Below are 115,343 nucleotides of genomic sequence, written 5' to 3'. Positions count from 1 at the left end.
TGATCACGAACTTCCACACACCGAAGTCTACTCTGATCATGATGATTGCTGCATTTGCCGGAAGAGATTTCGTAATGCACGCTTATGAAGAAGCCGTAAAAGAAAAGTATAAATTCTATTCTTATGGTGACGCAATGTTAATTCTATAAAAAAAAGTAAAAAGAGCCAAGTTAAAGGTAATAGAAGTAGAGATGAGACAAAATGATTTACTTATAAGAACTTTTACATTTGGAGTTGATTGTCTTAAGTTTTTAAGAACGCTTCCCAATGATTCTGAAAGTAAATTAATACGATTTCAGCTCGGAAAATCAGCTACTTCAATAGGCGCTAATTATGAAGAATCCCAGGCAGGATCTTCTAAGGCAGATTTTAAAAATAAAGTAAAAATTGCTTTGAGAGAAGCCAGAGAAAGTCATTTTTGGCTTAGAGTTTTAGAAGAATTAGATGGTTATGATTCTGAGGAATTTAAAGCTTTATTGAATGAAAGTAACGAATTGAAAAACATTTTGGCTGCAATAGTTAACAATACTAAACTTTAAACCTTTTACTTTTAACTTGGCTCTTTAATATTATGAAAGATATCCGTACATTATCATTAGACCAACTTAAAGACTACTTTGTATCTTTAGGAGAAAAGCCGTTTCGTGCGAAACAGGTCTATGACTGGCTATGGAGTAAAAACCTCCATTCGATTGACGAAATGACGAATCTTTCAAAATCACTTCGTGAGAGAATTTCGGAAGAATATACCATTAATCCTGTTTCCGTAGACCTTCTTCAGAAAAGCTCTGACGGAACCATCAAAAACGGAGTGAAACTTCACGACGGGCTGATGGTGGAATCTGTTCTTATTCCTACAGAAACAAGAACTACAGCCTGTGTCTCTTCACAGGTAGGATGCTCATTAAACTGCGAATTCTGTGCTACGGCAAGGCTGAAAAGGATGAGAAACCTTGAAGTTGCTGAAATTGTAGATCAGGTAGCTCTGATTGACAGCCAGAGTAGAATGTATTTCGACAGACCGCTTTCCAATATCGTATTTATGGGAATGGGAGAGCCGATGATGAATTACAAAAACGTAGTGGAAGCCATCAAAAAAATTACCCAGCCGGAAGGTTTGGGAATGTCCCCAAGAAGAATTACCGTTTCTACATCCGGTATTCCTAAGATGATCAAAATGCTTGCAGATGACGAACTGCGTGTGAAGCTGGCTTTATCCCTTCACTCTGCTATCGAATCCAAGCGTAATGAAATTATGCCTTTCTCTGATAAGTTCCCATTAACGGATATTATGGAGGCTCTTCAGTACTGGTATCAGAAGACCGGTTCTGTTATTACATTTGAATACTGCGTATGGAAAGGAATCAATGACGGTGATGAGGACATTAAAGCTTTAATCAAATACTGCAAACAGGTTCCTTCAAAAGTAAATCTGATTCAATACAATCCGATCGGGGACGGAAAATATGACCAGTGCAACAAACAGGCAGAAGAAAATTATATCCGTCAGCTTGAAAATGCAGGGATTACTGTAATGGTCAGAAGAAGCCGTGGAGGTGATATTGATGCCGCTTGCGGACAGTTAGCCAACAAAACAACAGATTAAAATTTCCTTAAAAAAAGCCTAAAACTTTCTTAAAAAATAGCTTAAAACCCTACCTTTGCACAAATTATTTTGTGATGATGGATTTTCTTATGAGCGAGGACGGGCTGGAAAATGTGTATGCATGGGCAATCCCATTGCATGCCACTGTTATTTTAGCTGAAATGATTTACAGCCACGTTTCAGAAGCTAAGTTATATAGTGGAAAAGATCTTGCCACCAATGTTTATCTTGCATTGATGAACTTTGGTCTTGACCTTATCATGAAGGCATTTGCCATGGGCGTAATGTTCTTCTTTTACCATCACAGGCTTTTCTCTTGGGACCTTAGCGTATGGTACTTGCTGGCATGTTTTATCATCACAGACTTTGCCTATTATGTGCTGCATTATGTGGACCACCGTTCCAGAGCATTCTGGGCAGTACATATTACGCATCACAGTTCAGAATATTTTAATCTGACAACAGGATTCAGAAGCCCTGTATTACAGCCGCTTTACAGATATTTGTATTTTTCACCGCTTGCATTTTTAGGATTCAATCCCTGGCACATCATGGTGGCATACGCCATCGGACAAGTGTATGGGACATGGGTGCATACGCAGACTGTGAAGAGTATGGGATTTCTGGAATATATTCTGGTAACGCCTTCTCATCACCGTGTACACCATGCTTGTAACGTAAAATACCTGGATAAAAATATGGGAATGTGTCTCATTATCTGGGATAAAATATTTGGAACCTTCCAAAAAGAAGATCCGAATGTACCCGTGAAATATGGAATCTATCCAAAAATGCCGGATAACAGACCGGATACGGTATTATTTTATGAATGGAGAAAAATCTGGAAAGATCTTAAGCAGCCAGGGCTAAAATTTACAGATAGAATCAATTATATCTTTAATTCTCCGGGATGGAGACATGACGGAACAGGAAAAACCGTAAGGCAGTACCAGAAAGAGTATTTTGCAAGACAGGCACAAAAGAAAGAACAACAGCAAAATCAGAAAGAGCAGAAAACGGCTTAACTTCTGATTTAAATCAATAGAAATCTAAGGGAAAAGCGGGCTATTTTTAGTCCGTTTTTCTATTTATAGAATTAGCATTTTTGAAAGTCTATACAATATTTAAATTCCGCAGGAATCCACACTCTTCCCTCAAACCCGCATCCCGAAACTCGTATCTCGCATCACATGCAAACGCTTTTAGCTCCAACTCTTCAACTCTCTAACTCACAATAAAACCTTATTTTTGTCTTATGAAAAAACTCCTTCTGATTGTTGCTCTTTTCGTTGGCCAATCTGCATTTTCCCAGCGGACTGATTTTCTGAAAGTAAAAAAATACAGAATAAACTACCTGGATAATAAAATTCAGGAAACTTCAGGACTGAATATTTTAAACGGCAAATTATATACATTCAATGACAGTGGAAATCCTGCCGAACTTTTTGAATTGGATAAAAAAAGTGGGGAAATTATCAGGATACTGAAAACCAATTTAATCAATACAGATTGGGAAGCGTTAGCCAATGACGGAGAAAATTTTTATATCGGGGATTTCGGAAACAATACCGGAACAAGAAAGGATCTGACGATTTACAAAGTTCCATACGAACGTCTCGATGAGTCTAATGCCATTAAAATTCCAGGTTCGGAAAGGGCCTTAGATGGAACGAAAATTTTGTTTTATTATCCTGAACAGACCGAATTTATTGCTAAAAACACAAAGAACGATTTCGATGCAGAAGCTATGATTTATCTGAATGGAAAATTGCACCTATTTACCAAAGAATGGGCTTCAAAAGCAACCTCGCACTATATTGTAGATCCTGAACTCTCAGAACTGCAAAAAGCAGAAAAAATAGAAACCTATAAAACAGGTTTTGTAGTTACAGATGCCTCTTATTTTGATAAAAAGCTTTATTTGATAGGATATACCAAGAAAACAGAAGTCTTTTTAGATATTTTTACAGAAACAGAACCCGGAATATTTTTTAAAGAAAAACCAAAGCACTATTACCTCGGGACTGCGCTTTCATTAGCACAAATTGAGGGAATAAGTGCAGATGAAACGGGAATTTATATTTCAGGGGAAAAGTTCAGATCTCCGTTGGGAACTACAAAACCTTCATTTTATTTTATCCCGAAAGAACAACTCAAAGATTAATTTGTCTTTAAATTGAGCGAAAAAAATTATCTTTGTGAGAATTAATAATTATTCACCCAGCATCGCAGATTGTGGCAAACATTGTAGAAGAGATTAAACGACCGATCAATGATGAAATGAAACTTTTTGAACAGAAGTTTTATGAGTCAATGCAGAGTAAAGTAGCTTTATTGGATAAAGTAACCCGTTTTATTGTTACCACCAAAGGAAAGCAGATGCGTCCTATGTTTGTCTTTCTTTGTGCCAAACTGGTGGGTGAGGTGACGGAAAAAACGTACCGCGGTGCTTCTATGATCGAACTGATCCACACCGCTACTCTGGTACATGATGATGTGGTGGATGAAAGTTTTAAACGTCGTAATTTCTTTTCAATCAATGCATTGTGGAAAAATAAAATTGCGGTTTTGGTGGGGGATTACCTTTTGTCAAAATCAGTTTTACTATCTACAGACCACAAAGATTATGATCTGCTTGGGGTGATTTCCAGAACCATCCGTGAAATGTCTGAAGGAGAACTTCTGCAACTGGAAAAAGCAAGAAAACTGGATATCACAGAAGAGGTTTACTATGAAATTATCCGGCAGAAAACAGCTACTCTGATTGCAGCATGTTGTGAAATAGGAGTTCTTTCCAATAATGCAAACGAAGCTCTTGCCAAGAAGATGATGGATTTCGGTACTTTTACCGGTATGGCATTCCAGATCAAGGATGACCTTTTTGATTATTTAAGTTCAAACGTGATCGGTAAACCTGTAGGAATTGATATTAAAGAACAGAAAATGACCCTGCCTTTGATTCATACCTTGAAAATAGCGTCTGAAAAAGATAGAAAGTATTATTTCGATACCATAAAACGATATAATAACAATCCCAAACGTGTAAAGGAGCTTATAGAATTTGTTAAAAGTTCAGGTGGATTGGATTATGCCATTACAGTGATGAAAGAATTTCAGCAGAAAGCAAAAGATATCCTGAATGAATTTCCGGATTCTGAAGCAAGGAAATCGTTGCATATTATGCTTGATTATGTTATTGAGCGAAAATTCTGACATTAATATTTTATCCGTTCTGATTTTTTTATCCATTTATTTTCTTTTATTCCCGTATGGTACGTAAATTTTATTGAAATAAATAGAGCTATCTTTCAATAATTCAATCAGTTGTGATTATCTGTGTGTTTTTATGATATTAAATTGCTGTAAACTAGCATTTTGCATAATTCACATAAAGTGCTTGTTAACAATTCATTGATGTTCCATATAATTTTTGTTAATTTGTCGTAAGAAAAAACAACAAATAATGAAAAAAATTCAGACAATGATGATAGCGTGTGCTATCAGCTCAAGCTTTATCACGTACGCACAAGTGGGAATAGGTACTCAAAATCCCCAAACAACTTTTCATATTGACGGCTCTAAAGACAATCCTGCAACAGGAATTCCTTCTGTGGCTCAACAGGATAATGATTTCAGTGTAACTTCAGGTGCAAAAGTAGGGATTGGAACAGTTTCACCCACTGAAAAATTAGATGTAGCGTCCGGAAATGCCCGTATTCGTAATATTAATTCAAATATCGGGGTCGGAGGAACTGACAGGGTGGTTGTAGCTGATGCTACCGGAGTACTGAAGACTATAGACTTTACTGCTTATTCACTATTTCATGCGCGTTTAGCAGCGAATCAGAACATCAGTTCTTCTACGATCACGACTTTATTATTCGCTGCACCAATAGCAACTTCTCCTTTCTATTCCTATAATACCGGAACTGGAGTGATGACTTTTAACCAGCCTGGAAATTATCTGGTAACGTTACAGGCAAGTTTTACCAATATGCCTGCAGATACTCAGTTGCTTATTGGTATCAGACCTGTACCGGATGCTAATTACCTGGGAAGAGGAAGCCATTATAATGCAGTTGCTGCTTCAGGAACTGTAGGTGAGCTGATGAATTATACGACTGTAGTGGTAGCTCCCACAGCTGGATACCAGATTCGTTTTACAGCAGCTCCGAATCAAAATGCTACGATCATTTCAACAGAAACAGGATCTACTGGAAGCGGTAATGTCACCAATGTAACTGTTCAGAAGATATAAATCTATCTTTTATTATAATTAAAACTAAAGTGTTTTGTATATGTTTTCAGGAAACTGGAAATGTATACAGAACACTTTCTCTTTTATATTCAGAATCTGATATGGATTCAGTGTAAAAAATGAGAAAGAGCTTTTTATTGAATTCTCAAATTTTTATATGATTGCCCTTATGTATTACTCTAAATTACGGTATTGAGCGAAATTTTTAAATTAAATAATTTTCAGAGTTACAATAATAACGGCTAGAACTATACAAAATAAAGCGATTAAAAATAAATAATCCGCAATGTTCTCAAACGTAGATTCCCGCTTTCTATTACGAGTTCTGATCGCCAGAAATGAAAAGAAACAGCTACAGGCAAAAAGAATACAGGCAAATCCCGCAAATTCGTCCAAATACGTATTCTGACTGATCTTAGAGATTTTCAGTGACGTAATAATGATTAATGAAAATCCTAAAAGATTGCTGGACGCATTCAAGATATGGGGTGATTTTTTTTCCATCTTTTACAATTTTTTTCAAAATAAAGCACAATTTTTTTTATTATCAAATTTTTAAAAAAGATTATTAAAAATTAAAATTAATTTAAAAAGTGTATATTAGCAAAATACTTGAAGATTAAAAAACTTTTTTACTTAGCTATGCAAACAACCTATATTGAAACACAGCAAATATCCTTTCAAGATTTTAAAAATCAAATACTTGGAGACTACAGGTTAGGAAGGATCTCTCGTGAAATGTCTTATCTCGGAAGGAGAGAAGTACTCACTGGAAAAGCTAAATTTGGAATTTTTGGGGATGGAAAAGAACTTCCTCAGCTTGCAATGGCGAAAGTTTTCAGAAATGGAGACTTCCGTTCAGGATATTACAGGGATCAGACTTTTGCATTGGCAATAGATGCCTTAACAGTAGAAAGTTTCTTTGCACAGATGTATGCAGATACCAGTGTGGAAAGAGAGCCTGCTTCAGCAGGAAGACAAATGAACGGGCATTTCGCAACAAGAAGTTTAAATGAAGACGGAAGCTGGAAAGATTTGACAGCTCAGAAAAATATTTCTTCCGATATTTCTCCTACAGCCGGACAAATGCCAAGATTATTGGGATTGGCTCAGGCTTCAACGATCTATAAAAGCGTAAAATTTGATGGTTCAGAAAAATTCTCAAGAGAAGGTAACGAAATTGCTTTCGGTACTATTGGGGATGCTTCTACAGCAGAAGGACACTTCTGGGAAACTCTGAATGCAGCATGTGCTCTTCAGGTTCCTATGATCGTTTCTATCTGGGATGACGGATATGGAATTTCAGTTCCTACGAAAAATCAGAGAGCAAAAGCTGATATCAGTGAAATGCTAAGTGGTTTCCAGAGAAAAGAAGGAGAAAACCAGGGATGTGAGATTATCCAGGTGAGAGCCTGGGATTATCCAGCATTATTAGATGCCTATGCTAAGGCAGAACATTTTGCAAGAACAGAAAGTGTACCGGTGGTAGTGCACGTGGTAGACGTTACTCAGCCTCAGGGACACTCTACATCAGGATCTCATGAAAGATATAAAAACGAAGAACGTCTGGCTTGGGAAGCAGAGTATGATGGACTGGCAAAATTCAAAGAGTGGATTCTGAACTATTCTATCGAAATTGATGGAAAAGAAGAAGTAATTGCTACTGCTGAAGAATTGGAGGCGATAGATGAAGAAGCGAAAAAAGCAGCAAAAACAGGACAAAAAGTAGCTTGGGAAAACTATCAGAAAGCTATTTCAGAACTTATTCAGTCTATTTTACCTTTAGTAGAAAATCTTAAAGGACAAAATGCTGAAGTGGAAACTTATATTGCTCATTTCAACAAATTAGTTTCAAAAGCTAAGAAAGATATTTTCCATTTGGTAAGACAGACTTTACTGGCGACAAGAGGAACAAATTCTGCGGAAAGAAATCAGCTGATGCAGAAATACAATGAAGTATCTGCTGTTGAAAAAGACAACTATTCTTCTCACTTATATTCTCAGTCTGAATGGAAGGCTGAAAACGTACAGGAAATCAATCCTGTATATTCTGACAGCTCTGAGGATGTAGACGGAAGAGTGGTGATCAGAAACAATTTTGACAAAATTTTTGAAAAATACCCTGAAACTTTAATCTTTGGAGAGGATACCGGAAATATCGGTGACGTGAACCAGGGATTGGAAGGAATGCAGGAAAAATACGGTGCTCTACGTATCGCTGATACAGGAATCCGTGAAGCAACAATTCTTGGACAGGGAATTGGGATGGCGATGAGAGGTTTAAGACCAATCGCTGAAATCCAATACTTAGACTATGTTCTTTACTGTTTACAGGGAATGAGTGATGACCTGGCAACCGTGCATTACAGAACAAAAGGAGGTCAGAAAGCTCCATTGATTATCAGAACGAGAGGGCACAGATTAGAAGGAATCTGGCATTCAGGTTCTCCAATGGCTGGTATTCTGAACCTTTCAAAAGGTATTTTGGTATTGGTTCCTAGAAACCTTACGAAAGCAGCAGGATTCTACAACACAATGCTTCAGGCTGACGAACCTGCGATCATCGTAGAATGTCTGAACGGATACAGATTAAAAGAAAAACAACCGGATAACTTAGGCGAATTCACTGTTCCTGTAGGGAAAATTGAAGTAACAAAAGAAGGAAAAGATGTTACTTTGGTCACTTATGGATCTACATGGAGGATTGTAACGGAAGCCGCTAATGAATTGGAAAAATTAGGAATTTCTGCTGAAGTAATTGATATCCAGTCGTTAATCCCTTTCGATTTATCTCACGAAATTGCTGAAAGTGTTAAGAAAACCAACAGATTAGTCGTGATTGACGAAGATGTACAAGGGGGAACTACAGGATTTATCCTACAGCAGATCCTTGAAAAGCAGAAAGCATTCAGATATCTTGATTCAGATCCGTTGACGATTTCTGCTAATGATCACAGACCTGCTTATGCAAGTGATGGTGATTATTTCAGTAAGCCTTCTGCAGACGATATGGTAGAAAAAATCTACGCAATGTTTAATGAAACAAATCCTCAGAAATATCCAGCGATATTCTAATCGGGATTTTAGATAAATTTAAAACCGCTTCCTTTGGGGAGCGGTTTTTGTTTATATTTAATTGAAATTATTCCATGATAAGCTATGAAAATTAGACTCTTATATTTGATATTAATAATTATCAGTTGTAAAAAAGAAGATAAGAAAGAAGTTTTACTTGCCGACAGAGAAGCACCTTTAGGCTGGATCTATTTGAAAATGTATGATGATAACAGTTTTGAATTTATTTCTCAGGGAATGGTGCGGGATAAAGATGTATATAGTGGAAGTTATGAGTTAAAGAATGATACCGTTTATTTTAAATACAGAGATTCAATTCCTAAAGCAGGTTCAAAAGCTGTCATAGAGAAAGGATTTGTAAATTATATTAATGGTAGTTATCATGAAAGCGTCCAAATGAAACTTAATAAATTATCAACTCATAAATAAAAGTCATTATAGTAGCAGCTTTTGTTGGTTAATTCTCTTCAGCTAAAGTAATCCTCAACTTATTCAATGTATTCATCAAGGTAATACTTGCGGTAAGCTCTACAATCTCTCGTTCTGAAAATTGGTCTATCAGCTTTGCTTTGGTGCTTTCCAAATTATCTTTGCTGTAAATGACAGCTTCTGCCCATTCTAAAACAAGCTTTTGTTGGTCATTAAAGACATTGGTGTGTTTCCAGCCCGAAAGTCTGTTGATGAAATCTTGTTCAAAGCCAAAATCAGAAAGTTCTTTAGCGTGATAACTGCAGCAATAGGCACATCCATTGATCTGAGATACCCGAAGCTCCACTAAGGCAATCAGTTTTTCATCAATACCGGATTTTCTAATGCTGTTATGGGCTCTGTACAGATTTCCAATCGTTTCTTTTGCAATTTCTTTGTAATTCATAATGCAATTTTTTCTGCAAATTTGCATCAGAAATGGTTTTGAAACTATATACTTACATTTTGGTGATATACTTACCTTTTTGAAAGTGCTATCCAAGATAAAAGGCTATCACACATTGACAGCCTTTTTATTTTTTACATCTTCATTCAGAAAAGCACAATCTTTATCTTCATGCTGTCCTTTCACCTGATATTTTGCTTCCCACTCCTCAAGTAAATATAAAATAGGAAGCAAAGCCAATCCCTTTTCTGTAAGAGAATATTCCACTCTTGGAGGAAGTTCTTTAAACTCTTCACGAATAACCAATCCATCGGTTTCCATTTCTCTAAGCTGATCAGTCAGTACCTTTCTGGAAATAACATTAATACGTACTGCCAGTTCCCCGAAACGTAACTTCCTGTCCTTGATAACAAGAACTATAATGGGTTTCCATTTGCTTCCCAAAGCGGCCATTGCCTTACCCAGAGGGCAGCTGTATTGCATTAATTCATTCTTTTTCATAGAGAGATCTTTATTTTAATATCATATGAAACTGCAGTTTCATATGTTACTTTGATGTTACTAATGTAAGTTACTGCGAAGTTACCACTATTTTTTATATAAAAGATACAAAAGTGAACTATTATTAGTTACTTTGTGTAACAGTTATAAAATATAAATTTAAATATGAGCACATCATCATTATTTAAACCGTTTCAATACAAGAATTTACAGCTTAAAAATAGAATTGTAATGGCTCCAATGACCAGAGCACAGTCTGACAATGGAGTTCCTACACAGAACATCGCAGATTATTATGGAAGAAGAGCCGCTTCAGAAGTAGGATTGATTCTTTCTGAAGGAACTGTGATCAACAGACCGGGATCAAAAAATATGCAGAATATTCCTGATTTCTATGGTACAGAAGCTTTAAACGGCTGGAAAAATGTTATTGATACTGTACATCAGAATGGAGGTAAAATGGGACCTCAGATCTGGCACGTAGGAGATACGAGAATGTCTGAAGACTATCCGTTGGTTCCAATGGAAAAGGCTTCAACAATGACTATTGAAGATATTCAGGATACCATTGCGCAGTTTGCAGCATCTGCAAAATCAGCAAAAGACCTTGGTTTCGACTGTATTGAAATTCATGGTGCACACGGATACCTTATCGACCAGTTTTTCTGGGAAGTAACCAATACCAGAACCGATGAATATGGCGGTAAAACATTGAAAGAAAGAAGCAGATTTGCTGTAGAAGTAGTAAAAGCGATCAGAGCAGCAGTGGGAGAGGATTTTACCATTATTATCCGCCTTTCACAATGGAAACAGCAAGATTATAAAACCAGACTGGCATTTACTCCTAATGAAATGGAAGAGTGGTTATTACCATTAAAAGAAGCTGGAGTAGATATTTTCCATTGTTCACAGCGTCGTTTCTGGGAACCGGAATTTGAAGGTTCTGACTTAAACTTTGCAGGATGGGCAAAAAAAATTACCGGGCAGCCAACTATTACCGTAGGTTCTGTAGGCTTGAACGGAGATTTCCTTAATGCTTTTGCAGGGCAGGGAACAGAAAAAAGAGATCTTACAGAACTAATCAGAAGACTTGATAATGAGGAATTTGATCTTGTTGCAGTAGGAAGAGCTATTTTGCAGGATCACCAGTGGGTACAGAAGATCAAAGATGGTAATACGGAAGCCCTTCTTGATTTTTCAGCAGAAAGTATGGGCGTTTTATTTTAATATCAATAATGAATTGTGAATTTGTTTCGCAGTGGTTTTTTAACAGCATAATTTATTCACTTGGGAAGAGGAATTGATGATTCAATATGGTCATAAATTAGCGTAATTCACTTTATTTTATATTTAATTTTCACCTATTTATTAAAGAACCCGATTTCAGAATTTCTGAAATCGGGTTTTTATTTGCTTCTTTTCTAAAAGCTTAAATTCATTTTATAAGAATCTGCATCCTGTTGCAGCGGGTTCACATGACCAATAGGCAGGAACACCATTTTCAGCTTTATGTCGGCATGCAACAGTATCGCCTTCGCATTGTGGAGCATTTCCTCCAATGATGTTCTTTAATGTCGATTTTGTTAATTTCTTTAGATTTTTCATGTTAATTAGTTTGTTGATTTATACAAATATAATATTTTTTGTAAATCAAACAATATTTTGCGCAAAAATGGGAATATATTCTTTCAAATAACATATTCTAAAAATAAACCCGCTTCCGGAATTTCCAGAAGCGGGTTTTAACAGATTTAAATATCTAAAACTACCTTTTAATTAAATGGCAGAAATGATTTCTTTATCTTATAAACCAATATTCTTAGTTGGTTTCAATTGCTTTAAGATGCTTTTGGGAATTGCATTTTTGTGAACAAGTATTGCTGTTGATTTATATTCAACATAAGGTCTTGTTACATACAGATATCCGGCAAAGTCATTGGTTACTCCCCATGAGTTTTTCACCATATAATATTCTTTACCCGTTTGATCTTTAGCCAAACCTACGATGTGCATCCCATGGTCATCCGTTGTAGAAAGGTTGTTAAGTGCTTTCTGACGCATGTCTTCAGTGATCGTTTTATCTTTTTTAGGCTCTGTAAACAAAGTCTGCTTGTTCTCTGCAGTAATCTGGTCAAGATCCATGTCCGGAACGTATGCTACCCCGTTTTTGTAAGAGAAATAAGGCTCAGAAACATCCGTTGCCCAACCTACAGAATATCCTTTATTTACAGCGTTATCAATAATTGCAGTAAGATCTTTCATCGGAACATTCCAATCAGAATCGTGGCTCCAGTTATCAGGAATCGGAACTACAAATTTCTGAAAATATGGATAATCTTTATAAGAAGATAATTCCACATAATCTTCAGGGTTGATTCCTACTACTTCTTTAGCAAATGTTTTCGGAGTGTAGTTTTTCCCTTCATATGTGAAGTTAGAAGGTACTTTGCCTAAATATTCATCAAGAATAGCATCTACAGAATCCATCCAGTTATCTGTCAGTTTTCCTTTTGAAGAAGCCTGAACAAGGCTGTCAAGAACTGGTTTCAGTTTGCCCTGCATTTCCTTGAAGTTATTGGTAGTCTGTCCAGCTTTTAATCCTGTGTAAACATCCTGAGGAACTGCTCCGTATTTTTTGTACATATTGATTACGTCGTGAAGTTCTCCTCCGTCACCCCAGCTGATAGCGCCATTATTCAAAACATATAATTTTGCTTTATCGTGGTAAGAATTTCTTGCAGTAAAGATTTCAGCAAGATCTACAGGTTTTTTGCCCATTCTCTGCATTTCAGATTCAAGGAAAGAGTTTCCGGAGTAGCTCCAGCAAGTTCCTGATGAACCCTGGTTCTTTACAGAAGTTGCACCCACGTCTTTTAACGTTGTGAACTGAAAATTAGCATTTTGTGATTGGTTGTTTTTTAACTTGTTGATTAAGTCATCTTGGGCAAACATCATACTTCCTGCAGACAAAACAAAAAGTAATGATGCAATTTTGGCATTTTTCATTACTATAAAAAGATTATTTATATTAAAAGTCGTTGATAGTAGAGATTTGTTACAGATGGAAAAGTTAAATTTGAAATTAAAAAAATTACAAAAAGGGTGAAATAATATAGGCATATCAGCTCATTTGCCCCTTTGCTTAAAAATGTTGATCATGTTTCCAACCCTCACAAATGTTTCTGCATCTATAATAGTATAACTCCTGACTATGGAACAAGAATTATTATTGGAATGCCAGCGTAACAACCGCAATGCCCAGCGAAAAGTTTACGAGAAAATGGCGGGCAGGCTTTACTCAGTCTGCAAACGCTATTTGAAAAACGATGAAGATATCGAAGAAGTATTGGCCGATACATTCTACAAAATCTTCACGAAAATCACCCAGCTTCAGAATGCCGATACCTTTGAAGCATGGGCAAGAAAAATTGCGGTAAATGAATGCCTGCAGAAACTAAGATCCAGCAAAGGACTGTTTATTTCCCTGGAAGAAAATTTCACCGATCATTCTGAAGGAACAACGGAAAACCTTTCCCTGGAAAAAGATATTCTGAGCTTACTGAATTTTCTCCCGGAAGGCTGCAGAGCTATCTTTAATCTTTTTGCTATTGAAGGATATCCTCATAAGGAAATAGCCACCATGCTTTCCATCAGCGAAGGAACATCAAAATCCCAGCTCAATTTTGCACGAAAAAAGCTGCAGGAACTTCTAGTGAATCAAAACATTTAAACTTTTACAACAATGGAAAATAATCATATAGATCAACAATTCAATGAAGCTTCCAGACTTTCAGAAGAGCCAGCTGTTTTTCCTGGTTTTGAGAAGGTATGGGGGAAAGTTGAAGAGAAATTAGATACAAAAGAAGAGAAAAAGAGAATCATTCCTCTTTGGCTGCCCTATGGTATTGCAGCAAGTTTGATGATTGGTCTTGGGGCTTTTTACTTTATGAATAAAAAAGAGACTGCAGAACCTTTACAGCCTGTAATTGCAGAGAATACAAACTCAGGTGGCCCGATTAATAAAACAGATATTGCAAAGATAGACAGGACCATCAAGGAGAATATCAGAAAAGAAGAATTGCCTGTAACAGTACCTCTTCCCACAGAACCTAAATCTTCATCATTTGCAGGAATAGATCCTTATAAATCTCATCCTATCTGTAATATACCGCCATTGGAAGCTTCTGAGAGAGTAACAGCATCTCTGCCTCAGATATACAGTGATACCTTAAAAACACAAGAAATTGATGAAGTTGTTGTCACGGCGTATGGGATTAAAAAGAGTTATGAGTCCGTTACAGCATCTTCAACAGTTATGATTGCTTCTACAGATAAAATTCCTGTGCATGCTCCGGCTGCCGTTTCTTCACTGGCTGGAAGAGTTGCCGGGTTAGAAGTGTCAACCGGAATTAAAAAGCATGATGCAATATTAATAAGTGGTTTAAGAAGTATAGATGGTCGCTCGACGGCTCCTTTATATATTGTTGATGGAGTTGTTTTAGGCAGAGAATCTGGATTTTTAAATACTCTGGATCCAAAAAAAATAAAAGAATTAAAAGTACTGAAAGGGCTTGAAGCTACTGCCCTGTATGGAAGCAAAGCTAATAACGGAGTTGTTATAATGACCACAAAAGGCTTATCTAACGATGAAATAGAAAAACTCAAAAAGTTATCTTCAGATAATGCTGAGAAAATACTAAAAGAAGCTGAAGAACCTGAAAAAGAACTTCCCAAAGCAGGCCAGCTCACAGCAGGAGAAGTTAACGATTTTTCTAAGTGGGATTATTGGAAAGATATTACAGTTCCTACACTGGATCAGTATAAAAATACATGGAAATTCTTTCCTGATAAAAGGATTTCAGTTCAGTTGGTCAATAAAGACAGAAAACCGGTAACAGGGGAGAAAATAAAACTATTGGATGATAAGAAAAATATTATCTGGGAAGCCGTTTCAGATAATCTGGGCAATGTGGAATTATGGATATCACCGATGACTGATGAGAAACCTGACTCAGAGAAATATTATTTATCTGATGGTTCAGGGCAGATCATCAGTAGTAATCTCAGAACCTTTAAAAATGGACAAAACCTGATTATTCTTGATAAACACTGTCTGCAAAAGCGTGTATTGGATCTTGCTTTTGTAGTTGATGCTACAGGTTCTATGGGGGATGAAATTTCTTATCTCCAGTCTGAACTTTTGGATGTATTGAAAAAGATTGAAGGACAGCTTAAAAATACAACGGTAAGATATGGATCAGTTTTTTATAGAGATCAGGGAGATGAATATGTGACCCGAAAATTTGACTTTTCTGATAATGCAGAAGATCTTGTTGGGTTTATTAAAAAACAGAACGCTGGGGGTGGCGGAGATACACCGGAAGCGGTTGTTGAAGCATTGGAAGTTTCTGTTGATGAGCTGAAGTGGAGTGATGAAAATTCAACGAAAATTATGTTTTTAATTCTGGATGCTCCTCCACACCATTCGGAGCAGAATATAAAGGATTTATACAGAGCAATAAAGACTGCGACAAAGAAAGGGATTACCATTATACCATTGGCAGCCAGTGATACCGATAAACAAACAGAATATCTGATGCGTACATTTGCTTTACTCACCAATGGAACCTATACGTTCCTTACAGATGACAGTGGAATAGGAAACAGCCATATTAAACCTATCATAGATTCTTATGAAGTTGAAAAACTGAATGATTTATTATTAAGATTAATCCTTCAGAGAGCTGTTTTGCCAAAATGCAGCGCAGGAATTTCAAATGATAACATCAACAAAAAAATGGAAAAAGAAATTGACAGTCAGATTGATATTAAAACTGTGCTATTTCCAAATCCTACAAAAGGTCAGCTGCAGATTAAAACAAGAAAACCAATTGAAGAACTGTTTGTGTATGATCTTGCCGGAAAGATTATTATGAGAAAAGAAAAACTTCCGGAAGGTAAAAATACAATTGATTTAACTTCTTATCCTCAAGGGATTTATCTTGTCCGTATTCATACTAATGATCAATGGGAAACATTTAAGGTCATAAAAAATTAATTATCTTAAAAAAAGAAATTTCCCCGGAAATTTCTTTTTTTATATTTTTAAGCATACTAATAACTGATGAAAAAGAATTATTTGCTGTTGCTGCCATTTACGATTACTCTATTACAGGCACAAAATTCACAATTGTACTATTCTGGAAAATTTTTAACATCTAAGGATAAAGAACAGAATTTTTTAAAGGTTTATAATAAGAACAGCGGTATCTATGAACTGACTGATGAGAAAGGGTTTGCCATCATCGCTGCCAAGCCTTATGATACCCTTGTATGGAACCAAGGGAAAAATACCCATGTTATTTCTTCTTATGAACTCAGGGAATTAAAAACGATTCTGGAAAATCAGACAGGAAATAAAAGTGTAGATAATATTTACAGTAAAGCCTATGACAGTCTTGTTTCAAAGGAGATTAAAGACGATTTCAGTATTGAAAAAACTAAAACCCAACTCAGTAAAAGATCACATTCTTATTTTGATAAAATAAGAAAATTAAAGCAGAAGAATGATAGTGTTTATGTTTTAAAAAGGATCAATAAGACAACTTTGCTTTTTAACGGAAGCTTTACCATGTCTTTTGATATTAAAAGCAGGAATGCTGTTCCGGAGACTCAAAATAACTATGTTCAGGGAAGATCTGAAAATGGAAATCTTGCTTGGAAAGGTCCTGAAACGTATGAAATGTTCAGTTTTGGACCAGATCTATCTACACTTGGGTTTAATGGATTGCCTTATGAGTACGATCAGAATGGAAAACTGATTCCGTGGATTGATGGACTTCAGCGTGCAAAAAGATATAATAATAACCTTTTTAAAACCACAGTAGGATATAATAACCAGTTGAATGTAAATGCTTTTATACAACAGGGTAACAATGAAAAACTCCGTCTTGCACTGAATCTGGGGCAGCAAAAGAATCAGATGTATTTTATTGACCAGTTTGATATTACCAATACCCTTAAAGCAAAACTGAATGCAGATTTGGGTAGGTATTACATTAATCTGGCTTTTAATTACGAAGAAGATAAAGCTACGAATACCAATAGAACAGGCCTGTTCAGCAGAGCTTACCAAAACTCATTGTTAACACCGGTTTCTTTTTCAAATGAACAAAATACTTTGCTGAATAACGGTTTACAGAGAAGCTACAGCAAATATGCAGACAATCCTTCATTCCTTTTTGCACAGGATAGCAAATACCGCTATAAGAATCGGGACAGACAGTTTAGTCTCAACGTAGCGAAAGACTGGGATCAATTTAAATGGAATATTACTCAGTCCTATGAAAGTATTACGATCTGGAATCAGGATCAATATAAACCTTCTACTTATGGTTTCATCAGCGGTGTATCGAATGAAAGGATTCAAAACAACAGCTCTTATCATTCCAATATACAGGGCTCTTATTCATTGGGAGATTATGACTTTAGAAATACTTTCAGCCTGAATTTTATTTTAAATGATAAAAAATCCGACATTTATAACAGCCTGACTTATCAAAAATATTTCTATCAGAGAACTTCACAGGATCATATTTTTAATTATAATATGAACATCCGCGATTATGATTTTGAAGCAGGTTTTAATCTTGGGAATTCATTTTATATTTCCAATACTTCACTTAAAAATAATTATTGGCTTCCAAAAGCTAACTTTTATTTGAAGTTCAATGGCATCTTCAATTGGTATAATTACAATTTTAAATTATTGGGAAGCTACACACAATTAAGCTCCGAGCCGGAAATTACAAGATCCTATGCTTCGTATTCTACTACTTTGCTGAAAGCAGAGAATTACAATCAATACTTTCCGGTGCAGGAAGTAGAAAGCTTCCGGGGTTTATCTAATATTAATACACAGGAATGGAAAATTGGAGCCAGGCTGAATCTTGGGTATAAAATAAGTGTAGATGGAGAATATTTTAATAAAAAGAATACTGACGATATATTTCCTGTCTTTGAAAACAATCAGCTGAGGTTAAAGAATGTAGCAGATCATACCTACAGCGGATATGAATTCAATTTTGCTTACGAAAAGTTGCAGCTTGGATATGATTTGTATATCACCAATAAAGTTTCATTCTTTAAATACAAAGATATTGTAGACCGCACGGCTCCCGGATATCAGAACCTTGCCGTTTCGGGATTTAAAGACATTTATAAAACACTATCGGAAGGTCAGGCTTTGGGTGCTGTGATGGGCAGTTACTTTGAAAGAAATGCAGCCGGACAATTGGTCATTGATGAGTTTGGATTTCCTAAAAAAGCAGACGGAATGAAAATTATTGCAGATCCTACACCGGATTTTGTGATGAAATTCAACCACAGTTTTGCCTATAAAAACTGGTCTTTAGATATCAATTGGGAATGTAAAAAAGGAGGGCATCTTTGGAACGGAACCCAGGCTGTCCTTGATTATTACGGACGTTCTTATGGCTCGGGAGAAGAAAGGAATATCAAAAATTATATTTTTGAAGGCGTACAGGCCAATGGAACTGTCAACCAGATTCCTGTGGATTTCTATGATCCCAACAAGGATGTTATGGAAAACAGATGGTCGAGGTACGGTTATTTAGGGGTGGCTGAAAATTATGTTCAAAAAGCAGATTATATAAGAATCAATACTATATCCCTTTCCTCAGATTTCCCGATTAACCATAATAAACAGGCTCTCAGACTGACTTTTTATGTAAATAATATCATGCTTTGGCAGGCTAATAAAGGCGCAGATCCTAATCAGAACTTCTACGATATGAATAATGGAAGAGGACTTGATTTTTTTAATCTTCCCTCTTTTAAAACATTTGGCTGTATTGTTTCACTTAAATTTTAACTCATGAATCTCAAGTTTATATCCACCTATATCATCTTGCTGTGCTTATTGTTTTCAGCCTTTTCTGTGAAAGGACAGCAACCATTTCAGGATTTTGAAAAAGAAAAGACCTACATTCAGACCAATCATGTTTTTTATAAACCTGGGGAGCAAATGTATTTTAAAATATATGTTGTAAAAGGAAACAATAATTTACCGGTCGAAGAAAGCAGGGTCGTAAATTTCGAAATAACAGATCCTGCAGGAAGTGTTGTGAGAAAATTGAAATACGAAATTACCAATGGATATGCCCAGGGAGACTTCTATTTTGCTGAAGACATGAAGGGGGGGATCTATAAAATCAGAGCTTTTACCAACTGGATGCAGAATGAAGAAGGAAAAAATACCTTCGAAAAAGAAATTACCCTCCAGAAAATTGTATCACCAAGAATTTTAATGAAGCTTGATTTTCCTAAAAAAGGATATGGCCCGGGAGATGAGGTAAGTGCAGATTTTTCAATGAGAAGTCTTAGCAATCTTCCGATTCCTTTTTATGAAGCTGATTATACCATAATGCACAACGGAGAAACTATTTCAGAAGGAAAACTCATTACCGATAAAGAAGGTAAAAAACTGTTGACCTTTAAGCTTCCTGAAGTTTTGAAATCCTCTGATGCTCTTTTGAATATCAAAGTGAATTTTGATGGATTTACAGAATCTATCTCCAGAAATATTCCTGTTGTTCTGAATAATCTGGATGTGAAATTCTTACCGGAAGGCGGAACTTTTATCAATGGAATAGAACAGAATATCGCCTTTAAAATTCTGGATGAGTTTGAAAAGCCTGTAGATGCTGTCTTGGCTGTTTACAATCAGAATCATGAAAAAATAAAAGAAATTTCAGCCTATAATTTTGGAATGGGAAGCTTTCTTTTTACCCCGAAAAATGGAGAAAATTACTATGCAAAAGTTGTAAAGCCGGAAAATATTACCCAGACTTTTGATCTCCCGGCAGCAAAAAATGAAGGACTGGTTTTAAATATTCGGAATGAAAATAAAAACCTGAATTTTACGATATTTTCTACCCAGGAAAAAACAATTACCCTGTTGGGAAGTTTCCGCGGAAAAGACGTTTACAGCAAAATCATTTCGCTGAAAAAAGGAATGAATTCTTTGGAAATTGCAGAAAAGAATTTCCCCACAGGAATCTGTAGGTTTACCATTCTGGAAAACAGTATGCCGCTTGCAGAAAGGATTGTTTTTACCAATAAAGTAAACCATCTGAATATAAAAGTTACCCCTGTAAAGCAACATTATCTGCCAAGAGAAAAGGTGGTTCTGGACATTGAAACCACGGATGAGAATAACAAACCTGTTCCTGCTAATCTTGGAGTAAGCGTAGTAGATGATAAACTATGGACCTATGCTGACGACAGACAGAATCATATTATTTCCTGGCTTTTGATGGATTCTGAGCTCAAAGGGAAAATTGAAAGGCCTCAGTTTTATTTCGATAAAAAAGAAGAAAAAGCAGATAAAAGCTTAGATCTTGTGATGCTGACAAACGGTTACCGATATTTTGAGCCTATTCCGGAAATTCTGAAGACCAATAAATACCAATACCTTCCTGAAAAGAAAAACACAATCTATGGCGTGGTAGAAGATGAAAACAAAAAACCGGTGAAAGCAGATGTTTTTCTTTTGGATATCTATAATAAAAAGATTCTCAAGCAGGCCGTTGCAGAAAATGGAAAGTTCTATTTTTCGGATTTAAATGCAAATAATTCTTATAAAATTATTGCAAAGTCCTTTCAGCCTAAACATCAGCTGAAAATCAAAATTCTGTCTTACAATCTGGATATTAATCCTTTAGTAAAACAGAAACTTACCAACATAGACGTAGAAGAAATTGTAAAGGAAGCTGAACGAAAAGAAGAAATAAAAACAGAAAATAAAAACAATACCAGTCAGTTAAATCAATCACGAAGATCAAAAACTGATACAATCAGAAAGAATACAAGTATTGAAGAAGTAGTTGTTGTGGGCTACAGTGTAAAGAATGATAAAGCAGCAGTGGCTTCTACAACAATAACATCTTCTATGGAGATGCAGAATGCCAGCGTAACTTCTTTGTTGAGTGGAAAAGTTGCGGGATTAATGGTAACAAGTGCCGGGCAGCCGGGAGCAGGAGAGCAGATCAATATCAGAGGAACGGCCTCCATTACCAATAAAAACCCTTTATTCATTGTGGATGGTATTCCTGTCGAAAATTTTAATACGACGATTAATCCAAATGATATCAACAGTATTACCGTTTTAAAAGATGCTGCTGCTACCGCTATTTATGGAAGCAGAGCTGTGAATGGAGTGGTGATCGTCAACTCAGCTAAAAATAGAAAATCAGAAATAAGTATTGATATTACCCCGAAATCTTACCTCGCCATACAAACTGTGCCCTATGGAAAGCTTATTTCATATGCCGGAGCAAGAGAATTTGTTTATCCCGAATATAAAACAACCAATACCTCTTACCGTTTTGACTATAGAGAAGCGCTTTACTGGAATCCGGTAGTAGAAACGGATAAAAATGGGAAGGCCAGAGTGGAGTTTTATAATTCGGATGCGAATTCCACTTTCAGAATTATAACAGAAGGAATTGCTGCATCAGGACTTTTGGGAAGAGATGAAACGACGTATGCTGCCCAGAGCCTGATTTCGATAGATACTAAAATTCCTCAGTACCTGACGAGAACAGATCAAATGACAATTCCTGTGGTAGTTAAAAATAATTCTCCAGAAACCCGCAAAATGACCATGGATGTCATTGTTCCCAACCATGTAAAACTCATCAGTTCTGATAGTCTGATTACCCTGAAACCCCTAGAATCAGGAAGATTATTGGTAAGAATACAGACTGATGAGATTGTGAATTCTGATATTCAGTTTTCGGTGAGATCAGGAGAGTTCAGAGAAACGATGATTCTTCCGTTTAAAGTAGAAGAAAAAGGATTTCCCCATCAGTTTTCCATTATTAATAATAAAACAGAAGACCTTAAAATCAATATTCCGGAGTATATCAATGGAAGCCTGTATTCATCCTATTATGTATTTGAAAATACAGCTCTGAAGATGTTTGGAGACATAGAACAACTGAAAAAAGAACCTCATGGATGTTTTGAACAGCTTTCCTCAACAGTATATCCTAACATTTTTATTCTTGACTATTTAAAATCAAGTAAAAAAATAGACACCGCAACTGAAAATCTGGTGATAAAAAATCTGAAAAAAGGCTTCCAGAAGCTGCTGAGTTATAAAAATAAGGACGGAGGTTTCGGATATTTCAGCTCCGCAGAATCAGATGTCGCCCTTTCAGCATTTGCGTTATTGGAATTTATGGAATTAAATAAGTACGTGAATCCGGATGCTAAGCTCATCAAGGAACTTTCCTCTTTTATTTTGTCAAAAAAGAATGCAAACGGATTATTCGAAGTAAGAAAACCCTATGAATCCAAAAAAGACTTTTCTGAATTTTCCTGGTCGAGAAATATGTATGTTGTATATGCTCTGTCCAAACTTGGGTTTAAAAATGAAATTGAAGATTCCTTTCAGGTAATGCTGAAAAGAGCTTTGGCTACAAAAGATTCTTATCAATTGGCTTTACTTGCTAATGCAGCAGCATATCTTGGGAAACAAAAAGAATATGATGATATGATAAAAATTCTGGACAAACAATATGAAACAAAGAAGGTAAAATCTGAAGTTACTTTTACTGGTTCATGGGGAATGTCTGCGGATGCGGAGACACTTTCATTATATATTATGGCGCTTCAGAAAGATGAGAAACTCAACCAGTTGAAAATTGCTGAAGCAGCTGATCAGCTTATTGGTTTGAATGGTTATTTCGGATTCGGCTCTACACAGGCCACAACACTGGCAATCCAGGCATTATCTGATTTTTTCTCTAAAAATGAGAAATTGTATGGAACTGAAAAACCGGTTATTAAGATTAACAAAGCGAATACTTATCCTAATATAAGTCTGTCATCAGCATATAAAACAGGGGAAAATGATATCACTATTCATTATCCATCACAAAAAGGACTTCCTTATAAGCTGGAATATCAATATTACACCCTGCAGGCACCGGAAAGCAAGGATATTCCCCTTACCATGGAGACCAAATTAAAATCCGTAACGTCAAAAATTGGAGAGACCAAGAGAATGACCATTACCGTAAAAAACAAAATAAATGGCGAGTTACCAATGACCATAGCAAAAATTGGTATCCCGGCAGGATTGACGCTGCAAAATGCCTTGCTGAAAGATATGGTGGACAAAAAACAGGTTTCTTACTATGAGATTTTTGACAACTATCTGGTTTTATACTGGGAACATTTCAATGCAGAGGAAACAAAGACTATTAATCTTGATCTCAAAGTGGAATTTGCAGGAACGTATACAGGAAAATCAAGTAATGTTTACCTCTATTATATGCCGGAAGCTAAGTATTGGAACCAAGGAATTACAACCAGTATTGAACCTTAATTTATATAAACTGAAACAGTTATCCATTGATTCTTGTCAAGGTTTTAAACCTTGACAAGAATCATAGAAAATCTTTCTAAAATTAATTTTCAATAATTATTGAAAATTCAAAAAATATAATTACATTTGTTACAGAAATTAAAAAGGAAACAAAATGCAACTTTCAGAAGCAAAAGAAAAATACATTCAGACCTGGGGAACCTTTGCTACCAATTGGGGAATCAACCGTACGATGGCACAGGTGCATGCATTGCTTCTGGCGAGCGGAAAACCTCTTTCTACGGATGAAGTTATGGAACAGCTGGAGATTTCAAGAGGAAATGCCAATATGAACCTTCGTGCTCTGATAGACTGGGGAATCGTGAAGAAAGAATTTGTAAAAGGCGACCGTAAAGAATATTTTGTAGCAGAAAAAGATGTATGGTATTTGTTCAAGCAAATTACCAAAGAAAGAAGAAAAAGAGAAATAGAGCCTGTCATTTCCTTTCTTGAAGAGTTAAAAAATATTGAGGATAAAGATTCAGAAGAAGCTCAGGAATTTATCAAGCTGATGAATGATTTCAGTTCTGTCACCGGAAAAATCAATAACATCATGGATCTGGCAATAAAAAGTGATGACCACTGGCTGGTAGGAAAGATTACCAATCTGTTGAAATAAATTTTCGAAAAATGAGAGGCCTTTTATTACTATGTCTTTTAACTCTGATGATGAGCTGTCAGAAAAATGTAATGGCAAATTTCGATATTCATATAGAAAACTCTGATAAATATGATAATGGGCGTCACGATTTGTACAAAATTGAAATCTATAAGGATGGGAAGATTTTCAAAATTCTAGAACCTGAAGGGTCTGCTCTTTTCTTAAATTCCAATATAAAATTTGACAGTTTAAAAGAAGGAAAGTATTCATTTGTTTATGAAAATCTTTTTGGAGAAACCATAGAAAAAGAAATAAAAGTTGATGAATCTAAAACATACAGAGTTAGTATTAATCCTGATTATTTATTAAAAAAAAATAAAAAAGCTGTTTTTGAAAATCTAAAAGACTCGGAAGCAAAATTGGTATTTCAATCAAGAGGATGTTTTCATCAGGGTAAAGATTCAATAATCATCATTAATAAGGGAAAGAATTACTTTCTCCGCCTGAAAAATGGTAGTTTGAAAATTTTGGATAAAGAAGCATGGGCGTATTTGGTAAAAACGGAAAATATAATAAGAGAAATTCCTGAAGATGGAGAGTGTACCACAAGAGATGAATATATTTTCTGTCATAAAGGAAAATCGGATACCATTAATGACACTACATGTAGATTTTCTACTTGGTATACGCTGAAAGACTATTTAAAAAAGAATAAGCTACAATAAAATAAATCTGGATGAAAATCCTTTTTTATTTCAAATTAATTTTCAAAAATTACTGAAAATATAAAACTTATAATATCATGAAGAATTTTTTTAAACGTTATCTCTATTTAAGTCTCTTTCTGACTGTTGTTTTAATTGTTGCCGTATGGTTTTTTCTGGTTGCCAAAGGTGAATATGGAGTGACACTGTTCTTCACCATTCCGGTTTCTATTGGATTTATCATTGGCTATGTAAAGTATTTTAAAAACATAGGATTAATAAACGTTTTAAAGACAATCTTAAAAATAGTCTTGGGATTAGTCATTTTCTCTCTTATTTTAATAGGAGCTGGCGTTGAAGGAGCTATTTGTATTATTATGGCTATTCCATTTATTGGCTTTGCGATGTTCGTGGGCTTCAATATTGGATTTATTATTGGAGTATTTGACGAAAAACGACATACCGGAAGTGTTATAGTATTTATTCTTTTTATCAATCCCGCATCTTATATTTTCGATACCTATACAAAACCAATTGAGGAAACTATTACAACAGAAATGATTGTGAATTCTTCCAATGAAAAAGTTTGGAAACTTTTAAATACACAAATCAATTTCAATACTCCTGATTTTATCCTGTTTGAAAAAGGAGTCAGTTATCCAAAGAATATAAAACTTGTTAATGAAAACGGAAAATTGGGCTATAGCTGTCAGACCAATAATGATGATTTACAACTTAACATCAATGAATTTATTGAAAATAAGAAAGTAAAATTCTCCTTGGAAAATCAGACTGTTCCAATGAAAGAAATAACACCTTATAAAGATATTGATGCAAAACATTTACATGATTATTTTATTGTAAAATATGGTGAAATTACTTTAGAAAAGCTATCAGAAAATAGAACAAAGATAATTGCAAAAACAAAATACAGTTACAAAATTACCCCTACCTGGTATTGGAAAAAATGGTCCGGCTATATCATTGATAAAATGCAAAGCCATGTATTACAATCTATAAAAAAACAATCTGAAAATGAATGATCTGCAAGAATATTTTGACAATCTGCAACCCAGATATTATATTAATGAAATTGCATCTTTAGGGTTTACCAGACTGTTTAGGAAAATGGCTGTTCAAAAGGTGAAAAGCTACGGGAATAAAAGAGTTTTGGACTTGATGAGCGGGCAGGGAGAAAATTTAGAATTTATACAGGAACACAATGATAATACAGAAATTGTAGCACTGGATTTCTCATCAGCAATGCATATGAAATTGGCTGCAACATTCAAAAATAAATTGTCAATACAACAGATCCGGAACGATTTTTTCGAAAGCCAGATTCCTGACCATTCTATGGATATTATCCTTTGCTCTTACGGGACAAAAACGATAGAAGAAGACCAGAAGCCAATTTTTGCGGATAAACTTTCAAAGATCATTGATGAGAAAGGTGAAATTATCATTGTAGAATTTGTTAAACCCAAAACAAAGTGGAGATTCAATTGTGTGAAATGGTATATAGAGGTTCTTGTGACAAAGGTTTTTGGGAATGAATTTGGAAAATTGTTCCATTATATCAATAAAAATGAAAGCCTGGAAGATCTTAAAAATCAGTTTATCAAAAACGGACTCTCCATCATATCGCACAAAAGATATCTGGATCTGGTTGAAATTCTTCATGTGAAAAGAAACTAGTTTTTATTTGAACATATGTTTTAAAAATTACTGAAAATTTTAAATGAATAATAATTATGAAAAATTTAATCATTCACTTATTCCTGATTATTTATTTCAGACGAAAAGGATCACTTTAAAACCATTGCTGCCATGAAAACATTTGCAAAATATGATTATTACATTCAGTTATTCTTTACAATAATTGGGCCTCAGGCTTTTATATTTGGTGGTTTATCTGGATTTGTTCTGTTTTATTTTATAGTAGGAATTCCTCAATTGGTAAGTTTCCTGATCAAACTGTTTTTCAAAACAAAAAAGTCAGCATTGTATATCGCGTATGGAATTGTAATAGTACCGGTCTGGATTATTGTAACCATCTTGTTTACAGAGAAACACATCAATGATTTTTTTGGATATGTTTTAATGGTCGCTCTTTTATATAGCCCTGTGATGGCAGCGGCGTATGTTTATGACTGTTACACTACTTATGAACCTTATAAATCACAATTATGAAAACGCTCAAAAACCACACATTAATATACGACGATGAATGTCCTATGTGTAATCTCTACTCCAAAGGTTTTACAAAATGCGGAATGCTGGATGAAGAGGGAAGAGAAGCCTTTACAGAAATCACATTGAGAAATAAAACCCTGATCGATTTCAACCGGGCAAAGAATGAGATTGCATTGATAGATCATAACAGAAACGAAGTTGTATATGGATTAGACAGTCTGCTTCTCATCATTGGAAACTCTTTTCCATTGTTAGAGAAAATAGCAAGAATGAAGCCTTTGTATTGGTTTTTCAAAAAGTTGTATTCCTTAATTTCTTATAACCGGAAACAGATCATTCCTTCTCAAAAAGACTATACAGAACAATCCTGTGCTCCGGATTTTAACCTGAAATACAGAGTTGCATACATCAGTCTTGTTGTTATTTTTTCGGCATATATCCTAAGTGTATTTTCCGGTAAACTGAACTTGAATTTAGAGCGAAATTTCGTGAGAGAATTTGCCATTTGCCTTGGCCAGATCCTTTGGCAGACTATCTTTTTAAAAACTTATCTCAAAGATAAAATCTGGGATTATCTCGGAAATATGATGACTGTTTCTTTAATCGGAACATTACTTTTAATTCCTGTGCTGATGACCGGTTTTACTCCTGCTTTTTATATGATCTATTTTGGAATTGTCATATTGATCATGTTTCTGGAACATATCAGGAGATGCAGAATTCTAAAGCTGAATTATCATCCCACCATTTCATGGATATTGTTTAGAATAACAGCATTAGTATTAATTATTCTGTCAACTATATAAATTAAAATGTAATCGCTAAAACCTATTAAAAAATGTCAACCATCTATTTAAACACAGTCATCAAAGCAGATATTTACTATGTTTTTGATCTGGCAAGAAATATTGATCTCCATCAGAAATCAACTTCTAAGTCTCATGAAAAAGCCATTGCAGGGCGTACTTCAGGATTGATTGAAAAAAATGAAACTGTAACTTGGCGTGCAAAACATCTTGGAATTTATCAAAATCTTACCACAAAAATTATCAGCATGGAAAAACCGTTTCAGTTTATTGATGTCATGCAGAAAGGAGCATTCAAATCTATGCGTCACCGACATATTTTTAAATCTGTAAACGGAAATACGTTGATGACAGATATTTTCGAATTTGAATCTCCGCTTGGGATTTTAGGGAAATTATTTAACTCAATTTTTCTTAAAGGATATCTAAGGAATTTTTTACTAAGAAGAAATGAAATGATCAAAACTATTGCAGAATCTTCTGTCCGTGACGGAATTGCGATTTTTTAACCTAAAAAAACAGAGTTATGAACTTTTTAAAAGCAGAATGGCGAAAACTGGCCATCATCAATTACGAGATCAATCCTGAAATTTTGCAGCCCTATCTTCCAAAAGGAACAGAACTCGATTTTTATAAAAGCAAATGTTATGTAAGCCTGGTAGGATTCATGTTTTTAAATACCAGACTACTGGGGCTGCCAATTCCTTTTCACCGAAATTTTGAAGAAGTGAATCTAAGGTTTTATGTAAAGAAAAAAGAAAACGGAATCTGGAAAAGAGGAGTGGTGTTTATTAAAGAAATTGTCCCCAAACCTGCATTAAGCATGGTCGCCAATTCTATTTACAAAGAAAATTATCATACCATGCCCATGAAAAATCAAATGGAAAAAGGAGAGGATGAACTGCTGATCCGCTATTCATGGAAGGATAAAAACTGGCACTCCATTCAGATTATGGCTGAAAATGTAGCAAAACCTATGGAAGAAAATTCAGAATTTGAATTCATCACGGAACATTATTTTGGCTTTACCAAAAAAGAAAACACAACTTCTGAATATGAAGTCTGTCATCCGAAATGGGAATGGTATACTGTAAAAGAATATCAGTTAGAAGTAGATTTTCAAAAGATCTATGGAAATGATTTTGAATGCCTGAATCATCAGAAACCTCTTTCTGTAATGCTTGCCGAAGGTTCAGAAATTCAGGTCAAAACCAAAAAATACATTCATTAAAAAGTACAAGAGTAAAGAACATCTTTCTCTCTCCAGGATCATCTGTGCCAATCAGTGAAATCTGTGGGTAAACCATAAACCTTAAACTTTGAACTTTGAACCCAAAACATTAAATCTCAAACCATGAAAATAATCATAGCCGGAGGCTCCGGATTTCTCGGCGAAAACTTAGAAAAATACTTTACAGAAAAAGGAAATCATGTTTACATCCTTACCCGCAATCCTCAACGTAAAAACGAAATCTAATGGGATGCTCAAACACTAAGTGAATGGAAAACCAGCCTTGAAAGCGCAGATGTTCTCGTCAACCTTACAGGGAAATCTGTGGATTGCCGCTATCATGAGAAAAATAAACAGGAAATCTATTCTTCAAGAATCAACAGCACAGGAATATTACAGAAAGCGGTGGATGAATGTTCTGAAAAGCCAAAAATATGGCTGAATGCCAGTTCTGCAACCATTTACGTTCATTCTGAAAAGCACCTCAATACAGAAGAAAACGGAATTGTAGGAGATGATTTTTCCATGAATATATGCAAAAGCTGGGAGAACGAATTTTTTGCAGTTAAAAATGAAGAAATACGAAAAGTTGCTCTCCGAACTTCTATTGTTCTGGGAAATACGGGCGGTGCTTTTCCAAAACTGAAAATGATTACAAAACTGGGTTTAGGAGGAAAACAGGGAGGGGGAAATCAGATGGTAAGTTGGATTCATGTTGATGATTTCTGTAGAGCAGTAAACTGTATTATTCAGAATGAGAATCTTTCGGGAACAGTAAATATAACCGCTCCGAACCCTCTTTCCAATCAAAGCATGATGAGAAAACTGAGAAATAAAATAAGAATTCCTTTTGGACTTAATGCTCCTGTATGGCAGCTCGAAATAGCCTCCATATTCCTGAATACAGAAACGGAATTATTATTAAAAAGCAGAAACGTCTATCCTGAAAAACTTATAAAAAACGGATTTAAATTTTCATATTCTACATTTGATGAAGCGATTCTTAATCTCCTGGAATCCTAATGTTTGCGGGTTTCCCAAAGGATAATTAAATTAGCGGAAAACTATTCCATATGCTGGTTATATCCAAAATAAAACCCTTTTTTCTTTCATCCTTTTTAATAAGTTCAATCGCTTTTTCACAAGCTCATAATGTATCAGAAGGTTATCAGAAGCCTACAGACCCGTTGGTTGTCCAGAATCTGGAGCAGTGGCAGGATATGAAATTCGGGCTGTTTATGCATTGGGGAACCTACAGCCAGTGGGGAATTGTTGAAAGTTGGAGCTTATGCCCGGAAGATGAATCATGGACACAGAGAAAACCTGAACACGGGAAATCTTACTATGAATATGTGAAGAATTATGAAAATCTTCAGACAACTTTCAATCCAACTCAGTTCAATCCTCAGAAATGGGCTGATGCGGTAAAAAAGGCCGGAATGAAATATGTGGTTTTTACCACCAAGCATCATGATGGTTTTGCCATGTTTGATACCCGTCAGTCAGATTATAAAATCACTTCTCCTAAAACCCCTTTTTCAAAAAATTCAAAATCTGATGTGACGAGAGAAATTTTCAATACCTTCAGAAAAGAAGGATTTAAAATAGGAGCTTATTTTTCAAAACCAGACTGGCATTCCGATGATTATTGGTGGTCCTATTTTCCACCCAAAGACAGAAATGTCAACTATGATCCAAAAAAATATCCGGAAAGATGGGAGAGTTTTAAAAAATTCACCTTCAATCAGCTGAACGAAATTACTTCCAATTACGGGAAAGTTGATATTCTCTGGCTGGATGGAGGCTGGGTACGTCCTTTTCATACCATAGATCCAAAAGTAGAATGGCAGCGCACGATCAAAGTAGAGCAGGATATCAATATGGACAAAATAGGCACGATGGCTAGAAAAAATCAGCCGGGAATCATCATTGTAGACCGCACCGTTCCGGGAAAATGGGAAAACTATGTAACTCCTGAGCAGGCAGTTCCGGAACATGCTCTTTCCATTCCCTGGGAAAGCTGCATCACCATGGGAGATTCCTTTTCTTATGTTCCCAATGACAACTATAAGACCTCCCAGAAGATCATTGAAACATTGGTGAAAATCATTTCAAAAGGTGGAAATTACCTTATGAATATTGCACCAGGACCTAACGGAGATTACGATCCCATTGTATATGAAAGGTTACAGCAGATTTCAGGCTGGATGGATAAAAATCAGTCTGCTGTTTTTGCAACCAGAAGCATTGCGCCTTATCACGACGAAAATTTTTATTATACACAAAGCAAAGATGGAAAAACATTGAATATTTTTCACTTGGATGACAAAACAAATTATGAGTCTCCATCAACATTAAGGTTTACCATTCCTGATCATTTTCAACCAAAATCTCTGAAAGTTTTAGGCTTATCAAACAAAATTCAATGGAAAAAATCAGGGAATTCAATTGAAATTAACTTGCCGAAAGAAAGAACTCAATTAAAATATTCAACTGTAATTCAAATCGTTCAATAATGAGATGTATTTGTTTTAAACTTGCCGGAGCCGCATTATTGTTGAATGTTGTGATTACTTTTGCTCAAAAACCTTTGTATAAAGATCCCAAGCAGCCCATTGAAAACAGAATTCAGGATCTGTTGAAGAGAATGACCCCAGAAGAAAAATTCTGGCAGTGTTTTATGATTCCCGGAGATTTGGATAACGTCCCGAAAGGACAATATTCACATGGGATTTTTGGACTTCAGGTGAGCGCAGGAAATCAGGGGGGCGGAGCAGCAGGACAACTGCTAAAATACAATGCCAGCGAAGATGCAGAGAAATTGGTGAGAAAGATCAATGCCATTCAAAAATATTTCGTTGAAGAATCAAGATTGGGAATTCCCATCATTCCTTTTGATGAAGCCTTACACGGATTGGTTCGGGAAGGTGCTACCGCTTTTCCGCAGGCAATAGGTCTGGCAGCTACTTTTAATCCGGAATTAATGACCAATGTGTCAACAGCCATTGCAAGAGAATCAAAATTGAGAGGAATCCGCCAGATTCTGACCCCTGTAGTAAACCTTGCCAGCGATGTGAGATGGGGAAGAACAGAAGAGACCTATGGTGAAGATCCATTTTTGACCTCCGTAATGGGAGTTAGCTTTGTAAGCTCATTTGAAAATATGGGAGTCATTACCACTCCCAAACATTTTTTAGCTAATGTAGGAGAAGGAGGAAGAGATTCGTACCCTATTCATTGGAGCAAAAGATATCTGGAAGAAACCCATTTAATTCCTTTTCACAATGCTTTTACAAAAGGAAAAAGCCGTTCTGTGATGACTTCTTATAATTTGCTTGATGGAAGACCTTCAACCGCCAATCATTGGTTATTGACTGAAAAACTAAAAAAAGACTGGAATTTCAAAGGCTTTGTTATCAGTGATGCAAGCGCGTTAGGAGGAGCCAATGTTCTCCATTTTACCGCAAAAGATTATGATGATGCGTCTGCACAGGCAATCAATGCCGGGCTTGATGTGATTTTTCAGACGGAATATAAACATTACCAACTGTTTATTCCTCCTTTTTTGGATGGAAGAATCTCAAAAGAAAGAATTGATGATGCTGTTTCACGAGTATTAAGAGCGAAATTTGAACTTGGATTATTTGAAAACCCCTATGTTTCTGTTAAGGAAATTGAAGAATTAAAAAAACTCAATCACAAACCTTTGGCAGAAAAAGCAGCTGCAGAGTCTTTTGTTTTGCTTCAGAATAATAATCATACGCTTCCTATTCCTGGAAATGTTAAAAAAATTCTTGTAGTGGGAACAGATGCTGTGGATGCAAGATTAGGAGGGTATTCAGGGCCTGGAAACAAAAAAGTAAATATCCTGGATGGTCTTAAAAGTTATGTGAAAAATACAGACCTTGAAGTTATATATTCGAAAGGAATTGATTGGAATGTAAAAGACTTTACCTCCATTTCAAATGAATATTTATCCTCCGAAAATAAAAAAGGATTAAAAGGAAACTATTTTTCCAATACGGATTTAAAAGGCAATCCGGTCTTTGAAAAGCAGGATGAACAGTTCAATTTTAAATGGACTTTGTATTCTCCTGATCCGGAAAAATTGCAGCCGGATAATTATAGTATTCGATGGACCGGAAAACTGGAAGCTCCCAATTCCGGAAAATATCAGATAGGCTTACGTGGAAATGACGGCTTCAGATTATACCTGGATGGGAAATTGGTGATTGATCAATGGGAAAAGCTGAGCTATTCCACAAAAAATGTGGAGGTAGACTTCGTAAAGGGGAAAAAATATGATATTAAGATTGAATTTCATGAAAATCGTGGCGAAGCCAATTTAGAATTGATCTGGAACTATGGTTTATATGATTATCAGAAAGATTTTAAGGAAGCTTTAGATCTTGCCCAAAAAGTAGACTATATTCTTGTTACGGCCGGAATTCATGAAGGTGAATTTCAGGACCGATCATCATTAAGTTTGCCTGGAAATCAGGAAGCGTTTATTCATGAGGTTTCAAAACTGAAGAAACCTGTAACAGTTCTTCTGGTAGGCGGCTCTGCCATAAAAACAACAGCGTGGAAAGATAAAGTAGGAGCCATCTTAGACATTTGGTATCCGGGAGAAGAAGGCGGAAATGCAGTAGCAAAAACGATTTTCGGAGCTGAAAATCCATCTGGAAAACTGCCGGTCACTTTTCCGGTTCAGGAAGGGCAGTTACCTTTAACTTACAATCACCATCCAACAGGAAGAGGAAATGATTATTATGATCTGAGTGGAGAACCATTATATCCGTTTGGCTTCGGACTTAGTTATACCTCTTTTGAAATTTCTGACCTGCAATTGAGCAAAGCCCAGTATTCAGAAAATGACACTGTGATTGCTAAAGTCAAAGTACAAAATACAGGTTCAAAAGCTGGGAGTGAAGTCGTTCAGCTATATGTAAGAGATGTATTGGCTTCAGTGTCAAGACCAATTATTGAGCTCAAAGGCTTTCAGAAAGTCGAATTACAACCGGGAGAATCAAAAACGGTCACTATAGAAGTTCCGGTAAAACAACTACAGTTTTTAAATGAAAACATGGACTGGACTGTAGAAAAGGGAACGTACAGAATTATGATCGGTAATTCATCGAAGAACCTTCCTTTAAAACAAAATATTGAAGTTTTATAACCATAAAAAAGAGCAGAAAAGTCTGCTCTTTTTACATATTATATTGAAGATATTTAATACTTTCTTGCCAGCAGCACGTTCAGTAGGAATGTTCCTGCCCAGTTACTGTTATTGGTCGTGGCACCATTTGTACCGATAAAGTCTACACGGGCAACAGATACAGTAAGCCTGGTTCTACCACCTGTACCATTATTGGCCAGACTTACAAAAGATGCTGTAAACACATCCGGGAAACTTGAGTTGTTTCCTGCAGTAAGAATAGGATACATATTGGTAACATTGAAAGGAGTTCCCTGATATTCATAAACAAGGGTCATTCTGCTGGCATTGGAGTAGGAAGCAGTTTGGGCTCTGTCCACAGATGTTTTACTCACGATCCACCATCTGTCTGTTGCAGTACCTGAATCGTAACCTGCATTAGCGTGATTGGTCCAGTCAGCAAGAGCCGCCGTTCCAAGGGCATGAGGAGGAATGAAAAGCTGTGTACCGTAAATCTCTACATTGCTTGGTTTAGGCAGAACTGTGAAAGACAGGTCCCATGTTCCTCCGGAAGTATTGCTGTTGTTTACTACCTCAGCATATGCTCCTGTAGGAATTACAAAAGATGCCACCGGTGTGTTGTCTATTCTTAAGGTATTTCCACTGGAAGCCTGCAGTGTAATAGCATTTGCTGAAATGTTCTTGATCTTATAAATTCTTCCTGTAAAACTGGTGGTCCCTGTTCCTATGACGGGAAGAGTAAACGTGGCATCCGCAGTTCCATTATATGTAATATAATGATCAGTAGCCAGAATATTATACGTTGTAGCAGTAATCTGAGTGTAACCAGCCCTTAAAGAACCGTTTACGGCAAGCGTACTGTTAGGTGTTGTTGTATTAATACCTACTTGTGCGGTTAAGGGAACAGCAGCCAATAAAAAAATCGAAATGTATTTTTTCATATTGTATAATTTAATTAAGACAAAAATATAAAAAAAAGTAGCTAAAAATCACTCAGAAATGAATATTTAAGATGATTTTAATAAAAATCACTCGTTGGTGATATGAGTTATTCTTTGAAAATTAATTAAATCAATCTGCAAGGGACTTCCAAGTCTTCAGTAAGATAATAGCTGGAACACAGGCGATGATAACCATCCGCAATGATCAGCTCATTTTGCCCTCTGACAAGCAATATCGGGGAAAGTTTTTTGTTTTTCTCTACTTTTTTAAGGTTTTCTTTCACATGAATATTGGTTTCCGGTAACAAGGTAAGTTTACTGGCTCTTAAAATGTCTTTCGACTTCTTTATAATAGTAGGAGCAGCCTTTAATTTTTCAACCATTTTTTCAACTTCATCAGGTTAAAAAAGCAATTCCAGATAGTCCTGAGCTGCCGGAAAATCATGATCTTCCGGTTCTTTCAGCCAGATATTGTCTCTGGTAAGATGAGTTTTTTTGGGAAAAGTCTTCATAAGTGCTTATTTAAAAGATGAATAAATGTATGAAAAATAGATCGTCCTTTAATAAATAACCATGAATACATTCCCCTTTTTATTTCTTATGAAAATCTTGGTATGATATATGCAAGATTTATCATGAACCGGAATGAATTTCATTAATAATATTGAATTAATTGAAATCATTCAAAAATATGAGCATTATGAAAAAGTTATTAATTTCAACAGTACTGTTATTAGGTTTATCCATGAGTGTTTCTGCACAGAAACATCCACCAGTTCCCCCACATCCTTCAAAAAGCGAGTTGGTGAATATTAAAATGCAGGAGCTTACTAAAAAATACAATCTTGAGAAAAAGCTGATCCTTAATCATCCGCTTGCTACCAAACAGATGAAAAGAGACCAGATGAAAGCCTTAAATCAAAGATATGCGACTGAAAAGCGATTACTTAGACAGGCGAAATAATATAGAATTTTTACAGTTATTAAAATAAAAAAAGCTGTTTTTTATATTTTGAAATTTAAGAAGTTTTCAATGTAAAAGAAAATTTATTGAAAGAGAATGCGTTTTGTGTTCTCTTTCTTTGTTTGGAATTGAATAAAAATGGCTTTATTGATGCATTTTAAGATCGGTCTGAAGAAACATGAAACATCCAATATTTTTCCTTAAATTCGCATAAAAATTTTTAAAGTAATGAATTACGATATTATTGTCATTGGAAGTGGTCCTGGTGGATATGTTACTGCGATCAGAGCAGCGCAATTAGGTTTCAAAACCGCAATTATCGAGAAAGAAAATTTAGGAGGAATTTGCCTTAACTGGGGATGTATTCCAACTAAAGCTTTATTGAAATCTGCTCAGGTTTTTCATTATATCAACCATGCTGAAGATTATGGTTTGAATAAAGTGGAGGCAAGCTTTGAATTCCCGAATGTGATTCAGAGAAGCCGTGGTGTTGCCAGCAAAATGAGCAAAGGAATCGAATTCTTGATGAAAAAGAATAAGATTGACGTAATTCTTGGTACTGCAAAAGTACAGAAAGGTAAAAAAGTTTCTGTTACAGATAAAGAAGGAAAAGTAACTGAATATACAGGTACTCACATTATTATCGCTACAGGAGCTCGTTCAAGAGAATTACCAAACTTACCGCAGGATGGTAAAAAAGTAATCGGATACAGACAGGCATTATCTCTTCCTGAGCAGCCGAAATCTATGATCGTTGTAGGTTCTGGAGCTATCGGGGTAGAATTTGCAGATTTCTATAACACAATGGGAACTAAAGTAACTGTTGTTGAATTCATGCCAAACATCGTCCCTGTAGAAGACGAAGAAATCTCTAAAAACTTAGAGAAATCTCTTAAAAAGACAGGAATCGAGATCATGACAAACGCTTCTGTAGAAAGTGTTGATACAAGCGGAGATGGAGTAAAAGCTACTGTGAAAACAGCTAACGGAAACATTACCCTTGAAGCTGATATTTTATTATCTGCTGTAGGTATTGTTGCTAATATCGAGAACATCGGATTAGAGGAAGTAGGAATCCAGACAGACAAAGGAAGAGTATTGGTAAACGAATGGTATGAAACTTCAGTACCTGGTTACTATGCGATCGGTGATATCATCCCAACTCAGGCATTGGCTCACGTGGCTTCTGCAGAAGGAATTACTTGTGTTGAGAAAATCAAAGGAATGCACGTTGAGAAAATCGACTATGGCAATATCCCTGGATGTACTTACTGCCACCCTGAAGTAGCATCTGTAGGTCTTACTGAAAAGCAGGCTAAAGAAAAAGGATACGAAATCAAAGTAGGTAAATTCCCTCTTTCTGCAAGTGGTAAAGCTACTGCAAACGGAAACACAGACGGATTTATCAAAGTGATTTTTGATGCTAAATATGGTGAGTGGTTAGGATGCCACATGATCGGTGAAGGAGTAACTGATATGGTTGCTGAAGCTGTTGTAGCCAGAAAACTAGAGACTACAGGTCACGAGATCATCAAGTCTATCCACCCGCATCCAACAGTTTCTGAAGCGATTATGGAAGCTGCTGCTGCTGCTTATGGTGAGGTAATTCACATTTAATATAGTATTGGCTGTCATCGATTGACATCAATTAAATAATAAGGAGACCGGAGAAACAATAGTTTTTCCGGTTTTTTAGTAATTATAATTATCCCTGCGCATGTATTGAGGTGGTTTTTTGATGGAAAATGTTTACTGTCTATTCCATATTCACGTTAGAAAATATAATAAATAACCCAGTAACGCTCCTCCAATAACTACAAAAGCACTATTTATTTTTTTTAATCCGAATACAACAGCTATACTTATACAGGCGATAAGAGTTGTTTTCCAGTCGGTAATGCTGTCAATTCCCATCGTGATGCATACAGACAGAATGAGAGCTACAGAAGCCACATTTACACCGTTAAGAAAAGAAGAAAATGTTGCAGAATTTCTCATTTTATTTACGAAAGGACTAGATAAAGCAACAAATATAAAAGAAGGAAGGAATATGGCTAAAGTAGATACCAAAGCCCCCGAAAGTCCATTGATCTGATATCCGATAAATGTCACCGAAGAAAACACAGGCCCCGGAGTAAACTGGCCTACCGCGACTGCATCTATAAGTTCCTGACGGGTAATAATCCCTCTTGAAACAAGCTCTGTATCCAGAAAGGCGAATAAAACATATCCGCTTCCGTATAATATGGCTCCGATTTTCAGAAAGATCCAGAATAATTTTAAATTAAGCAGAGAAGAAGCATCGGATAGTAAAAACTGAAGTGGGCTAATAAAAATAAAATTGTTCAGTTTTTTATTTCTTTGATACTCTATTATCAATATTAAAAGTCCGGCTCCGAACATTAATACTATCTCATTGATTTTAAAAAAAGAACATAGGAGAACAATTCCTCCCACAGCTGCTAATGGGAAAGTTTTTACTGATTTTTTTGCCAATGGGAAGGCAGCACCTATTATAATCGCTATAATGGCAGGTTTTATTCCATAAATAAAAGGAGATACTTCAGGAAGCTGGCCATATTCTTTGTATAGCCATGCAAAAATACCGGTAATAATAACCGCAGGAAATATAAAACAAAAACCGGCCACTATCAGCCCTTTCCAGCCCGCTCTTTCACGTCCTATATGTATTGCCATTTCAGTACTGTTAGGACCAGGAATAAGATTGGTAGCTCCAATAAGATCCAGAAATTCCTGATCTGTCAGCCACTTCTTTTCAGCTACCACTTCTTTTTGCATCATTGCGATATGGGCTGCAGGGCCTCCAAATCCAATGATTCCCAGCTTCAGAAATAATTTGGCAAGGTCTTTTAAGTCATTATTATTGTTCACTTTAAATGATTTGTTTTACAAGGCTCATTCTTAAAAATTGATTTGATAAAAGTAAAAAACTACAGTATATATTTTAATATCTGAATGATCATTTTTACATTAATTTTGAAAAGTATGGGTTTTAATAGCAGATAGAAGGACATGCTGCTTAAGGAGTTAGAATTATTTTGATTGAATTTTGATGTGATTATAATGATTTTTCTTAAAATAATTTTAAAATCAGCATATTTATAAAAATTAACTTAATTATTTCAGCCTGTTTTCTTACATTTATTCAATGAATTTTGAGAGAGTAGGACTTGTTTTATCAGGAGGCGGTACCAAAGGAATCGCTCATGCAGGAGTATTAAAATTCTTACAGGAAAAAAGAATTGAAGTCGATATCCTTTCCTGCTGTAGCGCAGGTTCTATTGTAGGATGTCTGCATGCTATAGGAAAAACTCCGGAAGAAATCCTGGAATTTTTCAATTCCGTCTATTTTTTCAACTGGAAGCACTTTACCTTCAATCAGCCGGGCTTGGTTTCTTCAGTGATCTTCAGAAACTATCTGAAACCTATTTTCCATGATATGAAATTGGGAGATCTTGATATCGAGGTGAAAATTGTAGCCACAGAGCTTGTTGCTGGAACCCAGAAGATTTTTGATAAAGACTTTGAGATTGTTGATGCCATTATTGCTTCATGCTCTATTCCGGGAATTACCACTCCTTATATCATCGGTGATGAAATGTATTGTGATGGAGGAGTACTGAATAACTTTCCGGCAGATATCATCAGAGAAGACTGTGATAAGCTGATCGGTGTATTTGTATCTCCACCCAATGAAGCAAAGATTAAGGATCTAAACTCTATTAAAGCTATTGTTTCCCGCTCTTACGACCTTCTGTCCTACAGAATCGAAAAAATAAAATTTGATTACTGCGACTGGTTCATTTCTTCCCAAAAATTATCTTCCTACGGAACTTTCGAACGGAGAAAAGACAGACTGGAAGAGATTTTCAATATCGGTTACAAAGCAGCAAAAGAAAGCTATGAAGAAAGCACTTTTTTCACAGAATTAAAACAATCCGGAACATAAAAAAATCCTGCATTAATCAATACAGGACTTTTATTTTATAAGAAAGGAAAACAATCTTGGGTTCTAAAAGAGAAGTTATAGGCAGACTATAACAACTTTTCAGCCTCATTCTTTCAGCTTCCCTCTATTATAATTCTAATTTTTCACGACATATCCGTCCTGGCGAACGATTTCACGGTCATCCGCATCATTTACAACTAATGTATAAGGTGCTTTTTTCGGAGAATCTGTAAGATAATTTCTCCAGATCTGATAACTGTGCCCCTCATTATTGAAGTTGATATAATAGTTGCCTCCTGTACCATCAGGAATCAGTTCTCCGTCACTGATGATCATGCTTGGTTTTGCCGTAATCTTTGCGTTGGCATTCCACGACTGGTAAAGGTACTTGCCATTCGGTTGTTTGTCGATTCTGATCTTGAACTTTTTGGTTTTAATAATAACAGTTTTCGGTACCTGCTGAAGGGCAGAAGAAGTTATAAAACCGTCTGTCTTCGGAGCGGGAACTTCTTTAGCATGAACAAAAGAAAACTGAGCTAAGCAGAAAGTCCCTAATAAAATATGCTTTATCATATTGAGTGGTTATTGGTTAACATTTCAGACTCTATCAAATATAGAGCCAATTTTCATTAAATAGGCCGAGTATCGTTCTGAAAAAGAAGTTCTTAGGACTTTTATTTATGGGTTATTGAAAATAATATTGTTGATTTTCAGTTGATTACTATTTTGTTGGCGAAATAGTATCAAATTCTGAAACAACTGAATACTTTTCTTATGTACATTTGTATCATCAAAGGATCTCGTTCCTTTATTATCAAAATGAAACTAATTAACTTTAAGTTTTTTCTATTAAAAGTATCAGAAATCATCTTCACGATTTTTAATACATCTCCTCCTGTAATTTCTTAATTTTTTCGAAAGAATTATCACATAATTCGTACTCTGTTTTTTCGTATTCTGAAGAATCAGAGCGCAATCCCCGTTTTAAAATTTAACTAAAAAACAAAAACAAACTATGGAATTAGGTTTTCATGGCTGGATGATTCCGGCCGTAATGGCGCTTTTGTGCGTACTTTTTTACAAATTCATTTTAAGAATTTTCTTTGGATTGATTATTGTTCCCCAGGACAAAATCGGTTTGGTGACCAAAAAATTTGTGTTGGTAGGAAAACAGGAACTTCCGGAAGGTAGAATTATTGCCACCAACGGAGAAGCAGGTTTTCAGGCTCAGACATTGGCTCCGGGAGTATATTTTGGAAAATGGATCTGGCAGTATTCTATCGATTTTCAATCTTTTACAGTGATTCCGACGGGTAAAATAGGGTTACTGCTGGCAAAAGATGGTATAGAACTGGAAACGGGAAGGATCTTAGCCAGAAAAGTAGACTGCGATTCTTTTCAGGATGCTGAAGCCTTTTTAAAAAACGGAGGAAGAAAAGGCCGCCAGACTGCGATTATTGCACCGGGATCATACAGGATCAATACATTATTATTTGAAGTAGAATTAACGGAGATGACTCAAATTCCTGACAATGCGGTGGGAATTATCACAACAATGGAAGGAAGTCCTTTAGAAGAAGGTCAGATTGCCGGTAAAATTATCAATGATCATAATAAGTTCCAGGATGTGGACACTTTTTTAAGTAACGGAGGATATAAAGGCCTTCAGGAGCAGGTAATCCTGGCTGGTTCCTATTTTCTGAATCCCTGGTTTACAAAAGTTGAAATGGTAAAAATGACGGAAATTCCGATCGGTCATGTCGGAGTAATCATCAGCTATGTAGGTGAAGAAGGAAAAGACCTCAGCGGAGTCGATTTTAAACATGGAAATATCGTAGAGAAAGGCCATAAAGGTGTATGGGCAGAACCCATTGGTCCGGGAAAATATCCTATTAATCCTTATATTATGAAGGTTGAGCTTGTTCCTACCACCAACTTAGTTTTGAACTGGGCTTATGAAAGAAGCGAATCTCATCAACTTGATAAAAATCTTTCAACGATTACCGTTCGAAGTAAAGACGGTTTCCCTTTTAATCTTGATGTTTCCCAGATCATTCATATTCCAACTTATGAAGCTCCAAAAGTAATTGCCCGTTTCGGGAATATGATCAATCTTGTAAGTCAGGTTTTAGAGCCTACGATTGGGAATTATTTCAGAAACTCAGCGCAGGACAGTGATGTGATTGCATTTTTAGGGACACGAAAAGAAAGACAACAGTCGGCAAAAGACCACATCAGCAGTGTTTTGGAACAATATAACGTGAATGCTGTTGATACTTTGATTGGAGCTATTGTTCCACCGGAAAGTTTAATGAAAACTCTAACAGACAGAAAACTGGCGGAAGAGCAGAAAATAACTTATGAAACTGAAATGCTGGCTCAGGAAACCCGTCAGGCGCTGGAAAAAGAAACGGCTGTTGCGGATATGCAGAAAGAAATTGTAAAAGCAGATCAGGGGGTTGTGATTGCAGAAAGGATTGCAGATGCATCGGTGAAAAAAGCAACCGGAGACGCCAATTCTGTAAGACTGCAGGCAAACGCGGAAGGAGATCGATTGAAACTGCTGGCGACCGGAGAAGCTGAGAAAACTAGACTTCTCGCAAAAGCCGAAGCAGAAAAAATAGAGTTGCTGGCCAAAGCAAGTGCTGAGCAGATTTCGTTGACCGGTAATGCTGAAGCAGAAAAAATTCTGGCTATCGGTAAATCTAATGTAGAATCTTACAAACTGTCTGTGGAAGCAATGGGCGGCAATAATTTTACCCAATTAAAAATCATGGAAAATATAGCGAATCAGAATGTAAGAATAATGCCTGAAGTGTTAATCGGAGGAAGCGGAGATTCTGCGAATGGAGGAATCAGCGGGCTTTTAGGACTTCAGCTGTTGGAACAGGTTCAGAAGAAAAATGGAGAGACTGTTTCTACTTCTGAAGAAAAGCCTGATAACAATTCTTAACTCAATTGACAAATAATTTAAACTTAACTCAAATTTTGAATTTTTAAAATGATTTATATCGTTCAGCTCATTATAACATTACTTATTATTAGTTTTTTTGTTTTCTCTATTATTGAAATCTATTGTGAAATTGTGAAAAAAAGTTCTTGGGCCTTTTTGGGTATGCTTATCAGCTTGATTTTATTTTTTTTAATGATTACAGTACGCAATCATATGGTTAAAAATGAACTTGTAAAAAATATAAATGCTTCAAAAATAGAACAGAAAAATTCACTTTTTTCAAAAAGAGAATTGTCGGATATTCATCTTGTAAGCGAGAAAATGAGAGTTGTTGATAAAGATATTTATGTTGTGCTTATGCCTCAAAAAGATACACTTTACATGAATCAGGATTTTAATAACAAGAATAAATTCTGGATCCACTATAAAAAGTATGAGATTTTAAAATTTACAGCACCTGTAGGATATATCATTAAAAACTAAAAAATCGCCCGAAAAACTTTCGGGCGATCTCATACTTTTATGCGGTATAACTTGCAAAAGCATCTTCCAGGCTTTCAAATTTACCTTTAAACTCATCAATAGGGCAGTCCTGAAGAATATTTCCTTTATGGATCAGAATGACTCTAGAGCAAAGCGCCTCCACTTCCTGCATAATGTGGGTAGAAAGTAAAACAGTCTTTTGCTGTCCGATTTCTTTTACCACATTACGGATTTCAATGATTTGGTTAGGATCAAGACCGTTGGTAGGCTCATCAAGAATCAGTAAATCCGGTTGATGAATAATGGCCTGTGCAAGCCCTACACGCTGTTTATATCCTTTAGATAACTGGCCGATCTTTTTAGATTTTTCGGGAGTAATTCCTACCAGTTCGATCACCTCATCTACCCTGGATTCAGAAATTTTGTGGATGTTGGCAACAAACTGAAGGTATTCTTTCACATACATCTCCAGATAAAGCGGATTATTTTCAGGAAGAAAACCGATTTTCTTTTTGCTTTCGATCTCATGGTCTGAGATATTCATTCCATTGAAAATAATTTCTCCCTGATCAATTTTCAGTGCACCGACAATAGATTTCATCAGGGTAGATTTTCCGGCACCGTTTGGGCCAAGAAGACCGATGATCTCATTTTTATCAATAGAAATGTTGATGTTGTCAAGGGCAGTCTGTTCACCAAATTTTTTGGTTAAATTGATTATCTGAAGCGGCATAAGTTTTACTATCTTTCTGCAAAAATAAAATAAAAAAACTCATCCGATAGAATGAGTTTCGCAATATTTATAAAATATAATTATTTTCTTGATTTTTTCTTGGCTCCGCCTGATGCCGGAGTTGCTGTAGAGGCTGTATTTGTGGTTCCCTTATTACCCGTTGGGTTTATCGTGGCCGGTTTGTCATACATCGCATACTTTCCATTGGTTCTTCCAAAAATTTTTTCGACCTGTTTTTGGGTTAAAAACTGTGATTTTCCAATGTACTTTCTGTTTTTGTTGATCACCTGGATAAACTGCATGGTTTGTTGACCATAGTTTTTTTCATAATGAAGTTCTATGATGTCATTGGGAAGTTCCAATACAACATTTTCTTCTGGAGTGGTAACAAAACCATCCATAATAAGCTTATATAATCCGGCCACATCACCATTAAGATTCTGGAATGAAAAAGAGCGGATTGTGTTCAGGTTGCTGGTGTTCAGATCCTGGTAGTTGACTGTAAATTTATCTTCCTTTTTATAGAGACCAACGGAATTATCTTTACCAATTTCCACCAAACTTTCATTTTTCAACACTTTGATCTGTGAGAAAACTGAAATACCGAACATACATGTAATAAGTAGAATTATTTTTCTCATGGAATGAATTTTAATGTTTTATAACTTGGTGCACATAAATTTACTCATAAAAAAGCTAAAAAACAATTTTATTCGTTAAAGCAAAAGTAACACTTTTTTTTAATATTGATACGTGATCATCTGCTGATGCTATGGATTTCATGGTTTATATAAAAGTTTGGTAACCATGAGATTAATTCTTTTTTATTAAAGTGCTGCGATGCTTGTTTGCGATAGGTTTTTGATCGTTGGAAGGATGTAATGTATTGAAAAACAGTTTGAAAAACCTTTACGTAAGATTTAATTAAAAAATTAATTTAAAATAAATAGTAAAATTGAAATTTTGTGAAATAAAATTAGAGAAATTATAACAGTTTGTTTTTAGAAACAGTGGCTACAAAAGCATCAAACTCTTGTTTGTAGCTTCTCCCAACAGAGATCTGGTTTTTGTTGACAATCAGTTTATTATTGTTGAAAGCAGTATTTAATTTTATCGCAGATAAAATTAAATACTGTGTGTTTTAAAAGCCTTTGGTGGATATTTTTTAAAAGCTTTTTGTGGTTTACTTAGAAGTTATAGCCTTCAGAACAGCATTTTTTATTGCAGCTTCTTTGAAACTCCAGTATTCACGGTTTTCAGACATCTGATTTTCAAGGATGATCAATGTGGTATCTGTGGAAGGAAAGTAGGTGTTAAGACAGGTGAAGCCATCGCCAAGGCCAGTCACAGCAAAATAATCCAGACCTGATTCTTTGATGAACCTTATATTGTACCCGAATCCCATGCTTTCTTTTCCAAATACATCATGCTGAGAACGTGTGGAAGGGGTCATCATTAATTTCTGAAATTCCGGGGAGAGAAGTTTACCTTTAAATAATGCCTGATCCCATTTTGCCAGATCCTGTACGGTGGAAATGACTCCTGCGGCAGGAGCGATGTCATCATTCAGAAAAGATTCTTTTACTTTCTCAAACTGATTGTTTTCATTCATATAACCGGGAACGAGAGATTGATTATTCTTTGGGTTATAAACAAAAGTCTGATCCATTCTTAGTTTTTTAAAAAGAGAACCGGCAAGTTCTGTGAAACTTTTTCCTGTGGTATTTTTAAGAATTTCTCCAAGCATCATATAAGAGAGATTTCCATATTTAAACTGTGAACCGGCTTTGAAAGCTGAGGGTTTTTCCAGTTTGGTAATTCCGTGAGTATGGTTCAGGAGATGATGGATTGTTACTGTATCTGCCCAGGTTTGTGTAAGAGTGGGAAGATATTTTTTGATAGGAGTATGAAGATCCAGTTTTCCCTGTTCGGCAGCCTGTAGAACCAAAACAGCGGTCACCTGCTTGGAGTTTGACATGATTTCAAACTGATCATCTGTTTTCAAAGGAATTTTTTTTTCAAAATCCTTGTAACCGTTGGATTTCAGATATTGTATTTTCCCTTTTTGAGAAATCAAAACAACGCCGTTGAACTGTATCGGGCTGGAAGCTGTGATAATGCTGTCAATTTTATGGGCATAAGTGTCTTTTCTCTGAGCTGTCGCGTTAATAGATAGCAGGGTAGAAATTGCACCTGTGAAGAGTAATTTTGTTATGGTCATCATTTATTTTTTGTTGTAATATTCATAGGCTGCTTTGGAGATACCAGCAATAATAGCTTCCGCATCATCGAATTTTTCATAAGTATCATGAATAAAAACAGCGATGTAGAACTTTTTCTTACCGGAAATTTCTATAATACCAAAATCATTAACAGCGCCCGTCATTCCTTCTTTATTTGTAAAGGAAGTTCCTGTTCTATGGGCTGTTTTTACATGTTGTGGCAAATTGCCCTTCAGCCTTTTTGTTCCTGTTGTGTTATTAAGCATGGCGTTATAAAGCCACAATGTATGTTTTTTGTTGAGAATTTTTCCATTGTTGAATGCCTCAAGCAGTTTGGTAGTCTCATTGGGTGTTATTTTGTTTACAAATTGAGATTCCCAGTCTTTATGCATATCTTCTTCATTGTTCCTAATTATGAAATCTTTACTATTGATGAATTGTTGTACAGGCTCAGGTCCGCCAATTAACCTTAGCAAAATATCAGTTAAATTATTGTCACTGTAAGAAACCATCCATTTTATAGCTTCTTCCAAACTGATTTCTATATTACCATCAGGATATTCTTTCCTGAATGGGCTCCAGGTATCTTCCAATAATTCCTCTTTTTTAATGAGCAGTTTTTGCTGTAAAGAAAGTTCACCTTTTTCTATTTTGTTCAGAACCGTTAATGCAATTGGAAACTTTACGGTACTGAGCATTGGATAAAGCTTATTGCTATTAATATGTATTCTTTCTTTATGGTAAGGATCAATAATTGAAACTCCTACATCTGCCTTTTTATTGGAGATAATGGATTCAATTGTTTTTTTTAGATCCGGAAGTTTAGAATCCTGAGAGAAAAGAGATAAGTGGAATAACAGAGCGAAGAATGTGAAAATAATTCCTTTTTTCATGTGAGTTTGGTCTTAATTTTTAGGTTTCCAAATATATTTTTTTTTGATTACACAATAAAATATTTTCGTCAATTATTATGAGTATAAGCATAAATCTGTCAGATAAATAGTATTATTTTTATCACAAGTTTTTGAATTATATAATTATTTACAGTGCCCTCTCTTATGGAAATTATGAAGCATAAAAATGAAGTCTCTTCTTTAAAAGAAGATAAAAAACATTCAATTAATTCTTCTGTAATGTACAGCCGATTTGTACTTATGGCTTTGATGATGTTCTGTTTTATGTACATCATTATGTACACGATGATAGACAACCCGAGAAATTTTATTTCAAATATTAATAATTTATACATGACTCTTATGATGGTTTCAGCCATGTTACTTATTGAATTATGGGTTATGCGAAAGAGATATAGAAACAGAAAACTCAATTGTATCATTGTAAGTATTGGAGTGATGACAAGTCTTTTTTCCTGGTTTGGAATCAGAGAACAGGTGAATGTGGATGACAGGCAGTTTGTAAAAAGTATGATTCCTCATCATGCAGCTGCCCTTTTGATATCTGAAAAAGTACACCTCAGCGATCCACAACTGATTATTCTTCAGAGAAATATTTTTAAAACCCAATCTGCAGAAATTAAGCTGATGAAAAGAAAACTTAAGGAGTTGGAAAGAAGGTAGAGTAGGAGGCAGAAAACAACAAGAATGGTGATCTACTGTTATTTTATTCAGGATATTTTAATAATTTAGTTCGTATGAAAATTAAAATTATCTGCTTTTTTGTACTTCATTTCTCCGTTATTTCCTGTAAAAAAGATAAAGAATACCCTAAATATGTTGAATTGGAATCGGGAAATGGAAGCTATTCACTTTATATAAAAGATGGGAATTTTGAGTTTTTAAAAACAGAACTTGTAAGCTATGATCAAATCTTAACAGCACCTTTTTCAGAAGGTAAATATAAGATATCAGGTGATGAACTGATTTTGAATAGTGACAAAGGGAAAAAATATATTTTCAAAATCGGGAATGACTCTGAACTGATCCCTGAAAAAGTGGATTTCCTGAAAGACCTGAAAGGATTGTATCCTGTTAAGATTCTTCATAACAACAAAATGCCGAAAGAAATGGGACGTCTGGATTCTTTAGGAAGAAAAAATGCGTTGTGGCTTTATTTTAATGAAAAGGGAAAAGTGGTTAACCAGAGATTGTATAAAAATGGTGAACTCGTAAAAGATCATTACAAGTCTGATATTATTATAAAATAAAGAATCTGTAAGAGGCTTTGAAATAAACAGTATTCAATTTTATCGCAGATAAAATTCTTGCGCCTTATAGCAGTCTTCTTAATAGAATTTGCGTCTTTACGTTTTTCAATTATACCTTTATTATTTGTGTTTTTTGAAAACGCAAAGACGCAAAGCTTTTTAATTCTATGCATAATTTTAAGGCGCGAAAAAATCAAAGTTTTTTAGCAAGTAAAAGTCAAAAATATATCAGCAACTTACCTTAGTCAATAAAAAAGGCGCCACTTACAAGTAAATGGCGCCTCGTCACTGAATATATTTGAATGTAAAATTGTTTCTGTTTATCTACTCATTCTGTTTGATTTGTGGGTTATTATTAATCTCTTTATTAGGAATCTGGAATCTGAATTTATCAGGAGTCAGGTTGAATCTTCCAAAAGTATGATTCGTTCCGGTGTATACTCTTTCTAAAGGAGTATTAAGTCTTTTCATATCAAACCAGGCGTAGCCTTCACCCCAAAGTTCTATTCTCTTTTGTAGGACAATTTCATTAATCAGCTCGCTGCCTGATTTCGTAGATAATGTGTAAGCCTGATCTCTTTTGGAGGTAATGTCAAATAATACCTGTCTTGCTTCTGCTTCTCTTCCTTGTCTGGCAAGAGCTTCCGCTTGTATATAATATAGTGAAGATGCTCTGATGTAAATATAATCTCCTTCAAAAAGCGTGGGATCTTTAAACTTCCAGCTTACGTAAGGCGGATAATTCTTCGTTTTTCCGTTGAATGTATATGCAGCATTCTGGTTTCCATTGAATACTTTTTTACGGTAATCCGTTGCCGGAATGGCTTCATAAAGACGCTTGTCAATCAGCTTACGGATCTGTGCGGCTCCGGCATATCCTTCATTCGTATTATCAAACATGGAGAAGAAAGAAGCATAATAATTTCCGATACTCATCGTGGAAATGGTATTATGAAAACCCCATATTACCTCAGGATTATTGATATTGGAAAATCCGGTATTGGTATAATCGTCCTCGGTCATCAGGGCAATTCCCTGCTTGCTTTCCTCAGCATATTTAGTCGCTTTGATATAATCTCCTGTTTCCAGAAATACTTCTGCGGCAATAGCTTTAGCAGTTCTTTGGTCTATCTGGGCTCTGGAAGGTCTGGTGTAAGTATCCAAAAGCGTTACAGATTCTTCTATATCTTTTTTGATTTGCGTATATACCTCAGCAACTGTTGATCTCGGAAGTCCCTGACTTGGATTAGCTGCGGTAAGAACCAATGGAAGGCCAGGCTCAGACTGATGTCCGTTATAATCATTGGCATAAAAACGCACCAGATAAAAGTAGGAATAAGCTCTTAAAGCGAGCAGCTGTCCTGCAATGGCTCTGTTTTTTGCATTGGCATTTTTATCCAGACCATCCAGCAGCTTGTTGATTACGAATATTCTTGCATAAAACGTAGTCCATACAATCTCAGAAGCAATATTACTGGCATTGGTGGCTTCATAATTATAAAACATTCCTAAATGCTGGTTGGTAGACTGGATCACATCATTAGACATCAGATCAGCACCTGCTTTAATTCCCATGATTCCGAAATCTGAGTGAACGGTGGTACCGCCTGCACCATTGCTTCGAAGATCAAGATAGATTCCACCCAGAATTTTTTCCGGACTGTTTGCATCGTTATTGAGCTGCTCCCCGGAAATATCCCCTTCCGGTAACGTATTGAGATCATTAGCACAGCTGGTAGCCAAAAAACTTAGGGTTACAGCTGTTATAAAGTATTGTATTGTGTTCATTCCTGTTCTTTTAAAAGTTAAGTTTAAAGCCTAAAGAGACGCTTGACAACAGAGAATACCGGTACGAATCTGAAACTCCCGTCAGCGAAGCTCTCGGATCATAGCCTTTTCTCTTGGACCATAGGTACAGGTTGTTTCCTGTCACATAGATTTTCAGACCTGATAAGCCTGCCTGTTGTGCAAAACCATCGGGAAGCTGATAGGAGAGGGTTACGTCCTGAAGGCTGATATAATCCGATTTGATCAGATACAGTGTTGAATTTCCGTTCTGGTTTGTAGCGGTAAGATCTACTCTCGGTAAGGCAGCCGTTGGATTTTCCGGAGTCCAGGTTTTATCAAGATCTGTTGAATAGTTGGAACCATAGCTGTCAGAATGGAATAAGCTTCTGTAAATATCATCATATCCATAGCCTCCGAACTGGTAAGCGAAATTCACTGCCAGATTAAATCTTTTAAAGCTGAAATCTGTTCCGAATCCTCCATATACCTTTGGAATAGCAGACTTTCCGGTGTTATAATCGGTGGCTTCCTTATAATTATTGGTCACTGTTCTTTCTTCCTTTTGGGTAGTTGGGTTGATGGTTGTGCGATACCATAAAGCATCACCGTTCTCAGGATTTACTCCGGCAAATTCTTTTAGGAAATAGGTGTAACGGTCTCCACCTTCTTTCAGGATAAATAAACCTGAAACAAGTCCTGTATTTCTTTGCTCAGCCGGTAATCTGGTAATCTTATTTTTATAGTGAGTGGCATTCGCATAAAAACTCCACTGGAACTCATCACCGCGAAGGATATCTACATTGACATTCGCCTGAACACCTCTGTTGGTCATATCTCCGATATTTCCATACTTCACATAGGAGCCTGCATTGGAGGGAGGAAGAGGAAGCGTGTAAATCATATCCGAAACTTTCCTTTCAAAATAATCAGCATTCAGGTTGATTCTGTTTTTCAAAAGTGAAATTTCAAAACCGGCATTCAGGTTTTTGGAGGTTTCCCATTTCAGATCCTTATTTCCCTGTTTTTTAAGAGAGAGTACAGGTTTATCATTTCCGAAGTTATTGATTCCGTAGATATCCTGATAAGCATAATAATCTCTACTGGAACCGCCTAAAAGAATGTTGTCATTTCCCTGCTGGCCATAAGAAGCTTTTAATTTTAAAGAATTAATCACGCTGTTGTCTTTAAGGAAATCTTCTTTTGCGATATTCCATGCCAGTCCCAGTCCGTAGAAATTTCCCCATCTGCTCTCCGGAGAAAATACAGAAGAACCGTCTCTACGGATATTGGCATTAAAGAAATATTTCCCGTCATAATTATACAATAACCTTGTGAAATAGCCTTCTACTGCATATTCATAACCGCTTCCTGATAAACCGGTAATTTTCACGGCATTATCAAAAGCTTGTGAGTCAGGTAATAAAAGCTGCTGCTTTGATCCGGAGAATCCATTATCTTTTATCTTATTCAGTTCATGTCCTGCAAGAAGATTAAAGCTGTGATTTCCCAGTTTTTTCTGGTAGGTAAGCAACTGCTGGTGGTTCAGTGTATATTTGAAATTAGAACCTTGAGAAATGGTTCCTCCTACAGAAGATGAAGTTCCACCTTCCGTATTTCCGAACTGCAGGTTTCTGTTATTTTCGAGATAAGCACCGAAATTATAGGTAAAATCCAGTCCTTTGATGATTTCATAATTTAAACCAAGATTAAGATTGGTCACATTGCTTACCGTCTGCGATTTGTTTTTTTGCAGATTGCCTACAGGATTTTCAAATACAGCATAAGATCTTGTAGCACCATTAGGTCCCTGACCGTCTCCATAGTCGTATAAAGCATTTCCATAGCTGTCATAAAGCCTCTGATAGTTGTTGTCCCTTAAGAAAACAGGATAGAAAGGTGCAATATTTCGGGCAAACTGGAAAGGGTTGGAGAAACCTCCGGCCTCACCAAAATCCTGCTTGCTGTACGTGTAGGATAAAGCACTGGTCAGCTTCAGTTTTGAAGTGATAGCGTAGTCTACATTTGACCTGATCCCGAATCTTTCAAAACCTGAAGAAATCAGATATCCTTTATCATCCAGATAATTAAGGGATGTATAAGATTTTATCTGATCCCCATTGGCATTGATCCCTACTGTGGCTTCTCTTCGCAAAGCAGGTCTGAAAAGCAGTTTCTTCCAGTCATCCTGATATAATAATTTCGCATCGGGATTGAAAGAGCCTGCTTTTGAAATCAGCTGATTAAAAGGAACATTATACACATTATATCCCAGTTTGGTCAGCGCTGAAAGTCCCACATCATGAGGAGAAGGGCCTGAAGGAACAGCTCCCGGCTGTTTCAGTCTTGCAATTTCACCAATTCTTGCTCTGTTGTAATAAGCTGTGTAATAATCCTGAGGAGAAGTATAAACCGAATAATCTTCAATAGACCTGAAGTTAACCCCTGTTTTTACATCAGCTTCAACGCTCACCCCTTTACTTTTTCCTCTTTTGGTGTTCACAATAATAACACCATTAGCCCCTCTGGAACCGTATAAAGCATTCGAAGAAGCATCTTCAAGAAAAGAGATACTTTCAATATCCGATGCGGCAATACTGTTCAGGTTTCCGCTGTATGGAATGCCATCGAGTACAATTAACGGATCACTGGACGCGTTGATAGAGCCTATTCCTCTCATTCTGATGGTCGGCTGAGAGCCCGGCTGTCCTGAGGAAATCACCTGTACTCCCGCTACTTTTCCTCCAATTCCCTGAAGAATATTTCCGTTTTGAAGATTAGAAAGATCTTTAGCCTTCAGCGACTGTACAGATCCCGTAATTTCTTCTTTTTTCTGCTTCCCAAAAGCTACCACCACCACCACCACCACTTCTTTGATGGAAGTTTCTTTGGAAAGACTGTCTTTGCTTTGTGCAAAACCATATTCCGCGAACAGGAGTAAGGCCAATACACCAAGCTTGCATTGTTTCTTTTTCATTATATTAATCTAGGTTTAAAACTGAATTGTGTATTACTGCTGATCTCCCGGTAAAAAATGTGACTTTCCGCCTCCTTTTTTCAGGGAGGTTATAAAACGAATAGTAAAATTACAGGAGAGGTACCCGGATGAAAGAAGCCTTGAACTCTTTGGCTTTAATTCCTACAGTAATGAATGTATCTCTTAAAAAGTTAGCACATCATCATCATGCACATCATATCAAAGCACATGTTTTGAGAAATGCAGTTGTGCTGTGAAAGGGCAGACATTCCACAACAATTTTGCTGTGCAGAAGCTGCCACCGTAATGGTGCATAGGTAAGAATTAAAGGTATTCTTATTCATGAGAATAAAGTTTATGATTTTTTTAACTGGGTCAAAATTATCTAATAAATGACGAACCCAGATAAAACAAGAGCATGAGATAAATCATATTAGTCTACTAAATTAGTAGGTTAATTGATTTGAATTAAATTTATGAATCGTAAATATTTGATTTTTAATTAATTAATTCCATGTTTGAAAATGTTAAAAAATGATAAAAAAGTTAATTTTTCAAGTGTGAATTAAATTTAAAATTATAAGTCTATTTATTTTGTAGACTTTTTATTTATTTTATAGCTGTATTTTCATGAGAATAAGGATCAGGAGCGTCATCCTGCTATCCGCTCATACTCCTCGCACCTGGCTGAATCCACTTTCTGCTGCGGGGTAACCGCTGCTATCAGGGCTAAGGATGATTTGAATTATAAGTGATAAATGATAAATGATCAATGATCAATCATCATATAAAATTATCCCAAACCTCTGTGTCAATCTGTGAGATCTGCGGTAATAACAAAAAAGAAGCCTATCTTTCGATAGACTTCTTATGAAAACAAGATTAAAATATGGATTTATTCTTTCTTAATATCCGGAACTGCCAACGGAGCCTGATCCCAACCACCGCCAAGCGCTCTGTAAACAGCAACACTCGCTTTAAGTTGGTTCACTTTCTTCTCTACCAGCTCAAACCTGGATTCCAGGGCATCCCTTTGAGTCAGTAAAACTTCCATGTAATCAGCACGGGCATATTTGAACAGGTCGTTGGAAATATCTATAGACTTTGTTAAAGCATTTACTTCCTTCGTTTTGATATTCACACTGCTTTCCAGATTATGAATTTTAGCCAACTGATTGGCTACCTCAATATAAGCTCCCAAAACAGTCTGCTCATAATGATATACTGCCTGAATCTGTTTGGCATTGGCATTATAATAAGCCGCTTTAATCGCTCTTCTGTTGATCAATGGTGCCGTAAGTTCTCCCGCAAGAGAAAAGAGAAACGACTGAGGTTTGATGATATACAACGGATTAAAAGCCTGTAACCCTGCTCCTGCAGAAAGATCAAGAGAAGGGTAGAACCTTGCTTTGGCCACTTTAATGTCAAGCTTGGCAGCAGCCAGTTCATATTCAGCCTGTTTGATATCCGGACGGTTTTCCAGTAACTCAGAAGGAATTCCTCCATATACCGCTTGCGGAACAATAGAATCAAAAGAATTCTGACTTCTTTCCACGGGTTGTGGAAATCTTCCCACCAGATAATTAATCCTGTTCTCCGTTTCAACTATCTTCTGCTGAATGTCATACTGCATTCCCTGAGTTTTCAGAACCTGGGCTTCAAATCTCTGTACTGCCAGTTCATTGGATCGCGCATTCTTTTTTAACTCTTTGATAATATCCAACGCATCATTCTGAATTTTAATATTCTGATTCAAAATAACCAGCTCATTATCCAGTGCCAACAGTTCATAATAAGAATCTGCAATTTCAGAAATAAGATGAGTGGTCATGAAGTTCTTTCCTTCAATGCTGGCAAGATATCGCTGTACCTGTGCTTTTGTCGCATTATGCAGCTTTCCCCAGATATCCGTTTCCCACTGTGCCTGAACACCTGCTCCAAAATCAAATAAAGGTTCCGGCATTTCTTTGCCGGGCTCTATTTCAGTATTGGCCTCCATGGCTCCGATATTGGTGTATCGGCTTACTTTGTCTACACCAGCTCCGGCTTTTAAACCTACAGAAGGAAGATACTCCCCTTTCCTGGCTTTGATTTCATTTTTAGACATTTCAATTTCCTGAAGGACAATATTCAGTTCCTGATTATTCTGAAGGGCCTGGGTAATCAGTTCCTGAAGATGCGGATCGCTGAAATATTCATTCCACTTCATTTTTCCCGTATTGATAGTGTCGTTTTCTGCTGAACCGTATTTTTCAGGGACGGTTTTATTTTCAGCACGCTGTGCTATTTCTATAGGTTTACAGGCAGTAAGGCTTAATAAGACGACTGCCAGACCTGCATATTGATATATTTTTCTTTTATTCATAATGGATCATGTCTTCGCTTAATGGAGATTCATCTTCGTCTTTGATCATTTTTTTACCATCAGACCACTTGGCAAATATGTAGTAAAGCCCCGGAATTACAATCACTCCGAACAGTGTTCCTATCAGCATTCCTCCCAGTGAAGATGCCCCAATGGTATGGTTTCCGATCGCTCCCGCACCTCTTGCAAAAACAAGCGGAACCAATCCTGCAATAAAGGCAAAAGAAGTCATCAGAATCGGTCTGAAACGGGCTTTGGAGCCTTCTACGGCAGCTTCGAGAATAGAATCTCCTGCCTGACGTCTTTTCACGGCAAATTCTACAATAAGTACTGCGTTTTTACCCAGTAATCCGATAATCATGATCAATCCAACCTGTGCATAGATGTCATTTTCAAGTCCCATTGCTTTTAATAATAAGAAAGATCCGAAAACTCCAACCGGTAAAGAGCAAAGTACCGCAAACGGAATCAGGAAACTTTCATATTGTGCCGCCAGAACCAGATACACGAATACCAAAACAACAAGGAATACATAGATCGCTTCATTACCACGTTGCGCCTCATCATAAGACAATCCTTCCCATGCCACTTTATATCCGTGAGGAAGTGTTTTGGCCGCGGTTTCATTGATGGCCTGAATAGCATCTGCCGTTGTATAGCCTGCAGCCGGAAGACCACGGATTGCTGCGGAATTGTACATGTTGTAACGAGTGATTTCGTTCGGTCCCTGTGTCTTTTTCATCGTCATAAATGCTGAATAAGGAACCATTTCATCACGGTCATTCTTCACATACAGGTTCATAATATCCGTAGGAAGCCTTCTGAATTCCGGAGACGACTGCACATACACCTTGAAGAACTGCCCGAAACGGATAAAGCCCTGTTCATAGGTACTACCGATCAGAATGTTGAGGTTGTCCATCGCTTTTCCGATAGAAACTCCTTTCTGCATGGCTGCATTATTATCAAATACCAGCTCATACTGAGGATAATTAGCCGCAAAAAAGGTGAAGACTCCAGAAAGCTCCTTACGCTTTTTAAGCTGTGCGATGAAATCTTTATTGGCTTTATCAAATTCCTGATAATCTGTCGTTCTGTTCAGATCCAGAAGTCTCATAGAGAAACCTCCCGAAGATCCGAATCCCGGTACAGCTGGTGGTTCAAAGAACTCAATGGTAGCTCCAAGATCTTTTGATTTTTCTTCCAGTTCTTCCATGATCTCCTTCACAGAATGATCACGGTCGTTCCAGCTTTTAAGGTTAATCAGACAGGTTCCTGCATTCGAACCACGGCCTTCCGTCATGATTTCGTATCCGGCCAGTGATGATACAGATTCCACACCGTCTACACCCATACAGATTTTCTGCAATGTTCTGGAAACCTTATTCGTCTGTTCAAGGGTAGAACCCGGAGGAGTCTGGATAATAGCATAGATAGTTCCCTGGTCTTCATTCGGGATAAACCCGCCAGGAAGTACTTTATTGATCATCACAATTCCGGCACAGAAAGCAATCAGAATTCCCCATGTTACCACCTTTCGGCTTACGATTTTTCTAAGGAATGAAGCATATTTTCCTGTTATTTTATCAAACCCGCTGTTAAAAGAGTCTAAAGCTTTGGTGAAAATATTGACTTTCTTAGGCTTTCCATGATGGTTTTTCAATAGCATTGCAGCTAAAACCGGAGTCAGAGTAAGGGCTACTACCGCAGAAATCACAATAGAGCTTGCCATGGTAATAGAAAACTGACGATAGAAAGTTCCCACCGGACCTGTCATAAATGAAATAGGAATGAATACGGCTACCATCACGGCTGTAATGGCAATAATAGCTCCGGCAATTTCACCCATCACTTCTTTTACCGCTTTATAAGGCGAAATATTACTGTCTTCCATTTTGGCGTGAACGGCTTCTATCACTACAATCGCGTTATCAACCACAATACCGATGGCCAGTACCAAAGCAAAAAGAGTAACAAGGTTGATGGTTAACCCAAAGAATTGGATCACAAAGAATGTTCCGATCAAAGAAACCGGCACGGCAATAATAGGAATCAAAGTAGAACGCCAGTCACCAAGGAAAATGAAAACCACGATGGCCACAAGGATAAACGCATCTCTCAACGTATGCATTACCTGTTCGATAGAAGCATCAAGGAATTGGGAAACGTCATAACTGATTTTATAATCAACTCCCGGAGGAAAGTTCCCTTTCATTTCTGCCAGTTTTGCTTTCACATCTCTGATTACGTCATTGGCATTACTTCCGTAATTCTGTTTTAAAACGATAGATGCGGAAGGATGTCCGTCAAGATTGGAATAAATATCAAAGAATTCACTTCCCAATTCTACTTTGGCAATATCTTTTAGCTTTACATTTTCTCCTTCGGCATTGGAACGTACAATGATATTTTCATACTCTTCCGGTTTGTTGTATTGTCCTTTATAAGTCAGTACATATTCCAGTGACTGTGCTGCAATACCGGAACTTTGCCCGATTCTCCCCGGGCGTCCAATGATACTTTGTTCGCCGATAGCTTTCATCACCTCATCTACAGAGATGTCATAAGCACGCATACGGTCAGGGTTCAGCCAGATACGCATGGCATATCTTCGGCTTCCCAGAATCTGAGATTTTGCAATTCCGTGGATACGGTTAATTTCCGGGATGATATTCACCATAGAGTAGTTGTACAGGAATTTTTCATCCATACTTTTATTCGTGCTGTAAAGGTTCACGTACATCAGCATACTGGGCTGAATCGGGTTTACTACAACCCCTTCTTTCTGTACCAGTTCCGGTAATAAAGGCATTACCTGATCCACTCTGGTCTTTACCAGAACTACCGCTTCATTGGGATCGGTTCCGGGATCAAAGACAACGTTCACCGTAGCTTCCCCGGCACTGGTAGCATCGGTGGTGATATAACGCATTCCCTGAACTCCATTGATGGCATTTTCAATTGTAATCAAAGATGATTTTACCAATACATCTGCACTCGCTCCCGGATAAGCAATAGAAACAGCTACGGTGGTAGGGGCAATTTTTGGAAACTGTTCAGTAGGAAGCTGCTTCATAGCAATCCCTCCCATAAACAGGATCACAACCGATATCACAATGGCGAAAACCGGTCGGTGTATTACTTTTTTAAACATAATGCTGCTTTTGGGTTACTCGGCGTACAGATCCAGGTTCGACATTACTTTTTCAGGCTTTTGGTATTTTGAGCTGATCTTCTGGTTTTCCTGAACCATTCTAAGCCCTTCCAAAAGGATTCTGTCATCCTTTCCAAGCCCTGAAGCGACGACATAAATATGGGGTAATTCAGCAGCCACTTTTATTTCTCTCGCATGTACTTTACCATCTTTACCAATCACATAGACATATTTCTTTTCCAGCTCTTCGAAAGTCGCTTTCTGTGGAATCATCATTGCATTGGCATAAGGTGAGGTGATAACGATGTTTCCGGTTTCTCCGTATCTCAACAGTCCTTTCGGATTTGGGAAAGTAGCCCTGTAAGCGATATTTCCGGTTTCATTGTCAAAATCAGACTCTATGGTTTGTACAATACCATCTTGTGTAAACTCTTTGCCATTGGCCATTCTTAAACGTACATGCATTGGATTATTATCCTTTTTGGCATCCATCTGATTAAGATATTCAGCTTCCGGTACATTGAAATATACCCACATTTTGCTGTTGTCGGAAAGCTCGGTTACAAGCTCACCTTCATCTACAAGACTTCCTTTACGTACGTGTAATTTTCCTACAATTCCATTGAAAGGAGCACGGATTTCGGTAAATTTTAAATGGGTATTCATTGAAGCAAGTTCGGCCTGCGCTTTTTCATACCTTGCTTTAGCCATAGCCATTTCCTGAGGAGCAACGATGTTTTTGTCAGAAAGGTTTTTGGTATTCTGATATTCGATTTGCGCATATTTGGATTCCGCTTTGGCACGGTTTACATCAGATTCATAAAGATTAGGCATGATTTTGAACATCAGCTGCCCTTTCTGAACAAATTGCCCTTCATCTACATAAATAGACTGGATGTATCCTTTTTCCTGGGCACGAAGCTCAATATGATTGATAGAACGGATCTGTGCAACATAATCTTTGTTGACTAAAGTATCTTTTATAAGAGGGCTTGTTACGTTGAATGACGCTGCTTCTGTTTTTTCCTTTTTTTCAGATTGACAGCTTACAAACAAGAGAATAAGGCACAAGTTGATATACATGAGACTTTTCTTGACCATGATAAATATTGTTTTTATAATAATTTATAATTGAAAAAATAGAGTTACCGGCTCTCACAATAAAGCATGAAAGCAGATAAGATTTTCGAAAAAATTAGTATAAAATCACAGTCGGATGACCCTGTACTGAAGGTACAGATCATCATGTAAGGTCTTTAAATGTTCTGATTGAGCAAGTGAAACAGCAATTTGTTTGTTGTGAAATGTCGTGACAAAGCCTGAAATAAGATGCCAGAAGCCATCTTTGAAAAGAGCAATAAGTTCTGTAGAACCGGAGGACTCTACGTTGTCGTCATTTTCATTGTCGTTTTCAGAAAGATTAGCTCTGATTTTATTGTAGCAGGGATGGCTGACATTGTAGGCATCATTAGACTCATTTTTAAGAAATGCAAAAGATTCTTTGATGCTCTTTTTTTCATGAACAAGAAGATCCGTAGTAAAATGAAGGTCAGAGGAAATATCCGTTGAAATATACTGCTGAATTTGCCCATAGTACCATCCTAGAACGGTAAGCAACGCAAATAACAAACTGTACAAATATTGATAAAATCTTTTCCGCATTCCAGAGACAAAGGTAATTAAACTTAAAAATAAGTGCAACGGCTAAAGATTAAAAAAGTGTTAAAAATTTGATTGCTTCATTGAAAAAATACATCTGTTTATGATGTTTCCTTTTTGGCTAATAAGAAAATAGGTTTTAGTGAAGTCTTCTGATGAATATTTCGGAATTTTGTCTATGCAAAAAAATAACAGGTGCTTTAGGGAACCTCTTAAACCATTTACAAAAGGATTATATTTTTTATATGAGCATGAACAAAAAAATTAAAGCATAATATTTCTAGCTGGAGGCTCAAAAAAATAATATTATCTTTGAATTAGCTTTACTTTGCACAATTTTTGCTATAACAAGCTACTTTTATTTTATCGGTTAAAACATAACTGACAGTACAAACCCCTCCAATATTTAGTATGATGAAAAAATACCTTATTTATATATCACTTTTTGCAGCACCCTTATTTTGGGGGCAAGGTAAAGTAACTGAAGAATCTGCATACCAGCAGAACCTGGCATTATCAGAGAAAGAAAATGCAGCAATGGCATTTGATGCCGATATAAAATTGTCCGATGCAGAAATGACTTTGGATAAAAAACTTTTCCAGATCCGTAAACAGTTTCTCAGTGATTCGGAAGCAAAGAAAATATCTTTATATAACAGTTCTTTTAATGAATTAAAACCATTAATAGAAAGCAGCAAACTGTTTGAAATCCTTCAGACCATGCCGAAAGGTGGTCTGTTGCATACCCACAGTGGGGGAATTACAGATGTGAAATGGATTATTTCGACTGCCAGAAAATATCAGGAATGCTATGTTTTTGATCAGAAAGATAATGATCAGTACATTTTCGGACAGCTGGCTTTTTTTGAAAAAGGAAAAGTTCCGGAAGGATTTGTAAGCCTTGATAAAAAGCTGGCCTCAACCACTGGTTTTGAAAAAGAACTGCAGGCTCTTCTTACATTGAAACGAGACAATCTTTGCTCTTACACAGATTATTGGATTGAATTTGAAAAACGTTTTAAGCGCATCAGTCTGCTGCTTCCGTACCGTCCTTTCTTTAAGTCATATTATCTGAAAGGATTTCAGGATTTGATAAAAGACAAAGTACAGCACGTAGAAATCAGATATATCTTTGATGAACTTTATGATTTTCAACATGGAAAATATCCTATGAAGACGACGATAACAGATCTGCAGGATATTCTTAAAGAAGTACATCAGTCAGATCCGCAGTTTACCCTGAAACTGATCTATTCAAGTTTTAAATTTCTGGATAATGAAAGCATCGGAAAACAGCTGGAAACGGCATTTGAAATGAAGAAGGAATTTCCGGATATGATCTCAGGCTTTGACCTTGTGGCAGATGAAGCAGCGGGACATCATATCAGTTTTTTTGAGAAAAGCTGGGCCAAAATGAGCGGACTTCATAAAAAATACGGAGTAGAACTGCCTCTTTTCCTTCATGCCGGAGAAAGCAATTCTATCCTGAATAAAAATATTCTGGATGTAGCGCTGCTCAACAATAAAAGAATTGGTCACGGACTGAATCTGATCTATTTCCCCCAAACGATGGAACAGATCAGAAAACAGGATAGGCTGGTGGAAGTAAGCCCACTTAGTAATCAGATCTTAGGATATGTAAGTGATTTAAGGAACCATCCTGCAAGGGTTTTATTGAGCAATGGAGTACAATGTTCCATCAACAGTGATGATCCTTCAGTGTATGGATACACAGGTCTGAGTTATGATTTCTGGGTTACACAGATCTATTGGGAACTTAATGTGAAAGCATTGAAAAAACTGGTTTTTAATTCCATTAATTATTCTTCTATGAATGATGGTGAAAAAAAGAAAGCAATAACTTATTTGAACCAGCAATGGAATGATTTTGTCCAGAAAACAAATCAGAAATTAAATTAATAGGAGCTTCCTAAAAAATAAAATCGCATTATTGAAGTCAATAGTGCGATTTGCTTTTTAATAGCTCTCCATTACTTTTTAACATTACTTTGGATAATTCTTTTTTGATAACAGTGGTCAATTTTGATGGACTTACTTGAGTCAGAGCCAAAGACTCACAACCATTGAAAATGGCAAAGCGTTTTAAGGTCTCTATGAAAGGCTTAAGCCATAAATCAAGATTAATAGTACTGTTTTCAATATGTAAAAGAATAAGCTCCAGTTTTTTTTCTTTTCTGTGCGCTTTACAGTCAACCCTTCCGATAAACTGATCTCCAAACAGGATAGGCAGACAGAAATAACCATACTGTCTTTTTTCTTTTGGAGTATAGCATTCCAGACGGAAATCAAAATCAAAAATCTGTTTGATTCTATCCCGATGAATAATGGAATTGTCAAACGGAGACAACAGCCATACACTGGAGCTTGCCTGATCAAATGTTTTTTCCAGTATTTCATTTTGAACAAAAACAGAAGATCCTCCTTCACTGGTCACTTTTGATATTGTATCTTCTTCAAGCATCATCTGTAAAACCTTATTGACATTCGTTTTTAAAGCATTTCCTTTTCTGAGGTGAGTGATTTGTTTTAATGTCGTAAATCCATAGGCTCTCAGATTGGTTTTTACCAGATATTCTGCAAACTCCAATGGAGTAGGTTCTGAGGTATTCGTGGAAGATGGCAGAACCCTTTCGGCCAGATCATACGTTTTCTGCATTCCGGAACGTCCGCTGATCATCAGATCTCCCTGCATGAAAAGTCTCTCAAGAGCCAGCTTGGCAGGTTTCCAATTCCACCAGCTTCCTGCTTTATGGCTTTCATTCTCAAAATCTCTTGCTCTTTTAGGACCTTCATTGCGTATGGTATCTACTACATACTTCATCACTTTAGGATCAGCATTGTAATAACGGGATTCTCCTCTTTTAATCATCAGCATCTGAGGCAAAACATATCGGAAATCCTGCATCGGAAGGTAAGAAGCAGCATGAAACCAATACTCAAATACTTTACGGTCCTCTACCAGTTCTTCCAGATTATCTGTCTTAAAATCCGGGATTCTTGTCCATAGCGTATGGTGATGAGCCCGTTCCACTATAGATAATGTATCAATCTGTATATATCCGAGATGTTCCAAAGCGTTCAAAACTGCAGTTTTTCCGGTTCCGAATGGTGTATTTTGTGTTAATCCCTGACTGTCTAATGTTAGCCGTTTTAAGTGTTCCGGTGTCAGCTTCTTTTCCATATTTTAATTTGAATAAAAACACGTTTGATGATGTTCCTCCAAATATAATGATTTGGCAGAAAAACATTAAAGAGTTTCTGACTTAAGTATATTGAGGATGAAGTGCAAAGATCAGTTGTTTTGACGGTTATTTCTTTTCAATTCTCTTTCTACTTCATTTATATAAGGAAGGGGAGTAAGGTAGCTTTCTTCAATATACTTTCTGATACTTTCGTCCGTTTTTTTGTTAACCTTTCTGATGAAAAGCTGATTACCAGATTTTAATGATTGAATATAATTGAATGTATTCTGTGTATTTTGAAAAAAGGAGGTCTCAAGTACTGCTCTTTTATCATCATTGACGATAATATCATTGAACGATGTATTCATAAGAACAGTCTGAAAAAATGAATCTGCAGGTAAAAAAGTATGAAGATAATAGTCTTCAAAATCCATTACCATTTTGTTGTTTGTTAAAAATAAGCAGGTTTCTCTTGTAAACATAAACCATTTACCACCTATATAAGGAATCACATCTTTCATAAAAGATCTTTTGTAGATGAAAGATGAAATAACATAAGCCAATTCTGTAAAGTGATTTTGTATTCTTTTCAGCGTGTCGGGTCTGTAAAACTTTTGATCATAATAAAAAAGATAATTCCTGCCTTTATTGGTCGTAAGAAATTTACGGATAATATTTTGTGATTTCAATGGATAATCTTCACCGCTCAGATTAATAAAATAATCCCATTCTTTGCTTACATTCAGGAGGAATTCCATAGCGTTCAATTCTGCCTGAACGATGTTGAAACCTCCCGAAACTATATTCATACTGTCCAGAATATAGACATTGGGAAAATGAACGATGTAAAGTTGTATTTCTTCAATGAACTCTTGTTTCGCTTTTTTATCAATATGGATAAGATAAAACTGATCTCTTGTATAGATTTTCTCAAACATGCTTTTAAATACTTCAGGTTTATGATGTATCATAATGAAATAAGCAATTCTTACATGTGGGCCGGAATGGGATTCTGATATTCTGGGAGAAGGTTGGGGGATGGGTGAAAAAGCTTGCATATTCCGGAGTTTAAAATCATCCGCGTCAGCAAATAATTTAGTTAATTTGCAGAAGGTACGAATAAATTTTTGATAATCAGTTAATTAAATAATGTGGTGTTCTTTTTTTTTATTGTAGGTTTGCAGAACATTTATAAAAACAGGTCACTGCCTTTGCTATTCTGTCATAGTTTAAAATCACTTTTTTCTTTCAGTTTTGCTTTTTCAGCTACCAATTTATAGCCTTTGTTTTCATAGTGGAAATAAAAGATTATAAAGTTCTATTGTAGATAAGAGCGACACGTTATTGCCTGGCCATTCGTAATATAGATAAAAATATTATTGTAGCTGAAGCAAGAGAAAGATAAACAGAAAAGAATACTCTTTTGTTTGTCATTATAATATACCGATTCAAATTCTGATCAACAGATTTGTTTTAAGATACCGGGAATGCCGGAATTTATAATGAATTTTAAAAATTTAAATCTAATTAATCCTATTATCCGTGCAGTGACAGAAGCCGGATATTCCAGGCCTACTGAAATACAGTATTCTGCAATTCCGCATATTTTGGCAGGAAGAGATATTATAGTGTCTGCACAGGCAGGTGCTGGAAAAACAGCTGCATTTGCGATGCCTATTTTACAGCTGCTGAAAAGACAAACTCCGGATCATAAAGAAATAAGAACTTTAATACTTACACCCACTCAGGAACTGGCAATACAGATAGAAGAGAATTTTAAAATCTACAGTAAATATTTACCATTATCTCTGCTTTCTATTTATGAAGGGGTTTCCATTGGAAGCCAGCTTGCTGCACTGAGAAAAAGAGTAGATGTTCTTGTGGCAACACCCGGAGGATTGCTTGATGTAGAAAATCAGAGACATATTGATCTTTCTAAAATTGAGCTGTTTGTTTTAGATGATGCCGATAAAATGCTTGATATGGGATTCGCTAATCATATAAAAAAAATATTAAATCTGGTTTCTCATAGAAGACAAAACCTGCTTTTTTCTGCTGCAATGCCGGGAAGTTTAAAATATTTCGCCAAAGCAATCCTGAACAAGCCTGTAGAGATTATTGCAGATCCTGCATCTTCAATACCACAGACGATGAAGCATCCGGATCTTAAAAATATTCAACCATTGATGGGAAGCACAATACCTCTCAGAATATCATAAATAAAATCTGTAGCGTTTACAGATCATAATACACAATTTTTTAATAACAATTACAATGCAAGAAGGCACCGTAAAATTTTTCAATGAAGCAAAAGGCTTCGGTTTTATTACTCCGGCAGACGGAAGTAAAGATATATTCGTACATTCTTCAGGATTAAACACAAGAATGATCCGTGAAAATGATAAAGTAGTTTTTGATATACAAAAAAGCGATAAAGGTTTAAATGCTGTTAACGTAAAGTTGGCATAATAAAAGTCTTAATTGCAAATATGTTGAAATAATATACTTTGCCATATCAAGCCTCATATTTTATATTTTTTCTTATTCAAATCCATGAAACTTCTGGATCTGGATATATTGTCTGAAAGAACATTGATGTAATACGGATTACTTTTTATTTTTTATTTTCATGATGTTCATTAGCCTCTTACTTTTATGTAAGAGGTTTTCAGGGATTTAAGAAAATAAGGCAGCAATTGGTCTGAATATTGACAGACTAAGACCGGATGCCTGGAAAATAAATATGCAGACTTGATATACACTCGGTTACGATGATAATGATTGAGCTGTACATATTGTAATTCCTAAAAGGTTCAAAAAAAGATATGATTATTATTAATAATTTTAATGAGTATAAGTCTCTTGAAGGGCAAATGCTGGGAGATTCTACCTGGCATACGATAAGTCAGGATCAGATTAATAGATTTGCAGATGCCACCCTGGATCAGCAGTGGATTCATACGGATCAGAAAAAGGCAGAGAAAGAAGGACCTTTTAAATCAACCATTGCTCATGGGTATTTAACATTATCTTTGATTCCCTATCTCTGGAAACAGATTGCAGATGTGAGAAATGTAAAAATGGAAATCAATTACGGAATAGAAAATCTTAAGTTCGGAGAAGCTGTTCCCGTAAATAGTGATGTCAAACTACAGGCAACCGTAAAATCTGTTACTAACCTCAGAGGAACTGTAAAAGCAATCGTGGAAGCCAAACTCCTGATTAAAGACCATGTGAAACCTGCCTATACTGGAGATGTGATTTTCCTTTATCATTTTAAAGATTGATTTTATTGTGAATGTTCAAGTTGTTGATATTTTGCATTTTATAAATAACAAAACATCATTGAATACAATGATGTTTTCGATTTTGATGACCTTCTAATAAAATAATTATACTGTAAGTACAATCTTCCCCAATAAAGGTCTGTCCCGTTTAGAATCCTCTATTCTTTGATGAGCTTTTTGAACCTCTTCAAGCGGATATATACTGTCTATCACAGGTTTTACTTGTCCGTTCTCAATTAATTCAGTGATCTGATACAGCTCATCTCTGCTTTGTCGGGTAAAAACAAAATGATAGGTGGCATTTTTTTCCCAGGCATTAATAAGGTTTTGAGGTTGTGGAATATCTACCAGTGTTACAACAGAACCATAATCTGCTAAAGCAAGTGGGCTGTCTGAAAGTGTTGTTCCTCCTACAGTATCAATAATCACATTAACTCCTTTTCCGTTGGTATGTGCTTTTATTTCTTCAATCCAGTTTTCCTTATGGTGATCAATGACTACATCTGCTCCAAGCTTTTTTAATTCCTCATGCAGAACACTTTGTCCAGTTGTATACACAAAAGCACCCAGTGATTTCGCAACTTGTATAGCCAGTGTTCCTACGCCACCTGCACCACCAAGAATGAGAATGCTGTCTCCTTTTTTCAATTGAGCTCTTACTACAAGCATTTCCCAAACTGTTCCTCCAATAAGTGGAATGGCAGCAGCCTCTTCATAGCTGATGTTATCCGGCATTCTGGATAATGAAGACTCATCAGTAAGGTGATACTCCGCATAACTGCCTGAGCTGCCAAAGCGAGGAGAATAGTAGACTTTATCACCAGGCTTCCATTGTTTTACCGCTTCACCTACAGCCATAATATCACCAGCGATATCATGACCCGTTATAATAGGGAGTTCGAAAAATGATTTATAATCTCCCCGTCTTATCTGATAATCAAGAGGATTAATAGATGTTGCTCGTACTTTTACTAATACCTGAGAAGGATTTGTTATCATAGGAACAGGCATTTCTGCAAGTTGCAGAACTTCAGGTCCGCCAAAGTTTTTAATGACAATTGTCTTCATAATGAAATGTTTCGATTATTTCTTAAATTGATTCAATAGCTTATAGCCTTATAGCCACTATCGAGGTAATGTTCCCATGAATTCAAAGATTTCAGCACCTATTTCTTCCGCATTCGTTTCCAGGGCAAAATGTCCGGTGTCATAAAATTTTAATTTGGCTTCCGGCAGATCTTTTTTATAAGCTTCAGCTCCTGCAGGTAGGAAATAGGGATCTTTGTTCCCCCATACCAGTAATAATTTGGGCTGATGCTTTCTGAAATATTCATGGAATTTTGGATATAAAGCCACATTGGTTCTGTAATCTTTAACCAGATCCAGCTGGATTTCAATATTTCCAGGTCGGTCAAGGAATTTTTGATCAAGGGTATAGGCTTCCGGAGCAATCAAAGAAGGATCAGACACACCATGCTGATACTGAAACAAAGTAACTTCTTTAGAAACAAAACCTTTTAATGCAAGACGGTTGGCTTCCGTTGTGTCATGCCAGTATTTTTGGATCGGATTCCATTCACTGCTTAATCCTTCTTCATATGCATTTCCGTTTTGTGAAATGATCCCTGTAATTTTCTCAGGATTGTTCATCGCGAGACGTAAACCTACCGGAGCGCCGTAATCAAAGATGTAAATAGCAAAACGTTTCATATCCAGCTTTTCTACAAATGTCTGTACGGTTGCTGCAAGATTGTCGAAGGTATAAGAGAACTCCTTATGAGCAGGAGCGTCAGAATAACCGAATCCCGGTAGATCCGGTGCTATGACATGGTATTTTTTGCTTAAAATCGGGATCAGATTTCTGAACATATGAGATGAGGTAGGATAGCCGTGTAAAAGAAGTATCGTAGGCGCATTGGCCGGACCTGCTTCTCTGTAAAACAGATTTAAATCATTTACTTTGATGTTGCGGTAGTGAACAGGGTGATTTTTCATAATGTGATTATTTACATATAATTTTTGATTGTTTTATGCCATTGTCATAGTGCCAGTGAAAAGGGCAACTGATACACCTGCAATGAATGGTCTTGAAATTATTTTCATTTATTTTTTTTGATAGTCCAAAATTAATACGGATATTTGATTATTAAAAACGATTAATTGTAATGAATTGAATCACTAATAATGATTGATTAAGATGAATATTAATGATTTAAAAATATTTGAAGCCGTAGCTGAAACGGGAAGTTTTACAAAGGCTGCTTCTGTGATGTTTACGGTTCAGTCAAACGTTACGGCAAGAATAAAAAATCTTGAGGATGAGTTTGATACAAAGCTTTTCTCCCGTACATCCAGAAGGGTAGAGCTTACTTCTGAAGGGATGATCCTGATGCAGTATTCAAAACAGATTCAACATTTGGTGGAAGAAGCAAAAAATAATATCCGGAGTGGTGATAATATCAGAGGATGTCTGAAAATAGGCTGTATAGAAACAACCATGGCGCTGAAAGTTCCGGAAATCCTCCATACTTTTGATGAAAAATTTCCTGATATTGAGCTTGAATTCAAATCAGATACCAGAGATTCAGTGTTGTCTGATGTTTTGAATTACAACCTGGACGCGGCCTTTGTTTCTGCTCCGGTGAATGCCAAAGGACTGGAAAAAATCTGCATTAAGGAAGAACAGCTTGTGATTCTGGCTTCCACAAAAGGTCCGGATCTGCAGACGTTGATGGATAAAGAACCCTTAAAAATAGTGGTATTTGATGAAGGATGTATTTTCAGAGAAAGATTAGAATCCTGGCTAAGCCACAAAGGAATTCTTAACTACAAAAGTACAGTTCTGAATTCCATTGAAGGAGTCATCAACTTTGTGGAAGCAGGATTGGGAGTCAGCATATTGCCGGAAGAAGTGGTTACTAAATATTATGCCGGAAGAGGCATTAAGACCTATAAACTGAATAAGCAGCTGGGAACGATGAATACCATTCTTGTTTTCAGAAAAGACGGACCACAGTCAAGAGCATTACAATGTTTTATTGATATGCATTTAGAGGTATAAATTTTACCGGGAAAATAAAGGCTATGGCAAAAACTACCGAGACACTTGATGAGTTTAACAGGAATAAATAGGAAGCTTTATCAGGCGATTTTCCCAAAAATGACGGAAAGTTTAATGTCTTCAGAAAAGATACAATATTGGAAGGAACTTTCCTCATCCACAGATTTTAAAGAATAGCGCTACAGTCATTTTAATGATGTCATTTTTTACCAAATGGTAAATACACCCAAATGATAATGGCTAACTTTGTTGTTATGAAAGAGTTTATAGAATTTATTCTGCAGTTTGGTCATTTGAACCAGCAGCAAATAGACCTCATCACAAGCAAAGCAAAAGAGGTTGAGCTAAGCAAAGATGAGTATTTTGCAGAAGCAGGAAAAGTCCTCAGGCAGGTAGGTTTTATTCTTGACGGGATCATTCGTATCTGCTATTATAACAATAAAGGGGAAGAAATTACCAAGATCTTTATTGAAGAAAAACATTTGCTCTTCAATCTGAAAAATGTGCCTTCCACAGAATATATTCAGGCTGCTACGGATTGTAAACTTCTTGTGTTTTCTAATCAGGATTGGAAAGAAATTTCAGATACCATTATCGACTGGGAAAATATTATTCAAAAAGTGACCAATAAAGCCCTTGCCCAAAAGCTGGAAAGAGTAAGCCCGTTAGTCTCTCAGGATGCCACCACCCGCTATCTGGAATTTATGGAAAAATACCCTACATTGGTCAATCGTATTCCTTTGTCCTATATCGCTTCTTATCTTGGAATCACGCAGCAGTCATTAAGCAGAATCAGGAAAAATATCAGGTAAGACGCTTTTTAACAAATGGTAAACAGGTTCTTTTTTTATCGTTGCAACTTTGCAATATCAATCTAAAACAATAAAAAATGAACCCAACAATTTTCATTACCGGCGCTTCATCAGGACTGGGAAAAGCCACCTCCAAACTGTTTGCATCAAAAGGCTGGACGGTAATTGCAGCAATGCGATATCCTGAAAAAGAAACTGAACTTACAGAATGGTCTAACATTCATCTCCTGAAATTAGATATCAGCGATTCGAAACAGATTTCAGAAATTGCTTCAGAAGCAGAAAAAATAGGTCCGGTAGACGTAGTCCTTAATAATGCTGCTTACGGACTTATGGGACCTTTTGAAGGAATTGAGGATGAACAGCTTGCCAGCCAGATCAATACCAATTTCTTAGGAACACTACTGGTGACAAAGTCATTTCTTCCTTATTTAAGAGCCAGAAAAAATGGAACAATTATTACGGTAACATCATCTACTGCCAATATTCCTTACCCGTTTGTTTCCGTATATGCTGCCACAAAATCTGCATTGGAAAAGTGGTCTGAAGGAATGAGCTACGAACTGAAAGAGTGGAATATTAAGATTAAAACAGTAGTTCCTGCTTATATGCAGACCAATTTCGGAAATAATGCACAAATGGTTTCGCATCCGGATTACCAGTCTATTTTTAATCAATATATAACAGCCATGAGAGCCGATTCATCCTCAAAACGTGATACTCCTGAAACCATTGCTGATATTGTGTATGAAGCCGCCACAGACAACAGAGAGCAGCTTCATTATATTGCTGGCAAACTGGCAACTTCTGAGTATGAATGGTTGAGAAAAGAAGGAATAGAAACGGTAATTAATGAGATGAACGAACATTTTTTTGGCTAATGAGTCAATAGTTAGTCATGTCTGTAAATAAACTCCTCAATTTCAGTTTGTCTGGCATTGGCAAACCCTTTATCGGTACCGATTTTTACAAAACCACATTTTTCCAAAACCTTTTGTGAACCCAGATTATCAAAGGCAACCCGTCCAAAAATTGGTCTTGTAGTTTCTATTGTGAGAAAATCTTTTAGAGCGGTTGTGGCAATACCTTTTCCCCAGAAATTTTTGTCAATCCAATAAGTGATTTCGACATCATCTTCCATGATAAACTTGGCTATACTTCCAACGATCACTGTACCGGCAATGATCGTTTGGTTGTTGATGGTGGGATCAGTCAGTAGTTTGGTGAACTTAGAGATGTAAGCTTCTTTATTCATGGAATCTTTTGATGTAAATGCTGCCAGATGATTGGCTTCATCATCAAGCTGAAACTGAAAAAGAGTTTCTAAATCTTTCACTACAGTCGGCCTGAGTTTGATGTCATGTTGAATATCTTTCATGGTGTGAGATAGGTGTTGATTGGTTTTCAAATATAGAATTTATTTAAGCTATTTACCTAGTGGTCTGATCTTTAAAAATTAAATTATAGAAGATTTATTTTTCCCACGGATGAAACAGATTTTCCCAGATGTTGATGTTTAAAGTAATCAATTGTTTTTTATACGTACAAATGCCTATCGCCTACAGTACAAATACTTGGCTTCAAAATCGGAAACTTATACTCTGAAATTCGCTCTTTTTTCGCCGTTACTTTGGTATGTTCAAAAGAAGCTTCAAAACCCTGAACAACGGCAGCATCCGAAAAGCCAAGAAAAGAGTAGGAACCATATCAATATTATTATCATGAAAAATCCAGAAAATGTTGCTCCCTTTGTAGAAGCATCACAAATTATTACAGAACTGAAAGACAGAGCTAATGATATTCTTTCCAGTGTTTTAAGTACAAAACTGTCTGCGATCACCATTAACGGAAAAGGAAATTTTCCTTATTACTGGCAGGACCCTTCTAATCTGAAGTTTAATAAGAAAACTTACGACTGGATCTCTTCCAACCTTAGAGCCAATACTGAACCAGTGCAGCTGGATCAGGTGTTTACCAATTATTTTATTGATGCGTTCTCAAAAGTCAATTATTCTTTATCTGTACAAGATACTGCTGTCCTGAATGATGCCCATACAAGAGCTACAGATCAGCAAATGGCTTTACTCAATGCCTGGGTAGCGGCTTATAATACGCTTCCTCCTGCTACCGATACCATGCAGCCTATTGATATCATTATGGATAAAATAGCTACGGAATGGGCGAATCCCTCCACTACTTTATACCAGATTCAGAAGAGTGATAACCTTGATGCATTATTGAATAAGACCCCGGCAAGCGGTAAGCCTATTCTCCCTGTCTTAGCCAATTATCTGGATGCGCTGGGAGCTACGATATCATTACAGAACAATGTAACGATGAATAACGGTTACCTTTCCAAAGCATTGAAGAATTTACAGAACCCTAAAAAAGAAAATGGCGGACTGCTATTGAATGACGATAGTATTTTACCGGCTTTTGAGGTGACCACTCCGCTTAACGAAATTTTAAACGGGCTTAAAAATACTTCTCAGACCGCTCAGATTGATATGCAAGTGACCCGTGAATCTGAAAGCCGTTTCAGTGTTTCCGTAGAAGGGAAGACTGGTTTTTCTATTCCTATCTTTGATTTCTTTACCTTAGGAATTGGGGGGAATGCCAATTATTTCAGTGAAGATATTGCAATCAGCAAAAACTCCATCCAGATCTCGATGATGTTTACGGGAGTTACGCTTGTGAACTTTGGACCCAAAGACTTTAATATTGCCAGCAATATGTACTGGGCGTGGTTTGACCCTATCCGTAAAGCGCAGATTAATAGCGCAGACAAAGAGAATATCTCAGGATATAAGTTTTCTCCCGATCCGGGGATGAAATTCGGACCGGAAGGACCTTTCGGGTTACTGAATGGAGTAGCGATTTCCAATTATCCTACTGTAGAGATCATGGTAACAGGTGAAGATTATAAAAGTATTCAGAAAACTTTTGAGCAATCTTCTTCAGCCACGCTCTCTTTCTTAGGAATTCCGTTGGCAAGCGTTAAAGAATCTACGTATTCTTCTTCCTACTCTGTAGACCATTCTAAATCTTCCATCAAGATTACACTCAGTCCTCCGCCAAGTCTGGTGGCTGGTAACAACAGAGATTCCATAGCATGGGTTCTGGGTGCGGTTGTAGATTATCCGGCTGAGGTAAGTGATGACGTTGAATTTCTTCATGATGAAGAGTTAGTTGCTAAAGGAGCTTATCCTAACTATCAGCTGTATAAAGATAACTTCGGCACTACTTATTGTTCTGTAAAAAAAGTAAAATCTCACGCTGTGGGTGCTACATGGGTAAGTGACTGTCTTGCTGCCCATCCTGGAACAAGCCCTGCAGGAAAACCATGGACAAGCCCTAAACAATCCGGGGTGATCTGGCCTTAAACAACAAAATACGTATAATAAAATAGACTGTCTCAACAAGGCAGTCTATTTTGCTATATTTTAATTCGAGTTTTTTTTATTCTGTCAATTTTCAGACTTTTTTGGTTGGGACCTATTTGACCAGGAGATAGATTCCTACCCCAATGGCGGCATAAGCCGTAACGGTAAGAATATCAGCAATAGGCTGCGAAAATCGTTTTTCTGCAATTCTCTCACTATTGATCTGATTCTTGTGGAATTTCAGACTTTTCTTAGCATTGCGAACAGGGTGTGCCACGAGACTGTCTCCTTCCCAACGGTCAACAATGACTTTATAGCTCTTGTTGTCTACTTCAATTCTGACATTTTTACCGGCAGCCAATTTTTCCTGAACATTCACCGGTGCAGGGGCTGGCTGTGCATTCATGTTTGGAGCGGCAGTAGTTGTCCCCATCATTTGAGAAGAAGTATTATTCGCTATATCGGTATTCTTTTTAGGGCCTTGATTATTGTTGACAGCCGGATCCACTGGCTTTTTTACCTGATAGGTATAGCAGCTGGTAAGCGTAGATAATATAAGGATGAAATAAAGATTCTTTCGCATAAGCCAAATTTAAGAATTAAACGGAATATTTGGGAGTTTCTTTTGAAAGATGATGTTTTTTTTGAAAATTCTTACTGCTTTTCATGTGAAAAGATTCCTGACATAAGTTGGGATAAAGTAAAAAATAGAGTGCTACTTTTATTTGTACCTCTTTACTACCCTTTGCTACCGCACGATTGCATCGTGTGGTTCTATTCCAACCACTTTCTCTTAAAGTTTTTTATCTTTATAAAAAACATAATTGATAAGTCGTAATTACAAATTTCATAACCCTGAAGGGGTATATTTCGTAAGCTTTGCTGTTGTAGGCTGGCTGGATGTTTTTATTAGAAATGAGTATAAAGAAATTCTTTTAGAGTCTTTAAGATTTTGTCAGAAGAGCAAGGGAATGGAAATACATGCATGGTGTATCATGTCTAGTCATGTACATTTAGTTTTCAGAAGTATCTATGGGCAGAAACCGGAAGCTATGATTGGTGATTTTAAAAGATTCACAAGCAAAGCCATTGTGAAAGCAATTAAGGAAAATCCTACAGAAAGCAGAAAACAGTTTTTATTAGATTTCTTTCTCAAAGAAGGTTCAAAAACTTCAAATGTAATTCAATATCAATTTTGGAGACATGATAATAAACCTATTGAGTTGTGGAGTAATAGAGTAATTAACCAGAAAATTAATTATGTACATCAAAATCCGGTAGCAGCAGGTTTAGTTTTCCGTGCAGAAGATTATAGATACAGTAGTGCCATAGATTATGCTGATGAGAAAGGACTTTTAGATCATATTGTTGTCTTTAGGATGTTTGATTTATGAGGCTAAGAACCACACGATGCAATCGTGCGGTAGCAGAGTGTGTATTATTTGATCTACTTATAGTAACGATGTAGAGCATAACTCCCTTCTTTCATCTTCCATACAAAAGATAAAAAATCCAGCCAGTATCAATCAAATTTTTATATTTGCATGGTTGGGGCAGGACTCTCAAAAGATCGCTGGAATACCCACCAAAAACTTAAAAATATAATAACCCAAAACAAAGAAAAATAAGGAATGGATAAGAGTAATTTACTAATTATTATAGCTTCGGTTTCTATATTCATTTCCATACTTCTTGCTATTTTCCTCGTTACCGTAAAGACCAAACATAAGGTAAGTAATGTTTTATTTGCTGTTTTTCTGATCCTTAACGCTATTGATATTTGTGATCCTTTGTTTTATATGATGGTGGACGGGCCATCTAACCTCGGAATGTTCAAAAACATGTTTGTCTTTCTGCAGATTCCGGTTTTTTATCTCTATGTATTATCTGTTTGTTATTCGGATTTCAAACTGAAACCTCAGCATTTGCTGCATGCGATTCCGTTTATTATTACTAATCTTGCTTTAGTGCCCCGTTTCTATGGCGTAGATACTGCAGGAAAAATTCTCTTTATTGAAAACCGCCAGAACATGATGGAACTGAAGTTTAATCATATTATACTGCATGTTCAGATGGTTGTCTACTTCGTTGCGGTTTTCAGGGTATTAAGAAAGTCGAAAACGCTTTATCTTGAAAATTATGCAGGGAAAAATATAAACTCCTACAACTGGCTGTTTCAGTTTACGGTGGTATTGTGTATTGTATATGGCATAGCCCTTTTAAAAAACATCCTTAAATTTTCGGACTATGTTTACATTTCAGAGGGGATAAAGGCTGGGCTTTTATTATTATCCCTTTTCATTATCTGCTGGTATCTTTTCAAGGCACTCAATCATCCTGAGCTTTTCAGAAACGTGGATTCAAAATTGAAACTGGTATCTGAGATGGTTTCGGAAGAGAAAAACAATGAAGAACCGACGGTAAGCAACAGTGAATATAATGAAGAACTTTTGAGATTAAAAAACTATATGATTGAGAAAAAACCTTTTCTTAATTCTTCTCTTACCATTCAGGAGGTGTCCGGTGAAATTGAAATTCCGGTCCGTGAATTGTCTCTTTTGATCAACCACCAATTAGGACAGCATTTCTATGATTTTGTAAATACCTATCGGATAGAACATGCAATGGAGATCCTAAAAGATGAAACCAAAAGTAAGGTAACAGTTCTTGAAATTCTATATGAAGTGGGTTTTAATTCAAAATCTTCATTTAATACTGCCTTCAAAAAACGTACGGGAACTACGCCTACGTTGTATCGTAAAAGTTTGTAATATAGTATTTTGTAATTACTCGTACGCTTTTTTGGAATGATCCGAACGTATTTTTCCGGAGAAATGAGGACGATTACTTTTATTCGGTCGCCAGCTTTGAGGAGCTTCCACATCTTTGTATCGAAATTAATATTTAACATTAAAAAACGATACAATGAAAACTTCATTACCATTCTTAGCAGGTCTTTTATTTTTAAGCAGCTTTACTTTCGGACAAAAATTTTCTACAAAGATTGATTCTATTATTCAGGATAGTTATAAGAAAAATCCAACAGTAGGAATCAGCGTTGGTTTTATCAATAATAACGAAGAACATTTTACTTCTTATGGTAATCTGAATGCTGAAAATAAAAATAAGATCGACAAAAATTCTCTGTTCGAAATTGCCTCTATCACCAAAATATTAACTGCCAATTTAATTGCTCAGGCAGTGATAGACCGCAAAATAAAACTGGATGATTATATAGATGGTTTCCTTCCCAGGGAATATGTTTTGCATCAAAATCTTAAAAACAAAATCAGAATTTCAGATCTTGCCTCTCACCAATCCGGATTGCCTGATATCGATTTTCCGAAATTAATAGAACTGAATCCTCAGCAGCCTATAAGTAGTGTGACCCAAAATACCTTGACCACTTTAATCAATACCTGCACTGAGCTAAAAGATTATGGCAAATACAGGTATTCTACCATAGGTTATACTTTATTGGGACAGATTCTGGAAAAGGCATATGGGAAGAGCTATGATGTTATTGTTAGAGAAAAATTAATAAATCCCCTGAAAATGACTACTACATTAACGAAAGATTTTAATGTAAAAAACCGAACAACAGGCCACAATCAGGATGGAGGAATTCAGGAATTTTTCAATTGGAATGTTACAGCGCCTGCCGGATTAGTGAAATCTAATTCAGCCGATATGATTAGGTTTTTAAAGGCTGTATTAAATGATAAAACCAAAGTAGGACAGGCTTCTATAATAGGGGAGAAGATATTTTACAAGGATGAAAAAAGAGAAATGGGATTAGGCTTAAATATCTCAACGGATGATCAGAATACACTGTATATAAAATCCGGAGATTCTATGGGGCAGTCTTCCATCCTATGTTATAACAGGGCTAAAAAGTGGGGAATTATTATCCTTCTTGATCAGAGAAATTCAAAGATGAGACAGGATCTTCTGAATAAGATTTATGATACGGTTCTGCAATAAATGTAAAATGATAATAAGTTTTTACAACTAAAAAATACTCCTGTTTATTTAAATAAATACCAATTTCTCATGAAAAAATTAGTGATCGGAATTGTTCTCTTTCATTCTCTGCTGTCTTATGCACAGAAGGACGACAAAACAAGGGTTCTTTCTGAAATTACCGAAAAAGTGAAGCGCTATTATGTAGATAAAGAAGCTTACAAAAAAGTAGATTCTTCATTTCAAAATGACCTTAAAAAAGGAACATTGAATACGTTGAATAAAAATGATTTTGTAGCGCTTATTGGCAAGAAACTCAGATCGGATATAAAAGACTACCATTTTTCTTTCAGATATCTGGAAAACTATAGCCCCGAAAAGGTAGTGGATGAGAAAGAAAAAGAAAAACTGCACGATTTTCACAACAGTCTTGAGAATTTTGGTTTTGAGAGTGTCCGACGGTTGGAAGGAAATATTGGATATATCAATTTTAAAGGGTTTGCTTCCCCAAAATCCAGTGCCAATACACTAGCTGCTGCTATGAATTTTGTTGCCAATACAAACGCTTTGATTATTGATCTTAGAGAAAATCAAGGGGGAGATAATGATATGCTTCTGCTATTCTGTAGCTATTTTTTTGATAAGAAAACAGATCTTTATACCACTTATTTCAGACACGAAGATAAAATCGTAACCAACAGCACGCAGGCAGAAGTTTCAGGAACGAAATATCTTCATAAGAAAATCTATATCCTGACCAGTAAAAATACTTTTTCTGCAGCAGACGGACTTGCCTACTTTTTGCGGGAGCATCATCTGGCCGAAATAATAGGGGAGAAAACCCCTGGAGCAGCCAATCCGGTAGATCCTTTTGTTATTCAAAATCAATATTTACTACTTGTTCCTACAGGAAAAGTAAGTTCTTCACTGGATGGTAAAAACTGGGAGCATATCGGGTTGAATCCTTATCTGAAAGTAGAGGCTAAAGATGCTTTAAAAGTGGCTCATCGTAAAATTTTAAAAGACATTTTAAAAACTGGAACAAAAACAGAGCTAACTCCATCCGAAATAAAAAATCTTATTCATCAACTGGAACAATAACTGAATTGAAAGTTATTGCTATCTATTATAATGCAAAAAGAAATTTTTAAAAGCATACTCATAAAAAAGGGACAAGCTAAATATAACTTGTCCCATATGTTTATTTTAAAACCTGCTGGTCATAAAGAATATTATCGTCTTCATCAAAGCTTATGATCAACACTTTAAATTGTTTGGCGCTGTCGTTATTGAAAAATTTAATTCTTGGCGGAACATAATCACTGTCAAATAAATTAGGATTCCAGTACAGTGTCTCACGCGTATCATTTTCAATTTTTTCAGGAGCATCATTATCTATCATTTCAATAGGGAATTCTGAAGGTTTATCATAACCCTTGATGATGGATGAGTTGTTCTTTTTTACTTCTTTTTCGTTGCTTTTAGCCTGCATATTGCCCTTCATTGTGTAGATGGCTACGGCATCACCTACCAATCCTGATCCTTTGATGATTTTTACCATCGCAATATTGTTGATGGGAAGAGTGGAGATCATGCTGGGATCGGTAGCTATTTCATCTAAAAAGAGCTTGGCTTGCTGTCCCCGGATATAAGGAACGTTGGCTCCTGAATTATTTCTCTGAAATGTCAGGCCGGCAGCTTTTCCCTGCAGCCAGTCTAAAATATTGGTGTATCCTGACGTATGCTGGTCTTCATTCACGAAATCAAATACAGTAGAATTGACAGAACTGAACATTCCGCTGGAAAGTTGTTTATCAAGATCTGCCTTCGCATCTTTCTTTTTTCCAACTAAAGCAACTTCCTGAATTTGTATATCATTACTCTCTTTCTTTTTTATATTTTTTTGCGTATTGATGGCTCTGGAGATAGTTGGAGGAAGAGTTTTATTTTTATCAGCTTTTACCAATGTATATTTTGTAGCCGGGAAATTGCCCTTAAATAGGGAAGGTGTGACTAACGGTTCTATGGTGACAAACAAATCCTGATTCCCTGATTCTTTATTTTCTGAATTGACAAAGGCTGAAACTTCCAGCGGTTCATCATTATTGAGGTTATTTAAATAGATATATCCGTTTTGATCTGTTTTGAATTGGCTGAATACAGGCTGGCTTTGACCGGATTTTGATAATAAATTGATACTCGTGTTGGGCAGCAGAGCATTATTTTTAATAGGTTTTACTCTGTAAGAAAGGTATTTTTGAGATTGGGTTTTAATGGCAGGTACAGTTCCGCTGAGTACAGCATTCCAGTCGAATCTTTTCCAGTTTTCTGAAATAAGAAGTGCATCCAAAGCTTCAGTGTTGGCATTCTTAGCGAAGTATTGTGCAGGGCTGTCTATTCTTGTGGTAAAATCTCCCGTTAGCCAGAGCCCGCTCAGAATATTGTCTTCTTCAGGAGTTGGGTTACCATTATCTTCGCTTACCACAACTGTATAATTTTTGAAATAAGATTCCGGAGAAAGATCGATACTGTTGAAAGCTCTTGGTGTTGGTTTTAAACTCTGACCTACTATTTCTGCTTTCTCAACCTTTAAATTACCAGGTTTTATAAAGCAAAGCCTCTGTGCCACCACATTGTCCTGTTCATCAAGAATAACCAATTGCAGGATACCGTTGGCACCACTACTGATTTTTGTAGGAATAAGGCTTGATGCCTCATTCGTCAGGTGGTTGATATTGGCTCTGTAAGCAAGATGGTTGTTGATCAGTCCAATAATTTTATAACCCTGAAGCTGTTGTTTGAGATTGACACCTTTTAAATTGTACTTTATCCCTTCTTTAGAGCTTGAAACCTCTATATTCAGGCCGCTGTCGGCAACTTGTGGTAGATCTATTGTATGACTTTTTCCTGCATTGTCCTGAATAATGGCCTGATATTTCTTTCCGGATGCCGGAGTTATCTTAAAAGAAGCGACATTTTTATCAAAAGATTTGAATGTAGTAACAGGAGTATTGGGGTTTTGGCTGTCTATAATTTTTCCGGACCAGTTTTCCGGCAGAGAAGAATTGGAAGATAATCTTACAGCAAACTTTGTAGGCATACCGTTAATGAAAGTTCCGCCTTCCGGGAAGACCTTGGCAGACCAATCAGAACTTTTAGAGATTACCAATGATTCTGTAGAGTTTGGATTGTAAACCGGAATTGTTTTGACAATTTGGAAATCCTCATTAAAATTGGTCATGTAAGGGGTGTAAGCTCTTACAAAATAAACCTGTTCGGGAAGATCTTCTTTCAGTTGAAAATCTCCGCTGCCTTCACCATTCGTAAGAAGTACCGTTTTCCAGTCTATTAATTTTTTATCAGAATTATACAGCTCAACAAAAAGCGTAGTGGATAATTCAGAGCGGTTATATCCGTCAAATACAAAACTTTTGAACCAGATTTTATCACCAGCTGCATATTGCGGTTTGTCCGTAAGTACATATACTTTTTCCTGCTCGTAATGATCCTCAAGATTGGTAATTGCTTTTTCTAACTTGGTTTGTGCCAGTACAGGCTGTACCATTGAAAGGAGCAATACACAGAACATATTTTTCATAGAAATCTCAGCACATTTTAATTCTTTGCTAATGTAATCATTTAAAGACTTCTGGAGTTGATATTTTATATGTTATTTCACAAGAGTGAAAAGAAATTGATGATGTTTTCAAGTCAAAAATCTTGAGATACAGTGCATGGTGAGGTATTGGAAAATACCAATAGAGAATTGTGAATTAAACAGGAACGTGCTGTAAATTAAAATTTTAGAGATGTGAATTTAATCAACATTTAGTGATAAAAAATATTTTGAATGAATATTTTTATTATTTTTATAAAATAAACTAAAACATGAAAATATATGAAATTTATTACCCTTCCCGAATTCAACCTGACATAGAACCTTAAAAAATCCTTTTAATTTAAAATTATCAATAGGCCTCATCTGATGAGAGGCCTGTAGTTCTATGTATATCAAAATAAAGCATAATTCAAAATCAATACAAACAAAATTAAGCTTACACACAATCCTTAAATCCAATTATTCCCATGGAAAAATCACACAATCACACGCAGGGCTGTACTCATTGCTCTTGCCACAATCCTGTTTTGGATGTTCTTAAAGAAGAACTTTTCAGTGCAGAAAATATGACCAAAATAAATCCGGGTTCCGGAAAAGCCACCCACGAAAAACCACAAACTCTGATGGTATGCGGAGGAATCATCCGTCCTATGATTGGAGGATCAACAGCTACCGTTGAATCTGTTGGGATCGCTGATGGAAAAGTAGTGGTGACTGGTACAAAAGATCAGGTAGAAGAGTATATGAAACAGCATTATCAAGGGTTTCAAAGAAAAGAACTAGCCGGTACTCAAACTTTGCTTCCGGGGCTGATAGAACCCCATGTTCATATGGTTCCAACAGCAATGATGCAGGGCTGGCTGGATCTGAGCCCTTTTGAAGGACAGAATTTAAAGGCTGTTTATGACCTGACCTCTGTAGGGACCATCATCAACAATCATGTTCCTAAAATTCCGGGGGCTGTTATTTTAGGGAGAGGTCTAGACCCGTCATTAATGCCTTTTAAGGAAAAAGATGGTAAAAAAGAGTTAATAACCATCGATAATATACTACTTGACAGTATTAATCATACGACACCGATGATGTTGTTAAGTGCTTCTATGCATACACTTTATCTGAATACCAAGGCGCTGGAATATGTATTTAAACATAATTCCGATATCAGTACCGAGTATAAAACCGTTGAAAATTATATTGCTGAGACCAAAGGTCAGCTGCAGGAAGGCTTACAAATGACTCCTGCATTGAAGACGGTAAAGCTGCAGATCATTGCGATGAGCATAGAGATTAACAGATATCTTACCAATCTTTTCAATACAGCCAATTCAAGAGGGGTTACTTTTATGTATGATGCCGGACTGAATAAAGGTTCAGAAGTACTGTTAACCAAATACTTCGAGACTCACCCGGAACGCGTAAGAACAGGAGGTGCTTATCTGTGTTCCAGCCAGGAAGATGTTGATAAACTGGAACCTTATAAAGAGCCGGAGCACTATAAACCTGTATATTACGGGCATATTAAAGTGGTTTCAGATGGTTCCAACCAGGGATTGACAGGTTATCAGAGCACTCCTTATCTGTGTAATCCTGCGAACAACACAGGGGTATTTAATTTTCCGCAGACAGGTATTCCGGCCCATACGATTCCTCCGAACTATAATACATTAATCAACAGCGTGGTCGCTGTAAAAGGCTGGCCGCTGATGGTTCATGCTAATGGAGATCAGGCAGTAACATTTGCCATTAATGCTTATCAGAGTAGTTTGGCTCAATATAGAGGTCCGGAGCTTCGTAACCGTATTGAGCACTGTTCACTGCTGACATCAGAGCAAATTACCAATATGCTTCAAATGGGAGTATCTCCAAGTTTCCTGATCGGCCACGTAGGCTACTGGGGCTATGCTTTTAAAGAAGTAATATTCGGGGAAAAAGCACAAATGCTTGATCTTTGTGGTTCAACGCTTGCTGCCGGTATGAGAATTACCCTTCACAGCGACAATGAGGTGAGTCCATTAGGTCCTCTGAGAATGATGGAACAATCCATTACCAGAATCATGGAAAAAAATCCAAACGATATTGAGGTCTTAAACAGCGCGGAACGTATTACCCCGGAGCAGGCCTTAATTGCCGTTACTTATGATGCTGCCTGGCAGTGTTATGCAGATAAATGGGTAGGATCGTTAAATGAAGGATACTTTGCTGATTTCGTTATTTTGGAACAGGATCCTCTTTCATTGAATACACCTTCATTACAGTATATGAAAATGAGAGACATTCCGGTATTGGAAACCTGGGTAGGCGGTATACCTGTGTATGTGAATCATAAGACTGAAAAAACAGTAACAGAGAAAGATGTTGTTTTTTCAGATAAATCATAAAAGGTTCTGAAAAGAGCTTAAATAGTTGCTAATTAAATACCTATCAGAGCAGATTATTTCTGCTCTGATTTTTTGTTTTTAATTAAGAGGTTTTCTGCCGGTAAAAATATTGATCAGAACAACAATAATGGCAACAACCAAGAGTGTGTGGATTAAGCTTCCTGTGTCCATACCCGGAATGATTCCTAGCATTCCCAGTAGCCAGACAGCGATGCAGATGACTGCAACAAGCCATAATAGATTTCTCATAATATTATTTTTTGTGGTTAGTGTTGTGGTGTAGTGGCGGCTTCACTTTATTGATGCCTTAAACCTTTATGGTGGTATTGTGTGCTTTTATGATCAGTTTTATAATTTGAATAAATGGTATCAGTGGTAGTACTGTAATTTTTATTGAAAGACTGATCATCCTCTAACTTGGGCATGGGATAATGAAACTCCTTGCCGTTCTTATAAAGCTTATTATCGTAAGTCCGGTAAATCTGGTTTTCTTTATAAGTGTTTCCGTCAGGGGCAAGATATACTTTGTTTTTCTTGCCTTTCTTTCGCAGGCCCATATAAAGCAAAGAACTTCCTGCTGCAAGAGCCAATGTAATTTTTACTATATTGTTCATACGATTGTGATTTGATTTTAATAATTACAATTTTTTTGCCATAAGATAGAAATGTGGTACTTTTTAGGCATATAAATGTTTGATGAAAAGAAAAAGTCTGGCAGAACCAGACTTTTTAGTTTCAGAGCGTTTGTTCCTTATGTTTTCCTTCCCTGATCTCTTCTACCATTTTGGCATTAAAGGCAGGAAGATCTTTTGGTGTTCTGCTCGTCACGAGTCCGGCATCTACTACCACCTCGCTGTCTTCCCAGTGTGCACCGGCATTTTTTAGATCCTGGCTGATGGAGTTAACGGAAGTCAGATTCCTTCCTTCTACCACACCCGCGTTGATCAGTACCTGCGGTCCGTGGCAAATGGCTGCTACAGGTTTATGCTGGGCAAAAAAATCTTTTACAAAGGTGAGTGCTTTTTCATTGGTTCTCAGCAGGTCCGGATTAATAACGCCTCCCGGTAATACCAGCGCATCATAATCTGAAGCCGCTGCATTGTCGAGCGTTTGATCTACCGGATATTCCTTACCCCAGTCTTTTTCTGCCCATGCCTTAATACTTCCGGATTCAGGACTTACAATATGGGCGGTCCATCCCTGTTGTTCAAGATATTCTTTTGGTGAGCTTAATTCACTTTCTTCAAAGCCATGTGTGGCCAGTATTGCGATTTTCTTTGACATAGTACTGTTTTTTGTGTTAAGTATCGGAAGGTCTGTGACCTCCGATTACAACGTTCGATTGTTGTGTGATGATTAAATAAAAACTTACCTCATGAGAAAGAGGATATCTACTTTTTTAAATCTTCAAGAACTTCAAATTTATCATGAGAAGCCTTAAGCTGATGAAGCTGATCCAGTACCACCCTGGAACTTTCCGGGCAAAGATCACCGCTGTCTAATGCATCCTGATACGCGTCTATAGCAGCACTTTCACCATATACAACATTTCCTAACGTAGAGCCGGCTGTATCTGCAGCAAAAGAATTTTTAACATCAATCCATGCTCTGTGGACGGCGCCTGCAGTAGATCCTGATTGATCCGGTGTGCCTCCTCTTTCTGTAATCAGATTGCTCAATTCGTTTTTCATTTTGTGAGACTGGGCTACCATGGTATCATAGTCTGCTCTCAGCTGTGGATACTCATCCCAAACTTTGTCTTCCACTTTCGAAAATCCCTGAATTCTGTCGTTGGTAATGTTCAGTAAATCATTCAATACTGAAACTGTTTTCTCGTTGTTCATATTTTTATATTTTAAATTGGTACTATGAACTTTGCAAGTGCTGTGCCTCAAACGGGATATCTGCAAAGATGTGGTATTTAAAAAAAACTTAAAATTTTGAAAACAAATCTTAATTAAAATACCTGAAGAACTGCAAAGAACTCCATAATCAAAAGTGCCACAGAGGTTTATCAGGTTTGCGCTACGAATAAATATTTCCCTGAAAAGCATTTACCGGCGGCTATTTTATCAGCAAAAAGAATTGATAACGGTTTCAGGTTTGGCTTCTTTTGATGGAGTAGAAAGACAGCTGCAATAAAATATAATTTGGGCACGCAGAGAGATGATGCCATAATTTTTTCTATATTTAGAAGAAGTAAGTGTATGATTTACTCATGTTTAGAAAAATGGCTTGTGTTTGTATTTTACATTCCAAAACAGGCCTATCCATATAATATAAAAAAGACAATGCCGATAAACGTGATACCTCCGGATGGAGGCCTGTTATATAAAGAAACAGATATGACTCAGTTGTTCCCTGAGCCTTTCAATGCATTAACAGCCTTATTGTTTTTAGCCATAGCCATTTTCTGGACCATTAAGTTGAAAGGTAACTTCAAAGAATATCCTTTTTTAACCTACTGCCTGGTTTTATTATATATCGGTGCCATTGGGGGAACGGTTTACCATTCTTTCAGACAATGGCCGGTATTTATTATGATGGACTGGCTTCCGATTATGCTATTATGCCTGTCTGCCGGGTTTTATTTTGTAGCGCAGAGCACCCGATGGTACTATGCTGCTGTAATGGTTCTGGGATATGTCGCTCTGATGTTTGCTTTAAGAAACTGGATTCTGATCGATAATCCTTCTCTTTTTATCAATGTCAATTATGCCATCATGGCCTCATTGGTAGTTTTCTCGGTACTCAGGTATCTGATGTATACCCAATGGAAAGCCGGCAAATGGGTAGGATTTGCGGTGCTGTCGTTTGTTTTTGCACTCACCTTCCGTATCGCTGATAAGTGGGAATGGTTCAGCTTCGGTACCCACTTTTTGTGGCATACGTTTGGAGCGCTAGCGACGTTTTGTATGTTTAATTATATCTATCTTACGAGGGATATCATTAGAAAGAGGTAGTTATTTCTCTTCGCAAAATTTCCCGACTTTAAGTTGCTGGTTAAGCTATCTGAAAAAGAAGTAATTAGAGATAAAGTTTACAATATATGTAAACTTTTTTGTATATTTGTTAAGCAATGTACGTATTAAATAGAATCACGGGTGAGAAACAAGTAGCAACAATAACTAAAATTGATGCTGCTGAAATTTCGCAAATTAATAAAACCAGGCGATTTGATTTTAATTGGAACAAAGAAAAAGACTTTCATGTCTATAAATTAACAGTAGAAGAGAAAGAAGAACCAATAGGGCTATTATCAATACAAGAACGGCCACAGGATTATGCTTTGGAAATCAGACTTCTGGCGGCCTCCAAAGAAAATGTTGGTAAATCGCAGAATTATAGCCGGATTGCAGGTTGTCTTATTGCATTTGCATGCAGAGAAGCGTTTAAAAAAGGATTTGAAGGGTATGTATGCTTAAAGCCAAAAACAAAGCTTGAAAAACATTATATGCAGCAATATGGATTACAGTCAACCAAAATATATTTGATCACTGAAGGTGAAAATTCATTACAATTAATTCAGGAATATTATGAAGACAAACAGGAAGGAAATTAAGGAAACAGATTTTTCAAAATTGACAGGTGAAGAACTTGCGGATGCTTTTGTCTTTCCTACCGATCAAATTTTGAATGCGAAAGAGAAAAAAGAGGAGGAGGACTTCTGGGTAGCTCGCCGGAAACAATTTGAAAATCGTACTCATCGTCAAAAAATGTATTCAAGATTGTTACAGCTAAAGTTTCAATTGGAAGACTATATAGATAGCAGTCAATATCTGGAAGCTTTTAGTTTTGGATTTTTTTTAAATGAGTACGTAAGCAGACAAGAGAAAAAAGATAAGGATTTTGCTGTTGAGGTTGATGTGAAGCCAGCTGTACTTAGCCAATATATTAATAATCATCGAAAGCCGACAGATGAGTTCATCATCAGGCTTGAATTACATTCCAACGGGCTGATTCCCGCAATACATTGGTTTAAGGTTATCCAAAAAAATAAAGAACATGAGATCATGACCAATCAGAAATTAAGAGAGGAAGAAAGTAAGCATGTTAAAAACAGACTTGGATTTGCTTATTAGCTTTCGCTTATTTTAAAAAGAGATAGCTTGCTCTGCTGCGTAAAGTCTCCCGACTTTGAGCTAGTAATAAAGATTATTTCCTTTAGACTTGTTGCAAAGTTGGGAGACTTCGGAGAGCGGGGTAAAATAATCTATAAGATTCGTAAAAATATTGATTTAGTAGTATTAACTGTAATTTTTTATTGTGTCAATCATTTCTTTTGGATATATAAAAGTTGAAAATGTTGATCCCTCATAAGAATTTGGGTATTTTAAAGTAAAATCATAAAAAACGCAGCATTGAGTTGTTTCTGTAATATTCAGTTGAGAGTAATTTGTCTTTTTAAAATTTTCTAAATATTCAATGCTTGTACTTAAGGAATCACTTTCTATCTTGATCAGTTCATTATTGAGATCACAAATGTTTTTATAATAGTTTCCAATTATTTTTCTGACACTAATTTCTTCTGGTTGAAATTCGAAATCTTCATTTAACTTTTTTCCCCATTCTTTATAATTATTCCTTAATTCCGTTTTTAAAAATAGAGGATTCAATTTTATTGTTTTTTTTAGTATATCTTTACTTTCGACTGAAAAAGTAATGCTGTTTATAGGAAGTCCACAATGTTGAGCGTAATTTCGTAACTTATAAATAAACCTATATTCAAAGAAATTATCATACAGATAACCTGTATAATCTTTAAATTGAAGAAATTGAATAGAATCTTTACCATATTTATTTTTGAGATACCTTTCAGTGTGGTCTAAATATGTTCTTGCAGAAGACAAATAATTGAATAAAAATCTATTTGCATTTCTTGATATATACTTTAATTCGGGTAAGTTATTGTCTAGAAGATTAAACTTTTCTCTTTCTAAAAATGAATTAATAACACTTTCAAAATATTTATTAAATTCTAGGAAGTTCATCAAGAAGATATAGAACAACTCCTGATTCATAATATGATGATGTATATTTAAAGAGTGATTTCTTATTATTTCAAATTCATTCCTAGTTATATTTCCTCTAAAGCTTATTTCTTGATTATTATTAAATATATTTATAGTTCCGATTCGAAATTCTTCCATTATTTAGTTGAAAAGTTTTTGTTTTTAGTTTATTTGGAATAAAATCTCAGTTATGAGATTTCAAGAAATAGGGATTGTCTTTGGATTCTATCATCAGTTGTAGTAATATTATTTATTAGGAAAAATAATTATTTCTCCTAATTGTTCAAAAATAGCTTTTCTACATTGAGCAGCGTATTCACTATCATTGTTTTCTTGAATTATTCTACATATTCGAAATAAATCTTCTGTCTTAATTAACCCAATTTTTTCACGTTTAGCACCTGTTAGACATTTTGCAGTAAATGAAAGTTTTCTTTCGTTTGGTGCAATCAGTCTTTGTGCATTTCCAAAAAGCAATCCATATGCTTTTTCCTTTACATTTTCTTTTTCGAAGTCAGCATTTAACCCATCAAGCAGTTGCCTGAATTTGGTCACATCAATATCTTTTGTATCTTTACCTTCGCATTCTCCTATGAATCTTTCGCCTTCTGGTGATAAAATAATTTGATCTAATTCTAATTCCCCATCATCATAATTTTCTGCTTTATAGCCAAGAATCGTTAATGCTTTAATTACAGCATTTTCCAAAAGCTTTCCACTTTCGAATAATAGGTCTTTAAGACTTTCTTGTTCTTCAAGCAAAAGATTTAATTTTTCGTTTTCTTGTATTTTTTTATTTATTGTTATTTCATTCTTTTTGATTAAGTTTTCTGTTTCCAATGAATTTTTTAAATTAAATTCATCCGATTGCAACCAATTAGGCTTAGGTGTTTTTTCCATTGATTTCTTTAAAGTCTTATCAATTTCAGCAATATTGCCTAGAAGAGACTTACCTATTCTAATTGCTTCTGGTGTCCAACTAGATTGATTATTTTTTGTATTATATTTTACTAATCCTTTTTTATCAAAATTAATATTAGGTAAGAATATAATATGACCTTTTTTTATTTTCATCATTGTACCTAGAATCCGATCTTTATTTTTAGTCGTAAAAATAGGATCCTGTAGTTCTTCTCCTTTAAGATATATATCATAGGACAAATAGTCTTGAAAACTTTTGTGAAAATCAATAAATAAGTTATTACAAGGGTTGACAAATGAACCACTAGCAGATGTGAATTCGATTGTTTGGATGGTGGAGAAATTATAATTGGAAAAAGGGGTGACTAAATCAGTTGTTTTTTGATTTCTCCCTGTTCCACTAAAATCTTTTTTTCCAGTGTAAATATAAAAATCTTCTCTTTTTGTTAAAATAAAAAATACTGTTCCTCCATTTTCTGCAAAATGTAGAATCTCATTTTTCCAATGTTTGGAATGTTCAATTATCTTAGCGGAAGAATTTTTCGTATATAACATTTTCCCTTCATATGTCTGGCTTGAATTAAAATTATCATATGTTGAATAATTACTATGACCAAAATCTGGACTAAAAATAACAATATCACTTTCTGAAAGTGATCTTTTACTATCAAGTTTTATATAATTATCTCCATTTGAAGGTATTTCGATTCCAATACTTGTGATTTTTTTCATTCATTAATTAATTGTATTTGTGTAAGAATTTATAATAGTTTGATATTTTTAAATTAAAGGATTTGAATCTAACTAGAAATTATTTTAAAATAGTTTTGCCCAAATAATTTTTGTTGTTTTAATCTCCCTTAATATCAAACAGTAGACATTTGAATTCTTTTTAAATTTTTCTAAATTTAGTGCAATATTATAAATCTAGAAGTTGTTTGATATTATCATCATCTGTATTGCTTGAAACATCTGATGGTAAAGAGTTTTCACGTTTTTCAACTAAATATATGTTTTCATCTGTTACATCTCCGCTAACAAAATTTCTCATAATGTCATACTTATATGTTGATACTTTTGAAGGTGATTTTTCTCCTCCAAATTGAAAAATGATATCAATTTTATTTTGAATTTGAGAAGTGTTTAATTTGATAACAAAGCTTGACATAATTGGTCTGCCATGGCTTATTAAAGGGAAATCTTTATCATAAGGATTGCTCATCAAAGCTTGATTAATATATATATCCCCAGGATGAATCACAATTCTTATAAAAGCATTTTTCTCATTATTGAATTGTGAGGTATTAAATAGTAAATATCGGAATGTTAAAAAAATATCATTTCCAGAAATTTGGATGTTTTTCAATTTTATATGTCCTCTTATAATTGGGAAATCTTGACTTTTAATCAAAGCTTTAATTAAATAATGAGGAGCAACCCTTGTCTGGCCATCTAATCTAACATAATAGCGACTATCATATTGATGTGGTCTCTCTATACTTTTTTCAACCTCAATTATTATAACAAATTTTCCATTTCCATCATTTAAAAAATTGACTTTGATTCCAATAGGCATCGGTATAATTGAATCTGATAAAGTATTTATTAATTTATCTTTATCTAAACCAGAATCAAAAGGAGTTAGATTCCCTGAAGCTTTTGTATTTCCATTTGTATCTTTAGATTCAATTGGTGCTCCCCAAATAATAATACCACCTTCCGAATTTAATAATGCGCAGACACTTTTTTTTATTACATTTTCCTTTTCTTTATGGGTTCCTTGATTTACATATGATTTAAATTCTAAATTCAATTTTTCTTCCTGTTCTGTTTGAAAGAATAGTTCGAGATCTTGATAATTCAAATCAAAAATATTTTTCCCAAAAATAGATAGGCTGTGTGTCATAGCTTTCTTATATATATTCAAACTTACAAAATTCATTATAATAGAAGTTTACGGATTTCCGTAAAAAAACAAAAATAAAAATCCTCTTAAAATTTTCAATCAGTATTTTTACGGAATTTCTTAAAGATTTTGAAAATTTCGCCAAAAAAAATCCCAACTTTCGTCAGGATTATTCATTTATAAGTTTAAAGAAATCAGATAAACTAATTTTTCTTGCTTCACATATTTTAAAAAGTGTTTCAACAGGTATTCTGTAAGTTTCTTCACTTTTAATTTTTCTAATGGTACTTTCTTCCACACCATGATTTTTGGCAAAAGAATTTTGTGACTTGCCTTCCTGAAGCCAAGGTATCAACCATTTTTTTGTAATGTATGAACAAATTTTTTCGTTTATATCTGTCATAGAACAAATGAAATAATTAAATAATAAAAAATTACGGTCGATCGACCGTAATTGAATTTCTTTTCTTACATTTATAAAAAAATACAAACAATGAAAAAAAGCAGAACAAACTTCGATTCCCGGTTTCGGGCAGATAAAAAACACTCCGGGTTGCAGCTGATGGAAACTTTCTTTCAGTTCAATGAGCTGGATGTTTCCAAAGAAAGGCTCAGCAACATTATGAATTATGCGGTAAAGAGAAATAGCTGGATCCATGAAGATCCGGCGGTGATCTTCCAGTTTCATCAGTCGATGAGGTCATTGATCCGGGCAGGATATCTCATCATGCTGAAGAACAGAAAATGGACGGTCGATACACAATCTGAAAAGATTTCCCCTTGGGTTCTTGGCCTTCTTTCGGAGAAAGAATACCGGAATCCTCTGCTGGTTTTTAAAAAAGCCTTCAGTGCCTACACCCTCAAAGAATTTGATTATTTTATGTCCGGAATCGTCTATTTTTCAATGGGTGTTTATGAAAATCTACCGGAAAGAAATATCGTGATGCCCTACATCCATACAGTGAAAATGCTGGATGCTGCACATCTTATTCTTCAGAGAAGAAGAGAAAAGAAGATAACTGAAACCCGTTAAAAATAAAAAATGCCCCTTTTTCAGGGGCATTATATTATTGAGCTTTTACTTGCTCTATCTTTATGTAAATTTTAGAAAGGTTGGGTTGGGCACTCCCTGAGGTGGGGGCTCCTGCCATAATGGTTGCGGTATAAGCAGTTTTTGAAGAAGCGTTGCTGTCTATCCAGGTATATCTTCTATGCTCAGGTCCGCCACTGGAACCATCTATAATCCCTACGTTCCCCCAGTAAGCGCTTCCTACTGCTCCGGTGCCTTGAGGAAACCAGGTAGCTGTTGCATCTCCCATACCGCCCCATACTCCTGAAGTAATATTGTTGGTAGTTTGAGCTGCTCCAATATAACCGCCATATTCGGTATTGTAATTCCAATATAGATTTACGGTAGAACCTGTATTGTTAAATAACTGTACATTTGGAACTGCAGCGGTTGTACCACTGGTGGTGTCAAATATTACTCTGATAGAATACTTACCATCCGGGGTAGCAAGAGGAAAAGTATAGGCTTGTTTCCCGTTGGAATCAGTTGTCAGAGTAGGATATCCCATTGCTGCAACAGGTGCAATGTCTGCACGGCTGCTATTTCCCACTGTAGCGGTACAGTTTTGCGCTGCTGTTAGGAAAGAAACCGTACTGTTGGTCATCGGAATAGTCATGTCATTAGCAGTGGTGGGAGTTCCGCTTACTGAGAATACCAGTTCGCCATCACCAAACTCTAAAGTTCCCGGTCTTAACTGGAAAGTCAATCCGTTGATGGTAAAAGGAGTTCCTGAATTATATGCTCCGCCGTTTCCTCCGCTATAAGTAACTCTCAGGTTTCCGGTGTAAGGAGTACCGGGAGTATAAGTAGAAGGACTTAAGTAAGCTGTGGTACACTGTAATGTAGAAATTGCCGGAGCTACGGCATTGGTCGCCTGTGTCAGTCTTTGCCATACTGTTCCGTCAAAATAATAATAGCCCATAGCAGTAACATTGATACGTTGCCCTGTGGCATCTCCGCCGGTGACGTCCGTAATATAAATTAATGCGCCGGTCTGATTGGTGCCATAGGTAGCGGTATTGGCTGTAAGCTCAGCTCTGGTAAGCCTTGGGGCCTGTAATCCGAATGTTTGTGTGTTATTCGTAATCACTCCTGAAGTGTCCCTTGTGGCAGATACATCCAATGTTGTTTTAGGTGAAGCTGTGTTGATCCCTACTTGGGCAAAAGAAATACCTGAAATAAGAATAGCAGTGAGATGTGTAAATTTTGTTTTCATATGAGGGTGTATTTTGTGTGAACCAAATATAATTCTTTTTTTTGTGAAAAATGAAAAAAAGAAGTTTGTGATTGATAAAAATTAACTAATTGGTAATATTGAGTATCATTATGATATGTTTTTTACGATAAAAATTTCATTTTTTTTATCGGCTAATTTTCATTTTTTTATGAGCAATAAAAGGTACAAGAGCTTTTTAGACACTTTAGTTATGTAAGCTATCTACTTTGTGTCTAAGAAGTCCACTAAAGTTTTGTAGAAGTCGAAGATATTCATCTTATGTGAACTTCATTATGTAGTGTTTCCTTAAACTTTGTGAAGTGTACTAAAGTGTTTAAACAATAAAATTTTTCTGCCTTTGCGGTTAATTTTTAAAAAAAATTCTGTAAAATTCACAGCCTGATTCTTTTAATGTTGAAAGAAAGAGGATTTACTTATATTTGCCGCAAAGCAAATTTAAATGTTCAAAAAAGTAAGCACTGTATTTATCCTTGGCTTTTATACGGTATTTTGTTCGGCCCAGCAGGTCCGGCCTTCCCAATCATCTGAAATTTACCGTGAAATCAAAACGCTGAAACATCTTCCTAAAGTTTTATACCTTGCAGCTCATCCCGATGATGAGAATACGGGATTGCTCTCCTGGTTAATCAACGACCAAAATGTAGAAACGGGCTATCTGTCTTTAACCAGAGGTGATGGCGGGCAGAATTTATTAGGCACAGAACAAGGTGCTGCATTGGGTTTAATCAGAACGCATGAGCTTTTGGAAGCAAGAAAGTTAGATGGTGCCCAACAGTTTTTTACCCGTGCGATTGATTTCGGGTTTTCTAAAAATACGACCGACACTTTTAAACAATGGAATGCAGACAGTATTACAGCAGATGTAGTCTGGGTAATCCGTAAATTCCGTCCGGATATTATCATTTGTCGTTTTCCTCCTACTGCTGCGGCAGGGAACGGGCAACATGCAGCTTCGGCTGTGGTAGCGGAAAAAGCCTTTAAGCTGGCAGGTGATAAAACGGCTTTCCCGGATCAACTGAAATATGTGAATGCATGGCAGCCAAAACGCGTATTGTGGAATACTTTCCGCTTTGGTGGAGTGAATACCACTGCTGAAAACCAACTGAAAGTGACCGTTGGGCAATATGACGCTCAACTGGGAATGGGTTACGGAGAATTGGCCGGATTAAGCAGAAGTTTGCATAAAAGCCAGGGAGCAGGAACACAGTCTGTAGCCGGGATCAGAACAGAATATTTTGCCCACGTTGCCGGTGAGCCTGCAGAAGCAACTCTTTTTGACGGAGTTACTAAAACCTGGACTTCACAGGGAAACGCTGATATTGATCAGTCATTGGATCAGATTATTTCTGCTTTCAATTTCAATCATCCAGACCTCAGCTTACCTGCTTTGCTTGCTTTGCGAAAAAAGGTCATGGCAATCAAAGATGGAGATTTTAAAAAGGATAAAATTAAATCTCTTGACCATATTATTTTAAGCTGTGCCGGATTTATGGGTGAGGTTGTTACCAATCAGGCTGAAGCGGTTGCCGGAGATCATTACACTTTCAGGTTAAATCTGATTTCAAGAGCTGCAGATCCTGTTATTTTAGAGGACGTACAATGGCTAAGTCAATCAGAAAACTTCAATCGCAAACTATCAAAAGATTCTTTAATTACCATTCAGCACGACATTCAGATTCCTGCTGATGCAGCACTCACAGAACCTTACTGGTTGGCAAAACCTCCCGTGAATGCCGCCACTTTCTCCGTTCCCAATGATACTTTAATCGGTTTACCGGAGGCAGAATCACCGCTGAATGTTTTACTTGGTTTAAAAATCGGTTCAGAAAAGTTTCAGGTTAAGCTTCCTTTATCTTTCAAGAAATTAGATCCGGTGCGTGGTGATGTGGTCGAAGCTTTGCGCATTGTTCCAGCATTGGAACTGAAATTTACACAATCACTTTATTGGGTCAAAGAAAATGAAGATTTACGTTTGAGTTTACATTTTAAGATGAATTCCAACAAACCGTTCAATAAAGGTGTTTTGAACTTTATGTATAACGGAGAAAGATTAGGAAGTGCTGAAGTAAATTCTATAAAAGAGAAAGATTTTACTTTCGATTACGTTATTCCAAAAGCTAAGCTTGCTTCCCTAAGCTCAAACCGTTTGCAACTGGACGCCAATTATGTTGCAGATGGGGCTATCTATAATAAAAAACAAATATTAATTCAGTATCCGCATTTGCCTTCCCTGCAATATTTTGCGCCTGCCACTGTGACAGTAATGAAAGGCGATATTCAGGCGAAAGTAAAAAAAGTAGGTTACATACAAGGTGCGGGTGATTTTATTCCCGAGTTTCTGCGCATTGCAGGTGTTCAGGTAGATATCCTGAAAGACGAAGATTTTTATGGAAACATAGATGAATCCGGCGGAAACGGCAATCAAAACAAACTATCACAATATGATGCCATTGTATTGGGTGTTCGTGCCAATAACACCGAGAAAAAGCTGGGCCGCTGGATCCCGTTTTTATGGTCCTATGCCAAAGCCGGAGGTAATCTGGTGATGCAGTATAATACCAACCAGGATACAACCGCTGACAAATTGGGAATGTACAATTTCACTATTGCCAATAAGCGTGTTACTGAAGAAAATGCTGCGGTTAGGTTTTTAAATCCCAATCATAAATTACTGAACTTTCCGAATAAAATAACTGCGGATGATTTTAAAGGCTGGGTACAGGAACGTGGTGCCTATTTCCCTGCTCAATGGGATGCCGCATATGAACCGCTTTTTGAAATGCATGATACGGATGAAGAGCCTCTTCAGGGATCAACTTTATATGCCAGATACGGAAAGGGTAATTTTATTTATACACCGTTAGCATTTTTCAGACAGTTGCCTGCGGGAAATGTAGGAGCTGCACGTTTATTTTTAAACTTTTTATCTGCACAGAAAAACTGATGAACAAACAACTTAAAAACTGGAATATCTGGTACATACTATTAGCCGTTGCATTAGTAGTACAGATCGTATTTTATTATGGGTTTACTAAATTCTGGGCATGAGTAATATAGATTGGACGGTTCTTATTGTTACACTTGTTGCAGTGGTGGTTTACGGCGTATTCATCGGTCGTGGCCAAAAAAGCAACGAATCCTACCTGAAAGCAGATAATAAAATGCCCTGGTATATTGTGCTCATCGGTATTATGGCTACCCAGGCAAGTGCCATTACATTTCTTTCAGCACCGGGCCAGGCTTATACAGACGGAATGCGCTTTGTGCAGTATTATTTTGGTTTGCCTTTGGCGATGATTGTGATCTGTATTACTTTCATCCCGATTTTTCAACGCTTAAATGTTTATACTGCCTATGAATATTTAGAAAACCGTTTTGATAAAAAAACAAGGGTGCTCACTTCGCTGCTTTTTCTTTTTTCCAGAGGGTTATCAACCGGAATCAGTATTTACGCTCCGAGTATTATCTTATCAAGCGTTTTAAACTGGAATATTTATTTAACCAATGTTTTAACAGGTGGCATTCTGTTGATCTACACTTATATTGGAGGTGCAAAAGCGATCGCTCACACCCAGAAATTACAGTTTCTTATTATTCTCGGAACTATGGCTTTTGCAGGGTATCTCCTTATTCAGAATATGCCGGATGGAATCGGTTTTAATGATGCGCTGTATCTGGCGGGGAAATCCGGGAAGCTTAATGTCATCACCACGGAATTTGACTGGAAAGATAAATACAATATCTGGAGTGGAATAATTGGTGGTTTTTTTCTGGCGCTTTCTTATTTCGGGACAGACCAGAGCCAGGTCGGTAGGTATATCACTGCAAAAGATAATACTAATGCAAAAATGGGCTTGCTGCTGAACGGATTGGTTAAAATTCCGATGCAGTTTGCTATTCTCCTGATCGGTGCTTTGCTTTTCGCTTTCTTTTCTCTGAAACCTGCTCCGATTTATTTTAATGAACGTTCCTATCAGCATTTAAAGGAAGCAAATCCTGAACAGGCTGCGGCTTTTGAAAAAGAACATCAGGATTTACAGTTAAAATTTAATGCAGAATCGAAGGAAATTCTCAAGTTAAAAGAAACGCATTCTCCACAACTTCAAAAAACAATTCAGGATTTTAAAAATACACAGACAGAAGTCAAAGCATTGCACAGCAGGGTAGAGGAAGCTATCAATTATTCAAACTATACTACGGAGAAAACAGATACGAATTACATTTTCCTGTATTTCGTAAAAAATACATTGCCTGTAGGGATGATCGGTTTACTGTTTGCCGTTATTTTTCTGGCCAGCTGGGGCTCCATTTCGGCCGCGCTTAATTCCCTTGCTGCCTGCTCATTAAAAGATGTTCATTTACTATTTAAAAAAGAACTTCCTGATGAGAAAACCGAATTGAAGTACAGCCGCCTGCACACTTTAGCATGGGGTATTTTCTCAATCGGTGTAGCCATGTTTGCCACGCAAATGGGTTCTCTCATTGAAGCGGTGAATGTATTAGGTTCTCTTTTCTACGGTCCGATCCTGGGAATTTTTCTGGTGGCATTTTACTATAAAAAAATTGACGGACCGAATGTATTTATTGCTGCCATTTTATCAGAAATTACGGTCATTGCCATTTATCAGTTTGATATTGTTTCCTTTCTTTGGCTTAATGTAATAGGGGCAGCAGCGGTGATTATATTTTCAGCAATCGGATTGCTGTTTTATAAGCAGAAAACAGTAAATTCGTAAGCAAATAATAATAAAAACAAACAAATAAAATATTATGAAAACAATGATTAAATCAGCTACTGTACTTTTTGCAGCAGTGACGCTTTCCGTAAACGCTTTTGCACAGGAAACTAAAAAACCTGCCAGCCCTCCGGCTACTGCTACAGGAAAAATTAAAGATGCAAACATTACAATTGCCTATAGCAGTCCTTCAGTAAAAGGACGTACAATCTGGGGTGGTTTGGAAGCTTATGATAAAGTTTGGCGTGCAGGTGCTAATGAAGCCACTACTTTCGAAACGGATAAAGATATTACCGTTCAGGGTAAAAAACTGCCTGCAGGTAAATACAGCTTTTTCTTAATCCCTAAACAAAGCGGAACCTGGACTGCGATTTTTAACAAGGAGCCAAAACAATGGGGTGCTTATAAATACGAACAATCTAAAGATGCTTTACGTGTTGATGTAAAAACAAAGGCTTTACCAGCAACACAGGAAGCTTTAGTTTATAAAATAAACAATAATGGATTTACAATGGATTGGGATAAAATCTCAGTGCCTGTAGAGATCAAATAAATGTAAGTATAAGAAATGAAAATCCCGGATTAACCGGGATTTTTTGTTTATCATTTTGATATTGTATCCAAGATTATTGTCATTACATCGAAAAAAGTGTAATTTATTTTTGAGCAGTCAAAAGTTGGTTGATTTTCAAAATCATTTCCTTCGCATTCTGATTGGTCGGATCAAGTTCCAATGATTTCTGATAGTCGTTTTTTGACAATGTATATTCTTTTTTGTTAAAATAAGCTTCACCACGACTGTCATATAAATTTCCTGACGTTGGAAATTCATTGACATTTAAGTTAAAAATCTTAAGTGCTGCCTCTGATTGGTTGTCTCTTAGCAATTCATAGCCAAGCTCGTTGAGTTCGTTTTCATTGGAGAAGTTGTAGCCATTGGGATTATTCTTTTTCAGTTCCTGGTACAATGCAATTCCTTTGTCAATATTTTTTAAACATTCCTTTCTGATAGTTAAGGCAATGGATTCTTTTTGAGGCTCAATGGGATAATTTTTCCATTGGTTCAAACTGGCAATACTTAAAAGAATTTCATCGATGAGTTTGAAATTATTGCCGTTAGTCATTACAACCAGACCGTTTCCGTCTTCAACACTTCCAATATAGTAACACGCAAAACCTTCATTCCCACCACTGTGTCCGAAATATTTTGTGCCTTTGAAATCATTCAGAAACACGCCGTAATTATTTTCAATTCTCTTTACAGACATTTCCTTTGATAAAACTTTATTCGATTTGCCTGCAAATGACAATTGGGTTTCGATGATATATTTTGCCAGATCATTGGGGTTGGTCCATAAACCGGCTGCTGCTTTTTCAGGATAAATATGATATTTACCTTTTACTTCCTTTCCGTTAACATAAGCCGTTGCCAGTAATTTTTCTTTATCTGAAGAAGGCGGTTGATTATAAGAACTTTCATTCATCCCTAAAGGGGTCAAAACATTTTTCAACATATAATCTTCATACTTTTCTCCTGTAGTATTTTCAAGGATTAATTGTGAAATGGTTGTTCCCCCTCCTGAATATTGAAATTTAAGGTTGGGCTCAAACACAGACCGCACCGCAGGAGAATTGGCAGGTTAGCGGCAGGCTCTTTTATCCTACAATTCAGGCAGTTCAATACGTTTTGGGAGGGGATAGTATTTCAGAAAGATTAAAATCACTGGATTATTTCGGCCCGGATTCAGTGTTGAATCAGGAAGAACTCATTGTTTTTTCAGGTTCAGCCCATGAACATGTATCAATGAACAGTCAGATCAATATTCATGAAGAAGCTTTTAAAAAGATCATGTTTGGCCTGGAGTTATTACCAAAAATGAGCAATGAGTTTCCTGCAGAACAAATACTCACCCATCGATCATGGACAGATTTGATTCTTCCTCAAACTACTTTACAGGAGCTTAAAAGTATTGAAGCCTGGTACAATAGCAGCCGGACTTTGATGGAAGATTGGAATATGCAGACCAAACTTAAACCAGGGTTCAGAGTGTTGTTTCATGGAGAACCGGGAACAGGAAAAACTCTTGCGGCCAGCCTTTTAGGGAAATATACTCAACGTCCTGTTTTCAGAGTGGATGTTTCTATGCTGGTCTCAAAATACATCGGAGAAACAGAAAAACAATTAGCTAAACTATTCAACAAAGCAGAAAATAAAAACTGGATTTTATTTTTTGATGAAGCAGATGCTATTTTCGGAAAACGAACCTCTGTAAAAGATGCCCATGACAAATATGCCAATCAGGAAGTTTCTTATTTGCTGCAACGCATAGAAACATTTTCAGGCCTTATTATTCTGGCATCCAACTTTAAAAATAATATGGATAAAGCCTTTACGCGACGCTTTCATAGCTGCATACAATTTAATAATCCAAAGCATGAAGAGCGTCTGCGTATCTGGCAGCAAAATTTACCCGAACAATTACAACTTGAAGATATTGATCTGGAACAAATTGCTCAAAGATATGAGTTAACCGGTTCTAATATTATGAATATCATACAGGATGTAAGTTTAAAAACAATTGCGTTAAAAGAACCTGGTTTCAAAGTAAGCTTAGACATGTTGCTGGATAGCATCAAAAAAGAATACGTAAAAGAAGATAAAATCTTTATGTAAGAATTTGAATATCATTGGGATTTTCTGGGATTGAAGAATTCAAGATAAGCCTTTTCAATTTTTAAAACTAAAACTCATGAAAACAAAAATTCTGTTATTGCTCATATTGAGCAGTCTCATGTTGGGCTGCCGGAGTAAACACAAAATTACAGCCACTTATAAAGAAAATACAAAAAAGACAGAAGAAATAAAAGCTGATTCTTTAATCCTTCAAAGCTCACAGTCAGCTCACAGTATATCGGATGAGGTGTCGCTGAAGGAAGAGAAAAATGAAATATCCGGAGAGCTATTGATTAAAGGAAAATCGGATGCATCTAATCCCTTTGTTTTCCATAATGTAGTGGGACGTGATACGCTTCAACGTATTTCTATTGTGGGAAATGCAGAATATTCCATCAGCAGCTCTTACGCAAAGGGCAACCATGAAAAATCAGAGCTTAGAAAAGGAGAAACTACTCATGTTATCCAGGATTTAACCCAGAAAACAAGTTTAAAAGAAACAGTCAAAGAAGTGGCTTCAAAAGTCTCTGAAGAAACCAGGAAAATTCAAACAGATGGATTGGAGATCCTGGCCTGGATTTTCATTACGATTATTGGAATCACTTTAATACTCATCTTTTTCACCTACAAATATTTTAAAACATGAAAACATCACAAAAGGGAATCAATCTGATTGTATCATTTGAAGGTTTCAGTTCAAAGCCTTATCTGGATTCTGCAGGAATTCCGACAATTGGATATGGCAACACGTACTATCCCGGAGGGAAAAAAGTAACCATGAAAGATACTGCCATCACTAAAGAGAAAGGAATAGAGCTATTTTCATCTGTTTTACCAACTTATGAAAAAATCGTCAACAGCAAAATTAAACTGAATCTTACTCAGAATCAATTTGATGCTCTTGTTTCACACACTTACAATACCGGTGGATCAGACGGACTATTTTCTTTGATTAATAAAAAAGCAGAAGAGCAGGCTATCAGAAATTGGTTTACCACAAAATACATTACGGCTGCCGGAAAAACATTAAACGGACTCATCCGCAGAAGAAAGGCTGAAGCTGATCTGTTCTTTTCTAAATAAACGATTTCTAGCTAATACTGGGAACTCTAAACCCTCTGTTATCATTGGAAATAAATCTCCAAATTCATGTGCAGCCTACTTTGTTCCGCCTTCAAACTGCTCATACAGTTCAGGTTTCAGGCAAAGATGTTATAGTATCATTGTAATATTTTGAGATCGCAAAGTGGAATCCGCTTCATTGATTCTTTCTGAGTGAATGCAATGTGGTATAGCATCATCTGCAGATATATGGACTTCTTCGCTCGCTTAAAATATCACACGATAGAAATCATCTTTAAGCCTTTCCCAATTAACAATTTTATCAAAACTAATTATCAATTATCAAATGAGTACACCATTACATACAATTTTAAGTTGGTTTGAAACTGGAGATTTTCCAACAGAAACCCAGTTTAAAGACACGTTTTTATCTTTTTATCACAAAGATGACTTAATCCCTGTGACAGGTATTGAAGGATTTGAAGAAATCTTTCAATTATTTGCCAGTGCGGAAGCATTTCAGGAACACTTAAAAGACCCAAAAGCTCATTCGGAATATCTGGCTTTATTGAATGCCGGTAATCTGACCTCGGCTCATGTTGACAGCTGGAAAAGCAAACTTGGAATAAGCAATGTTGCTACAATTGACAGTTCTGATCAATTGGGGAATGTGTACACTAAAATACAGGTAAATAGCTTTGTTGATGCACTGAAAGATGCTGATAAAGACTTAGCCCTGAAGATAGAAAATATTAGAAAGATCCTATTGTCTAATGATCTGTCTTTAGATGAACTTCAGGAAATAGTAAACTTCATTAAAAAAAACCGTGATGATATTGAAGCTTTAAAAGCTCTTCCTATCGGAGAATCAAGTGAAGATAAAGTAAAGCTGGTATTGGACTACGATTGGCTAAGCAGCCCGAAAAATCAACAGGAATTTAATAAGCAGATCTATGATAAGGTTTTGCTGATCTCTCAGACAGCTGAAAGTGCAGTAGTGCAGATTACCGGAAGTGCAGTATTTCCCAATACCCTTGAAACGGAAAATGTAATCATTCAGGCCCGGGATAGTGTTACCGGAAAAAAAATAAATATTGACGATTATGCAACCAATCAAACCATCGAGATCAAGATGCTGGGCGACCTTGCTAATCCTATTAACATTCTCATTTTAAAAGTTAAACCATAAAAAATAAAAAACTATGAATAACAATGCAGTAATCAGTAACAACGCAAATCAGGATAATTTTTTCGGGGAACTACAACGTACCCGTTTTCAACAATTTACTTCATTTCCCAGTACGGATGGTGTTCCTGCAGGCTGGGTAATTGATTATAACGGCCAGTTGCATCAATGGAACGGAACCGAATGGATTAATTTGGCCGAAAATTATGTACATCCGGATTATCCGCTGACTAATAATCCATTTCAGACCAATCAGACAAGCGGGCTTCTATTGCTAAGTCAGATACTGACCAATAGTTCAGGGCATGTTATTAAAGTAGCAGGCCGAAATCTTACCAATGCAGATATTGTTTCTATTGTTGTGAATGACGCTATTCAGTCAGGTACCTTTACATGGTCATCCTATAAGATTAAAACTTATGTTGAAAACTTCATAGGACAAAGCCTTACAGGAGCACTGATCTATCAGCCGGGAGGTTATATTCCTTCTACTGTTGAAGGTTCAATGACGATGCCATCACCTGCTACAGCAGCCGTAATTAAAACAGGAATGGTATGGGTAATTACAGCCAATGGATGGGTGGGCAATGAACCTGTATCTGTGGGTGACCATCTTATTGCCAATACCGATGATGCTTACAATATCCCTAAAAATTATCAGATTATAGAAAAAGGTATTCCTGATATTGTAGACGCTACAGATTCGGTAAAAGGTCTGATCCAGATCGCGACAGATGTTGAAGCTATTGAGGGAGTCAATATTACTAAAGCAATGACTCCAAAATCTACAAAAGCTGTTTTGGATGCAAAAATTAAATCCCAAACATGGCACATCGGAGACGGATCGTCCGTTACTTTCCCCATCACCCATGGCTGGAATACTATCAATGTTGACTATATCTGTTATCGTAATGCTGATAATAGAAAAATAAATGTAAGCTGTACGGTTATATCAGAAAATGACGTACAAATAGATGTTTTGGCACCACTTACCCCGAATGAATATAGAATTACTTTAACTGCTAGATTAGACTAATGATTGCTCCTGAATATTTTAACAATCATATCGCTGTAGAAGGCGAAATAATTGTGAAAAGTGTTCCAAACGATGCAGGTTCTGTAATGGTTTGGAATTCTGTAACGAAAAAAATTAGCACACGAACCCATGCGGAAATAGTTTCTGATTTAAATTTAGTAACAACCAATACATACCAGGATATACCGGTAAGAAAATCCTTTTCAGGAGCTACAGGTAATGCTTATAATGCAGTTGCTTTAGAAGTAAGAGGTAATGGTGTGTCTGATACAATTTACCCTGCAATTTCTTTTCATCAGCCGGGGCTTTACGCTGCTACACTACAGTATAGGCCAAATGGGTATCACTTTATGAATATCAATGGCAATGCTTTTGATTACGTGAGATCGGCCGGGTATTATAAAGATGGATCAGATAATGAAAAATTTCTGACGGGAGGCGGTGGAGATTATGATTCCCGAAGAAAAGAAGACTCCTGGTATCATTCGGGAAGAAACTTCCCACAGGGTACCTTAATTGAAACTGATGTAGATTATTCTGTAGACTATGGAGATCAGTTTCTTTTAGAGATTAAAGGTAATATGTATGGCAATGATCAGCCTTTAGATTGTAAGATCCAGGGCCATATCTATAATGGTACTATTATTTCTCATAGCGGCTATTCTACATTATATTACTGGAATGGAATTACGGCCTTAAACTTAAATGGTAAACTTTGTTTTTGGTTTACCCAATTATCTTACTGGCAGGGGTTTGATGTCAAAGTAACGGTTGGATATGGAGGTTTAGACCACGGGAATAACAGAGTTACTTCAGTGTCGGATCACCCGGATCCGGGAGGTACAAAAAGGGTTCAGATAAATCTTAAACATTTGCTCACTAAAGAAGAGTTAGTTTCTGGTAATACATTTTGGGAGAAGAAAGATACAGGTAGCTATTGGGCATTAGATTCAGATAAACCTATAGCGGGTTTAAACGGTAATAATTCTCAAGTTATTTTATCTGGTGGTTTATTGGCCTCTTCTTCTTATACCGACTCCCAGTTTATTCCTCCTTATGGTATCCATTCAAGAGGTTTTGTGCAAACAGATGAAGGATTTCAAAACAGGTTCTACAAAACCGATGAAAGAAATAGAATCTGGTCATTTGCTAATGCAGATGCTTATGGACTTTCTTATTATCAGGGAAGTGCCAATAGTTTGAATGAAGGTATTGGTTTCCATTTTGGAGATCCGGATCATCCTACCCATTATCTGGGACGGTCAGGTCAGATTTATTCTAAACAAGGTATTTATTCTACTTCATTTACTTCAGGTAATAACCAGGTGTTAAATTATAGCGGTTCCTCCACATTATACATAGGAAACCCAACGATTAATACTATTATAGAATCTAATAACAATGATATAATACACTCTAAAAACGGAGTAAATGGAGTGGTTTGGGATGCTCATAATTTAAACCCGTCAACTTTTGTTAATACATCAACTTTAAATAATTATGTTCCTTATACTGGCGCATCACAGGATGTTAATCTTGGTACAAAGGATTTAGAATTTGAAGATGGGGGATCTATTAATAAAAGCCAAAATAAAGTAAGAATATTTAATAAAGTTTATCAGGGCTATTATGATGTTGGAGGACATACGGGTATTTTAGCGATTAAAATGCCACAAGCTTCACCGGAGCATGCAATGTTTAGTATTGATATTAATATTTATGGATATGAAAGCCAGTACTTAGGTAAAGTGAATGTCGCTTTCTATAAATATGTATCAGGAACTCTGGTTACTAATGGTTCAAAAGCGATATGGGAAGTAACAGATAATTTTCCTACCACTACTGCAAGGATTGGGATTGGGACTGATGGATATGTAAGTATTTTATTAGGAGAATCAGAGACTTTTTGGAATGGGTATTTCTCATTTGAAGTGGCTAGAGTGGAAGTTAAATACGGAAACTATTATCAGGATTGGAATCTGGGATGGTCTCATGCATTAGAACCTAATCTTGACTTATATCCTACCCATATCATTACTTTACCGTCTGATGTAGTCGCTACAAGAAGTTGGTTAACTAATTTTGCAGACAGCAGCTATATTCCAAAAGCAGTTCAGTTTAATGATAACTTCAATAGTCTTGGAGGGTATTCCAGTTCCGGAGTTTACAGAGCAAACAATAACGCAGGAGGAGTTCAGCATCTATATAGTCCTATGTTGCACATGGGTGCTCAGGATACTACAGCACAGTTGCAGATAAAATATAATGATACTAATGCAGATGCAGGAGAACTGGTGTATAGAAGTGGGCATAATGGAAATTGGACACTATGGAGAAAAGCCTGGGATAATGTAAATTTCAAACCGAGCGATTACCAGACGAGAAATACGGATGAAATTATATCGGCAGCAAAATCCTATTATAACAGAATACCTTTCAAACTAAAAAACAGTTCATATAAATCCTGGTCAATTCAGAAACCTACCAATAACAATTTGATATTGGCGCCCTCTGTTACCAATAATGCAGAAGATTGGGATTTAAATAATGGTATAACATTCACTGATGCCGGTCAGGTTTCCTCAAGAGGTTTCAATAAAGTTGGGTATAATGATAACTATATCTTAACAGCGGGTGGTGGCCAGAGATTAGCCTCAGATTTTGTGTCATCTTCAGATTTAGGAAACTATCTCAGAAAAGATGGTGGTACTATGACAGGTGCTTTCAATATAGAAACTCCAGCTATGTTAGGGAGATGGAAAAGTACAGCACAAACAGGGAATTATCTGACCTGGCAAAAGTATGATGGATCTAAAGATATAGCCTATATTGGAGCTGATGGAAATTCTGCCGTATGGAGTGGAGCAGGAGATAGCTTTGCAATGAGAGCTGTAAATGGTGGTGACTTATTATTAAGTTCAGATAGTGGTGCAGTTAAAATTCAGGGAGGCATTCCGTGGACTACGAACAATTTAAATCCCGGAGAATATCTTGCGAAAAGAGGGAACCATCAGGATGCAACTGCAGTAAAAACTGATTATCCTTTAAGTGTTACAGATTGGGCGACAGGTAACGGATTCCCATCTACTTATGGTAACTCTTTACACATAGCAGGAAATAATACATGGTATCACAGGATAGATTTTCCTTTATTCAGCAATCACTTAGAATATTGGCAGGCGATAAATACAACAACGATGACGAAAAAAGGGAATATTCCTTTACTGTCAGATGGAGAATCGCTTTGGACCAATAATAATTTTAACCCTGATACTAAAGTTAATTCTGCCGAAAATGCTCAAACATTAGGATTCTCAAATGGTTTATCAGCAGGTGCGCCTTACATATACCACAGAACAGATGGTTATGTATTTTTAGCAACGCATAATTGGACAAACAGCAAGTTTGTTAATGTCGATGGCCAGCAGGATATTACCGGACTTAAAACTATTAAAGGTAGAGCAAAAAATACAGGCACAGGCTGGGGCAATACCAGTACATCAGCCGAATACTCTTTCTTAGTAGAAACTGAAAGTGGTTCAAATCCTGATAATCAATATACAGCATCCATTGGATTTTATTCTAATAGCGGTACACAAGCCGGTATATATGTACGAAGTAATGACGGAAATGGTACATCTATGGCTTTTGCAACAACCAATTCGTTTGCAGCAGGGCCTCAGATAGCGATGACCATTGATAATTATGGTGCCATTAATCATCTAAGATCAAGACCAACTTTTCAGGGAAATGTAATTTGGGATGCCGGTAATCTTACCCCTGCTATGATCAGTAATTGGAATGATAAGTTTAAAGAGCTAAAATATGTTGCTAATTTAAATTTAGTTTCTGAATCTGGAATTTATAGACAGGAAGCCCCATCTTCAGGGTTTAATTATACAACTACTTTAAATCTGAACTCGGCTGATGGCAGACAACAGCTAACTATTGACAGAACAGGAAATGGGATGAAATTCAGAGGAAGTTATTCAGGTTCTGGAGATATAGGATGGCAGCCTTGGAGAACTGTTTGGAGTGACGCAGATTTCTCTCAGGGTAATATCAATAGCTGGAATTATATGTCTAATAACGGTGTTATTGTAAACCAGCAATTTACTAGTCATACAGGTAATGGATTAATGGTTGCTGATGAATATAATGGAGGAGAATCCGGTATATATAATGAACAGGATGGGTTCTATTTAACTGTATTGGAAGGTGAGTATTATAAATATTCAAGTAAATATAAGGGTTGGGAAGGTATTAACTTCCATAGAAAGAGCCATAATATTGGTATAGGTGCACCGGCTAATGATTCGCATAAAGTTAATATTGCTGGTCCAGTATATGTTGAGGGCTCTGTAAAGGCTACTGAAAACTTTAAATCAAAAGATGAAAAGCCTAATACTTTATTTATTCCTGACGGAAGTCTTTCCTACCTTGATGATGAGATTATCAATGAGGACTCTAGAATGAGATTGTCTCATGGAATGATTGAGCAGCAGCCAGGAATTCAGTATTATGATTCTGATAATAGAATGCTGGTCATCAGATGTATGTATGGTGAGCAATTTACATTAGGAAAAGTTTTCCGAGGTCAGAGAATACTCGTATTAAATGCCAGTGATAGTTATGGGCAGGGCTTCGATATAAAAAGCGCAGGGTATTCATACAAAATACCACCGTATAGCTCTATTCAATTATTTGTTTGGGATGAAAAGACAGTTTATAAATATGCAGAAAATAAGATGTATTAAAACTTGAAAATTCAAAATAAGGAATATATAACCCATATAAAATGGCGTCACTTTTTTTAAGTGGCGCCATTTATATTTTATTATTAAAATGGAATGTTTAAAGAGTAATTTTATCAGGGAGAAGTTCCTTAAGCATTACAATACTGTTAACTTGATCAATTATTCTTACGATACCTATGCTGATTCCATGATTTTCGGCGAAAAATCTACATTCACTCACATTAGAGTGAAAAAGCTTTGGTGATGTCATATATTGTTATTAGATTTATAATGAATTCAGAATGATAATATTATTACACCTCACTAAAATTTATTAATCATGAAAAAGCAAATTTTTATCATTGCGCTGTCTTTGGGAGCAATCGCCTTAGGAACCAACCAGATTATGGCACAAAGTTCAGAGCAGGTGAGTACATCAGTAAATATTATTTTATCGGACGTTATTGCCATGGACATTGGCTCTGTTGCTTCAGAAGGTACTGTAGATTTTAATTATGGGAGCACAAAAGACTATAATTCATCAAAAAATGTGACTGTTCCCAACAGTTTAGTCATTATTTCCTCTAAAAATTTTGATGTAAAAGTAAAATCTGAAGGGGCACACTTTGTAAGTGGTGCAAATGTAATTCCTGTAGATATATTAAAGGTCAAGGCAATACCGGGCGGAAGTTTGGTGGGAACCCTGAATGAGGTCACTTTATCTACAACTGATCAGGTGCTGGTGAGTAATGCAAGTTTAGGAACCAAACAGTCTTTAAATATTGCCTACTCCATTTCGGCGGAAAATGCATCTAAGGTCCTTCTGGGAAAACCACAGGGAACTTACACACAAAAAATAACTTATACCGCCACTGCATTGTAAGTAAATAACAATTCTAAATAGAAAAGCCCTCAATACTGTCAAAGTATTGAGGGCTTTTCTATTTAAGTCCAAATGATAAACCGTGTAGTGATTTTACTACACGAACTTCCTTTTTCCACTACAAGGAAACTTTTAGCACCACTATAAATTTGCAGTATACAAAAGATAACAATTAAGTAAAAAATAACAATTAAATAATACAGCCATGACAAAACAAATCGTAATCACAGCCTTAACTTTCGGAGCCATGATATTAGGAACTAATAATGTTCAGGCTCAAAATACAACTGCAACCACCACGGTAAACATTACCCTGAACGATGTGATCTCTATCGATGCAGGAAGTACTGCCATTGGTAATACAGTTGATTTTAACTATGTTACTGCAGCAGACTACAACTCTGATCAGACCGTTACTAAAGCCAACTCTTTAAAAGTTACTTCCACAAAGAACTTTAATGTTAAAGTAAAAGCAGGAGGCGCTAATTTTATGAATGGAACGAACTTAATCCCTGTCAATGTTTTGACCATTAAAGCAGCTACAGCTGCCGGAACAATGGGCGGGACAAAAAATACTGTAGTTTTATCTGCAACAGATCAGAATTTAGTTACAAATGCTCCTCTTGGAAGTGCGTTAACACTGAATCTGGACTACACTATTCCAGCAGCGAAATCATCATCTTCTGATATTTTAGGTAAACCAGCGGGAACTTATACGCAAACAGTAACTTATACTGCAACAGCTTTATAAGCTAATTTTTTCATATTAATATTTTGTGATTTGGTGTTTCGAAGGCTTCCTCAGGAGGCCTTTGATTTTTTATGTATTGTACCAATATAGATAAAATTCAAAATCCTTGCACTCTTATGAAAGTAGATTGCTGAATGCTTGGTGCATTATTGCCATTACAATAACAAATTAATTATATTAGTTATTTGCTTTATATTACCATAATACTCTTAAATAACAATGATAATAAAGTTACCAATCTATAAATATTTTTTTGTGAAAACCTAAAGAAAAATTATACACAAACGGTAATTTATATGACGACAGCTTTATAATAGAAATAACAGCAATTTATATAGGCCCTCAATACTTAGAAAATGTTGAGGGCTTTTCTATTTAAGTCCAAATGATAAACCGTGTAGTGATTTTACTACACGAACTTCCTTTTTCAACTACAAGGAAACTTTTAGCACCACTATAAATTTGCAGTATACAAAAGATAACAATTAAGTAAAAAATAACAATAAAATATTACCATCATGAAAAAACAAATCGTAATCACAGCCTTAACTTTTGGAGCTATCATATTTGGAACTAATAATGTTCAGGCTCAAAATACTACAGCAACCACTACTGTAAACATTACCCTGAACGATGTCATCTCCATTGACGCAGGAAGTACTGCCATTGGTAATACGGTAGATTTTAACTATGTTACTGCAGCAGACTACAACTCTGATCAGACCATTACTAAAGCCAACTCTTTGAAAGTTACTTCCACAAAGAACTTTAATGTTAAAGTAAAAGCAGGAGGCGCTAGTTTTATGAATGGAACGAACTTAATCCCTGTCAATGTTTTGACTATTAAAGCAGCAACAGCTGCCGGAACAATGGGCGGGACAAAAAATACTGTAGTTTTATCTGCAACAGATCAGAATTTAGTTACAAATGCTCCTCTTGGAAGTGCGTTAACACTGAATCTGGACTACACTATTCCAGCAGCAAAATCATCATCTTCTGATATTTTAGGTAAGCCAGCGGGAACTTATACGCAAACAGTAACTTATACCGCGACTGCTTTATAATAAAAAACACATCAATTTTATAATAAAAAAACACATCAATATACATGCCCTCAGTACCTGAAAAGTACTGAGGGTTTTTCTATTTATTATGTGAATAAACTGTGTAGTGATTTTACTACGTGAACTTCCTTTTTCCACTACAAAGAAACTTTTAGCACCACTATAAATTTGCAGTATACAAAAGATAACAATTAAGTAAAAAATAACAATAAAATATTACCATCATGAAAAAACAAATCGTAATCACAGCCTTAACTTTTGGAGCTATCATATTTGGAACTAATAATGTTCAGGCTCAAAATACAACCGCAACCACCACGGTAAACATTACCCTGAACGATGTCATCTCCATTGACGCAGGAAGTACTGCCATTGGTAATACGGTAGATTTTAACTATGTTACTGCAGCAGACTACAACTCTGATCAGACCATTACTAAAGCCAACTCTCTGAAAGTTACTTCCACAAAGAACTTTAATGTTAAAGTAAAAGCAGGAGGCGCTAGTTTTATGAATGGAACAAACTTAATCCCTGTCAATGTTTTGACTATTAAAGCAGCAACAGCTGCCGGAACAATGGGCGGGACAAAAAATACTGTAGTTTTATCTGCAACAGATCAGAATTTAGTTACAAATGCTCCTCTTGGAAGTGCGTTAACACTGAATCTGGACTACACTATTCCAGCAGCAAAATCATCATCTTCTGATATTTTAGGTAAGCCAGCGGGAACTTATACGCAAACGGTAACTTATACGGCAACTGCTTTATAATAAAAAATACATCAATTTTATAATAAAAAAACACATCAATATACATGCCCTCAGTACCTGAAAAGTACTGAGGGTTTTTCTGTTTATTATGTGAATAAACTGTGTAGTGATTTTACTACATGTACTTCCGTTTTCCACTACAAAGAAACTTTTATGACCGCTGTAGATTTGTAATGTTCAAAAGAGAACAGGTAAACAAGATTAACAATTAAATAATATTATCATGACAAAACAAATTGCAATCACAGCCTTAACTTTTGGAGCGATCATATTAGGAACTAATAATGTTCAGGCTCAAAATACTACTGCAACCACAGTTGTAAAAATTATCCTGAACGATGTCATCTCTATCGACGCAGGAAGTACTGCCATTGGTGGTATAGTTGCCTTTAACTATGCTACTGCAGCAGACTACAACTCTGATCAGACCATTACTAAAGCCAACTCTTTAAAAGTTACTTCCACGAAGAACTTTAATGTAAAGGTAAAAGCAGGGGGACCGAATTTCGTCAATGGTTCAAACTCGATCCCAGTGGATGTTTTGACAATCAAAGCTGCAGAAGCTCCCGGAAGTATGGGCGGAGCAAAAAACGAAGTGGTTTTATCCCCAGGAGAAAGAACCTTAGTATCCAATGCTCCTCTCGGAAGTGCATTAACACTGAATCTGGACTACACCATTCCAGCAGAGAAATCATCATCTTCGGATATTTTAGGTAAGCCAGCGGGAACTTATACGCAAACAGTAACTTATACGGCGACTGCTTTATAATAAAATTTTTAGTTTGTAAAGGCTTATTTTGCTACGTTTTCAGTAGTTTTGAGAATCTTTATTATTAAACTATTTACACCATGAACAAGTTTATTCACCTTTTCATTTTCTTTATTCTTACAGGATCTTCTTCACTTTTGGCACAAAGTATTTCTATGTCGCCTACAAGATTGTTTTTCACAGGTAATCCAGGAGAAAAAGTAACAAAGACAGTCACGCTTCAAAACAGCTCGGATAAAGATTATGTTTTTAATCTCAACTATAAAGATTGGGTTAGAGAAGAAGACGGAAATAAGGTTTATCTTGAAGCAGGCAGTTCAAAAACTTCCAATGCCTCCTGGGTGTCTACCTTAGAAAACACTGTAACAGTTCCTGCGAAAAGTACAAAGGAGATTGTAGTAACCATGCAAATTCCGGCAAACGCATCACAGTCTGTCGTTACAAACAGCATGCTGTTTTTTACACAACTTCCTCAGCAGGCAGATAAGGCACGTATTCAGAATGGTATTGGTATTATCACCTTATTTGAGGTGGGACTTCACATCTTTTATACTCCACCGGGAAACCATGTGAAAAGTCTGGATATCACCAATATTTCAGAAGTGAAAAATGAGAATGCTGCGAATAGAAAAGTTGCAGTAAGCATCCATAATGATGGAAACACCATCAATGATGCCACCGTTGAGTTTGAACTCACCAATACAGACAGTGGTAAGGAAATAAAATTACCCGCAATTTCCATCTCTATGTTTCCGGATACCAATCAGGTTGTTCAGTTTTCTTTACCAGAGAACATTTCAGGGAACTTCCTTGGCGTGGTTATCGTCAAAATGGCCGAATCTAATGATTTACGTGTAGGAGAAAAAAACTTTAAATTTTAAAATTAAGCTTTGAAACCACAGAATGGAATATCAGTATCAGTACTAAGAAGAACAATCTTATTTTTTATATTTGTTCTTCTGAACTTT

102 protein-coding genes (2 of these 102 only partly in view) are annotated in these 115,343 nt (G+C 36.2%); 66 read left to right on the top strand and 36 right to left on the bottom strand.

Annotation, left to right across the window (positions count from 1 at the left end):
* From queA to RHP76_RS07120, 9 genes are all read left to right on the top strand, one after another.
* Positions 1-149, top strand: partial view of a tRNA preQ1(34) S-adenosylmethionine ribosyltransferase-isomerase QueA gene (queA, locus tag RHP76_RS07160; protein WP_034696367.1) — the final stretch only. Its footprint begins 901 nt before the window's first position; 149 of the gene's 1,050 nt are visible here — the last part of the coding sequence; its start codon lies beyond the left edge, outside the window; its stop codon occupies positions 147-149.
* 42 nt (positions 150-191) lie between these two features.
* On the top strand, positions 192-539 hold the full coding sequence (locus RHP76_RS07155; protein WP_062672053.1) for a four helix bundle protein: 348 nt from the start codon (positions 192-194) through the stop codon (positions 537-539).
* A gap of 32 nt (positions 540-571) precedes the next feature.
* Positions 572-1,606: a dual-specificity RNA methyltransferase RlmN gene (gene rlmN / locus RHP76_RS07150; protein WP_120231776.1), complete on the top strand. Its 1,035-nt coding sequence runs from the start codon at positions 572-574 to the stop codon at positions 1,604-1,606.
* Between the two features lie 74 nt (positions 1,607-1,680).
* Positions 1,681-2,631 (top strand): sterol desaturase family protein, encoded by a 951-nt coding sequence (locus tag RHP76_RS07145; protein WP_062672048.1) that lies wholly within the window; start codon positions 1,681-1,683, stop codon positions 2,629-2,631.
* Positions 2,632-2,861: 230 nt separating this feature from the next.
* Entirely contained in the window at positions 2,862-3,770 is a 909-nt protein-coding gene (locus RHP76_RS07140) for a YjiK family protein (RefSeq protein WP_311229828.1), read from the top strand.
* A 71-nt stretch (positions 3,771-3,841) separates the two neighbouring features.
* Positions 3,842-4,819 carry a polyprenyl synthetase family protein gene (locus tag RHP76_RS07135; protein ID WP_280210162.1) on the top strand — a complete coding sequence of 326 codons (978 nt, stop codon included), beginning with the start codon at positions 3,842-3,844 and terminating at the stop codon, positions 4,817-4,819.
* A 250-nt stretch (positions 4,820-5,069) separates the two neighbouring features.
* Positions 5,070-5,864 carry a hypothetical protein gene (locus tag RHP76_RS07130; protein ID WP_062672043.1) on the top strand — a complete coding sequence of 265 codons (795 nt, stop codon included), beginning with the start codon at positions 5,070-5,072 and terminating at the stop codon, positions 5,862-5,864.
* Between the two features lie 642 nt (positions 5,865-6,506).
* The gene (locus RHP76_RS07125) at positions 6,507-8,939 is read left to right on the top strand and encodes an alpha-ketoacid dehydrogenase subunit alpha/beta (RefSeq protein WP_311229827.1); all 2,433 of its coding nucleotides are present in this window, start codon (positions 6,507-6,509) and stop codon (positions 8,937-8,939) included.
* Between the two features lie 105 nt (positions 8,940-9,044).
* Positions 9,045-9,368: a hypothetical protein gene (locus RHP76_RS07120; protein ID WP_311229826.1), complete on the top strand. Its 324-nt coding sequence runs from the start codon at positions 9,045-9,047 to the stop codon at positions 9,366-9,368.
* Positions 9,369-9,396: 28 nt separating this feature from the next.
* On the opposite strand, the gene RHP76_RS07115 is transcribed toward RHP76_RS07120, so the two are convergent.
* Together RHP76_RS07115 and RHP76_RS07110 are read right to left on the bottom strand one after the other, a co-directional pair.
* Positions 9,397-9,813 carry a carboxymuconolactone decarboxylase family protein gene (locus RHP76_RS07115; protein ID WP_288442846.1) on the bottom strand — a complete coding sequence of 139 codons (417 nt, stop codon included), beginning with the start codon at positions 9,811-9,813 and terminating at the stop codon, positions 9,397-9,399.
* A gap of 108 nt (positions 9,814-9,921) precedes the next feature.
* Complete coding sequence (locus RHP76_RS07110) at positions 9,922-10,314, bottom strand: winged helix-turn-helix transcriptional regulator (protein WP_047388122.1); 393 nt, start codon at positions 10,312-10,314, stop codon at positions 9,922-9,924.
* Between the two features lie 165 nt (positions 10,315-10,479).
* Between RHP76_RS07110 and RHP76_RS07105 the strand changes: the two genes are divergently transcribed.
* Positions 10,480-11,541, top strand: coding sequence for an NADH:flavin oxidoreductase (locus RHP76_RS07105; protein WP_062672031.1), 1,062 nt, complete (start codon positions 10,480-10,482; stop codon positions 11,539-11,541).
* Positions 11,542-11,754: 213 nt separating this feature from the next.
* On the opposite strand, the gene RHP76_RS07100 is transcribed toward RHP76_RS07105, so the two are convergent.
* Positions 11,755-11,919, bottom strand: a complete 165-nt coding sequence (locus RHP76_RS07100; RefSeq protein ID WP_157885757.1) for a bacteriocin-like protein — start codon at positions 11,917-11,919, stop codon at positions 11,755-11,757.
* Between the two features lie 198 nt (positions 11,920-12,117).
* The gene (locus RHP76_RS07095; protein WP_120231761.1) at positions 12,118-13,320 is read right to left on the bottom strand and encodes a C1 family peptidase; all 1,203 of its coding nucleotides are present in this window, start codon (positions 13,318-13,320) and stop codon (positions 12,118-12,120) included.
* A 205-nt stretch (positions 13,321-13,525) separates the two neighbouring features.
* Here RHP76_RS07095 and RHP76_RS07090 point away from each other — a divergent pair, with 205 nt between their 5' ends.
* From RHP76_RS07090 to RHP76_RS07015, 16 genes are all read left to right on the top strand, one after another.
* Positions 13,526-14,044, top strand: coding sequence for an RNA polymerase sigma factor (locus tag RHP76_RS07090; RefSeq protein ID WP_062672027.1), 519 nt, complete (start codon positions 13,526-13,528; stop codon positions 14,042-14,044).
* 12 nt (positions 14,045-14,056) lie between these two features.
* The gene (locus RHP76_RS07085; protein ID WP_311229825.1) at positions 14,057-16,372 is read left to right on the top strand and encodes a T9SS type A sorting domain-containing protein; all 2,316 of its coding nucleotides are present in this window, start codon (positions 14,057-14,059) and stop codon (positions 16,370-16,372) included.
* A 66-nt stretch (positions 16,373-16,438) separates the two neighbouring features.
* A complete protein-coding gene (locus tag RHP76_RS07080; protein WP_311229824.1) occupies positions 16,439-19,207 on the top strand; it encodes a TonB-dependent receptor in 2,769 nt (922 codons plus the stop codon).
* Positions 19,208-19,210: 3 nt separating this feature from the next.
* Positions 19,211-23,731: a TonB-dependent receptor plug domain-containing protein gene (locus RHP76_RS07075; protein ID WP_311229823.1), complete on the top strand. Its 4,521-nt coding sequence runs from the start codon at positions 19,211-19,213 to the stop codon at positions 23,729-23,731.
* A 154-nt stretch (positions 23,732-23,885) separates the two neighbouring features.
* The gene (locus RHP76_RS07070; protein ID WP_034696386.1) at positions 23,886-24,389 is read left to right on the top strand and encodes a GbsR/MarR family transcriptional regulator; all 504 of its coding nucleotides are present in this window, start codon (positions 23,886-23,888) and stop codon (positions 24,387-24,389) included.
* 71 nt (positions 24,390-24,460) lie between these two features.
* The gene (locus tag RHP76_RS07065; protein ID WP_311229822.1) at positions 24,461-25,096 is read left to right on the top strand and encodes a hypothetical protein; all 636 of its coding nucleotides are present in this window, start codon (positions 24,461-24,463) and stop codon (positions 25,094-25,096) included.
* 77 nt (positions 25,097-25,173) lie between these two features.
* Positions 25,174-26,118, top strand: coding sequence for a hypothetical protein (locus tag RHP76_RS07060; RefSeq protein ID WP_311229821.1), 945 nt, complete (start codon positions 25,174-25,176; stop codon positions 26,116-26,118).
* Positions 26,111-26,773 carry a class I SAM-dependent methyltransferase gene (locus RHP76_RS07055; protein ID WP_120231754.1) on the top strand — a complete coding sequence of 221 codons (663 nt, stop codon included), beginning with the start codon at positions 26,111-26,113 and terminating at the stop codon, positions 26,771-26,773. The genes RHP76_RS07060 and RHP76_RS07055 overlap by 8 nt, the downstream gene beginning before the upstream one ends.
* 132 nt (positions 26,774-26,905) lie before the next feature.
* On the top strand, positions 26,906-27,268 hold the full coding sequence (locus RHP76_RS07050; protein ID WP_311229820.1) for a hypothetical protein: 363 nt from the start codon (positions 26,906-26,908) through the stop codon (positions 27,266-27,268).
* Positions 27,265-28,077 carry a DCC1-like thiol-disulfide oxidoreductase family protein gene (locus tag RHP76_RS07045; protein WP_311229819.1) on the top strand — a complete coding sequence of 271 codons (813 nt, stop codon included), beginning with the start codon at positions 27,265-27,267 and terminating at the stop codon, positions 28,075-28,077. Before RHP76_RS07050 ends, RHP76_RS07045 begins: the two co-directional genes overlap by 4 nt.
* A gap of 32 nt (positions 28,078-28,109) precedes the next feature.
* A complete protein-coding gene (locus RHP76_RS07040) occupies positions 28,110-28,586 on the top strand; it encodes an SRPBCC family protein (RefSeq protein WP_280210170.1) in 477 nt (158 codons plus the stop codon).
* A gap of 17 nt (positions 28,587-28,603) precedes the next feature.
* The gene (locus tag RHP76_RS07035; RefSeq protein ID WP_123279641.1) at positions 28,604-29,308 is read left to right on the top strand and encodes a YqjF family protein; all 705 of its coding nucleotides are present in this window, start codon (positions 28,604-28,606) and stop codon (positions 29,306-29,308) included.
* A gap of 123 nt (positions 29,309-29,431) precedes the next feature.
* Positions 29,432-29,554: an NAD-dependent epimerase/dehydratase family protein gene (locus tag RHP76_RS07030; protein ID WP_311229818.1), complete on the top strand. Its 123-nt coding sequence runs from the start codon at positions 29,432-29,434 to the stop codon at positions 29,552-29,554.
* 78 nt (positions 29,555-29,632) lie between these two features.
* Entirely contained in the window at positions 29,633-30,331 is a 699-nt protein-coding gene (locus tag RHP76_RS07025; protein WP_311229817.1) for a TIGR01777 family oxidoreductase, read from the top strand.
* Positions 30,332-30,381: 50 nt separating this feature from the next.
* The gene (locus tag RHP76_RS07020) at positions 30,382-31,824 is read left to right on the top strand and encodes an alpha-L-fucosidase (RefSeq protein WP_311229816.1); all 1,443 of its coding nucleotides are present in this window, start codon (positions 30,382-30,384) and stop codon (positions 31,822-31,824) included.
* Positions 31,824-34,487, top strand: coding sequence for a beta-glucosidase (locus RHP76_RS07015; protein ID WP_311229815.1), 2,664 nt, complete (start codon positions 31,824-31,826; stop codon positions 34,485-34,487). Before RHP76_RS07020 ends, RHP76_RS07015 begins: the two co-directional genes overlap by 1 nt.
* A 53-nt stretch (positions 34,488-34,540) precedes the next feature.
* On the opposite strand, the gene RHP76_RS07010 is transcribed toward RHP76_RS07015, so the two are convergent.
* Entirely contained in the window at positions 34,541-35,428 is an 888-nt protein-coding gene (locus RHP76_RS07010) for a hypothetical protein (protein ID WP_062672003.1), read from the bottom strand.
* Positions 35,429-35,553: 125 nt separating this feature from the next.
* Entirely contained in the window at positions 35,554-35,811 is a 258-nt protein-coding gene (locus tag RHP76_RS07005) for a hypothetical protein (RefSeq protein WP_280210175.1), read from the bottom strand.
* Positions 35,812-36,128: 317 nt separating this feature from the next.
* On the opposite strand from RHP76_RS07005, the gene RHP76_RS07000 reads away from it, so the two are divergent.
* A complete protein-coding gene (locus RHP76_RS07000) occupies positions 36,129-36,392 on the top strand; it encodes a hypothetical protein (protein ID WP_228432475.1) in 264 nt (87 codons plus the stop codon).
* 228 nt (positions 36,393-36,620) lie between these two features.
* Positions 36,621-38,009 (top strand): dihydrolipoyl dehydrogenase, encoded by a 1,389-nt coding sequence (gene lpdA, locus RHP76_RS06995; protein WP_311229814.1) that lies wholly within the window; start codon positions 36,621-36,623, stop codon positions 38,007-38,009.
* 150 nt (positions 38,010-38,159) lie between these two features.
* Here the strand turns inward: lpdA and chrA are convergent, their stop codons facing one another.
* Positions 38,160-39,284, bottom strand: coding sequence for a chromate efflux transporter (gene chrA, locus RHP76_RS06990; RefSeq protein ID WP_311229813.1), 1,125 nt, complete (start codon positions 39,282-39,284; stop codon positions 38,160-38,162).
* A gap of 277 nt (positions 39,285-39,561) precedes the next feature.
* On the opposite strand from chrA, the gene RHP76_RS06985 reads away from it, so the two are divergent.
* Positions 39,562-40,362 (top strand): patatin-like phospholipase family protein, encoded by an 801-nt coding sequence (locus tag RHP76_RS06985; protein ID WP_120231744.1) that lies wholly within the window; start codon positions 39,562-39,564, stop codon positions 40,360-40,362.
* A 135-nt stretch (positions 40,363-40,497) separates the two neighbouring features.
* On the opposite strand, the gene RHP76_RS06980 is transcribed toward RHP76_RS06985, so the two are convergent.
* Complete coding sequence (locus RHP76_RS06980) at positions 40,498-40,935, bottom strand: hypothetical protein (protein WP_120231743.1); 438 nt, start codon at positions 40,933-40,935, stop codon at positions 40,498-40,500.
* Positions 40,936-41,377: 442 nt separating this feature from the next.
* On the opposite strand from RHP76_RS06980, the gene RHP76_RS06975 reads away from it, so the two are divergent.
* Positions 41,378-43,315, top strand: coding sequence for an SPFH domain-containing protein (locus RHP76_RS06975; RefSeq protein WP_311229812.1), 1,938 nt, complete (start codon positions 41,378-41,380; stop codon positions 43,313-43,315).
* A 132-nt stretch (positions 43,316-43,447) separates the two neighbouring features.
* A complete protein-coding gene (locus RHP76_RS06970) occupies positions 43,448-43,798 on the top strand; it encodes a hypothetical protein (protein WP_147367576.1) in 351 nt (116 codons plus the stop codon).
* Between the two features lie 37 nt (positions 43,799-43,835).
* Here RHP76_RS06970 and RHP76_RS06965 read toward each other — a convergent pair whose 3' ends face one another.
* The 4 genes from RHP76_RS06965 to bla form a co-directional block, all read right to left on the bottom strand.
* The gene (locus RHP76_RS06965; RefSeq protein ID WP_114821775.1) at positions 43,836-44,531 is read right to left on the bottom strand and encodes an ABC transporter ATP-binding protein; all 696 of its coding nucleotides are present in this window, start codon (positions 44,529-44,531) and stop codon (positions 43,836-43,838) included.
* An 80-nt stretch (positions 44,532-44,611) separates the two neighbouring features.
* Positions 44,612-45,172 carry a hypothetical protein gene (locus RHP76_RS06960; RefSeq protein ID WP_062671985.1) on the bottom strand — a complete coding sequence of 187 codons (561 nt, stop codon included), beginning with the start codon at positions 45,170-45,172 and terminating at the stop codon, positions 44,612-44,614.
* Positions 45,173-45,714: 542 nt separating this feature from the next.
* A complete protein-coding gene (locus RHP76_RS06955; RefSeq protein ID WP_311229811.1) occupies positions 45,715-46,755 on the bottom strand; it encodes a serine hydrolase domain-containing protein in 1,041 nt (346 codons plus the stop codon).
* Positions 46,756-47,646: a class A beta-lactamase gene (gene bla, locus RHP76_RS06950; protein WP_311229810.1), complete on the bottom strand. Its 891-nt coding sequence runs from the start codon at positions 47,644-47,646 to the stop codon at positions 46,756-46,758.
* Positions 47,647-47,820: 174 nt separating this feature from the next.
* Here bla and RHP76_RS06945 point away from each other — a divergent pair, with 174 nt between their 5' ends.
* Together RHP76_RS06945 and RHP76_RS06940 are read left to right on the top strand one after the other, a co-directional pair.
* Entirely contained in the window at positions 47,821-48,330 is a 510-nt protein-coding gene (locus RHP76_RS06945) for a DUF305 domain-containing protein (RefSeq protein WP_228432473.1), read from the top strand.
* 74 nt (positions 48,331-48,404) lie between these two features.
* Positions 48,405-48,917, top strand: a complete 513-nt coding sequence (locus tag RHP76_RS06940; RefSeq protein WP_120231738.1) for a hypothetical protein — start codon at positions 48,405-48,407, stop codon at positions 48,915-48,917.
* Between the two features lie 324 nt (positions 48,918-49,241).
* Here RHP76_RS06940 and RHP76_RS06935 read toward each other — a convergent pair whose 3' ends face one another.
* From RHP76_RS06935 to RHP76_RS06905, 7 genes are all read right to left on the bottom strand, one after another.
* Positions 49,242-50,705 (bottom strand): RagB/SusD family nutrient uptake outer membrane protein, encoded by a 1,464-nt coding sequence (locus RHP76_RS06935; protein WP_311229809.1) that lies wholly within the window; start codon positions 50,703-50,705, stop codon positions 49,242-49,244.
* A gap of 10 nt (positions 50,706-50,715) precedes the next feature.
* On the bottom strand, positions 50,716-53,679 hold the full coding sequence (locus RHP76_RS06930; protein WP_311229808.1) for a SusC/RagA family TonB-linked outer membrane protein: 2,964 nt from the start codon (positions 53,677-53,679) through the stop codon (positions 50,716-50,718).
* 191 nt (positions 53,680-53,870) lie between these two features.
* Positions 53,871-54,023 (bottom strand): hypothetical protein, encoded by a 153-nt coding sequence (locus RHP76_RS06925; protein ID WP_157885756.1) that lies wholly within the window; start codon positions 54,021-54,023, stop codon positions 53,871-53,873.
* A 551-nt stretch (positions 54,024-54,574) separates the two neighbouring features.
* Positions 54,575-56,044, bottom strand: a complete 1,470-nt coding sequence (locus tag RHP76_RS06920; protein ID WP_311229807.1) for a TolC family protein — start codon at positions 56,042-56,044, stop codon at positions 54,575-54,577.
* Positions 56,037-59,198 (bottom strand): efflux RND transporter permease subunit, encoded by a 3,162-nt coding sequence (locus tag RHP76_RS06915; protein WP_062671968.1) that lies wholly within the window; start codon positions 59,196-59,198, stop codon positions 56,037-56,039. The genes RHP76_RS06920 and RHP76_RS06915 overlap by 8 nt, the downstream gene beginning before the upstream one ends.
* 15 nt (positions 59,199-59,213) lie before the next feature.
* A complete protein-coding gene (locus RHP76_RS06910; protein WP_123279627.1) occupies positions 59,214-60,299 on the bottom strand; it encodes an efflux RND transporter periplasmic adaptor subunit in 1,086 nt (361 codons plus the stop codon).
* Positions 60,300-60,404: 105 nt separating this feature from the next.
* On the bottom strand, positions 60,405-60,827 hold the full coding sequence (locus RHP76_RS06905; RefSeq protein ID WP_311229806.1) for a hypothetical protein: 423 nt from the start codon (positions 60,825-60,827) through the stop codon (positions 60,405-60,407).
* Between the two features lie 441 nt (positions 60,828-61,268).
* Here RHP76_RS06905 and RHP76_RS06900 point away from each other — a divergent pair, with 441 nt between their 5' ends.
* A complete protein-coding gene (locus RHP76_RS06900) occupies positions 61,269-62,777 on the top strand; it encodes an amidohydrolase family protein (protein WP_311229805.1) in 1,509 nt (502 codons plus the stop codon).
* 37 nt (positions 62,778-62,814) lie between these two features.
* Here RHP76_RS06900 and RHP76_RS06895 read toward each other — a convergent pair whose 3' ends face one another.
* Both RHP76_RS06895 and RHP76_RS06890 read right to left on the bottom strand, forming a co-directional pair.
* Entirely contained in the window at positions 62,815-64,059 is a 1,245-nt protein-coding gene (locus tag RHP76_RS06895) for a winged helix-turn-helix domain-containing protein (protein WP_311229804.1), read from the bottom strand.
* Between the two features lie 111 nt (positions 64,060-64,170).
* Positions 64,171-65,118 (bottom strand): beta-1,6-N-acetylglucosaminyltransferase, encoded by a 948-nt coding sequence (locus tag RHP76_RS06890; RefSeq protein WP_062671957.1) that lies wholly within the window; start codon positions 65,116-65,118, stop codon positions 64,171-64,173.
* 429 nt (positions 65,119-65,547) lie between these two features.
* Between RHP76_RS06890 and RHP76_RS06885 the strand changes: the two genes are divergently transcribed.
* The 3 genes from RHP76_RS06885 (at position 65,548) to RHP76_RS06875 (ending at position 67,347) form a co-directional block, all read left to right on the top strand.
* On the top strand, positions 65,548-66,279 hold the full coding sequence (locus tag RHP76_RS06885) for a DEAD/DEAH box helicase (RefSeq protein ID WP_311229803.1): 732 nt from the start codon (positions 65,548-65,550) through the stop codon (positions 66,277-66,279).
* Between the two features lie 55 nt (positions 66,280-66,334).
* Entirely contained in the window at positions 66,335-66,529 is a 195-nt protein-coding gene (locus RHP76_RS06880) for a cold-shock protein (protein ID WP_123279622.1), read from the top strand.
* Positions 66,530-66,885: 356 nt separating this feature from the next.
* Entirely contained in the window at positions 66,886-67,347 is a 462-nt protein-coding gene (locus RHP76_RS06875) for a MaoC family dehydratase (RefSeq protein ID WP_288442802.1), read from the top strand.
* Between the two features lie 105 nt (positions 67,348-67,452).
* On the opposite strand, the gene RHP76_RS06870 is transcribed toward RHP76_RS06875, so the two are convergent.
* Together RHP76_RS06870 and RHP76_RS06865 are read right to left on the bottom strand one after the other, a co-directional pair.
* Positions 67,453-68,415, bottom strand: coding sequence for a zinc-dependent alcohol dehydrogenase family protein (locus tag RHP76_RS06870; protein ID WP_277695180.1), 963 nt, complete (start codon positions 68,413-68,415; stop codon positions 67,453-67,455).
* A 57-nt stretch (positions 68,416-68,472) separates the two neighbouring features.
* A complete protein-coding gene (locus RHP76_RS06865) occupies positions 68,473-69,342 on the bottom strand; it encodes an alpha/beta fold hydrolase (RefSeq protein WP_311229802.1) in 870 nt (289 codons plus the stop codon).
* Between the two features lie 202 nt (positions 69,343-69,544).
* Here RHP76_RS06865 and RHP76_RS06860 point away from each other — a divergent pair, with 202 nt between their 5' ends.
* The 3 genes from RHP76_RS06860 (at position 69,545) to RHP76_RS06850 (ending at position 72,101) form a co-directional block, all read left to right on the top strand.
* Positions 69,545-70,408, top strand: coding sequence for a LysR family transcriptional regulator (locus RHP76_RS06860; protein WP_311229801.1), 864 nt, complete (start codon positions 69,545-69,547; stop codon positions 70,406-70,408).
* 254 nt (positions 70,409-70,662) lie between these two features.
* A complete protein-coding gene (locus tag RHP76_RS06855; protein WP_062671945.1) occupies positions 70,663-71,220 on the top strand; it encodes a Crp/Fnr family transcriptional regulator in 558 nt (185 codons plus the stop codon).
* Positions 71,221-71,297: 77 nt separating this feature from the next.
* Positions 71,298-72,101 (top strand): SDR family oxidoreductase, encoded by an 804-nt coding sequence (locus tag RHP76_RS06850; protein WP_311229800.1) that lies wholly within the window; start codon positions 71,298-71,300, stop codon positions 72,099-72,101.
* 11 nt (positions 72,102-72,112) lie between these two features.
* Here the strand turns inward: RHP76_RS06850 and RHP76_RS06845 are convergent, their stop codons facing one another.
* A complete protein-coding gene (locus RHP76_RS06845; RefSeq protein WP_311229799.1) occupies positions 72,113-72,598 on the bottom strand; it encodes a GNAT family N-acetyltransferase in 486 nt (161 codons plus the stop codon).
* 343 nt (positions 72,599-72,941) lie between these two features.
* Here RHP76_RS06845 and RHP76_RS06840 point away from each other — a divergent pair, with 343 nt between their 5' ends.
* Positions 72,942-74,603 carry a lamin tail domain-containing protein gene (locus tag RHP76_RS06840; protein ID WP_311229798.1) on the top strand — a complete coding sequence of 554 codons (1,662 nt, stop codon included), beginning with the start codon at positions 72,942-72,944 and terminating at the stop codon, positions 74,601-74,603.
* Between the two features lie 112 nt (positions 74,604-74,715).
* Here the strand turns inward: RHP76_RS06840 and RHP76_RS06835 are convergent, their stop codons facing one another.
* Complete coding sequence (locus RHP76_RS06835) at positions 74,716-75,186, bottom strand: hypothetical protein (protein ID WP_311229797.1); 471 nt, start codon at positions 75,184-75,186, stop codon at positions 74,716-74,718.
* Positions 75,187-75,427: 241 nt separating this feature from the next.
* Here RHP76_RS06835 and RHP76_RS06830 point away from each other — a divergent pair, with 241 nt between their 5' ends.
* From RHP76_RS06830 to RHP76_RS06815, 4 genes are all read left to right on the top strand, one after another.
* Complete coding sequence (locus RHP76_RS06830) at positions 75,428-75,997, top strand: REP-associated tyrosine transposase (RefSeq protein ID WP_409193526.1); 570 nt, start codon at positions 75,428-75,430, stop codon at positions 75,995-75,997.
* Positions 75,998-76,234: 237 nt separating this feature from the next.
* Positions 76,235-77,374, top strand: coding sequence for a helix-turn-helix domain-containing protein (locus tag RHP76_RS06825; protein WP_311229796.1), 1,140 nt, complete (start codon positions 76,235-76,237; stop codon positions 77,372-77,374).
* Positions 77,375-77,528: 154 nt separating this feature from the next.
* The gene (locus tag RHP76_RS06820) at positions 77,529-78,587 is read left to right on the top strand and encodes a serine hydrolase domain-containing protein (protein ID WP_311229795.1); all 1,059 of its coding nucleotides are present in this window, start codon (positions 77,529-77,531) and stop codon (positions 78,585-78,587) included.
* Positions 78,588-78,656: 69 nt separating this feature from the next.
* Positions 78,657-79,667, top strand: a complete 1,011-nt coding sequence (locus tag RHP76_RS06815) for a S41 family peptidase (RefSeq protein ID WP_311229794.1) — start codon at positions 78,657-78,659, stop codon at positions 79,665-79,667.
* A 100-nt stretch (positions 79,668-79,767) separates the two neighbouring features.
* On the opposite strand, the gene RHP76_RS06810 is transcribed toward RHP76_RS06815, so the two are convergent.
* On the bottom strand, positions 79,768-82,164 hold the full coding sequence (locus RHP76_RS06810) for a hypothetical protein (RefSeq protein WP_311229793.1): 2,397 nt from the start codon (positions 82,162-82,164) through the stop codon (positions 79,768-79,770).
* 488 nt (positions 82,165-82,652) lie between these two features.
* Between RHP76_RS06810 and RHP76_RS06805 the strand changes: the two genes are divergently transcribed.
* Positions 82,653-84,563, top strand: a complete 1,911-nt coding sequence (locus RHP76_RS06805; protein ID WP_311229792.1) for an amidohydrolase — start codon at positions 82,653-82,655, stop codon at positions 84,561-84,563.
* 78 nt (positions 84,564-84,641) lie between these two features.
* Here RHP76_RS06805 and RHP76_RS06800 read toward each other — a convergent pair whose 3' ends face one another.
* From RHP76_RS06800 to RHP76_RS06785, 4 genes are all read right to left on the bottom strand, one after another.
* Entirely contained in the window at positions 84,642-84,812 is a 171-nt protein-coding gene (locus tag RHP76_RS06800) for a lmo0937 family membrane protein (protein WP_047433678.1), read from the bottom strand.
* Positions 84,813-84,859: 47 nt separating this feature from the next.
* Complete coding sequence (locus RHP76_RS06795; protein ID WP_311229791.1) at positions 84,860-85,177, bottom strand: hypothetical protein; 318 nt, start codon at positions 85,175-85,177, stop codon at positions 84,860-84,862.
* Positions 85,178-85,298: 121 nt separating this feature from the next.
* Positions 85,299-85,847, bottom strand: a complete 549-nt coding sequence (locus RHP76_RS06790; RefSeq protein ID WP_311229790.1) for a type 1 glutamine amidotransferase domain-containing protein — start codon at positions 85,845-85,847, stop codon at positions 85,299-85,301.
* Between the two features lie 107 nt (positions 85,848-85,954).
* Positions 85,955-86,407 (bottom strand): PA2169 family four-helix-bundle protein, encoded by a 453-nt coding sequence (locus RHP76_RS06785; protein ID WP_311229789.1) that lies wholly within the window; start codon positions 86,405-86,407, stop codon positions 85,955-85,957.
* Positions 86,408-86,854: 447 nt separating this feature from the next.
* On the opposite strand from RHP76_RS06785, the gene RHP76_RS06780 reads away from it, so the two are divergent.
* The 3 genes from RHP76_RS06780 to RHP76_RS06770 all read left to right on the top strand — a co-directional run bounded on the left by RHP76_RS06780 (position 86,855) and on the right by RHP76_RS06770 (position 88,645).
* Positions 86,855-87,526, top strand: a complete 672-nt coding sequence (locus RHP76_RS06780; RefSeq protein ID WP_311229788.1) for a hypothetical protein — start codon at positions 86,855-86,857, stop codon at positions 87,524-87,526.
* 116 nt (positions 87,527-87,642) lie between these two features.
* On the top strand, positions 87,643-88,125 hold the full coding sequence (locus tag RHP76_RS06775) for a hypothetical protein (protein ID WP_311229787.1): 483 nt from the start codon (positions 87,643-87,645) through the stop codon (positions 88,123-88,125).
* Positions 88,100-88,645 carry a hypothetical protein gene (locus RHP76_RS06770; RefSeq protein WP_311229786.1) on the top strand — a complete coding sequence of 182 codons (546 nt, stop codon included), beginning with the start codon at positions 88,100-88,102 and terminating at the stop codon, positions 88,643-88,645. Before RHP76_RS06775 ends, RHP76_RS06770 begins: the two co-directional genes overlap by 26 nt.
* A gap of 165 nt (positions 88,646-88,810) precedes the next feature.
* Here RHP76_RS06770 and RHP76_RS06765 read toward each other — a convergent pair whose 3' ends face one another.
* The 4 genes from RHP76_RS06765 to RHP76_RS06750 form a co-directional block, all read right to left on the bottom strand.
* Positions 88,811-89,713: a hypothetical protein gene (locus RHP76_RS06765; protein WP_311229785.1), complete on the bottom strand. Its 903-nt coding sequence runs from the start codon at positions 89,711-89,713 to the stop codon at positions 88,811-88,813.
* Positions 89,714-89,821: 108 nt separating this feature from the next.
* Positions 89,822-91,228: a hypothetical protein gene (locus RHP76_RS06760; protein ID WP_311229784.1), complete on the bottom strand. Its 1,407-nt coding sequence runs from the start codon at positions 91,226-91,228 to the stop codon at positions 89,822-89,824.
* 187 nt (positions 91,229-91,415) lie between these two features.
* On the bottom strand, positions 91,416-92,438 hold the full coding sequence (locus RHP76_RS06755; protein WP_311229783.1) for an AlbA family DNA-binding domain-containing protein: 1,023 nt from the start codon (positions 92,436-92,438) through the stop codon (positions 91,416-91,418).
* A gap of 133 nt (positions 92,439-92,571) precedes the next feature.
* Positions 92,572-92,805: a helix-turn-helix domain-containing protein gene (locus RHP76_RS06750; protein ID WP_002977873.1), complete on the bottom strand. Its 234-nt coding sequence runs from the start codon at positions 92,803-92,805 to the stop codon at positions 92,572-92,574.
* Between the two features lie 90 nt (positions 92,806-92,895).
* Here RHP76_RS06750 and RHP76_RS06745 point away from each other — a divergent pair, with 90 nt between their 5' ends.
* Positions 92,896-93,435: a hypothetical protein gene (locus RHP76_RS06745; protein WP_311229782.1), complete on the top strand. Its 540-nt coding sequence runs from the start codon at positions 92,896-92,898 to the stop codon at positions 93,433-93,435.
* 34 nt (positions 93,436-93,469) lie between these two features.
* Here RHP76_RS06745 and RHP76_RS06740 read toward each other — a convergent pair whose 3' ends face one another.
* On the bottom strand, positions 93,470-94,687 hold the full coding sequence (locus RHP76_RS06740) for a phage tail-like protein (protein WP_311229781.1): 1,218 nt from the start codon (positions 94,685-94,687) through the stop codon (positions 93,470-93,472).
* A 460-nt stretch (positions 94,688-95,147) separates the two neighbouring features.
* Between RHP76_RS06740 and RHP76_RS06735 the strand changes: the two genes are divergently transcribed.
* The 3 genes from RHP76_RS06735 to RHP76_RS06725 all read left to right on the top strand — a co-directional run bounded on the left by RHP76_RS06735 (position 95,148) and on the right by RHP76_RS06725 (position 99,997).
* The gene (locus RHP76_RS06735; RefSeq protein ID WP_311229780.1) at positions 95,148-97,652 is read left to right on the top strand and encodes a PIG-L family deacetylase; all 2,505 of its coding nucleotides are present in this window, start codon (positions 95,148-95,150) and stop codon (positions 97,650-97,652) included.
* Positions 97,653-97,752: 100 nt separating this feature from the next.
* Positions 97,753-99,444 carry a sodium:solute symporter family protein gene (locus RHP76_RS06730; protein WP_311229779.1) on the top strand — a complete coding sequence of 564 codons (1,692 nt, stop codon included), beginning with the start codon at positions 97,753-97,755 and terminating at the stop codon, positions 99,442-99,444.
* 34 nt (positions 99,445-99,478) lie between these two features.
* Complete coding sequence (locus RHP76_RS06725; RefSeq protein WP_288442786.1) at positions 99,479-99,997, top strand: DUF2911 domain-containing protein; 519 nt, start codon at positions 99,479-99,481, stop codon at positions 99,995-99,997.
* Positions 99,998-100,100: 103 nt separating this feature from the next.
* On the opposite strand, the gene RHP76_RS06720 is transcribed toward RHP76_RS06725, so the two are convergent.
* Positions 100,101-101,066 carry a serine hydrolase gene (locus RHP76_RS06720; protein ID WP_311229778.1) on the bottom strand — a complete coding sequence of 322 codons (966 nt, stop codon included), beginning with the start codon at positions 101,064-101,066 and terminating at the stop codon, positions 100,101-100,103.
* Positions 101,067-101,131: 65 nt separating this feature from the next.
* Between RHP76_RS06720 and RHP76_RS06715 the strand changes: the two genes are divergently transcribed.
* The 13 genes from RHP76_RS06715 to RHP76_RS06655 all read left to right on the top strand — a co-directional run.
* Complete coding sequence (locus tag RHP76_RS06715; protein ID WP_311229777.1) at positions 101,132-102,118, top strand: ATP-binding protein; 987 nt, start codon at positions 101,132-101,134, stop codon at positions 102,116-102,118.
* Between the two features lie 76 nt (positions 102,119-102,194).
* Positions 102,195-102,764 (top strand): hypothetical protein, encoded by a 570-nt coding sequence (locus RHP76_RS06710; protein WP_288442619.1) that lies wholly within the window; start codon positions 102,195-102,197, stop codon positions 102,762-102,764.
* Positions 102,761-103,201, top strand: coding sequence for a lysozyme (locus tag RHP76_RS06705; RefSeq protein WP_288442620.1), 441 nt, complete (start codon positions 102,761-102,763; stop codon positions 103,199-103,201). The genes RHP76_RS06710 and RHP76_RS06705 overlap by 4 nt, the downstream gene beginning before the upstream one ends.
* Positions 103,202-103,526: 325 nt before the next feature.
* Positions 103,527-104,369 (top strand): hypothetical protein, encoded by an 843-nt coding sequence (locus RHP76_RS06700; RefSeq protein ID WP_120231685.1) that lies wholly within the window; start codon positions 103,527-103,529, stop codon positions 104,367-104,369.
* Positions 104,370-104,382: 13 nt separating this feature from the next.
* Positions 104,383-105,402: a hypothetical protein gene (locus tag RHP76_RS06695; protein WP_062671693.1), complete on the top strand. Its 1,020-nt coding sequence runs from the start codon at positions 104,383-104,385 to the stop codon at positions 105,400-105,402.
* Positions 105,402-110,159, top strand: a complete 4,758-nt coding sequence (locus tag RHP76_RS06690; RefSeq protein WP_311229776.1) for a hypothetical protein — start codon at positions 105,402-105,404, stop codon at positions 110,157-110,159. Before RHP76_RS06695 ends, RHP76_RS06690 begins: the two co-directional genes overlap by 1 nt.
* A 319-nt stretch (positions 110,160-110,478) precedes the next feature.
* Positions 110,479-111,021, top strand: a complete 543-nt coding sequence (locus RHP76_RS06685) for a peptidoglycan-binding protein LysM (protein WP_120231683.1) — start codon at positions 110,479-110,481, stop codon at positions 111,019-111,021.
* A 205-nt stretch (positions 111,022-111,226) separates the two neighbouring features.
* Positions 111,227-111,772, top strand: coding sequence for a hypothetical protein (locus tag RHP76_RS06680; RefSeq protein ID WP_062671699.1), 546 nt, complete (start codon positions 111,227-111,229; stop codon positions 111,770-111,772).
* 518 nt (positions 111,773-112,290) lie between these two features.
* The gene (locus tag RHP76_RS06675) at positions 112,291-112,836 is read left to right on the top strand and encodes a hypothetical protein (protein ID WP_062671701.1); all 546 of its coding nucleotides are present in this window, start codon (positions 112,291-112,293) and stop codon (positions 112,834-112,836) included.
* 224 nt (positions 112,837-113,060) lie between these two features.
* Positions 113,061-113,606: a hypothetical protein gene (locus RHP76_RS06670; protein ID WP_062671701.1), complete on the top strand. Its 546-nt coding sequence runs from the start codon at positions 113,061-113,063 to the stop codon at positions 113,604-113,606.
* Between the two features lie 223 nt (positions 113,607-113,829).
* On the top strand, positions 113,830-114,375 hold the full coding sequence (locus tag RHP76_RS06665; RefSeq protein WP_062671703.1) for a hypothetical protein: 546 nt from the start codon (positions 113,830-113,832) through the stop codon (positions 114,373-114,375).
* Between the two features lie 80 nt (positions 114,376-114,455).
* A complete protein-coding gene (locus RHP76_RS06660; protein ID WP_288441351.1) occupies positions 114,456-115,256 on the top strand; it encodes a fimbrial biogenesis chaperone in 801 nt (266 codons plus the stop codon).
* A gap of 9 nt (positions 115,257-115,265) precedes the next feature.
* Positions 115,266-115,343, top strand: the start of a protein-coding gene (locus tag RHP76_RS06655; RefSeq protein ID WP_311229775.1) for a hypothetical protein. Its footprint extends 2,727 nt past the window's final position; only the first 78 of its 2,805 coding nucleotides appear in the window; it begins with the start codon at positions 115,266-115,268; its stop codon lies off the right edge, out of view.

Origin of the sequence: Chryseobacterium sp. SG20098, from assembly GCF_031844745.1 — a bacterium.
Classification (GTDB): Bacteria; Bacteroidota; Bacteroidia; order Flavobacteriales; family Weeksellaceae; genus Chryseobacterium; species Chryseobacterium cucumeris.
The sequence above is the reverse complement of the archived record's forward strand: the minus strand, read 5'-3'. Positions and strand labels throughout refer to the sequence as shown.

What these genes read in the sequence shown, in the direction of transcription:
- RHP76_RS07155 (WP_062672053.1), top strand. Translation starts at nt 192, where the DNA reads ATGAGACAAAATGATTTACTTATAAGAACTTTTACATTTGGAGTTGAT.
- rlmN (WP_120231776.1), top strand. Translation starts at nt 572, where the DNA reads ATGAAAGATATCCGTACATTATCATTAGACCAACTTAAAGACTACTTT.
- RHP76_RS07145 (WP_062672048.1), top strand. Translation starts at nt 1,681, where the DNA reads ATGATGGATTTTCTTATGAGCGAGGACGGGCTGGAAAATGTGTATGCA.
- RHP76_RS07140 (WP_311229828.1), top strand. Translation starts at nt 2,862, where the DNA reads ATGAAAAAACTCCTTCTGATTGTTGCTCTTTTCGTTGGCCAATCTGCA.
- RHP76_RS07130 (WP_062672043.1), top strand. Translation starts at nt 5,070, where the DNA reads ATGAAAAAAATTCAGACAATGATGATAGCGTGTGCTATCAGCTCAAGC.
- RHP76_RS07125 (WP_311229827.1), top strand. Translation starts at nt 6,507, where the DNA reads ATGCAAACAACCTATATTGAAACACAGCAAATATCCTTTCAAGATTTT.
- RHP76_RS07115 (WP_288442846.1), bottom strand. Translation starts at nt 9,813, where the DNA reads ATGAATTACAAAGAAATTGCAAAAGAAACGATTGGAAATCTGTACAGA.
- RHP76_RS07110 (WP_047388122.1), bottom strand. Translation starts at nt 10,314, where the DNA reads ATGAAAAAGAATGAATTAATGCAATACAGCTGCCCTCTGGGTAAGGCA.
- RHP76_RS07105 (WP_062672031.1), top strand. Translation starts at nt 10,480, where the DNA reads ATGAGCACATCATCATTATTTAAACCGTTTCAATACAAGAATTTACAG.
- RHP76_RS07100 (WP_157885757.1), bottom strand. Translation starts at nt 11,919, where the DNA reads ATGAAAAATCTAAAGAAATTAACAAAATCGACATTAAAGAACATCATT.
- RHP76_RS07095 (WP_120231761.1), bottom strand. Translation starts at nt 13,320, where the DNA reads ATGAAAAATGCCAAAATTGCATCATTACTTTTTGTTTTGTCTGCAGGA.
- RHP76_RS07090 (WP_062672027.1), top strand. Translation starts at nt 13,526, where the DNA reads ATGGAACAAGAATTATTATTGGAATGCCAGCGTAACAACCGCAATGCC.
- RHP76_RS07085 (WP_311229825.1), top strand. Translation starts at nt 14,057, where the DNA reads ATGGAAAATAATCATATAGATCAACAATTCAATGAAGCTTCCAGACTT.
- RHP76_RS07080 (WP_311229824.1), top strand. Translation starts at nt 16,439, where the DNA reads ATGAAAAAGAATTATTTGCTGTTGCTGCCATTTACGATTACTCTATTA.
- RHP76_RS07075 (WP_311229823.1), top strand. Translation starts at nt 19,211, where the DNA reads ATGAATCTCAAGTTTATATCCACCTATATCATCTTGCTGTGCTTATTG.
- RHP76_RS07070 (WP_034696386.1), top strand. Translation starts at nt 23,886, where the DNA reads ATGCAACTTTCAGAAGCAAAAGAAAAATACATTCAGACCTGGGGAACC.
- RHP76_RS07065 (WP_311229822.1), top strand. Translation starts at nt 24,461, where the DNA reads ATGGCAAATTTCGATATTCATATAGAAAACTCTGATAAATATGATAAT.
- RHP76_RS07060 (WP_311229821.1), top strand. Translation starts at nt 25,174, where the DNA reads ATGAAGAATTTTTTTAAACGTTATCTCTATTTAAGTCTCTTTCTGACT.
- RHP76_RS07055 (WP_120231754.1), top strand. Translation starts at nt 26,111, where the DNA reads ATGAATGATCTGCAAGAATATTTTGACAATCTGCAACCCAGATATTAT.
- RHP76_RS07050 (WP_311229820.1), top strand. Translation starts at nt 26,906, where the DNA reads ATGAAAACATTTGCAAAATATGATTATTACATTCAGTTATTCTTTACA.
- RHP76_RS07045 (WP_311229819.1), top strand. Translation starts at nt 27,265, where the DNA reads ATGAAAACGCTCAAAAACCACACATTAATATACGACGATGAATGTCCT.
- RHP76_RS07040 (WP_280210170.1), top strand. Translation starts at nt 28,110, where the DNA reads ATGTCAACCATCTATTTAAACACAGTCATCAAAGCAGATATTTACTAT.
- RHP76_RS07035 (WP_123279641.1), top strand. Translation starts at nt 28,604, where the DNA reads ATGAACTTTTTAAAAGCAGAATGGCGAAAACTGGCCATCATCAATTAC.
- RHP76_RS07030 (WP_311229818.1), top strand. Translation starts at nt 29,432, where the DNA reads ATGAAAATAATCATAGCCGGAGGCTCCGGATTTCTCGGCGAAAACTTA.
- RHP76_RS07020 (WP_311229816.1), top strand. Translation starts at nt 30,382, where the DNA reads ATGCTGGTTATATCCAAAATAAAACCCTTTTTTCTTTCATCCTTTTTA.
- RHP76_RS07015 (WP_311229815.1), top strand. Translation starts at nt 31,824, where the DNA reads ATGAGATGTATTTGTTTTAAACTTGCCGGAGCCGCATTATTGTTGAAT.
- RHP76_RS07010 (WP_062672003.1), bottom strand. Translation starts at nt 35,428, where the DNA reads ATGAAAAAATACATTTCGATTTTTTTATTGGCTGCTGTTCCCTTAACC.
- RHP76_RS07005 (WP_280210175.1), bottom strand. Translation starts at nt 35,811, where the DNA reads ATGGTTGAAAAATTAAAGGCTGCTCCTACTATTATAAAGAAGTCGAAA.
- RHP76_RS07000 (WP_228432475.1), top strand. Translation starts at nt 36,129, where the DNA reads ATGAAAAAGTTATTAATTTCAACAGTACTGTTATTAGGTTTATCCATG.
- lpdA (WP_311229814.1), top strand. Translation starts at nt 36,621, where the DNA reads ATGAATTACGATATTATTGTCATTGGAAGTGGTCCTGGTGGATATGTT.
- RHP76_RS06985 (WP_120231744.1), top strand. Translation starts at nt 39,562, where the DNA reads ATGAATTTTGAGAGAGTAGGACTTGTTTTATCAGGAGGCGGTACCAAA.
- RHP76_RS06980 (WP_120231743.1), bottom strand. Translation starts at nt 40,935, where the DNA reads ATGATAAAGCATATTTTATTAGGGACTTTCTGCTTAGCTCAGTTTTCT.
- RHP76_RS06975 (WP_311229812.1), top strand. Translation starts at nt 41,378, where the DNA reads ATGGAATTAGGTTTTCATGGCTGGATGATTCCGGCCGTAATGGCGCTT.
- RHP76_RS06965 (WP_114821775.1), bottom strand. Translation starts at nt 44,531, where the DNA reads ATGCCGCTTCAGATAATCAATTTAACCAAAAAATTTGGTGAACAGACT.
- RHP76_RS06960 (WP_062671985.1), bottom strand. Translation starts at nt 45,172, where the DNA reads ATGAGAAAAATAATTCTACTTATTACATGTATGTTCGGTATTTCAGTT.
- RHP76_RS06955 (WP_311229811.1), bottom strand. Translation starts at nt 46,755, where the DNA reads ATGATGACCATAACAAAATTACTCTTCACAGGTGCAATTTCTACCCTG.
- bla (WP_311229810.1), bottom strand. Translation starts at nt 47,646, where the DNA reads ATGAAAAAAGGAATTATTTTCACATTCTTCGCTCTGTTATTCCACTTA.
- RHP76_RS06945 (WP_228432473.1), top strand. Translation starts at nt 47,821, where the DNA reads ATGAAGCATAAAAATGAAGTCTCTTCTTTAAAAGAAGATAAAAAACAT.
- RHP76_RS06940 (WP_120231738.1), top strand. Translation starts at nt 48,405, where the DNA reads ATGAAAATTAAAATTATCTGCTTTTTTGTACTTCATTTCTCCGTTATT.
- RHP76_RS06935 (WP_311229809.1), bottom strand. Translation starts at nt 50,705, where the DNA reads ATGAACACAATACAATACTTTATAACAGCTGTAACCCTAAGTTTTTTG.
- RHP76_RS06930 (WP_311229808.1), bottom strand. Translation starts at nt 53,679, where the DNA reads ATGAAAAAGAAACAATGCAAGCTTGGTGTATTGGCCTTACTCCTGTTC.
- RHP76_RS06925 (WP_157885756.1), bottom strand. Translation starts at nt 54,023, where the DNA reads ATGAATAAGAATACCTTTAATTCTTACCTATGCACCATTACGGTGGCA.
- RHP76_RS06920 (WP_311229807.1), bottom strand. Translation starts at nt 56,044, where the DNA reads ATGAATAAAAGAAAAATATATCAATATGCAGGTCTGGCAGTCGTCTTA.
- RHP76_RS06915 (WP_062671968.1), bottom strand. Translation starts at nt 59,198, where the DNA reads ATGTTTAAAAAAGTAATACACCGACCGGTTTTCGCCATTGTGATATCG.
- RHP76_RS06910 (WP_123279627.1), bottom strand. Translation starts at nt 60,299, where the DNA reads ATGGTCAAGAAAAGTCTCATGTATATCAACTTGTGCCTTATTCTCTTG.
- RHP76_RS06900 (WP_311229805.1), top strand. Translation starts at nt 61,269, where the DNA reads ATGATGAAAAAATACCTTATTTATATATCACTTTTTGCAGCACCCTTA.
- RHP76_RS06895 (WP_311229804.1), bottom strand. Translation starts at nt 64,059, where the DNA reads ATGGAAAAGAAGCTGACACCGGAACACTTAAAACGGCTAACATTAGAC.
- RHP76_RS06890 (WP_062671957.1), bottom strand. Translation starts at nt 65,118, where the DNA reads ATGCAAGCTTTTTCACCCATCCCCCAACCTTCTCCCAGAATATCAGAA.
- RHP76_RS06885 (WP_311229803.1), top strand. Translation starts at nt 65,548, where the DNA reads ATGCCGGAATTTATAATGAATTTTAAAAATTTAAATCTAATTAATCCT.
- RHP76_RS06880 (WP_123279622.1), top strand. Translation starts at nt 66,335, where the DNA reads ATGCAAGAAGGCACCGTAAAATTTTTCAATGAAGCAAAAGGCTTCGGT.
- RHP76_RS06875 (WP_288442802.1), top strand. Translation starts at nt 66,886, where the DNA reads ATGATTATTATTAATAATTTTAATGAGTATAAGTCTCTTGAAGGGCAA.
- RHP76_RS06870 (WP_277695180.1), bottom strand. Translation starts at nt 68,415, where the DNA reads ATGAAGACAATTGTCATTAAAAACTTTGGCGGACCTGAAGTTCTGCAA.
- RHP76_RS06865 (WP_311229802.1), bottom strand. Translation starts at nt 69,342, where the DNA reads ATGAAAAATCACCCTGTTCACTACCGCAACATCAAAGTAAATGATTTA.
- RHP76_RS06860 (WP_311229801.1), top strand. Translation starts at nt 69,545, where the DNA reads ATGAATATTAATGATTTAAAAATATTTGAAGCCGTAGCTGAAACGGGA.
- RHP76_RS06855 (WP_062671945.1), top strand. Translation starts at nt 70,663, where the DNA reads ATGAAAGAGTTTATAGAATTTATTCTGCAGTTTGGTCATTTGAACCAG.
- RHP76_RS06850 (WP_311229800.1), top strand. Translation starts at nt 71,298, where the DNA reads ATGAACCCAACAATTTTCATTACCGGCGCTTCATCAGGACTGGGAAAA.
- RHP76_RS06845 (WP_311229799.1), bottom strand. Translation starts at nt 72,598, where the DNA reads ATGAAAGATATTCAACATGACATCAAACTCAGGCCGACTGTAGTGAAA.
- RHP76_RS06840 (WP_311229798.1), top strand. Translation starts at nt 72,942, where the DNA reads ATGAAAAATCCAGAAAATGTTGCTCCCTTTGTAGAAGCATCACAAATT.
- RHP76_RS06835 (WP_311229797.1), bottom strand. Translation starts at nt 75,186, where the DNA reads ATGCGAAAGAATCTTTATTTCATCCTTATATTATCTACGCTTACCAGC.
- RHP76_RS06825 (WP_311229796.1), top strand. Translation starts at nt 76,235, where the DNA reads ATGGATAAGAGTAATTTACTAATTATTATAGCTTCGGTTTCTATATTC.
- RHP76_RS06820 (WP_311229795.1), top strand. Translation starts at nt 77,529, where the DNA reads ATGAAAACTTCATTACCATTCTTAGCAGGTCTTTTATTTTTAAGCAGC.
- RHP76_RS06815 (WP_311229794.1), top strand. Translation starts at nt 78,657, where the DNA reads ATGAAAAAATTAGTGATCGGAATTGTTCTCTTTCATTCTCTGCTGTCT.
- RHP76_RS06810 (WP_311229793.1), bottom strand. Translation starts at nt 82,164, where the DNA reads ATGAAAAATATGTTCTGTGTATTGCTCCTTTCAATGGTACAGCCTGTA.
- RHP76_RS06805 (WP_311229792.1), top strand. Translation starts at nt 82,653, where the DNA reads ATGGAAAAATCACACAATCACACGCAGGGCTGTACTCATTGCTCTTGC.
- RHP76_RS06800 (WP_047433678.1), bottom strand. Translation starts at nt 84,812, where the DNA reads ATGAGAAATCTATTATGGCTTGTTGCAGTCATCTGCATCGCTGTCTGG.
- RHP76_RS06795 (WP_311229791.1), bottom strand. Translation starts at nt 85,177, where the DNA reads ATGAACAATATAGTAAAAATTACATTGGCTCTTGCAGCAGGAAGTTCT.
- RHP76_RS06790 (WP_311229790.1), bottom strand. Translation starts at nt 85,847, where the DNA reads ATGTCAAAGAAAATCGCAATACTGGCCACACATGGCTTTGAAGAAAGT.
- RHP76_RS06785 (WP_311229789.1), bottom strand. Translation starts at nt 86,407, where the DNA reads ATGAACAACGAGAAAACAGTTTCAGTATTGAATGATTTACTGAACATT.
- RHP76_RS06780 (WP_311229788.1), top strand. Translation starts at nt 86,855, where the DNA reads ATGCCGATAAACGTGATACCTCCGGATGGAGGCCTGTTATATAAAGAA.
- RHP76_RS06775 (WP_311229787.1), top strand. Translation starts at nt 87,643, where the DNA reads ATGTACGTATTAAATAGAATCACGGGTGAGAAACAAGTAGCAACAATA.
- RHP76_RS06770 (WP_311229786.1), top strand. Translation starts at nt 88,100, where the DNA reads ATGAAGACAAACAGGAAGGAAATTAAGGAAACAGATTTTTCAAAATTG.
- RHP76_RS06765 (WP_311229785.1), bottom strand. Translation starts at nt 89,713, where the DNA reads ATGGAAGAATTTCGAATCGGAACTATAAATATATTTAATAATAATCAA.
- RHP76_RS06760 (WP_311229784.1), bottom strand. Translation starts at nt 91,228, where the DNA reads ATGAAAAAAATCACAAGTATTGGAATCGAAATACCTTCAAATGGAGAT.
- RHP76_RS06755 (WP_311229783.1), bottom strand. Translation starts at nt 92,438, where the DNA reads ATGAATTTTGTAAGTTTGAATATATATAAGAAAGCTATGACACACAGC.
- RHP76_RS06750 (WP_002977873.1), bottom strand. Translation starts at nt 92,805, where the DNA reads ATGACAGATATAAACGAAAAAATTTGTTCATACATTACAAAAAAATGG.
- RHP76_RS06745 (WP_311229782.1), top strand. Translation starts at nt 92,896, where the DNA reads ATGAAAAAAAGCAGAACAAACTTCGATTCCCGGTTTCGGGCAGATAAA.
- RHP76_RS06740 (WP_311229781.1), bottom strand. Translation starts at nt 94,687, where the DNA reads ATGAAAACAAAATTTACACATCTCACTGCTATTCTTATTTCAGGTATT.
- RHP76_RS06735 (WP_311229780.1), top strand. Translation starts at nt 95,148, where the DNA reads ATGTTCAAAAAAGTAAGCACTGTATTTATCCTTGGCTTTTATACGGTA.
- RHP76_RS06730 (WP_311229779.1), top strand. Translation starts at nt 97,753, where the DNA reads ATGAGTAATATAGATTGGACGGTTCTTATTGTTACACTTGTTGCAGTG.
- RHP76_RS06725 (WP_288442786.1), top strand. Translation starts at nt 99,479, where the DNA reads ATGAAAACAATGATTAAATCAGCTACTGTACTTTTTGCAGCAGTGACG.
- RHP76_RS06710 (WP_288442619.1), top strand. Translation starts at nt 102,195, where the DNA reads ATGAAAACAAAAATTCTGTTATTGCTCATATTGAGCAGTCTCATGTTG.
- RHP76_RS06705 (WP_288442620.1), top strand. Translation starts at nt 102,761, where the DNA reads ATGAAAACATCACAAAAGGGAATCAATCTGATTGTATCATTTGAAGGT.
- RHP76_RS06700 (WP_120231685.1), top strand. Translation starts at nt 103,527, where the DNA reads ATGAGTACACCATTACATACAATTTTAAGTTGGTTTGAAACTGGAGAT.
- RHP76_RS06695 (WP_062671693.1), top strand. Translation starts at nt 104,383, where the DNA reads ATGAATAACAATGCAGTAATCAGTAACAACGCAAATCAGGATAATTTT.
- RHP76_RS06690 (WP_311229776.1), top strand. Translation starts at nt 105,402, where the DNA reads ATGATTGCTCCTGAATATTTTAACAATCATATCGCTGTAGAAGGCGAA.
- RHP76_RS06685 (WP_120231683.1), top strand. Translation starts at nt 110,479, where the DNA reads ATGAAAAAGCAAATTTTTATCATTGCGCTGTCTTTGGGAGCAATCGCC.
- RHP76_RS06680 (WP_062671699.1), top strand. Translation starts at nt 111,227, where the DNA reads ATGACAAAACAAATCGTAATCACAGCCTTAACTTTCGGAGCCATGATA.
- RHP76_RS06675 (WP_062671701.1), top strand. Translation starts at nt 112,291, where the DNA reads ATGAAAAAACAAATCGTAATCACAGCCTTAACTTTTGGAGCTATCATA.
- RHP76_RS06670 (WP_062671701.1), top strand. Translation starts at nt 113,061, where the DNA reads ATGAAAAAACAAATCGTAATCACAGCCTTAACTTTTGGAGCTATCATA.
- RHP76_RS06665 (WP_062671703.1), top strand. Translation starts at nt 113,830, where the DNA reads ATGACAAAACAAATTGCAATCACAGCCTTAACTTTTGGAGCGATCATA.
- RHP76_RS06660 (WP_288441351.1), top strand. Translation starts at nt 114,456, where the DNA reads ATGAACAAGTTTATTCACCTTTTCATTTTCTTTATTCTTACAGGATCT.